This window comes from Streptomyces sp. NPDC016677, assembly GCF_055562815.1.
This window is the reverse complement of sequence record NZ_JBVHEO010000019.1, coordinates 56,577-157,576: the sequence shown is the minus strand read 5'-3', so window position 1 is coordinate 157,576 and position 101,000 is coordinate 56,577. Positions and strand designations below refer to the sequence as shown.

Here is a 101,000-nt window from a genome sequence, read left to right as displayed (position 1 = left end):
GCACGCGCGCGTGCCGGGACGACGCCATGGGCGTCGTCCCGGCGGTACGGCAGGGGCTTGTGGTGCGGGCAGGTCGTGCGGGCTGCCGTGCCTGTCTCCCGACTTGCGCGTAAGGGTCGCGTACCGCCCAGCCGGGGGTGACCCTGGACGGTATGGCCATGCCGCCCGCACGACCGCCACAGCCGCCGGGACCACCGGGTGGCCCACCCCCACCGGGAGGTGGCTTCGGTCCGCCCGCCGAGGGCTTCGGCCCCGGTCCGGGGCAAGAGGGCGGAGGCGGACACGACCCGAGACGGCGGCGGAACAGGCTGGTTCTGCCGCTCGCCCTCATCGTGGCGGCCGACGCCGTGGTCGCGATCGTGCTCATGGCGTCGGGAAGCGACGACTCGCCCCACGAGGAGCCGCCCGCCGAAAGCAGCGCCGCCGCCACCCCGTCGCGGTCCTTCGGCATCCCGACCGGACTGCCGACCGGACTGCCGACCGAGTTGCCGAGCCGACTGCCCAGCGAGCTGCCTTCCTTGCCGTCCGGATTCCCCAGCGAACTGCCCGGCGATCCGGAGTCCATGATCCCGTCCCTGGTCGCGCAGACGGCACCGTGACCGGTGAGCGCGTCGGGAAACGGAAGCTCGCCAGTGCCGGGGCCACCGATCCTGTGCCTGGAAGCGATCAGAGGTGGGCCTCGTCCTCGTCCTCCCCGGGCAGGCGTGGGGGCGGGAGGGCGAGGGAAGCCCCGGGTCAGGGCTCCTTGCCGGCCGCGAGCGTCGCCGAGGCCAGCGCTGTCGCAGGGTCCCTGGCCGCTTCGCCCGCGGGTACCCAACGGCCGTCCTCCTCGCGGTACGGCCACCACCGGCCGTCGGTGCCCAAGCGCAGCTGCAAGGGTTCCCCGGCGACCGTCCAGCGGTTGGACCGCGCCCGCAGCAACGGCCGTTCATCCTCGTCCCAGGCGGACTCCAGGGCGGCACGCGCGCGTGACAGCGTTTCGCCTTCCACCGTCCACTCCTCGTCCAGTACGGCAAGCGCGTCGACTCCGCCGAGCCGCCACGCGCGTACGGCCGCCGCGAAGCCCTTCGGATCGTGCCCCGACCCGTCAACGAGACGGGTCGCGATCGTTGGTGCTGGTGCTGGTGCTGGTGCTGGTGCTGGTGCTGGTGCTGGTGCTGGTGCTGGTGCTGGTGCTGGTGCCGATGTCGATGCCGGTCCGTCCGCCGCCAGGCGTACCGCGTCCCGCGCGGTGGACAACTCGCGTTCCAAGGGCCGCTTCCCGTGCCCGGTGGCCAGGGCTTCGACGAGCAGACGATGTGCCTCCACCGTGGTCCTCGACGCGAGGAAGGTCAGCGCTGCCGGGTCGACACCGGGCCCGGGGGCGGTGTCCGTGTCGAGAGACGGAGGCACACCCGGCTCGTCGGGGATGCCGGGAAGACCGGGCAGCGGCGGCAGCGTGCCGGCCGTCGCGTACGCCTCGGCGGCATCCACCCCCTCAGACCGGCAGGCGTCCTCGGCGGGCGGACTTCCCTGCGCCTGGAGGGCGTCCCGTACGGCCCGCTCACCGCGTCCTCGCACCAGCAGCAGGACGAACGGGTCCTGATCCAGCAGCCGTGCCACCTGGTAGCACAGCGCCGCGCTGTGCCCGCAGTGGTCCCAGGCGCCGCAGTCACACTCCGGCTCCAGATCGCCCGTGCCCGGCAGCAGTTCGACGCCGGAGGCCGCCGCGTCCTCCACGAGATGCGGAGGCATCTCGTGGTCCAGCAGGGCCGCGACATGACCGGCCCGCTCGACCGCCATGCCGACGAACCGGTCCCACTGCTCACCGGACCACTCCGGCAGGAGGACATCGGTCCGGTGCCCCGTGCCGTCCCGGTCCCGGACGACCGCCGTGATCCGCCCGGGCCGCACGGACACCGCGCCGACCGCCCCCGAGCGGGCGAGTCGACGGCCGGTCCGCACCTGCTCCCCGTCGAGCGCCGACTCCTCCAGCACCCGCACCCAGGCCCGGCCCCACCACGTGCGCGCGAAGCCCCGCCCGGGCGTGGGCGGCGGCGTGGCGAACGTCCGCTCCGCGTCATCGTCGTCGTACCCGGTCATCACACCCCACCCCGCAGTTCCACCAGATCGGCCAGCTCCGCGTCCGTCAGCTCCGTCAGAGCCCGCTCGCCGGAACCGAGCACGGCGTCGGCCAGTTCCCGCTTCCGGTTCAGCAAGGACGCGATGCGGTCCTCGACCGTCCCCTCGGCCACCAGCCGGTGCACCTGCACCGGTCGTGTCTGGCCGATGCGGTAGGCGCGGTCGGTGGCCTGCGCCTCGACGGCCGGGTTCCACCAGCGGTCGTAATGCACGACGTGCTCCGCGCGGGTGAGGTTCAGGCCGGTGCCCGCCGCCTTCAGCGACAGCAGGAACACGGGCGCCTCGCCGTCCTGGAAACGCCGTACCGACTCCTCGCGCGCGGTGACGGATGTTCCGCCGTGCAGGAAGAGCGAGGCCACGCCTCGCGCCGCCAGGTGCCGTTCGAGCAGGCGGCCCATCTGCACGTACTGAGTGAAGACCAGCACGCTCGCCCCCTCGGCGAGGATCGTGTCCAGCAACTCGTCGAGCAGCTCCAGCTTCCCCGAGCGCCCCGCGATGCGCGGGCTGTCCTCTTTGAGGAACTGCGCCGGATGGTTGCAGATCTGCTTGAGTCCGGTCAGCAGCTTCACGATCATTCCGCGCCGCTCCATGCCGTCGGCGTCGGCGATGTCGGCGAGTGTCTCCCGCACCACCGCTTCGTACAGGCCCGTCTGCTCCGCCGTCAGCGACACGGCATGGTCCGTCTCGGTCTTCGGCGGCAGTTCGGGCGCGATACCGGGGTCCGACTTGCGGCGGCGCAGCAGGAAGGGCCCGACCAGCCGGGACAGCCGCTGTGCCGCGGCCGGGTCCTGGCCGCCCTCGACGGCCCGCGCGTAACGGGCACGGAAGGCACCGAGCGGGCCCAGCAGCCCCGGAGTCGTCCAGTCCAGGATCGCCCACAGCTCCGACAGGTTGTTCTCCACCGGCGTGCCGGTGAGCGCCACGCGCGCGCGTGCCCCGATGGCGCGCAGGTGCCGCGCGGTCGCCGAGTAGGGGTTCTTCACGTGCTGGGCCTCGTCCGCCACCACCATGCTCCACGGCACTCCGGTCAGCCGGTCCGCGTCCAGGCGCATCGTGCCGTAGGTGGTGAGGACGAACTCGCCGCCGTCCAGGTTCTCCAGTTCGCGTCGGGCGCCGTGGAACCGGCGTACCGGGGTGCCGGGCGCGAACCGCTGGATCTCCCGCTGCCAGTTGGCCATCAGCGAGGTCGGGCAGACCACCAGGGTCGGGCCGGCGGACGCCGCGTCGGTCTGCCGGTGCAGATGCAGGGCGATCAGCGTGATGGTCTTGCCGAGCCCCATGTCGTCGGCCAGACAGCAGCCCAGCCCCAGCGACGTCATCCGCACCAGCCAGTCGAGGCCCCGCCGCTGGTAGTCCCGCAACGTCGCGGCCAGGGCGGCCGGCTGGTCCACGGGCTCCTGCCCCTCGGGGTCGGTGAGCCGCTCCCGCAGCTCCGCCAGCCACCCCGTGGGCCGCACCGGGATCCGGTGCCCGTCGACCTCGGCGGAGCCCGTCAGAGCCGCGGCGAGCGCGTCGACAGGTGTGACCTTGCGATCCTGCCGGTCGCGGGCCCGACGCGCCTCCTCGGGGTCGACGAGCACCCACTGATCACGCAGCCGTACCAACGGCCGGCCGGCCTCGGCGAGCCGGTCCAGGTCCTCGCGGGTGAGCTGCTCGCCCCCCAGGGTGAACGTCCAGCTGAAAGCGAGCAGCGCGTCGGCGGACAGGAACGACGGCCCGCCGGCGGTGACCAAGGCACCCGTTCCGTCGCCACCGTCCGCGGGACCGACCTGCGCGCGGCAGGCCAGGCCGTGGGGTGTCTCGCGGGGCCAGTGCACGTCGACTCCGGCGCCGGCCAGCGGCCGGACGCCACTGCCGAGGAGCTCGGCGACCTCGTCGTCGGCGAGTTCGACGGCATCCGGCACGGCGGCCGACAGCAGCGGCGTGAGCGCCGGCCAGGCACGGGCGGCCCGGCGCAGCGCAAGCAGGGCGGCCGTCCGCGCGGGTGGGCCAAAGGCGTCACCCGCGGCGCCGGCCCAGACATCGGCGGCGTCCGCGACCAGCGCGGGATCGCTCACGCTGTGCACCTGTGGCACGGCACGGAACCCCGGTGCCCCTTCCGCCCCCGTGTCCACAGCCGATCCGGACGGCCCCGTGCCGGCGGCCACTCCAGAAGGCTTCACGCCTGTGGCGGGCCCGGACCGCTCCGCGCCTGTGGTGGGCCCGGAGGGCTCCGTGGCCGCCGGCAGTCCGGAGACCTCGATCCGCAACGACAACCGCACCCCCGCGTCGTGCACGGCGGCGACACCGTCCGCCCACGCGCGCAGCTCGGGCCGGAGCTGCTGCCGCCGGGCGGCGTAGGCGTCCCCGCCCGTCACGAGCGGGGCGGCGGGGGAGCGGGGCAGCGTGTCGGCGACGGCGTCCAGGAAGGCCCGTACCAGCGGCTCCGGATCGGGCAGCCGTACGGGGCCGGTTCCCTCCACCGGCACCGCGTGCGCCTCGGGCGGCATCGCGGCGGCAAGACGGCGGACGAGTTCCGTATCCTCGCCACGCAGCGGCCCCACGCGCCAGGCGTCGTGGCCGGCCGGGGACAGCCCGGGCAGCAGCAGACCGCGCGCCACGAGGTACAGGGCGTGCACGGCCGCCGCACCCCAGAACCCCGCCGCCCGATGCCTGTCCGGAAGGGCACGCGCGCGCGTGAGCACCGGTACGGCCTCGCGCAACGGCAGCAGAACGGCCGGTACGCCCACCTTCTCGACACGGCCGCCGTCGGGAACGGCGACCGTCAGGCTCGTGGCGGTCCCCGCGGCGATGTGCGGTGGCGGGTCGCCGTCCGGCCGCCAGAAGGCGACACCACCGGTACGGGCAGGCTCACCCGGCAGGAAGACGGCGCAGCAGCGGGCCAGTTGAGGGATCTCTGGCGGAGGGGCCGAGGGAGTCGACTGATCGGAGATGACTCACTCCTCAATTTTGACTAGTGGTGGCGGGCCGCCGATAGTACAGGAATACGCTGCTGATCGGGTGTGCTCGAATGTGACGTGGGACACCATGTGCAGAGGTGGGCGAGGCGGGCAGAGGCCGGACGGGACCGACGGGCTCTCTTGGCTCACCCGTGTGGTGACGGACCTCAGGGAGGACTCAGGGTCCTGTCTCAGGGACGGCTCAGGGTCGCGATCGGAACCGCGGCGAGCGCGGGACCGTTTTCAGAGCAGAGAGCGGCACTGGCCGCGGAGGAGGCGACATCATGTCGAAGAACGCCAAGATCGCCGCAGGGGGTGTGGCGGTCGGGCTCATTCTGTGGATCTGGCTGCCCTGGTGGGCCGCCCTCCTGATAGTCCTGGGAGTCCCGGCCGCCGCGTACCTCACGCTGGACCCGTCCCAGCGGCGCCGACTGCGCCGTGTCAGCCGCAAGGAACTCGGCCGCTGACGCGCTGAGCACAGGGCCACAGGAGCCGAGCCGTCGGCTGCCCCGGGGGCCGGATGCCGGGAGACCCGGCCGGCTCGACGGCCCGGTCGCGGCTCAGCCGGGACGTACGGCCAGCTCGTCGAGGGCTTTCAGCAGGCCCGGCAATTCCGGACCCCGGCCCACCGGAAGGACCTCGCCGGGCTCGTCGTCCAGGAGTACGAAGGCGATGTCGTCGGTCCGTGCCACGAGCGACCAGCCCGGACCGTCGACACGCAAGGTACGGGCGTCGCCCGCCGCGAACGACGACCGGATCCGGCCGAGCGGCGGCGGTGTGTCGACGTAGGCACGGGCTTCCGCGAGCACCCGCCGGACACTGCTGAGCCCTTGCCCCGCTCCCGCGCCCGGCGTACTTCCCCGGGCGGGCTCCCCGGCGCTGCCCTCACCCCGGACCTCGCCCCCGGCCCCGTCCCCGACCACTGCTTCCGGCTCTCTCGCCTGACCCGCCTGACCCGCCTGACCCGCCAGGTCCGCCAGGTCCGCCAAGCCCGCCAGGTCCTGCGAACCCTCCAGCTCTTCCGAGTCATCGGCCGTGCCGGTGCCGTCCGCCGCGGTCGCGAACCCAGAGTCGTCCACCTGCTCCCGCCACCGCGCCCAGTGCAGAGCGATCTCGTCGGCTCCCAGGCGTCGCTGGGCAGGCCCCCAGGCGTTCGTGTCGGGAGGTGACAGCGGGGGCCGGTCGTCCGCCTCGGGAGCGGGGTCGTGCGGCGCGGGTACGCCCGGAGCCGCCACGGCGACCGCGAGGGGCCAGCCGGGCAGCGCCGTCACGACGGTGCGCTCGTCCGGCGACAGTTCGTGTTCCATACCGCAGTCCCAGGAGGCTATGGCCACCGCGACCAACGAGACATCGTCGATCACCACCGTCCACCGAGCCCCGGAACCGTCCTGCCCGAGCACCAGTCCGTAGCCGTCCGCCAGTGGAGGGAGACCGAGCGCCGCGCACGCCTCCGGATAGTCGTCGCCCAGCACGCTCGGAAACTTCGCCGGAGTCAGCAGCACCGCCGTGAGCACGTAGAGCGCGTCGTCCTCGGCGGCGACGGCGTCCTCGTCCGTCCGGACCATTCCAGCCTCCCCATCGGTTCGACCAACGGCGCGCACCCTAGTGCGGCCGGAAGCCGCTTGTCACGACTCCCCGACGTACCCGAGCTGCGGTTTTCCGGCTGGCCGGGCCAAAACGACCATCGGATGCGGGTGCCACGTCAGGACACCGGCAGCCCGAGCAGTGCCCGGGCCACTGCCCGCGGCGGCTCGTCGCGTTCACGCGCGAGCGCGACGACGGCCCGGCACGCCAGCTCGTTCACCCCGAAGGACAACGCCTCCGGCGACACCCGGCCCGCCGCCTCGTCCATCCGCTCCTGGTCGTCCTCCACCTGTGCCGACACATAAGCGGCGGCCGCCTCGAAGAGGTTGTGCCCGCCGCTGTCGCGTCCCGTCTTCCCGGCCGTACTCAGCACACTGAGCAATCTGTCCCAGGTCTTGCGCGCCCTGCCGAACAAGCTGACCACCGTCCCCCTGTGCCGCCGCCATGACCGACCGTGCGTATGTCCCGGTACTCAACGTAGAGATGCCGCTTCCCCGGCAGAAGGGGGAGGACGCGGGCGTTCTGCACGCCACCCGCTGGCGGTTCCGGAGCAAGCGGCGCAAGAGCCGGGCTGTGGTCAGCTCCGGCGGACGGCCAGGGCGAGGAAGCGGGCGTCCTCGTCGACGTACGACGTCATGTGCCAGCCCGAAGCTGCCAGCAGGGGCCGCAGGTTGGGCTCGGCGCGCAGGTCGTCCGGGGTGAGTCGACGGCCCTGCCGGGCGGCCAGCGCCGCCCGCCCGACCGGGTGGAACAGGGCCAGTACGCCGTCCGGTCGCACCACGCGTGCCAGCTCGCGGAGGTCCTCACCCGGATCGGGCAGATGGGCGATGAGCCCCGCGGCGAACACGGCGTCGAGCGACCGCGATCTCAGCGGCAGCCTGGCGACGTCGGCCAGCAGCAGCCGCCCCTCCCGGTTCCGGCCGGCCCGCCGGGCGGCGTCCAGCATGGCCGGGGTGAGATCGGCCCCGATCACCACCCCGGAGGCACCCACGGCCGCGCGCAGCGGGGCCAGGGCACGACCGGTGCCGCACCCCGCGTCGAGCACACGGTTTCCGCGGCGCAGACCCAGCTCGGCGACCGCCGCGGCATAGGCGGGACCGTCGTCGGGGAAGCGGCTGTCCCAGTCGGCGGCGCGGGCGGTGAAGAACTCCTGGACGTGTGTGTGGTCGTCGCTCATGCTCCGCATGATCCCGTATGGCCGAGGAGGGCGCCGCAGCGCACACATGCGGGCACGGCGTGGTCGTTCCGGTGCTCCTCCGGCACACATCCCGGCACCTTCCGGAACAGAGCCCGCGCGTATCCCCGCACCGGGCTAGCGTTCCGAGGCCGTGGGACACCCCGAACCGCCCGGAAACCCCTGGGCGAGTGGCACCGGTGCCCTCCGCGCCGGGGCGTCACCGGCACTCCCGAGAGAAGTGATCGATGGCCTCCGAGGACAGGGACGCCGCGGACGGCGTCGAGACGGCCGTTCTGGCGCTGAAGATACTGATCGCCGGGGGGTTCGGCGTGGGCAAGACGTCCCTGGTCGGCGCCGTCAGCGAGATCGGACCGCTGCGCACGGAGGAACCGCTCAGCGGGGCGGGCCGTCCGGTGGACGGCACCGAGAGCGTCGGCCGGAAGGCCACCACGACCGTCGCCATGGACTTCGGACGCGTCACCCTCCGGTCCGACCTCTCCCTCTACCTGTTCGGCACACCGGGCCAGGACCGCTACTGGTTCCTGTGGGACGACCTGGCAGAGGGAGCCCTCGGCGCCGTGGTCCTCGCGGACACCCGGCGACTGGCGGACTGCTTCCCGGCGGTCGACTTCTTCGAGCACCGCCGCATCCCGTTCGTGGTGGCCGTCAACTGCTTCCCGGGCGCCCGCCGGCACGGCACCCAGGACATCACGCACGCTCTCGACCTCGACCCGGGCACGCCCGTCGTGCTGTGCGACGCGCGTGAGCGCGCCTCGGGGAAAGAGGTGCTGATCCAACTCGTCGCGTACGCCGGACGGATGCACACCGCCCGGCTGCTCGACTCGGTCAGATGACCCGGCCACCACCCGGCCTCGGGCCCGGACGCAGCGTCAGTCCGCCACGGCCTTCTGCGCCGAGACCTTGTCCACGGTCACCCGCACGAGCAGCTCACCGGGCACACCGTTACGGGCACCGAACTCCTCGGCACGTTCCTCGCCCATGTAGCGGGCACCGATGCGGGCCGCCCAGTCCCGCAGTTCGTCCGGCTCCTCCGAGATCCGGGCGCGGCCCTGCAGCACGACGTAGTCGAACGGGGGCCGGTCGTCGTCCACGCACAGGGCGACCCGGCCGTCCCGGAGCAGATTGCGTCCCTTGACGGTCTCCTTTCCGGTGTTGAAGACGATCTCGTCCCCGTCGAGCAGGAACCAGACCGGCGCCACATGCGGACTGCCGTCCGCGCGGACGGTGCAGAGTTTCATGGTGCGGGTGCCGTCCGAGACGAACGCCCGCCACTCCTCGTCGGTCATCTTCTGTGCCATGGCCCCATCCTGCTTGCCCGGAGCCCCACCGTGGGGAAGGCTGGCGGAGCAGACCCCCACGGCCAGGGGGAGACGACACACGGGGAGCACAGGGGGCGACGGGATCATGGCGCAGAACCAGGGACTCGGCTGGATGCTGGACGATCTGACCGAGCGCGTCGAACACGTGCGGCACGCGATGCTGCTGTCCAACGACGGCCTGGTGACAGGCGCCAGTACCGGCCTGCGGCGCGAGGACGCGGAGCACCTCGCCGCCGTCTCCTCCGGACTGCACAGCCTCGCGAAGGGATCGGGCCGGCACTTCGGGGCCGGACGGGTGCGGCAGACGATGGTCGAGTTCGACGACGCGGTCCTGTTCGTCACCGCGGCCGGCTCCGGCAGCTGCCTGTGCGTACTGAGCGGCGCGGAGGCCGACATCGGCCAGATCGCCTACGAGATGACGTTACTGGTGAACCGGGTCGGCGAGCACCTCCATGTCGACGCCCGGCACCCCGAGCGTACCTCTGCCAGGGAGCCGTGACCTGCAGGTTCCGCATTCCTGTGGAGCCTTCGGCGGAGTTGTCCACAGCCCCCGACGGACAGCCGGACAAGCGGCTACGGTTTTTCTCGGACGGGCGCACAGGGCGCCGTCCGCACACACTCCACGGGGGAGACGAGCATGTCCGAAGAGATCCTCACGCCCCAGGCGACGCCTGCCGCCGGCCGTCCCGCCACGCGGGGCAACAGGCTCGCACCCAGGCGGGCGGCGCGTGAACTCGGTTTGAAACGCAGCGAGTTCGACATCGCGGTGGGCCTCGGACGGATCCGTGTCGTGCCCGATGAAGGGGGAGGGGGACCGTGCGTCACCTGGGCCGAGATCGAACGGGTCCGTGAGCGGGAGGGCTTCCCCGAATCCCTGCGGGAGAGGGTGCGGACCGTGGGGACGACGGAGGGCGCCGCGCTCATGAAGGTGCCCACGTCCCGGTTCGCCCGCCTCGCGCGGCTGGGACTGCTGGTGCCCGTGAAGGTCTACGTCAACCGCTACGGTGCCGTCGTCTGGCTGTACCTCGCCGACGAACTACGGCAGTTCGCCTCCGACGAGAGCAACGCCGGTCTGCTGACCGGCCGTGCTCCCGAGTGGCTGCGGGAGCAGCTGAAGGACGGCCAGGACCGGCGCCCGCGCAACTGGCGCCGCCGGCATCTGGGTTTCCTGCTCCGCCGGACCGACGATCCGTGGGGCCGGGCCGCGGCCGTGGCGTCCCTGCTCGGCCCGGTCGAGGTCGCGGTCGTCGTAGGTGACCCGCACGAGCGCTCGCACCTCCAGCGGCTCCGTCCGGCTCCGGTGATCGACGGCTTGCCCGGCTCGCCCACCGCCCGGCTCGCCGAGGAAATCATGACGGCGACCGACCCGGACGAGATCCACTGGCTCCGCGCGGAACTGGCCCATCTGGTCGGCACCGCGCGAGAACACCGCACGGCAGCACCCCGGCCCGCGGCCCACCCGGCTGCTCACGGGGTCCCGCGGACGGCCGGACGCCACTGCCGGCACTCCGTCACCACCGCGCCGTCCTCGGCGGCACAATCCTCTGACGCGGTGGGCATCGCTCCTCAGCACACCTCCACGCCGAGCACCACCGCCTTGGGCACCACCTGCCCGTCACGGGCGCGGCAGCACCCCGCGCCCGCGCCGGCACGTCCCCGCGGCCTGCTGGGCCGCCTGCGACGCAGAGGCTCCCGGCCCACCCGGCCGACCCGCTGAGTTCCGCCGCCGGGCCGGACTACAGCGCCCGGAACAGGCCTTCCTGGACGACCGACACCAGCAGACGGCCCTCGGTGTCGTAGATCCGGCCGCGGGCCAGCCCGCGTCCTCCCGTGGCGATCGGGGACTCCTGGTCGTACAGGAACCACTCGTCCGCGCGGAAGGGGCGGTGGAACCACATGGCGTGGTCCAAGGAGGCCATGTCGAAGCCCCGCGGGCCCCACAAGGGCTCCACCGGGATGCGTACGGCGTCCAGCAAGGTCATGTCGCTGGCGTAGGTCAGCGCGCAGGTGTGCACGAGCGGGTCGTCACCGAGCGGTCCGACCGCCCGCATCCACACGGCACTGCGCGGCTCGGCGTCCTGGATGTCCTCGGTCTTCCAGCGGAGCCGGTCGACGTAGCGGATGTCGAAGGGCTGCCGTCGCGCCATCCGCTCCAACTGCTCCGGCAGCGCGCCCAGATGCTCCCGGACCTCGTCGGCGACCGTCGGCAGCGACTCCGGGTCCGGCACCGAACGCGCCGGCGGTAGCTGATGTTCAAAACTTCCCTGCTCAGGCTTGTGAAAGGAGGCGGTGAGATTGAAGATCGTCCGCCCCTGCTGCACGGCTGTGACCCGGCGGGTCGTGAACGACCGCCCGTCCCGGACCCGTTCGACCTGGTACACGATCGGCACGCCCGGCCGGCCGGGCCGCAGGAAGTACGCGTGCAGCGAGTGCACCGGGCGGTCGCCCTCGGTGGTGCGGCCCGCGGCGACCAGGGCCTGGCCGGCCACCTGGCCGCCGAAGACCCGCTGCAGGGACTCCTGCGGGCTGCGACCGCGGAAGATGTTGACCTCGATCTGCTCCAGGTCGAGCAGGTCGACCAGGCTGTCGGCCGGGTTGGGCGTGGATGTCATGGGTGATGCTCTCCTGTGTTCACAACTGGCCGACGTCGGTGACGCGGACGACCGCCCGGCCCTCCGCGTCGGAGGCCACGAGGTCGACCTCCGCGCTGATCCCCCAGTCGTGGTCGCCGTTCGGATCGTCGAAGATCTGCCGGACACGCCACAGCCGGTCCTGCGGCTCCTCCTGGATCACCAGCAGCTTCGGGCCGCGGGCGTCGGGACCGGTGCCGAGGTCGTCGTACTCGTCCCAGTACTTGTCCATGGCCTCGCCCCAGGCGTCCGCGTCCCACCCGGCGTCGCCGTCCATCTCGCCCAGCTCGTCGACCTGGTCGAGCGCGGCCAGCTCCACCCGCCGGAACAGGGCGTTGCGGACGAGGACGCGGAAGGCGCGCGCGTTGGTGGTGACCGGCCGGACCTGGTCGGCCTTCTCCTGCGCCTCCTCGGCGGTCATCTCCGCCGGATTGGCGAGCTGCTCCCACTCGTCGAGCAGGCTGGAGTCGACCTGGCGCACCATCTCGCCGAGCCACTCGATCAGATCCTGGAGGTCGTCGGACTTGAGATCGTCGGGGACGGTGTGGTCCAGGGCCTTGTAGGCGCCGGCGAGGTAGCGCAGCACGATGCCCTCGGTCCGCGCCAGCTCGTAGTGGGAGGTCAGCTCGGTGAAGGACATCGCCCGCTCGTACATGTCCCGGATCACCGACTTCGGCGACAGCGGATGGTCCCCGACCCAGGGGTGGCTCCTGCGGTAGGTGTTGTACGCGTGGAAGAGCAGCTCCTCCAGCGGCTTCGGGTACGTGATCTCCTGGAGGCGCTCCATGCGCTCCTCGTACTCGACGCCGTCCGCCTTCATCGCGGCCACGGCCTCGCCGCGCGCCTTGTTCTGCTGGGCGGCGAGGATCTGCCGCGGGTCGTCCAGCGTGGACTCCACCACCGACACCATGTCCAGCGCGTACGACGGCGACTCGGGGTCGAGCAGTTCGAACGCGGCCAGGGCGAACGTGGACAGCGGCTGGTTGAGGGCGAAGTCCTGCTGGAGATCGACCGTGAGGCGGACGATGCGGCCCTCGGGGTCCGGGGTGTCCAGCTTCTCGACGATGCCGCCGTCCAGCAGCGAGCGGTAGATGGCGATGGCCCGCCGGATGTGCCGCAACTGCTGCTTGCGCGGCTCGTGGTTGCCCTCCAGCAGACGGCGCATCGCCTCGAAGGCGTTGCCGGGCCGGGCGATCACCGACAGCAGCATCGTGTGCGTCACCCGGAAACGGGACGTCAGCGGCTCCGGCTCGGAGGCGATGAGCTTGTCGAAGGTCTGCTCGCTCCAGCCGACGAAGCCCTCGGGAGCCTTCTTGCGGACCACCTTGCGGCGCTTCTTCGGGTCGTCGCCCGCCTTGGCCAGGGCCTTCTCGTTCTCGACGACGTGCTCGGGCGCCTGCGCGACCACGAACCCCGCCGTGTCGAAGCCCGCGCGCCCGGCCCGTCCCGCGATCTGGTGGAACTCCCGGGCGCGCAGCGTCCGCACCCGGCTGCCGTCGTACTTGGTCAAAGCGGTGAAGAGCACGGTGCGGATCGGCACGTTGACGCCGACGCCGAGCGTGTCCGTCCCGCAGATCACCTTCAGCAGCCCGGCCTGGGCGAGTTTCTCCACCAGGCGCCGGTACTTCGGCAGCATGCCGGCGTGGTGCACACCGATGCCGTGCCGCACGTACCGGGAGAGGTTGCGGCCGAACTTGGTGGTGAAGCGGAAGTTGCCGATCAGCTCGGCGATCTTGTCCTTCTCCTCGCGGGTGCACATGTTGATGCTCATCAGCGCCTGTGCCCGCTCCACCGCCTGCGCCTGCGTGAAGTGCACGATGTAGACGGGGGCCTGCTTGGCCGTCAGCAGGTCGGTGAGGGTCTCGGTGAGCGGGGTGTAGCGGAATTCGTAGGACAGGGGCACCGGGCGGGTCGCCGACCGGACGACCGACGTCGGACGGCCGGTGCGCCGGGTGAGGTCCTTCTCGAAGAAGGAGACGTCGCCGAGCGTGGCGGACATCAGGACGAACTGGGCCTGCGGCAGTTCCAGCAGCGGGATCTGCCAGGCCCAGCCGCGGTCCCCTTCCGCGTAGAAGTGGAACTCGTCCATCACGACCTGGCCGATGTCCGCGTGCTTGCCGTCGCGCAGCGCGATCGACGCCAGCACCTCGGCGGTGCAGCAGATCACAGGGGCGTCGGCGTTCACGGAGGCGTCGCCGGTGAGCATGCCGACGTTCTCGGTGCCGAAGAGCTTGCACAGCTCGAAGAACTTCTCCGAGACCAGCGCCTTGATCGGAGCGGTGTAGAAAGTGACCTCGTCGCGGGCGAGGGCGGCGAAGTGCGCGCCCGCCGCGATCATGCTCTTGCCGGACCCGGTGGGAGTCGAGACGATCACGTTCGCCCCGGAGACCGCCTCGATCAGCGCCTCCTCCTGGTGGGGGTAGAGCGTGAGACCGCGCTCCTGGGCCCACGACTCGAAGGCTTCGTAGAGGGCGTCGGGGTCGGCGGTCGGCGGCAGGCGATCGATGAGGGTCACGCAACCATCTTGCCTGGCCCCGGCCCCGATGCGGGAATCGGATGCGGGACCGAAGATCATGAAGGTTACCCTGGGTCGCCGACGGAATGTCGGCGGTCCTGGTCAACTGGACAGCGGTACACGAGGAATGGGGCGGGCAACGGCGATGATGGGACCAGCACACTCACTGTCGGGTGCCGCGGCCTGGCTCGGTGTAGGGGCGGCGACCGCCGCGGCCGGGCACCCGATGCCCTGGCCGGTCCTGCTGACAGGAGCCCTGATCTGCGCCGGCGCCGCGCTCGCTCCGGATCTCGACCACAAGGCCGCGACCATCTCGCGGGCCTTCGGACCGGTGTCCCGGGGCCTGTGCGAGATCGTCGACAAACTCTCGTACGCCGTCTACAAGGCCACCAAGAAGCAGGGCGACCCGCGCCGCTCCGGCGGCCACCGCACGCTCACCCACACCTGGCTGTGGGCGGTCCTGATCGGGGCGGGCTCCTCGGTCGTGGCGATCACCGGGGACCGCTGGGGTGTGCTCGCGATCCTCTTCGTCCACATGGTGCTGGCCATCGAGGGCCTGCTGTGGCGGGCGGCCCGCGGTTCCAGCAGCGACGTGCTGGTCTGGCTGCTGGCCGCGACCAGCGCCTGGATCATCGCGGGCGTCCTGGACGAACCGGGCAACGGGTCGGACTGGCTGTTCACAGCGCCGGGACAGGAGTACCTCTGGCTGGGGCTGCCCATCGTGCTGGGCGCGCTGGTGCACGACATCGGGGACGCGCTGACCGTGTCCGGCTGCCCGATACTGTGGCCCATACCGGTGGGCCGCAAGCGCTGGTACCCGATCGGCCCGCCCAAGGCACTGCGGTTCCGCGCGGGCAGCTGGGTCGAGCTCAAGGTGCTGATGCCGGCGTTCATGCTGCTCGGCGGGGTGGGCTGCGCGGCCGCGCTCAACGTCATCTGACCTGCCGTTTCGGCCCGCCGCATCCGTCGATGTCGGCACCGGCACCGGCATCCAAGGACAGCGACACGTCCTCGCCCGGCCGGCGGTCCGGGGAAGGACGTCGGACGAGACCGAGCACGGCCGACACGTACCCGGCGGCCGACAGCCCCGCCCCCGACGAGAAGTTCACGGCACGCTCAACGCGATCGAGCCGGGCCCGATGCCGTCGGGTGCCCGACGCCGCTGCCCCGGTGGCTCCCGGCCTCGACGCACCGGCCGCCGGAGCCCGAGACGGCCGTTCAGGCGGGCCGGCCGTCGGCCCCCGTCTCGCCGCCGCCGTAGCGCCGCTCGAACCTGGCGATGCGTCCCTCCGTGTCGACCGTCCGCGCCTGGCCCGTGTAGAACGGATGGCTCTCCGAGGAGATCTCCACGTCGACGACGGGGTAGCTCCGGCCGTCATCCCACTCGATCGTCCGGTCGCTGGTCGCGGTGGACCGGGTGAGGAAGGCGTAACCGGCGGCGCGGTCCCGGAAGACGACGGGATGGTAGTCGGGGTGCTTGTCCTGCTGCATGAGCGCTCCTTGTGCGGCGGCGGGGGCGGCGCGCAGTGCGTCGACGCCGGGGGGACAGCGGGTTCAGCGGGGCAGGGCGTCCTCGTCGACGACGTGCATCGCGGCCTCCTCGGCGGACGCCGCCGCGCCGTCGATGCCCACGTCCGTGGCGACCAGAGCGGCCTCCTCGTCCTCGCGCGCCCCCTCGTCGGGAGCCACGAGCCGGCCGGAGCGGGTGGCGCCGACCTCGTCGTCCAGCAGTTCGCCGTCGGTGTCCTCGGAGTCGCCGAGACCGTCCCCGTCCGGTACTGCGGTGTCCGGGATCTCCTCGGAAAGCCGCTGGTCCAGGCTCTCGCCGTGATGGCGTTCGGCCGCGGTCACACCGTCGTGTTCCACGGCCCAGGGCCGCTCCGGCGGGGACCAGCCCGCGTCGAGGGGGTCATCGACACCGCCGTACTCCAGGGTGTCCTCCGCGTCGAGCAGCCCGGTGTCCTCCCTCTGCTCGGAACCGTCGGGCTGGTAGACGTCGTCTCCCCATCCGTCGGCGCTGTTCACGGATACCTCCAGAGGGTGGGGCCCGGCCCGCTCTCACCGCGGGGTTCGGCGGGTTGCCGCCGCACGGGGACAGGGCGTCGCCGGTCGACGCGTCGCGGGGTCTTCGGGCCTTCCCCGCGCCGGTGCCTTCTCCCAGATTTCCACCTCCTCTCGGAACCACGCAACGGCACGGAGCCGGGCCGGGGACCCGCCGCTCTCCGCCGGCCCCCGGCCGCGCCCCCTGAGACGCCTGTCACCCGCCCCGCCGGTGGGGGCCCGACCGGGTCAGCCGTGCCACGAGCGCCACAGGGCCGCGTACGCCCCGTCCGCCGCGACCAGGTCGTCGTGATTGCCCAGCTCGCTGATCCGGCCGTTCTCGACCACGGCGATGACATCCGCGTCGTGGGCGGTGTGCAGCCGGTGGGCGATCGCGACGACGGTGCGACCGTCCAGTACCCGGGCCAGGGACCGCTCCAGATGCCGGGCCGCCCGGGGGTCGAGCAGCGACGTCGCCTCGTCCAGGACCAGGGTGTGCGGGTCGGCCAGCACCAGGCGGGCCAGCGCGATCTGCTGCGCCTGCGCCGGGGTGAGCGCGAAGCCGCCCGAACCCACCTCGGTGTCCAGTCCCTCGTCGAGCGCGCGGGCCCAGCCGTCCGCGTCGACCGCGCCCAGGGCGGCCCACAGCTCGGCGTCGGTGGCACCACCACGGGCCAGCCGGAGGTTGTCACGCAGGGAGCCCACGAAGACGTGGTGCTCCTGGTTGACGAGGGCGACGTGCGAGCGGACCCGTTCGGCGGACATGCGGGAAAGTTCGGCGCCGCCCAGGGTGATCCGGCCCTCCCGGGGAGCGTAGATACCGGCGAGCAGCCTGCCGAGGGTGGATTTGCCCGCGCCGGAGGGACCCACCAGCGCCAGCCGGGTACCGGGGGCGACCTCCAGGGAGACCTCGCGCAGCACGTCGACCCCCTCCAGGTAGCCGAAGTGCACGCGGTCGGCGTGCACGTCGCGTCCGTCCGGGGCCGCCGCGGTGTCATCGCTCTCGGGCTCGATCTCCCGCACACCGACCAGCCGCGCCAGCGACACCTGGGCCACCTGCAGCTCGTCGTACCAGCGCAGGATCAGGCCGACCGGATCGACGAGCATCTGCGCGATCAGAGCCGCCGTCGTCAGCTGGCCCACGCCGATCCAGCCCTGGAGCACGAACACGCCGCCGATCATGAGCACCGAGGCGAGGACCGTGACATGGGTGATGTTGATGACCGGGAAGAGCACGGACCGCAGCCAGAGGGTGTACCGCTCCCAGGCCGTCCACTCCCTGATCCGGCGGTCCGACAGCCCGACGCGCCGGGCGCCCAGACGGTGGGCCTCCACGGTGCGCCCGGCGTCCACGGTCTCGGCGAGCGCGGCGGCCACGGCGGCGTACCCGGCCGCCTCCGAACGGTACGCGGAGGGCGCCCGCCGGAAGTACCAGCGGCAGCCGACGACCAGCAGCGGGACCGCCAGCAGCACGGCCGGGGCGAGCGGCGGTGCCGTGACCACCAGACCGCCCAGCAGCAGCACCACCCACACCGCACCGATCGCCAGCTGGGGCACGGCCTCGCGCATGGCGTTGCCGAGCCGGTCGATGTCGGTCGTGATCCGGGACAGCAGGTCACCCGTGCCGGCCCGTTCGAGCACCCCCGGCGGCAGCCCGACCGAGCGCACGAGGAAGTCCTCGCGCAGGTCGGCCAGCATGCGCTCGCCGAGCACCGCGCCACGCAGCCGCACCTCGCGCACGAACGCGGCCTGGAGGACCAGTGCGACCACGAACAACGTGGCGGTGATGCCCAGGTGCAGCTCGCGCGCACCGTCGGACACCCGCTCCACGAGCCCGCCGAGCAGGTAGGGGCCGGCCATGGAGGAGACCACGGCGACGGTGTTGACGGTGACGAGCAGCACGAACGCGCGGCGGTGCCGGCGCAGCAGCTCCATCACGTAGCCGCGCACGGTCGCGGCGTTGCCGACGGGCAGGGTGCTCGCCGTGGTCGGGGCCGCGGGGTCGTACGACGGTGGCGCCACGCCGATCATGCCGTCTCCTCGATCTCTTCCAGGCGGTGCAGTACGTCGTCGTCCAGGCGGTCGTTGCCGAGGGCGTCGCCGCTCGGAGCACGCCGGGGGCCGTCGTCGGCGAGGCGGCTCAGGGCGGCCTGTTCCTCCCGGTGGCCGACGGCCTCTTCATCGGTCTCGCGGGTCACCACGGCCCGGTACCGGGGGTCGCCGCGCACGAGATCGCGGTGGGTGCCGACGGCCGCGGCCTCGCCCTCGTGCAGGAACACGACTCGCTCGGCGCGGTCCAGCAGCAGCGGTGAGGAGGTGAACACGACGGTGGTGCGGCCCTGCCGCAGGCCCCGTACGCCGTCCGCGATGCGCGCCTCGGTGTGCGAGTCCACTGCGGAGGTGGGCTCGTCCAGGACGAGGACCTCGGGGTCGGTCACGAGCGACCAGGCCAGGGCGAGCCGCTGGCGCTGGCCGCCGGAGAGCGAACGGCCCCGTTCGGTGATGCGGGCGTCCATCGGGTCCTCGGCGCCGACCGACCCCTGCACGAGAGCCGCCAGCACGTCCTCGCACTGGGCGGCGGCCAGCGCCTGGGCGGCGCCGACGGCACCGGAGGCGGGCACGTCGAGCAGGTCGCGCAGCGTCCCGGACAGCAGTACCGGGTCCTTGTCCTGGACCAGCACGGCCGTGCGCGCGGACTCCAGGGGGAGCTCGTCCAGCGGCACCCCGCCCAGTGAGACCGGCGTGCCCCGCTCCGAGGGGTGGCCGCCGAGCCGTTCCGCCAGCCGGCCGGCGGCGTCGGGGTCGCCGCACACCACGGCGGTCAGCAGGCCCGCCGGGGCCAGCAGACCGGTCTCCGGGTCGTACAGATCGCCGGACGGAAGAGCACCGGCCGTGCCGGGTTTGCTTGTCCTGGGCTCGCTCGTGCCGGGTTTGCTTGTCCTGGGCTCGCTCGTGCCGGGTTCGCTTGTCCTCGGCTCGCTCCTGCCGGATCCACCCGCGTCGGTGGCCCGTTCCAGCGACAGCACCCGGGCGGCCCGTCGGGCCGAGGGCCGGGAGAAGGAGTACGCCATGGCGATCTCCTCGAAGTGCCGCAGAGGGTAGGTGAGGATCATGACCGAGCTGTAGACGGTGACCAGCTCGCCCACGCCTATCCGGCCGTCCCGGGCCAGGTGCACCCCGTGCCAGACCACCGCGATCAGCAGCAGCCCCGGCAACAGCACCTGGATCGCGGAGATCAGGGACCACATGCGGGCGCTGCGCACGGCCGCGTGGCGCACCTCCTGGGACGCGCGGCGGTAGCGGTCGAGGAAGAGCTGCTCACCGCCGATGCCGCGCAGCACGCGCAGCCCGGCGACGGTGTCCGAGGCCAGTTCGGTGGCCCGGCCCGCCTTCTCCCGCTGGACGTCGGCGCGCCGTGTGGCACGGGGCAGCAGCGGCAGCACGGCCAGCGCCAGGACCGGCAGGCCGATGATGACGACGATGCCGAGGGACGGCTGGTAGAGGAGCAGGCCGACACAGACCAGCACGATGGTCAGCGCCGCCGCGGTGAACCGGGACACTGCCTCGACGAACCAGCCGATCTTCTCGACATCGCCGGTGGAGACGGCCACGACCTCGCCGGCCGCGACCCGCCGGGTCAGCGCCGAGCCCAGCAGGGCGGCCTTGCGGGCCAGCAGTTGCTGCACACGGGCGGCCGCGGTGATCCAGTTGGTGATGGCGGCGCGGTGCAGGAAGGTGTCGCCGAGCGCGTTGCCGGCGCAGCACACGGCCAGCAGAGCGCCGGCCAGGGCGAGCCGGCCGCCGGACCGGTCGACGACCGCCTGGACGGCGAGGCCGACGCAGAAGGGCAGTGCGGAGACGGAGGCGAAGTGCAGCAGTCCCCAGGCCAGCGATTTGAGCTGTCCGCCCAGCTGGTTACGGAAGAGCCACCACAGGAATCGGGGGCCCGAACGCGCGTCCGGCGCACCCGGGTCGGGGAACGGAAGGTCTTGGATCTGCATGAGGTTCCAGTGGCTGGTGTCAGGCGGGCCGCTCGGTGCGGCCCCGGAGGGCAGCAAACCGTGACAGGTTCGCTTCGCCGCGTAGTGGAAATCAAGCGGTTTTCCGCACCTGCGCAGGGATCCGGCTGTGGCCGTCCCGAGTCACCCGGGGAAACCTCGGCGGAGTACGGACCAGCGCCTCGGAGCTTGCGAAGTCGCTGGCCACGGCGGTGCCGTGGCGCCGGGGACCGGGCGGTGGGACGAGGCGGTCCGCCGCGGACGACGCGGTCAGCCGGCGTCGGTGCCGGGGCGCACCACGGCGGTTCCGTCGATCAGTGTGTCCAGCAGCCCGCCGAGCACGGCTCGCTGCTCGGAGGTCAACGGGGCCAGGATCTCCTCCGCCGCCGAGCGGCGCGCGCGGCGCAGTTCGCTCAGCGCCGTGCGCCCGTCGTCCGTCAGCTCGATGCGGATCACCCGCCGATTGGCCTGATCCGGCGCCCGGCGTACCATCCCGGCGGACTCCAGTCCGTCGACGAGCGTCGTCACGGCGCGGGGCACGACCTCCAGGCGTTCGGCCAGATCGGTCATCCGGGGCGGCGAACCGTAGTGCGCGAGGGTGCGCAGCAGGCGGGACTGGGCGGGGGTGATGCCGAGGTCGCCTCGCTCCAGATGCCGCTTCTGGATGCGGTGCACCCGGCGGGTGAGCCGCAGCAACTGCTCGGCAAGGACGCCGTCGGGGTCGGGGGCGGTCATGCGGGAACAATATCAGGACGCCGTTCATTGTGAGTGTAGGTAACAATGAGCTACGATCCGTGAGGCTCCGGCCGCGCACCGACTGCCTACCGAGTGCTGACCGGCCGCGCACCGGTCAGTACGCCGGACCGCGAACCGGCCCGTACACCGGCGGCCGCGCACCGGTCGCGGTACATGGTCGACGGAGGCCGGCGCGGACCGGGGCTGGTGACGGCCGCCGCCGGTCGTCGGCAGCCCTGTGCCGCCGTAGGTCCGAACAACTGCTGAAGATCGTCCACACCGTCGGCCGCGGCCCGCACGGCGGGCGCCGTGCCCGGGGTGCCGCCCGCACCCCCCCTCTGCCCGTGAGCACCGACCACCCGCCTCCACCCGGACAACCCCCATCCGGACAACCTCCACCCGGACAACCTCCACCCGGACGTCCTTCGAAAGGAGCCCATGAAACCCGACCACGACCTCCCCTGGACCCCGCCCGCCGGTGCGCAGGAACAGCCCCGGCAGGTGCGGCGCATCCTGAGGCTCTTCCGTCCCTATCGAGGCCGTCTCGCGGTCGTCGGCGCACTCGTCGGCGCCGCGTCGCTGGTCTCGGTCGCCACCCCGTTCCTGCTCAGGGAGATCCTGGACGTCGCCATCCCGCAGGGGCGCACCGGCCTGCTGAGCCTGCTCGCCCTGGGCATGGTCCTCGGCGCCGTCCTCACCAGCGTCTTCGGCGTGCTCCAGACGCTGATCTCCACGACCGTCGGCCAGCGCGTCATGCACGACCTGCGCACCGCGGTCTACGGTCGTCTCCAGCGCATGTCGCTCGCCTTCTTCACCCGCACCCGCACCGGCGAGGTCCAGTCCCGTATCGCGAACGACATCGGCGGCATGCAGGCCACCGTGACGTCCACCGCCACCTCCCTGGTGTCCAACGCCACCAGCGTCGTCGCCACCATCGTCGCGATGATCGCCCTCGACTGGCGCCTGACGGTCGTCTCCCTGCTGCTCCTCCCCGTCTTCGTGTGGATCAGCCGCCGGGTCGGCAACGAGCGCAAGAAGATCACCACCCAGCGCCAGAAGCAGATGGCCGCGATGGCCGCCACGGTCACCGAGTCGCTCTCGGTCAGCGGCATCCTGCTGGGCCGCACCATGGGCCGCTCCGACTCGCTGACCCGCTCCTTCGCCGACGAGTCCGAGCAGCTGGTCGACCTGGAGGTGCGGTCGAACATGGCGGGCCGCTGGCGCATGGCCGTCATCACCGTCGTCATGGCCGCGCTGCCCGCCGTCATCTACTGGGCCGCGGGCATGGCCCTGAAGCTCGGTGGTCCGGACGTCTCCATCGGCACGATCGTCGCCTTCGTCACGCTCCAGCAGGGCCTGTTCCGCCCGGCGGTCAGCCTGCTGTCGACCGGCGTGCAGATCCAGACCTCGCTCGCCCTGTTCCAGCGCATCTTCGAGTACCTCGACCTGCCCGTCGAGATCACCGAACGCGAGACCCCCGTCCACCTCGACCAGATCAAGGGCGAGGTCCGCTTCGAGAACGTCGAATTCCATTACGACGACAAGGGCGGACCGGTCCTCGACGGCATCGACATCACCGTCCCGGCGGGCGGCAGTCTCGCCGTGGTCGGCCCGACCGGCGCCGGCAAGTCCACCCTCGGCTACCTGGTGCCGCGGCTCTACGACGTCACGGGCGGCCGGGTCACCCTCGACGGGGTCGATGTGCGTGACCTCGACTTCGACACCCTCGCCCGGGCGGTCGGCGTCGTCTCGCAGGAGACGTACCTCTTCCACGCCTCGGTCGCCGACAACCTGCGCTTCGCCAAGCCGGACGCCACCGACGAGGAACTGGCCGAGGCGGCGAAGGCCGCGCAGATCCACGACCACATCGCCGCGCTGCCCGACGGCTACGACACCGTCGTGGGGGAGCGCGGCCACCGCTTCTCCGGCGGCGAGAAGCAGCGTCTGGCCATCGCCCGCACGATCCTGCGCGACCCGCCCGTGCTCATCCTCGACGAGGCGACCAGCGCCCTGGACACGCGCACCGAGGCCGCCGTGCAGCAGGCGGTGGACGCCCTGTCCGCCGACCGCACCACCATCACCATCGCGCACCGCCTGTCGACCGTCCGGGACGCCGACCAGATCGCCGTCCTCGACTCCGGGCGCCTGGCCGAGCGAGGCACCCACGAGGAGCTGCTGGAGCGGGACGGCCGGTACGCGGCTCTCGTCCGCCGGGACGCACGACAGGTACCGACAAGATGAAAATATGCCCGGACTGTCCGGTTTGTGATGTATGGGGGGTTACCGTGCCCGCATGCAGACGAACACTCCGTCACGGAGCACGAGGAGAACGATTCGACTGACGCGCCGGGGCCGGATCGCCCTGATCGCGACCGGAGCCGTCGTCGCCGGCACCGCTGTGGCGGCGCCGCTGCTGACGCTGGGCGAAGAGGAAGACGTCCGCCCCAAAGCGCTGGTGATCCCCGAGGGCCGACGCGCCGCGCAGGTCTACGAGGCCGTTGACAAGGCCCTCGCCCTGCCGGCCGGGACCACCGGGAAGTCCCTGGGCAAGGCCCGCCTGAAGCTGCCCGCCGACGCGGAGGGCAACCCTGAGGGGTACCTCTTCCCGGCGACGTATCCGCTCGACGACAAGACCACCCCCGAGAGACTGCTGAGGGCGATGGTGGACGCGGCGAACCGCGAGTTCAGCGGCGCACCGGTCGCGGCGGGCGCCGAGCGCAACGCCATGAACGTCTACCAGGCGGTGACCATCGCGAGCATCGTGCAGGCCGAGGCCGCCACCGAGGCCGACATGGGCAAGGTCGCCCGGGTGGTCTTCAACCGCCTGGAGCGTGGTATGCCGCTGCAGATGGACTCCACCCTGAACTACGCGCTGAACCGCTCCACCCTGAACACGACCGAGGACGACACGAAGATCGACAGCCCTTACAACTCGTACCAGCGCATGGGGCTGCCGCCGACGCCCATCGCCAACCCAGGGAGTGCCGCGATGCGTGCCGCGATCAATCCGACGCCGGGGGACTGGCTCTACTTCGTCACCGTCAAGCCCGGCGACACGCGCTTCACCGCCGATCACGAGGAGCACCAGCGCAACGTCGCCGAGTTCAACAAGAACCGGCGCGAAGCCTCCCCCAAGGGCGCTTCCCCCAAGGACTCCTCATCCGAGACGGGCCCCGCCAGGACGTGAGCCCGAGGCGACCCGGCGGGGCGTCAGGCGGCCAGGCGTTCCTCCTTGGCCAGCAGCCGCCTGATGTCCCGCACGGCCGCGCGCCCGGCCCGGTTGGCGCCGACGGTGCTGGCCGAGGGGCCGTAGCCGACGAGGTGGATCCGGGGGTCGGCGACCGCGCGGGTGCCCTCGACGCGGATGCCGCCGCCCGGCTCCCGCAGCCGCAGCGGCGCCAGATGGTCCACGGCCGCCCGGAAGCCGGTCGCCCACAGGATGACGTCGGCGGACACCTGTCGCCCGTCCGGCCACGCCACCCCGTCGGGCGTGATCCGGTCGAACATGGGCTGCCGGTCCAGCACGCCCGAGTCGAGACCGGCCCGGATCGCGTCGGTCAGCGGCAGCCCGGTCACGGAGACGACGCTCTTCGGCGGCAGCCCCTGCCGCACCCGCTCCTCCACGAGCGCCACGGCCGCCCGCCCCGCGTCCTCGTCGAAGGGCCCCTCCCGGAACACGGGCGGGCGCCTGGTCACCCAGGTGGTGGTGGCCGCGTACGGGGCGATCTCCAGCAGATGCTGGGTGCCCGAGGCGCCCCCGCCCACCACGACCACCCGCTGCCCGGCGAACTCCTGCGGACCGGCGTACCCCGCCGTGTGCACCTGCCGCCCCCGGAACGTCTCCTGCCCCGGGTAGCGCGGCCAGAAAGGCCGGTCCCAGGTGCCGGTCGCGTTGATCAGCGCGCGCGCCGACCAGTCCCCGTCCGACGTCCCGACGAGCAGCCGCCCACCCGACCCCTCACGCACCGCACGGACATCGACGGGCCGCCGCACCCGCAGGTCGAACTCACGCTCGTACGCCGCGAAGTACTCCGCGACGACCGCGGCGGACGGCCGCCCGGGATCGGCGCCGGTCAGCTCCATGCCCGGCAGCGAGTGCATCCCGTGCACCTTGCCGTACGTCAGCGTCGGCCAGCGGAACTGCCAGGCCCCGCCCGGGCCGGGGGAGTGGTCCAGCACCACGAAGTCGCGCTCCGGTTCGAACCCGGTGCGCCGCAGATGGTAGGCGGCGGACAGCCCGGCCTGCCCGGCGCCGATGACGACGACCTCGGTCTCGCGTACGCGGTTCACAGCACTGCCAACAGCGCGGCCGGACCGGATCTTCCCACCGACGGGCGCACCCTGCCGCCGGAACCGGCCGCGTACGTCAGGATGGGACCCATGCCAGAAGCGTTCACCACCCGGATCCTGCACCTCACCACCGGCTCCTCGGAGCGGGTCCTCGACATCACCGGCGACTGCGAGAGCTTCCTGCGCGAGGCCGCGGCCGGCCGCGACGGTCTGCTCAACGTCTTCGTCCCGCACGCCACGGCGGGCATCGCCGTCATCGAGACGGGCGCGGGCAGCGACGACGACCTCCTCGCCGCCCTGCACACCCTCCTCCCCGCCGACGACCGCTGGCAACACCGCCACGGCACCCCCGGCCACGGCCGCGACCACGTCCTCCCGGCCTTCGTGCCCCCACACGCGACTCTGCCGGTGATCGACGGGCGGCTGGAACTGGGGACTTGGCAGTCTGTGTGTCTGGTCGACACAAATGTCGATAATGCCAACCGTCAGGTGCGTCTGACCTTCCTCGGCTGACCGAGATCGTTCGGCTGGGCGGTGTCGCCGTTTCTCCGGAGTGGACCGGATCGTAGGAGATGACCGCCGATCGTGAAGCCGGAGAGCCGGCGCTGCGGAGGGGATTCCGACGAGGACAAGAGCGGACGAGACCCGCACACGCTTTGTTCGGGAGAGGTAGTCGCTCGTCCGTTTACCTCTCCCTGCTAGGACGCGCAGGGCTTCCCATGGAAATGACCCGATGGTGTGAACCCAGTCGATTCGTACAACCATGCCGATCGTATGGAAGTCGTATACCTCACATGTGTAGCAATGACCTGGGGACCCCGCCATAAGAGGGCTTCAACCCAGGGCCGCGGCACCCGGGGAGCAGATCTGCATGACATACCGCTTCAACCCTCCGCCAGGCTGGCCGACTCCCGCCCCGGGGTGGGTTCCGCCGCCCGGTTGGCAGCCTGACCCGTCCTGGCCTGTGCCGCCGGGGTGGCAGTTGTGGGTGCCGGAGCAGGTGACGGCGCCGCCCGCCGCCGTACCGGCACCCCACGGCGGAGCAACGGGCACCGTCACCCCAGGCCTGTTCGGGCGGCGGCGCAAGCAGGCCGAGGCGGAGGCCGGGCGGTTGGCGGAGGAACTGGCGCACAGCGAGGAGCTGGTGCGCGGGTTGCGGGCGCAGGTGGACCAGCTGACGGCACAGTTGAGCAGGGTGATCGGTGCCGACAGCGCGGCGATCGCCGTGGAGCAGGAGCGGTTGCGGCAGGCCCACCTCGAGAAGCTGGCGGAACTGCGGCGGATCGACGGGCTGCTGGACGTGAAGGTGGAGCACGCGGCGGAGCGGGCCGCGCAGTCGTTGGCCGACGTGCGCACTCAGGCCCAGGCGCTGGCCCAGCAGGCGGAGCAGGCCCAGCGGCAGGTGGCCGCGGCACAGGCGGACCTGGTGGTCATCGACGAGGTCCGGATGCTGCAGGAGGCCGGTGTCTATGAGTACCGTCACCCGTTGGCCGATGCGGTGGCGTACGCCGGTCAGCTGCGGCGGCTGCAAGCCCGGTACAAGCAGTTGGTCCGGGACAACGGTGCTGTGCTGGCCGCGCAGGACTGGACCGTGAACGGCTCCCTCGCACAGGGCCGCAAGATGGTGCGGGACTTCTCCAAGCTGATGCTGCGCGCCTACAACGCCGAGGCCGACAACGCGGTGCGCGGGATGAAGCCGCACCGGCTGTCCTCACTGATCGACCGGCTGGGCAAGACCCGCGAGACGATCGCGAGACTCGGCGCCACGATGCACATCCGCATCAGCGACGAGTACCACCGGCTGCGCGTCCAGGAGCTGGAACTCACCGCGGACCATCTGGCTCGCAAGGAGGCCGAGAAGGAGGAACAACGGGAGCTGCGGGCCCGGCAGCGTGAGGAGGAGCGGCTGCAACGGGAGATCGAACGTGAGCGGCAACGCCTGGAGAAGGAGCGCGGACACTACGAGAGCGCGTTGCGGCGACTGCGAGCAGGAACTGGCGACCCGGCCGGTATCGCCGAGTTGGAGGGCAGGCTGCAGCAACTCGACGACGACCTGCGGGCGGTGGACGCCCGGGAAGCCAACATCCGCGCCGGCTATGTGTACGTCATCTCCAACATCGGAGCCTTCGGTGAGCGCATGGTCAAGATCGGGCTGACCCGGAGGCTGGATCCCATGGACCGGGTCAACGAACTCGGCGACGCATCCGTGCCCTTCCGCTTCGACGTCCACGCGTTGGTCTTCAGCGAGGACGCCGTGGGCCTGGAGAAGCGCTTGCATCAAGTGTTCGAGGACCGCCGCGTCAATCGCGTCAACACACGACGCGAATTCTTCTACACCACACCTGTTGAGGTGCGCGCGGCGCTTCAACGCCTCGCCGGCCAGCACCTCCTGGAGTTCACCGACACCGCGGAGGCACCTGAATGGCGTGCCAGCAGGAGCATTTCACCCAACTGACGCGCAAGGCTTGGTTGGGAATCTCAGAAGTACCGCGTTGTGAATGTGGGGGAATCCATGCATGAAATGGTCAAGGGTGCCAACGTCGCGTTGGCTTCCCTGAGCGACAACATCGGTTCCGTGCTCGTGAGTCTCGAGTGGGCGAGCCAGTCCGGTGAGGGCGACGCGGACGTGTCCGTGCTGTTGCTGGGCGAGAGCGGACGTGTCCGCACAGATGCCGACTTCTACTTCTACAACAATCCGGTGGCCGCCGACGGGAGCGTCGAACTGCTCGGGAAGAAGCCGACGGGGGAGGGCAGCGAGGACCGTATCGTCTTCGACCTGACCGCCGTCCAGCCTGGCGTCGAACGCATCGTGGTCGCCGCGAGCCGGTACGGGGAAGCCCGCTTCGACGAACTCGACGGACTTCAGGTCAAACTGGCCGACGCGGCGGGAGAAGACCTGCTCCGCTTCCCCATCGACGACCCCGGTTCGGTGAGCGCCTTCATCTTCGGCGAGCTCTACAGGCGTCAGGAGGACTGGAAGTTCCGGGCGGTCGGCCAGGGATACGACACGGGACTGGCCGGTCTGGCCACGGACTTCGGGGTAGACATCGACGACGACGCTCCCGTACATGGAAGCGGCGAGAGCCTTGGTGACGGCGACGACGCTCTGCTCGCAGCCACCTTCGAACCACCGGCCGTCGACGTTTTCGCTGGGCGTGAGCCGGACCGGCCGGCCGAAGCGCCGGCTCCGGCTGACGAGACGCCCGGGCAAGCCGTGCTGGAAGCGATCCCCGCGCAGCGGGACTCCGGCCGACCGCCGGCACCGACGGCCCGGACGCGTCGCCCCCGTACCGCCAAGAAGAAAGTCACGCTGCCCAGGAAGGGTAAGAAGACCCTGGCGGAGAACGACTCCTGGAACGAGGCACGGCTCTTTCCCGTGTCCGCGGTCAAGAGTGACCGTGACCGGGAGACACGTGCCACGTCCGTTCTGCTGTCGGTGATGTCCCAGGTCCCCGAGTTCGGTCGCCGTCTCACCGCCGCCTTCGGTGCGCCGGCCGGTCGCATGGATACCTTCACCGAAGTCGCGCTCCCGCACGGCGACTCCCCTCGACGGCCCGACGGTGTCATCCGTATCGAGCGGGCCGGCAAGCTCTGGACAGCACTGGTCGAGACCAAAACCAACGGCAACCCTTTGAAAGCCGAGCAGGTTCAGGCGTACATGGACATCGCCGCCCGGCGTGGTTACGAGGCCGTCATCACTTTGTCCAACGACGTGATTCTCGAAGGAAGCCCCCTCGTCGACGTAAGAATCGACAAGCGACGCAAGCACAAAGTCGCCCTGTGGCATCTGTCCTGGGCCGAGGTCGCTCACCAGGCCCAGATGCTCATCCGGCACGAAGGCGTCGGCAACAGTGCCCACGCCTGGTTGCTGCAGGAGCTGTTGCACTACCTCCAACATGACAACTCCGGCTGTCATGGCTTCCAGAACATGGGCGCCGCCTGGGTCCCCGTCCGTAACGGCATCGACGACGAGACCCTGTGCCAGGGTGACGCCCGTGCTCTGGAAGTGGTCGAGAGCTGGGAACGGCTCGTCCGGCAGGTCTGTCTCGGCCTCGGCGGTGAACTGGGCCAGAAGGTCCTTCCCGTGCGACGTGCCGCGCGAGGATCCGATCCCGGCCGGCGCCGCGTGCTCATGGCCGATCAGCTCTGCCTGCAGGGTCGCCTCCAGGCAGAGCTGCGTATCGACGGCACCCCCGGTGTCCTGGCCCTCGGCGCTGATCTACGTACCGGCAAGCTGCGCACCTCCATCGAGTTCCCGGCACCGGCCGAGGGCTACCCCCTGACCTGGGCCAAGCGACTCATCCGGAAGCTTGCCGATGCCCCGGCCGACCTGCACATCGAGACGTTGACCGATACGGAGACAGGGGGCCCACGAGGGACGCTGGAGCGTTTGCGCCCCGAGCCCGGCGATCTGATCCCCAAGGGCGGCGCGCAGATCACCGGCTTCCGGCTCTCCCTGCTCAAAAGCATGGGCAGCAGCCGAGGCAACGCCGAGTCCGGCTTCATTCGCAGCGTCGACGACGCCGTCCACCGCTTTTATTCGACCGTGGTCATCCACCTTGACCGCCCCTTGGCTCGCAAGGGTGAGCCGGCCGCGGCCTGACCGGTCGACTCGGCACACGGCCGGCCCACGGCAAGGAGTGGGCCGGCTCGGGTGCAGCAGCACAAAGGCGAGCGGCAGTCGGATCGCGTGAGTCCGGGGGCATCGAGCCTGGTATGGAGCTTGGGACAGTACCTGGGCCACCCCGGTCATCCTGAGGTGTGCAGCGTTGGACAGCGCCCTCGCCGCCACCTCCGTTCATGCCCCTGTGTACCTGTCGTGTACCTGTCGTGTCTGAATGTCGTCTGCCGGACAGGCGAAAGGCGCTCCGCTGAGAAAGGGGGTGCTGCCATCCGATCCTTGTTCTCAGTCGGTGCTGGGCTGTACGAGCTTGGAGACGAGCCGTGCGGCCGCGCGCGGGGCCGCCAGCCGTAGGCGGGCCGGGCCGGGCCGGTGCGGGCGGAGCGGAGGCCGGAGCCGGGGGAGAGGCGGTGAGACGGGGGAAGAGTGCCTCGGCGTTCTTGTGGGTGACGGCGTCGCGCACGGCGGCGTCGAGGCCGGTGGCGAAGTACTGGCCGGCGGGAGTGGGAGTGGGAGTGGAGGGCCAGTCGCTGCCGAACAGGACGTGCCCGGGACGGGCGAAGGCGAGCAGGGTGACCCCGTCGGCCCGCAGGTCGTCCAGGGCCCGCACGGCCTCGGTGGCAGCGGCGGCCGGGTCCGGCATGGGCAGCGTGGCGAAGAAGGCCGAAGCGGCCGGGACGGCTCTCGGCCAGGGCGGCGGAGTGGTCGTTGAGGCGCCGTGTCAGGTCGGTGGCGCCGCCGGAGTCGGAGAGGAAGGCCGTACCCGGCGTGGGGACGGACAGGACGGCCGTACGGACGTCGAGAAGGTCCATCAGCTTCAGACACGCCGTGACGTCGGCACACAGGGCATCGCGGCACGCTGGAGGTGATTCGGCAGGTGCGAGACGGTTCCTGCGGCCGCGCCTAGGCGTCCGCCGGGGCGGCGGCAGCCCTTCGCGACGTCAGACCCTCGCTCTCGATGTCGACGTGCGGCAGCACCTGGTCGAGCCGGCGGGGCAGTCACCAGGCCGTGTCCCCGAGCAGGGAGAGGACGGCGGGCACGATCGCCATCCGGACCACGAAGGGGTCGAAGAGGACGGCGACGGCGAGGCCGAAACCGATCGTCTTGATCAGCGACTCGCCGGACGCCACGAGCGGCGAAGACGGCGATCATGATCACTGCCGCGGCCACGACCACGCGGGCACTGTGCCGGAAACCGGTGACGACCGCCTGCGCGGGGCGCTCGCCGTGCACGTACGCCTCACGCATACGGGTGACGACGAAGACCTCGTGGCCCACGGGCGCTGCCCCGGCCGTCTGCCACCGGCGACCGGACGATCGCGCGCTCGTCGAGAGTGGTGTCGGGCTGGTGCTTGTCAGGGCCGGCCTGCCGTTCCGGTCGCGACCGCGAGGCCGCGGACGCGTGGAAGAGGAGCACGGGAGTGCCGGTGGGTGGCACCGGGACGGCAGGCGGCGACAGGTCGGCGCGGTGGCTCTGTGGTGGCGGCCAGTCGCTGGCGTGGAAGAAGCCGTGCCCGCCACGTCTTGTGGCGCCTTGGCCTCACCCGGCCGTGGATCACCCGGGTCCGAGCCGTCCGCGGCTACGCCGGGGACCTCGTCGACCGGGCGCGCGGTCCCCTTCGGCTCGCCCTGCGCACCGGCTCCGCCCCATGGGCGCCGAGCAACGCGTCGTCCTGCCCCGCCGCTGGGAACCCGAGCGCGCGACGGGCCGCCTCGTCATCGTCGGTGCTCTGGGTGAGGGAAGCGCCTTTCTGGCCGCACTCCTCCTGGGCCTGCCACCCGCGCCACCGTGCCCCTGCTCCAGCAGCGCGGCACCGGCCCGGTGGAGGAGATGGCCGCCCGCGACGCCGCGGTCCTGCGCGCTGCCGCACGGAGAAACAGCCGACTTACCCGGCCGTCGCTGTCCGGGGGCCGGGCGTCCGCTACGGCCGGACCCCGGAGGTGTGCTACGACGATCCGTGGCACGCCGGAGGACGGGCGGAGGACGAGGCGGGAGGGGTCCGGTCACGTCAGCTCTCGGTCTCCAGTCGGGCCACGATGTCCTGGCGCAGCCGTGCCTTGTCCGTCTTGCCGACCGCGGTCAGGGGGAGTGCCGGAACCTCGACGACCCGTTCGGGCAGCTTGAACCGGGCCAGTCCGCTGTTCTCCAGATGTGTGCGCAGCTCCCGCAGGGACGGTGCTCCCCCGTCACCGCCCACGACGTACAGGCAGACGGCCTCGCCCAGTACACGGTGGGGCATCGCGACGGCCGCGGCGGCCCGCACAGCGGGGTGGCCCAGTACCAGTGCCTCCAGTTCGTCCGCCGGGATCTTCTCCCCTCCGCGGTTGATCACGTCTTTGACGCGCCCGGCGACCACGACGTTCCCGGACGCGTGGCGGCGGACGAGGTCGCCGGTGCGGTAGAAGCCGTCGGAGGTGAACGACGAGGCCGCCACGGCTCCGTGGTACTCCGTGACGACACCCGGCCCCCTGACCAGGAGTTCGCCGACCTCACCGTCGGCGACGGGCCGCCCCTCGCCGTCCACTACGAGGGTCTCGTCACCCGGCGAGGAGGGGCGTCCCTGCGTGGTGAACGCCACCTCGGGCGGATCATCGAGCCGAGTGAAGTGGAGCCGGCCCTCGCTCATGCCGTACACCTGCTGGATGCGGCAGTCGAAGGCACCGGCCAGCCGGGCAGCCAGGGATGCGTCCAGGCGGGCCCCGCCGACCTGCAGGACGCGCAGGCTCGACAGGTCATGACCGCTGGAGGCGGCGCGAGCGACGAGCCACTGCCGGGCGAGCGCGGGGGTGAGCGCGCAGTGGGTGACGCGTTCTCGCTCGACCAGCGCCAGAGCGGCGGTCGGGTCGTCCGGGGCGGCGAGTACCGCCTTTCCGCCGGCGGCGAGCGTGCCGAGTACGCCTGGAGCGGAGAAGGCGAAGGCGTGGGTCACCGGCAGGACGGCGAGGAACACGGACGCGGGTGTCAGCTCCGAGGCCGCCGCCGCGCAGCGGATCACGTGGCCCAGCGCCTCATGGGTCCGGGCGATGGGTTTGGGTGCGCCGGTGGTGCCGCTCGACAGCAGGAAAAGAGCGGTGTCCGAGGGGTGCCGGTCCGGGTGGGCGGGGACCGGGGCACCGGCCTCGATGAGACCGTCGAGGTCCACGTGGCCGTCGGCCCGGTCGCCGGCACCCGAGACGAGCAGTGTGCGCAACGACGGGTGCCGGGCGCGGAGCTTCTCGGCGAGCCGCAGGTGGTCGAAGCGCTGGTGCCGGGCCGGTACGGCCAGCGCGGTCGGCGCCAACGCGGTGATCACCGGCTCTAGTTCATGCTCGCGCAGGGCCGGCAGGGCGAGGGCCGGGCGCGCGCCCAGCCTGATCAGCGCGAGCACGAGAACGAGGGTGCGGGCCTGGTTCGGCAACTGCACGAGGACGGTGTCGCCGGGCCGGATGCCGGTGTGCGCCAGCCGGGCGGCACAGCCGGACACCGTCGCGTCGAGCTCGGCCCTGGTGAGGGCGCGCTCGGCGTCGACCAGTGCCGCGCGGTGTCCCGCGCGCACGCGCGTGCTCAGCACGGTGTCGTCAAGGAATTCCGGGCGCCACCAGCCGCGGTCCCGGTACTCGCCGCAAGCCCCCGCGCCGGGCCGACGGTCGCCGACGAGGCCGGCGAGCTGCCGTACGGTGATGTCGTGCTCCGCCCAGAGATCGACGCGGGTGCCGAAGCGCTCGGCCAGGTCCAGCTGGATCTGCGTGAGGTCGACGGAATCGAGTCCGAGATGCGCGCGCAACTGCGCGTCCTCCCGCAGCAGTGGTTCCTCGATCCCCAAGTCGCGGAGGATCTTTCGCACTTCGTCGATGCCCGTCAACCGGGCCTCCTTGCCTATGATCTGGGGCGAGAACCAGAGCCGATGCGGACGGTATGCCCGGTGCGTCTCGCCATGAGACCGGCGCACGAGGGCAGTGGGCAGCGCGTGCGACGACGAGGGGCTCACGAAGCCGGCCGTCCCACTCCCGTACGCCCTGCACGGCCTGTTCCAACCGTGCGACGCTGTGTCGTCACACCGGTTTCGCCCCTGGAGTGTGATGAACCCAGTGAACAGCGGGACGCTCGCGGTGCCGGGCGCGACGATCTATTTCGAAGTGCGGGGGGAGGGACCTTTCCTGCTGCTCATCGGGGGTGGGAACTCCGATGCGGCGGTGTACAAACGCTTGGCCGCCGTCCTGGCCGGGACCCACCGCGTCGTCACCTACGATCCACGGGGAAACTCACGCAGCGTGCTCGACGGCCCACCGGTGGACCAGAAGGTCGAGGAGCACGCCGACGACGCCTACCGTCTGATCGAACACCTCGCCGCCCCGGACGAGCCCGTGTACGTCTTCGGGAGTTGCTCGGGCGGGCTCATCGCCCTGGAGCTCACCATCCGTCATCCGGGCCGGGTCCGGCTGGTCGTCGCCCACGAGCCACCCGTTCTGAGCATCCTTCCGGACGCCGAGCGGCACTTGGCGCTGCTCGACGACGTCTGCGAGACGTACCTCCGGGAAGGAATGGCGCCGGCCCTCACCAAACTGCAGGCCCTCCATGGCGGCAGGCCCGCGCCGGCCCTCCCCGAAGTGCACAACAACACCGACTTCTTTCTGACCCACTTCGTCCGGCCGTTCACACGCTTCGTCCCCGACCTCGCCGCCCTGGAGGGCGTGGCCGGCACGGTGGTGTGGGCCGGTGGCCACGCCTCACGCGAGGACCTCGTGCACCGCCCGGCGCTCGTCCTCGCCGGCCGGTTCGGCCGCGACGTGGAACTGTTCCCCGGCGGACACGTCGGCTACGCGAGGTACCCCGCCGATTTCGCCGAGCGGCTCGTCGAGGTGCTCACCTCCGCGGCCGACGCGGTGCAGGCTCCGCGGGAGACCATCGGCGGAGGGCAGTGACGTGCGGATCGTGATGGGGGCGCAGAACTGCGGCTTCGGTCCGGTCTCCGAACTCGTCGCGGTCTCCCGGCCGCTCCACCGACACGAGCGGGTGTTCGTCGGAGACGGCGTCGCCGCCGTCTTCGCCAGGCGCAACCCCGACGCCTTCGACACCATCCACGACATCAGCGGGCTGCCGGAGAACGCCCGGTCGGGGATGATCGACAACCTGCTGCGGGGCAGTGATCACGTGGTCTCCGTCATGGACGCCGAGTTGGTGTTGCGGTCCGTCGTGGCGCGGCGGCCCGTGACCATGGTGGACAGCCTCTTCAGCTTCTGGCAGCTGACACAACCGCCCGCCGTGATCCGCGACTTGTGCTCGACCCTGCCACGGTCCCGCTTCGCCGCTGCCGACCGGCACCTGTCAGGTCTTTCACCGCACGAGCGGGTGGTCGCGGCTCACCTGCTCGCCACACACAGCGTCGTCCAGAACTTTCCCGGCGTCACCGAGCGCGCGGCCGGGCTCGCCGCCCTGGGTGAGGGGCCGGAGATACATCTCACCGGCTCGATCATCGACGTCGAGGGGCTGCGGAACGTCACGGGGACCACCGGGCCCGAGTACGACCTGTTGATCAACATCGGTGGATTCAAGAACTTCCTCCTGGACTTCGACGTCAACAACGACTACGTACGTCTGCTGCACCAGTGGCTTCCGGATCTGCTGCGCGACTGGCCCCGGTTCCGGCGCGTCCTCGTCTGCGGCGGACCGTTCGGGGAGAACCGGGAGCGGACCGTCCGGGCGGCGGGCGGCCGGGCCGACTGCCGCCTCCTGCGCCAGCGGGAACTGCTCCAGGCGGCGGCGAGCACCGCGGATTACCTGATGGCGCCCGGGCTCACGGCACTCCACGAATCGATCGCCCTGGGACGGCTGCCCCTGGCCATCCACGAGCAGCACTACGCCCACGTCTTCACCATGCGCGCACTGGACGGCACGCTGTTCGGCGACACCGGGGGACGGTTCACGGACGTGGTTCCGTGCCACCCGCTGCCGGAGGACGACTTCGCCGGGACCGCCGCCCTGGTCGAGCTGGCCGGCCGCGTCCGGGAGGACCGCGGACTCTATGCGAAGTACCGGCGGACGTTCAACGAACGCATCGAGCAGTACCTCTCCCTCACCCCGTCACAACGCCGACACGGCGTCGAGGAACTCGGGAAACTGCTGGACGGCGCCCCGATCCACTCGGTGATGACCGAGGTTCTGGGCACGCCGCGCCCCGCGTGAGGCGAGTGGCGCCGGGCGTCGGCCCCCCGGAGCCGGCCCGGCCGCTTCACCAGGTGACCGGCAGTTCGTGCAGGCCGTTCACCATCGACCCGGTCTTCCAGCGCAGTTCCTCTTCGGGGACGGCCAGCCGGAGGCCGGGCGTGTCCGCCAGGAGGACCTCCAGAGCCACCTGCAGTTCCACGCGCGCCAGGTGGGCGCCGATGCAGTAGTGCGGGCCGTGTCCGAAACTGAGGTGCGGGTTCACGGCCCGGTCGAGGACGAGCTCGTCGGGGTTGTCGAACACCTCCGGGTCCCGGTTGGCGGCGGCCGTGTCGACCAGGACGGGGTCGCCGGCGCGGATGAGGGACCCACCCAGCTCCACGTCCTCCGTGGCGTAACGGGGGAAGGCGAAGCCGTTGGGGAGGGGGACGAAGCGCAGCAGTTCCTCCACCGCGCGGGGGAGCGCCTCCGGCCGGCCCAGCAGGGAGGAGAAGCGGTCGGGGCGGACCAGCAGGACGTAGCAGGAGTTGGAGATCTGGTTGAAGGTCGTGACGAATCCCGCACTGATGAGCACCGGGGCGAGGGCCATCAGTTCCCCCATGCTGATACGCCCCTCCTGGTCATGAGCCCGCACCAGGGCGCTGAAGAGATCGTCACCGGGCTCCCTGCGACGCAGCTCCACCAGGTCGGCCGTATACGCGGCGAAGGTGGAGTTCCACTTGTGGAACTCCTCGGCCGTCACCGAGTGGGACATCATGACGTCCAGCCAGTCCCGGACGCGGACGTGGTTCTCCTGACTGATGCCGAGAAGCTCGCCGATGACGGTGATCGCCAGCGGAAAGGCGAACCGGTCGCCCAGATCCGCCGCGGGGCCCGACTTCCGCATGTCGCGCGAGAGTTCCCCGGCGATCTCGCGCACGCGGTCGCGCAGTCGCTCGACACGGCGTGCGGTGAACGCCTTCGCCACCGTGCCGCGCAACCGGTGGTGGTCCGGCCCGTCGGTGGACAGCAGCCCCCCGCCGCTCACCGCGACCGGCCTGACGCGCGGCCGGTCCCGGCCGGCCGCCACGGCCATGCTGAACCGGGGGTCGCCCAGCAGCGACTTGGCGTCGGCGTACCGGGTGACCAGCCAGGACTCCTCGCCGTACGGCATCCGCACCCGGGCCGGCGGCCGTTGCCGCAGTTCGGCGTAGACGGGGTGGAGCCCGAGTCCGTCGGGCTGTTCGAAGGGGTAGGCGAGCGGTTCGCGCAGTGCCGTCGTCGTCATCGTCGGCCTTTCCTGTTCACAGTGGAGCGGGTGGAGCGGGTGGAGCGGGTGGAGCGGGCGGTCACAGGCGTACCAGGAGCTTGCCGCGGTTGGCGCCCGGGTCCGTGTACAGGCTGCGGTACGCCTCGGGAATGGCGTCGAACCCGTGCCGGACGGTCTCGTGGTGGACGATCTCGCCGCGCCGGACCATGCCGCCGAGATCGTCGTGGAGCGCGTCGAGGGTCTGGTCGTCGTACCACTCCTCCGCGAAGATCCCGCGGACGGTCGTGCGCGGGAACATGATGTACGGGAGGAGGCGGGGGCCCGTGTGGTCGCCCGCGATCTGGGTCGCCCACTGCCAGCAGACGGCGACCTGGCTGTGGACGTTCAGCATGGAGAACACGGCGTCGGTGATGGCTCCGCCCAGGTTGTCGAAGTACTTGTCGACGCCTCGCGGTGCCGCCGCGCGCAGTGCCTCGCGTGCCTTGCCGGGGTCGTCGCCCTGGCGGTAGTGGATGACGTCGTCGAAGCCGAGGGACGTCAGATGCCGGGCCTTCTCCGGTGAGCTGGTGGTGCCGATCACGTGTGCGCCGGCTCGTTTGGCGAGCTGGCCGGCGAGCGACCCCACGGAGCCGGACGCGCCGCTGACCACGAACGTGTCACCCGGCTCGACGGTGAAGAACTTGGTCAGCGTGCCCCAGGCGGTCAGTCCCGGCGGACCCATGACGCCGAGCGCCGTCGACAGCGGCAGCGCCTCGTCGTAGCGCCGTGGGTCCAGCCGCCGGAAGGCGGGGAAGGGGACGGGGAAGGCGCCGTGCTCCCACCGCCACCCCGCACCGGTGCCGATCACATGGCTGCGCCAGCCGCCGTAGCCCTGCACCAGGTCGCCGACCGAGAAGGCGGCCCGCGGGCCGGCCGAGACGACGCGCAGGATGCTGTGCGCGACCATGTGCTCGCCGAGCGGCGTCTCCAGGGCCAGGCCCTGCAGATACGGGTCGAGCGACACGTACAGGGTCTCGAAGAGCATCTCGTCGTCCGCGAGGGAGACGTCCACCTCCTCGACCGTCTTCTCGTAGATCCGGTCGACGTCGGGAACGCCCGGAACGTGCTCGCGCACGATCCACTTCTCGATCCTCATTCGTGCTCCTTGGCCTGGGGAACGGTGCTGTCGGGCGCCGGGGGCCGGCCGACCGGGATGACGATCTGGGTGGGCGGCGGCTGGGTCCGGTCGATGCCGGCGGTGAACTCCACTCCGTCGTCGCGGCAGATGAACTGCGTGACGTGACGGCCCGCCGCCGCGGCGCGGATGAGGCCGCCGATCGTGGACCAGGTGCCGGAGAGGTAGAAGTTCCTCAGCCCGGGCGCGACCGGCCCGTTCCTGTTCACTTCCTTCTCCAGCGTCTCCGCGCCGTCCACGAACGGCAGCCAGCCGGCGATGGTTCCGTTGTGGTTGCCGGTGTAGCGGATCTGGGTGAGCGGGGTCCCGGTGTCGCGTGCCACGACCGACTCCGCCAGCCCGGGGAACCGGCGGTCCAGGAACTCCGTGACGGCGCGCTGCACCTGACGCTTGGCGGCGTAGTACGCGGGGCCGCGCCGCACCGCCAGCGTGTGCACTTCCTCCCCCTTGTGCACGCGGCTGTGCTGCTCCGGGCCCTCGGTCAGCTCCCGCCAGACGCCGGTGTCGGAGAAGTAGGTGACGAAGACGACGGTGGTGTCACGCGGCGAGAGTTCCGGGTAGTGGGCACTGCGGAACTGCACGTTCATGCTCGGGTGCCCCATGCCGACGAACGAGGCCGCCTCCTCCTCGTCGAGCAGGTACGTCGTACAGGGCTCACCCTGGGGAAAGGGACGGTCCAGGCCCAGGAAGACGCTCACGTAACCGGGGTAGAGCATCCCCGGCTCGTCGATGGTCCTCGTGTAGAGCCGCTCGTACGTCTTGTTGAGGTAGCGGCCCTTGAGCAGCTCCAGCATCGTGGTGCGGCCGTCGCAGGCGGAGACCACGATGTCGGCCCGGAACTCCCGCCCGTCGCTCAGCCGGACGCCCACGGCCCGGTCGTCCTCGACGAGCACCTCGTCGACCTTGGCGTTGTAGGTGATCTCGCCGCCGAGCCGCCGGTAGCGTTCCTCGACCGACCTCGCCAGCCCGAGCGAACCCCCTTCGGGCACGCCCGCCGTCCCGTTGGCGTGCGACGCCAGCTGGAAGTAGAAGGGGAGGACCGGGAACGCGGGGTGGTACTCGTAGAGGATGTGGTTGAAGGCGTCGCGCAGCAGCGGGTCGGTGAACCTCGCGGCGTAGTCCGTCATCAGGGTCGTGATCGACTTCCGGATGACGTTGAAGTACGGGACGAACGCCGCCAGCATGCGCCAGCGTTCCAGCCGGCCCATCAGGCCCGGCGGTTTGAGGAACGGGTAGGCCGCCATGCACGCCTTGAACTTCCGCAGGCCCGCGCAGAACTCCCTGATCGGCCTGGCGTCGGCGGGGGAGAGGCCGAGCAGGTGCGCTTCGAGACGGTCGGGATCGGAGTAGAAGTACACCGCCCGGCCGTCGGGGGCGCGTACGACGTTGAAGACGTCGAAGTTGCGCATCTGCTTGCCCTGCAACGCGCCCAGCTCCAGCCAGATCTGGTGCATCTCGTCGCCGGGGCCCGAGCCGAGCAGCCAGCTGACGCACCAGTCGAAGGTGAAGTCGCCCTTGTCCCAGGCGGTGCAGCAGCCGCCCGGCAGCTCGTGCATCTCGAAGACCCGGGTCCGGTAGCCGTTCATCTGCGCGTAGCAGCCCGTGGACAGGCCGCCGAGTCCGCCACCGATGATGATCATCGTGTGACGCCGGTCGGACGCCTTCTCACGCCCCACGTGTCTCACCTCCCGTCGCCGCGCCGGACGTGCCGACCCGGTCCTGGACCGGGGCGCGGGTCAGGGCGGCGCGGACCAGGCCGGCGTTGTGCTCCAGGTGCCCCGGGTCGAGCATGTCGGCGTGTTCGCCGGAGCCGGTCAGCACCTCGGTGGGACCGGTGGAGCCGCCGTGCCAGGAGCCGGGCTCCCCCGGCGCGTAGAGGGCGGTCTTGTGCGCGTCGGAGATCACGGTGACGGCGGCGCGTACCGTGCCGAGGTTGGGCGTGCGGGCGCAGAAGCCGATGTAGTCCCTGGCCTGGGCGAGGGTCTCCTCGGCCAGCTCCTCGGACCCGGTGTGCTTGCGCAGGTGCTCGCGCAGCTCGCGCTCGAAGGCCGCGAGGTGCTCGTCGCCGACGGTGTGGACAGCGGTGGCACGGTACGAGTCGAGGACGACGACGTCGCGTACCTCGCGCCCGCGGTGCTCCAGCTCCTTGGCGACCTCGAAGGCGAGGTTGCCGCCGAGCGAGTAACCGAGCAGCCGGCAGGGGCCCTGTGGTTGGAGGGAGTCGATCAGGTCCGCGTAACGAGCCGTCTTGTCGTCACCGGTGAGGTAGTTGAAGGCCACCAGCTCGTACTCCGGCAGCTGAGCGGCGAGGAGCCGGTAGACCAGCCCGTGGCCGCCCGCGGGCGGGAAGCAGAAGACGACGGGTCCGGCGGCGGGGGTGAACCGCAGCCAGGGCTGCGCCCCGGGCAGCCGGCCGGTGATGATGTGCTCCACCGTCCTGGCCATGCCGTGCAGCGTGGTCACCCGGAAGAGGTGACTGACCGGGATGGTCAGGTTGAACTCGTTCTGCAGGTGGTGGATCAGTTCGATCAGCTTGACGGAGCTGCCGCCGGACGCGAAGAAGTCGTGCTGGAGACCGACCTGTTCGACACCGAGGACGGCTTTCCAGTGGTCGGCCATCCGGGATTCGTAGAGCGTCACGGGCGGCTCGTACGGGGTGTCGTCGGGGGCGGGCCCGGGCGCGGGCAGGGCGGCCAGGTCGACCTTGCCGCTGGAGGTGAGCGACAGCTCGGGCAGTTCGGTGAAGGAGGCCGGGATCAGGTGGGTCGGCAGGTGTTCGGCGAGGTGCCGGCGGAGCCGGCGCCAGTCCAGTTCCGCACCGGGCGCTGCCACGCCGTACGCGCACAGGGTATTTTCGCCGTTTTCGTCCGGACGCAGGGTGACGACCGCCTGGGCGAGCGCCGGCCACTGGGCGAGACGGGACTCGACCTCGCCCAGCTCCACCCGGTGGCCCCGCACCTTCACCTGGGCGTCGGCGCGGCCGAGCAGGTGGACGCACCCGGTGCTGTCCCAGCGGGCGAGGTCGCCGGTGCGGTAGAGGCGCACGGGCCGGGCACCGGGGCCGCGGCCGAGGACGCGGGTGACGAAGCGGTGCGCGGTCTGCTCGGGGTCGCCGAGGTAACCGGTGGCGACGCCCGTACCGCCGATCCACAGTTCGCCCGTGACGCCGGGCGGCACCGGTTCGCCGTGTTCGTCGACGATGTACAGCTCGGTGCCGGGGAACGGCCGCCCGATGGGGACCGTCATGCTCGGTTCCCGGCCGTCGGTGGGTCCTTCGAAGTACGTGCTGTCGATGGTGGCCTCGGTGAGGCCGTAGGAGTTGACCAACCGGGTCTCCGGGGCGCACAGGGCGCGCAGCCGGTCGTACTCCTCGACCTTCCAGGTGTCGGAGCCCACGATCACCAGCCGCATGAAGTCCAGCCGGCTGCCGTCGTGCTCGCAGTGGGCCAGCAGTCCCCGGACCACCGAGGGCACGAACTCGCCGCAGTCGACGCCTTCCTGACGCATGACGCCGTACAGCCGCGCGGTGTTGAACAGCAGCTCGCGTCCGACGAGCACCAGGGTGCCGCCGGAGCACAGGGCGCGCACCAGGTCACCGGTGAAGACGTCGAAGGACGGGTTCGCCGTCTGGAGGTGGACGGTGACGTCGCGGTCGAGACCGTACTCCGTGCGCCAGGACTCGTACGCCGAGGCGAGGTTGCGGTGACTGACCTGGACCGCCTTGGGGCGGCCGGTGGAGCCGGAGGTGTGGATGACGTAGGCCGGGGAGTCCAGGCCGACGTCGGGTTCGGGGAGGTCCGGGTCGGGCGCGGGCTCCGCGGTCAGGTCGCCCGGAGTGAGCACCCGGCACGCGAGGCCCGCGAACCGTTCGCCCCCGGCGGTGTCGGTCATGGTCCAGGCGGCGCCCGTGTGTGTGATCAGGGACGTCAGCCGGTCGTCCGGGTCGCGGGGGTCCAGCGGCAGATAGGCGGCACCGGCCCTCAGCACCGCCAGCAGGGTGACGATCAGCTCGGGCGACTTCTCCAGGCAGACGGCCACCACCGCGCCGTCGCCCACACCCAGCCCGCGCAGCCGCCGGGCGAGGGCGCGGCTGCGGACGTCCAGCTCCCCGTAGGTCATCCGCCGGGCGGAGCCGTCCTCGCCGGGGGCGGAGACGGCGACGGTCCCGGGCCGCTCTGCGGCGATCCGGCCGATGAGCCGGTGCACGGGCACGTCGGGTACGGCGGTCCGCCGCCCCGCGCCGCTCCAGTCGTCGACGAGCCGCTCGCGCTCCGCCGCCCCGAGCAGCTCCAGCCCGCGGGCCGGCTCCCCGGGAGCCGCGCGGGTCAGCGCGTCGAGCAGATTGACGTAGTGGGAGGCCATCCGCCGCATCGTCTCGGCGAGGAACAGGTCGGTGTTGTACTTGAAGACGCAGTGGAAGCGATGGTCGGACTCGTCCTCGTACACCGACAGGGTGAGGTCGAACTGCCCTTCCTCCTCGGGCAGTTCGATGTACTCCAGGCGGTAGCCGTACTTCTCGGTGGCCACCTTGTGGGTGAGGAGGATGAACATCGCCTGGAAGACCGCGGACCGGCTCGGGTCGTGGGTCAGGCCCAGTTCCTCGACCAGCAGCACGAACGGGTACTCCTGGTGGTCCAGGCCCCCGAGTACGACGTCACGGACCCGGCCGAGAAGCTCGGCGACGGTCGGCCGGCCGGCCAGGTCGAGGTGGAGCGGCAGCGGGTTGACGAAGTAGCCGTAGACCTTGGCGAACTGCTCCTGGGTACGGCCCGTCACCGGACTGCCGACGATGATGTCGTCCTGCCCGGAGTACTGGTGGAGCAGCAGGTAGTAGGCGCTGATGAGCACCATGAACACGGTGACGTCGTGTTCCCGGGCCAGGGCGTGGACGCGGGCGCTCAGGTCGGCGTCGAGGACGAAGAACTCCGACGCGCCGTTGTGGGTCTGGACGGGCGGACGGGCCCGGTCCGTCGGCAGGGCGAGGGCCGGGATGTCGGCCGGCAGGTGCGTCTTCCAGTAGTCGAGCATCCGCCGGGCGTCGCGGCCGGCGAGGAACTGGTTCTGCCAGTTGAGGAAGTCGAGGTAACGGGCGGGGACGGGAGGCAGCTCCGGTGTACGGCCGAGGCGCAGCGCCTCATGGACGGCGAGGAGCTCCTCGATGAAGGTGAAGGTGGAGATCGCGTCGGAGATGATGTGGTGGACGGCCTTCATCAGCACCCACCGGTCCGGGCCGCGCCGGAACAGGCGCAGCCGGACCAGCGGGTCGTGGGCGAGGTCGTACGGCTTGCGGTACTCGCTGACGATCAGCGCGTGGATGTCGTCCCACGACCAGTCCTGGACGTCGAAGAGCGCGACGTCCGCCCGGGACGCGGCGTCCTCGGCGGGAGCGGTCCGCTGCACCGGCCGGCCTCGGTCGTGGGTGAAGTTGGCCCGGAGGGAGGGGTGGCGTTCGATCAGGACGCGGAACGCCGCGAACACCAGCTCGGGGTCGAGGTCGGTACGGATCTCGACGGCGCCGCCGATGTTGTAGGCGAAGGCGTCGGGGTTGAGCTGCCTGAGGAACCACAGGGCCTTCTGGTTCTGGGTCAGGGGGTGCAGTCGCTCGTCGTGGAACAGCTCGACCGCGGCGGTGGCCTCGGTGTCGTCCGTGCCCGCCGTGACCTGGTCCGTGAGTTCCTCGTGGACGCGGCCGATCAGGTCACCGACGAGGGTGTTGCCGAGCAGCGCGACGACCGGGAGGGTGACACCCAGGTCGGCCTGGATCCGCGAGCGCAGCTCCATTGCCAGCAGGGAGTCCAGGCCGAGCGCGCCCAGCCCGGTGCCGGTGTCGACCTGCTCGGGCCGCATCCGCAGCACACCGGCGACGACCTGGGTGAAGCGGTCGGTGAGGAGGGCCTCGCGGGCGGCCGGGTCCGTGGCGGCGAAGGCGGCACGGAAGGTTTCGAGGGCGCCGCCGTCCCCGGTCGCCGGCGTGTCGGTCTCCTCGGCCGCTGCGGCCAGGTCGGCGACGAGGGGCGGCGGCTTCGGGTACCAGGCGAGGAAGACCGGCCAGTCCACGACGGTGGCGACGAGCAGTTGGGACCGGTCCTGGCCGATGACGCGTTCGAGTACGGCCATGCCCGCCTCGGGGGAGAGCGAGCTCATGCCCCGGCGGGTGCGGTAGTGCTCGACCAGCCCCAGCTCCTCGATCATGCCCGTGGCCCAGGGGCCCCAGTCGATGCTGAGGGCGGGCAGGCCGCGGGCCCGGCGGTGGTGGGCGAGCGCGTCGAGGAAGGCGTTGCCCGCGGCGTAGTTGGTCTGGCCCGCGGTGGTCAGCAGGGAGGCGATCGACGAGAAGAGGACGAAGTGGTCGAGGGGCTCGTCGGCGAGATGACGGTGGAGGAGGTACGCGCCGAGCACCTTCGGGGTGCACACGGCGTCGAAAGCCGTCCGGTCCATCTCCGGCAGGAGGGTGTCGCGGACCTGGCCCGCGAGGTGGAACACACCGCGGATCGGTGGTGACTGGCGCCGCCGGTAGCCGGCGAGCCACGTGGTGAGGGCGGTCTCGTCGCCGATGTCGAGCGGGGCGAGCACCGGCTGGGCGCCGAGGGCCTCCAGTTCCTTGAGGAAGCGGATACGGTCGCCGGTGGCGGAGTCCGGGTCGACGGTGTGCCAGTGGTCCCGGTCGGGCAGCGCGGTACGGCCGACGAGGATCAGACGGCGGGCGCCGCGGGCGACGAGCCGACGGCACAGGATCCTGCCGAGCGCGCCGAACGCACCGGTCACCAGGTACGCGCCGTCGGCACGGAGCCGCAGCGGCAGCGGGCGGGGCAGGCCGGTGACCGGGGCGAGACGGCTCGTGAGCCGGCGGCCGTCGCGCAGCGCCACCTCTGGCTCGCCGTCGGCCGCGGTCACTTCCCGCAGCAGGGCCTCGGCGTCCGCGGCACGGGAGGAGCCGTCCTCGCCGGTGGCGGGGTCGAGGTCGATGAGCGTGCCGCGGTGGTCGGGCAGCTCCTGCTGTCCCAGGACGCGGCCGACGCCCCAGGCCGGCGCGGACAGCGGCTCGGCCGGATCGCCGGGGACGACGGCCTGGCCGCCGCGGGTGACGATGTGCAGCCTGCTGCGGGGCTGGTGGGCCGGCAGCGCGCGGGCGAGCGCGACCAGTGAGTAGCCGGCGAGGTCGGCGTGTTCACGGACGTCGGCCGCCGCGCCGGCCGTGTCCATCGGCGGGAGGTCCAGGCTCCACAGGTGCACGACATGGTCGTACGGCGCCGAACCGTCCGCGTGCAGTTCGGTGAGGAGCCGCTCCAGGTCGGCGCTGGAACCGGGTCTGATCACCGACTCCCGCCGGTCCGGGGACATGCGGTAGGCCGGGCCGGGCCGCACCAGGTGGCAGCGCCCACCGCGGGCGGTGACCCGGGCCGCCAGTTCACCGGCGACGCCCTGCCCGTCGGCGAGGATCAGCCAGTCCTGTACGGGGCCGGCGTGCGGGTCGGTGGCGTGCGGGGCCTCGGTCCAGGTGATGTCGGCCAGCCAGGAGTCGATGGTGCCCAGGCCCACGGTGGTGGAGGCCGTCTCGACGTCGGCGGCGCGGAACCCGGTGACACGGCCGAGCGGACGGCCGTCGTCGGCGTGCACCGCGATGTCGCCGACCAGCTCACCGTCCGCCTCGCCGGTGAGGACGGCATGGGCCCACAGCGGCTGGTCCCCGACGGGGTCGAGGTCCACCTCGCCGATCGAGAGCGGCAGCCGGACTCCGGTACCCGACGCCGCTCCGGAGCCCTCGCCCCCGAGGAGCTGGGGTGTCAGCAGCGTCTGGAAGCAGGAGTCGAGCAGGACCGGGTGCACATGGTGGCGGGCGGCGTCGTCGCCGATCGGCGCGGGCGGCCGGATGCGGGCGAGCGCCTCGCCGGGGCCGATCCACACCTCCTCGATGCCCTGGAACGCCGGTCCGTAGTGGTAGCCGAGGGCGGCCAGCGCCTCGTAGCAGGCGGCGCCGGTCAGGTGGCGGGTGCTGCCGCCACGGACCGAGTCGACGTCCAGCCGGGAAGGACGCCGGTGGTGTCCGCGCTGGGCGGAGCGCACGGCACCACGGGCGTGCACGGTCCGCTCACCGGTGCCGCCCCGGGAGGCGGTGGCGACGGTGAACTCCGCGTCCTCGCCGCGGAAGGAGAGCTGCACCGGTGCCGCGGGGCCGGTGGTGCTTCCGGTTCCGGTCGGCAGGAACAGCGCCTTGCGCAGCTCGATGTCGACGAGGGCGGCGCCGCCGCCGGTCGTCGCCCGGACGGCCTGCGTCGCCATCTCCACATAGCCGGCCGCCGGGAACACCGCGCTGCCCTGGATCAGGTGGTCCCTCAGATACGGCAGGGACTCGACGTCCAGCCTCGCCTCCCAGGTCGGTTCGGCCGTGTCGAGACGGCGGCCCAGCAGCGGGTGGTCAACGCGGCCGAGCCGGACCCGCTCGACCGGCTCGGGCTCGGTCCAGTACCGGTCGCGCTTCCACGGGTAGCGGGGCAGGGGAACCGGCCGGCCGGTCGGGTGGACGGCGGCCCAGTCGATGTCGAAGCCGACGTTGTGCAGGGCGGCGAGGGAGAGGGTGAACCGCTCCCGCTCGTCCTCCTGGCGGCGGATCGACGGCACACTGCGCGCCTCAAGGCCCCGGGCGGTGAGACATTCGCCGATCGAGTGACCGAGGACCGGGTGGGGCCCGATCTCCAGGAAGACGCCGTGGCCGTCGTCGGCCAGCCGGTCGACGGCGTCGGTGAAGCGCACGGTGTCGCGGACGTTGCGCCACCAGTAGGCGGCGTCCAGCTCCGGGCCCTCGGCGTACCGGCCCGCCCACTCCTCGCCCGCGGTCAGGCAGAGGGGGACGCGTGCCGGCCGGGGCCGGAGACCGGCGAGCGCGGAGAGCAGGTCGTCCTTGATCGCGTCCATGCGCGCGCAGTGGTACGGCACCCGGACGGCGAGGAACTTGGCGAAGACCCCCTCGTTCCGCAGACCGTCGGCGATCTCGGTGAGGTCCTGCTCGTCCCCGGCCAGGGTGAGTGCCGTCGGACTGTTGACGGCGGCCACCGACACCCGGCCGCCGTGGGGCCGTACCCGGCGCAGGGCTTTCGCCTCCGACAGGCCAACCGCCAGCATGGTGCCGGTGCCCACCAGCTTCTGCTGGAGCCGGCTGCGGTGGACCGCGACCGCGGCGGCGTCCCGCAGACTGTAGACACCGGCCTCGTAGAAGGCCGCGATCTCACCGGTGCTGTGCCCGACGACGGCGTCCGGACGCACGCCATGAGCGCGCCACAGGGCCGCCAGGCCCATCTGCACGGCGAAGTTGGCCGGCTGGGCCAGCCAGGTCTCGCTCATCCGGGAGTCGGCCTCGCCGGCGGTCAGCTCCTCCACCAGCGACCAGTCGGCGAACTCGCGGAACGCGCGGTCGCACGCCTCGACCGCCTCCCGGAAGACCGGCTCGGCCTCGAAGAGTTGCCGGCCCATGCCCCACCACTGCGGCCCCATGCCGGTGAAGACCCAGACCAGCCGCCGGTCCTTCGCGGGCCGTCGCTGGTCCAGCAGCACGCGGGGGTGGGCCTCACCGCGCAGGTGCGCGTCGAGGGCCTCCTTCAGCGAGGCGGGGGAGTCGTAGACCACCGACAGCCGCGCGTCGAGGTGCTGGCGGCGGCGGGCCAGGGTGTAGGCGACGTCGGACAGGGAGGGGGCCGGGCCGTGTGCGCCGGAGAGTTCCCGCCGGATGTTCTCGGCGACCTCGGTGAGGAGGGCGGGGTCGCGTGCGGACAGGGGCAGCACGGCAGGGCCGGAACGCGCGCGGCGCTGCCCCGGCACACCGGCCGTCCCGTCCGCCGGGGCGGCTTCGAGCAGGACGTGCGCGTTGGTACCCCCGAAACCGAAGGAGTTGACTCCCGCACGCGCCGGTCCCTCGTGGTCGGGCCAGGGAACCGCACGGGTCGGGATCTCGTACGGCAGCGACGCCAGGTCGATCGCCGGGTTGATCTCGTCGAGGTTGATGTGGGGCGGGATGGTGCGGTGCTTGAGACACAGCACCGTCTTGATGAGCCCGGCGATGCCCGCGGCCGACTCGCAGTGCCCGATGTTGGCCTTGACCGAGCCCACATGGCACCGGGCGCCGGGTGCGCGCCCGATCGACAGCGCGCGGCCCAGCGCCCCCGCCTCGATGGGGTCGCCGACCGGGGTGGAGGTGCCGTGGGCCTCGACGTACTGGAGGGTGCCGGGGGTGATGCCCGCCTCGGCGCAGACCCGCTCGATGAGCGCGACCTGGGCGTCGGCGTTGGGGACGGTGATGCCGTCGGTACGTCCGTCCTGGTTGACGCCGCTGCCGATGATCACCGCGTGCACGGGGTCGCCGTCGCGCAGCGCGTCGTCCAGGCGTTTGAGGGCGATCACGCCGACGCCTTCCGCGCGGACGTAGCCGTTGGCCGAGGCGTCGAAGGTGCGGGACCGGCCGTCGGGCGAGAGGAAGCCGCCCTTGGTCTCGGCGATGGTGTACTGCGGGGCACTGTGCAGGAGCGCTCCGCCGGCCAGCGCCAGCCTGCTCTCACCGCGGCTCAGGCTCTGGCACGCCAGGTGTACGGCTACCAGGGACGAACTGCACGCGGTGTCGAGGGAGAGGCTGGGCCCGCGGAAGTCGAAGCAGTACGAGATGCGGTTCGACACCATCGTCATCATCGTGCCGGTCGCGGTGTGGGCGGTGAGCGTCTCGAAACCGAGGTCGGCGAACTGGAGGATCTTGTAGTCGAGGGTGAAGGCGCCCACGAAGACACCGACGTCCTGACCCGCGAGTTCCGCGGGTTTCTGCCCGCCGTCCTCCAGCGCCTCCCAGGCCACTTCCAGAAGCTTGCGCTGCTGCGGGTCCATGTGGGCGGCCTCACGCGGGCTGATGCCGAAGAAGGCCGGGTCGAACTCGTCGAAGCCGTCGATGTATCCGCCGCGCCCGCCGACCAGCCTTCCGGGCTTTGTCTGGTCCTGGCTGGCGAGCGTCCTGACGTCGTACCGGTCGGACGGCGTCGGAACGATGCAGTCTTTTCCCTGGGAGAGGTTCTCCCAGAAGGTCCGGTAGTCGGATGCCCCGCCGGGCAGCCGGCAGCCCATTCCGATGATCGCGATCTTCTCTCGCGTGGCAGCGCGCTGTAACTCCGACATGGACCTTCCTTGAAGCGGCGTCGAGCGATGATGCGGCCGGACTCAGGCCGCGGTGGATGGCTTGGTGAGTATCAGTGCGAACGAGAAGGCGACGGCAGTGAGTGACGCTCTTCTCGGTGGATTACTGCGCGTCCCGGCACATGGTCGGCGTCATCGGGGAACGGCCCGCAGGAGAAGCCCATGAACGAAGGTTCATATATAGCGGTCGCCGCTGTTCGGTACAGGCGGCAACGGTATCGCGGAGCCGGTGATGACCGTGGCCCGGGAATGGGGGATGACCGGATCGCAGCCGATTCGGGCAGGGCGGACCGTTGTCATCATGACGGCCGTCGTCGACAGGGGCGCCGGAAAAGCGCAATGGCGCACGGCACGACGGACAAGTGCCTTGAACACGGTGACCCCTCCCCCCTGTGGGCGTGCCCACTCGTCAGGTGATTCCCACTGCGGCGACGGGTAACCACCCGCAAAATAATTATGAAAATCAAATGATCCGGGAATCTCGTGGCGGATTCCCGGAGTGCGGAAGGAAACGAGGCGGGCGGTCGGTGTCCGTGCCGGCCGCTGCCGCGGAAGGCCGGGACCGAGGAGCGGCGTCCCGATCGCGGCCCTCACGCGCGGTCCGGTCTCACGACCGCCTGACGACCACCGTGACCAGGCCGCCCATGAGCACGCCCGCCAGCAGCGCGGGTGCCGGGGACCAGGAGGTCAGCAAGACGCCACTCGCAGCGGTGGCGAACATGATCGAGTCGGTGGCCCGTTGCCGGTGCGGTCGCAGATGTACCGCCCACACCGCCATCACGAAGACGGCGGCCGGGACGGTGACCATGAGCGCGGCCGCGGCCACCGGAGCGCCGTGCCGGTGGGTGAGGTGATCGGCGTAGGCGGCCAGCCCGGCTCCCTCCGCTGTGGCAGAGGCGAAGATCAGGTAGTGGCCGTAGGCCCAGGTGAAGCGTCTGCGGTTCACCTGGTGCGTGGTGGCCAGCAGTTGGTGCGCGGGCTTGGTGAAGTACAGCCACCACATGGCGAAGGCCATCAGCAGGCCACCCGCGGCCAAGGCGCACAGCGCACCGGTGGCGTAGTGCCGGTCGAAGCTCTCCCTGATGGCCACGGTGGCGGCCGCGACGGACTCGCCGAGCACGATCAGGGTGAACAGTTCGTAGCGCTCGGCGATGTGGTGTGGATGCCACGGAGTCATGCCCGCGGACTGCGCCCACACCGGCACCAGGACCTCCGCCAGGATCATCACGGCGATTCCGGGCAGCCGGGCCTGCGCCGGAAGGAACAGCAGGGTGCCCCAACCGACCTGGCACACCGTCACTCCGGCGGCGAATCGGAAGGCTGTCCTCCGACGGTCGGGGGCGGCCAGTCCGGCACGGAGCCACAGAGCGGCCAGTGCGGTGCGCAGCACCACGTATCCGAGCGTGATGACCAGCAGGTCGCCTTGGTCGAAGGCGCGGCTGACACCGGAGGCGAGGATGAGGGAACCCGTGATCTGTACCAGCACCGTCAGCCGGTAGGGGGCGTCGTCGGGGTCGTAGGCGGAGGCGAACCAGGTGAAGTTCATCCAAGCCCACCAAATGGTGAAGAAGACCAGGGCGAAACGCAGGGTTCCGGAGACGTACTCCCCGTGAGCCAGCGCCCCGTGCAGGCTGTGCGACGCCTGCGCCACGGCGACGACGAAGCACAGGTCGAAGAAGAGTTCGAGCGGGGTGGCGGTCCGATGCGGCTGCGCCGGGTCCCGGCCGGTCATGGCAGGCCGACGCCGGCCGGCCGAAGTCCTCCAGGGGGCGATGACGGAGCGGCTCACCCGAGCGCTCCCAGTGCCGCGCCTACTGTCGGCGCCAGGACCGGCCACCACCACATCCGCCTGCTCGTTCATCCTCATCGCCGTTTCTCGTACGGCCTGTCTCCCAGGCGCTGCCGACCGACGCTAGATCCGCCGAAGCGTGCGGACAGGTCCCTCAGCGCACGGGTACTTGTACGAGAGTGCCGGCATGGCGATGGACGGCTGACATGCGCTGTCGGGCAGCAGGGCGTGCGCTGCGGAGCAAATGAGGCGCCGACGGTCCGCCTAGCGTCGAGCAGGTACTCGAATGCACCGCATCACAGGAGGCGGATCATGACCACCAGCTCCCATCACGCGAGCGGCAGCCAGCCCTGGCTGCACCAGAAGGGAGAGGTCATCCAGGACTTCGGAACCGTCAAGCAGTTCCCCCTCGGCCTGTCCTACGAGGCCCGGATGTACTCCTGCCAGCGCCTGAACAAGGTCCTGGCGGACACGCAGATCCTCTACGGCCTCTACAAGAAGCACCACTGGCTGATGCGTGGCGCCACCTTCTACCAATTGCACCTCGTGCTGGACAAGCACGCGGGCGAGCAACTGGAGATCGTGGACACCATCGCCGAGCGTGTGCAGTCCCTCGGAGGTGTCGCGGTGGGCGATCCCCGACACGTCGCGGAGATCACGTCGATCCCCCGTCCCCCGGACGGCGTGGAGGAGGTGCCGGCGATGCTGTCCCGGCTGCTCGAAGCCCACGAGACCATCCTCATCGAGGCCCACGACGCCGCCGCACGCACCGCCGAACTGGGCGACGACGGCACCAACGACCTGCTCGTCTCCCAGGTCATCAGGACCGGCGAGTTGCAGTCCTGGTTCCTGGCAGAGCACCTGGTCGACACGCCCCTCGTCCGGGCCTGACCCTTGCGCCTGGACGACGCCGGACAGCGAGGTCGACTTCGCCGGCGTCGTCCAGTGCGTGGCCGAGACGCCTTCCGAGGAACGGGTGCGCCTGCCCGGGATCGCGGCCGGCCAGTGCGAAGCCCGCCGGCAGGACCTGTGGTCCGGTGACCGCGTCCGGAGCGACGCACGCCAGCTTGCCCGCGTCGCAGAAGGCCATCACCCCGTCGGCGAAGTCCTGGTGACCAAGTGCCCGTCGAAGTGCCCGGTCACCTTGCGTGCCTCAGTAAGAACGGGTCACGGGTTCTGTCCTGGTCCTCGTGGTACCTCGGGGCCAGGATCGGCGGCGGACCCACTGGCGTGAAGCGCTGTTCCCGGCATTCGGGGCGGTGGACATCTCCGTCATCTCCGTTGCCGCGGACGAGTGCTCCGGGAGCATCCGTACCGCTCCGCTGGTTCGCTGAAGGCCGTGACCGTGGAAGGCGGCGGTCCGGCCATCCGGCGCACCCGTCCACTCCCCGGCGAGGGCGGTGAGGAGTGCGTCGTACTGGAACTCCCGTACGCGGGGCCGCCCGAGTGCCGGGCGACCTGCTCGTCCACGACACGGCGCGACCCGTGGACTCGATCTGCCTCAGGCCTTCCGCCTGAAGTCCGCGGCGGATTCCCAGGGATACGCTCGCTCCCCATGCTGTTCGAGGCCGAGCGCGTCTCTGTCAGCCGGCGCGTTCCGCGGCGTCGTCTTGACGCGTGCCGAGGCGATCTGGCCCGCCGTCGCACGGAGGGATCATGATCGCCGCGGAGGCGCCTCGGTGAGGTTTCGCCAGTGTCGCCCACTTCAGCCGGTCGTCCCGGCTGCCTACGGCAGGTCTCCGGGCAATCGACGCGACGCCCGGCGTTCAACGCCCTGCGTTCGACACCCAGCAGGTCCTCTCCGGCTGGTGCCGGGGTGAACAGCGCCCTGTGGAAGCGGGTGCGGAACGGGACGCCGCGCGGGTCCGCCGTCGTCTTCGGGCCGTCGGGGTGTCCCGACGACGCACCTCGGCCGTGAAGTGCGCGTGCCAGGAGGGACTCGGTACCACGGTCGGTACCACTGACGGACGCCGCGCCCGAGTCGTCGGTGAGCGTCATGCGGCGGGCCTGGTCCAGGCGGGGGCGGAGGCCGACAGGCGGTGGGCGGCCACCGAGGTGGCGGTGAGCAGGACCAGGACGAGGACCAGGATGTGGAGGAGTTCGGCGTGTTCCAGGAGCAGGGCCCCCACCAGGGCGCCGAGGAACATGGCGAGGACGGAGAGAACGCGTCGGCCGGGCCGCGGCGTCGGGCCGCCGGCCGGGGAGGAGTCCGCGGCCAGTCCCGTCAGGGTGAGGGTCAGGACGGTGGTCGTCAGGTCCGGGACCCCGAGGCGCCGCGCGACCGCGTTCTGCATGCCCATGGCGATGCCGAGCAGCACGATCAGGGTGTAGCGCGCCGGGCCGGTCACCTCGCCGTGGGAGAGGACCAGCGCGCCCACCGAACCGGCGACCAGTACGGCCTGGAGGGCGGTCGTCGTGGTCAGCAGCCGGCCTCGGTGTGCGGCGAACCGGGTTCCGAACCGTCCTCCCGCCAGCGCTCCGACGAGGAACGACGCCATCGAGACGAGGGACGCGGACACGGACAGGCCGGGCGCCCCCGCCAGGGCGAAGCCCAGGAAGACCACGTTGCCGGTCATGTTGGCGACGAAGACCCGCCCGAGCGCCAGATAGCTCACGGCGTCGATGAGGCCGGTCACCACCGTCAGCACCAGCAGCAAGGGCGGCAGGGGACCGTGCCGGTCACCCTTCGGCGGGACGAATGTGTGGGCGGCGTCAGTCAACAGCCTTCGCATGCCCGGTCCTTTCCTCGGTCGTCCCGGCGCTCAGGGCGGGATCGTTCAGCAACACGCGGGTGAGCAGTCCGCTGACCGGGCCGATGACGATCGCCGCGACGCCGACCCACAGCGGCCAGGGGGCCGCCCCGAGGAGACGGTCGAGAGACCAGTGGCCGGGGCCGGTGAGAGCCAGGGCCGCGGAGGCGGCCACGAGGACCAGCGGGTACTCGTAGCCGTCGTTCTGCACCCACAACCCCTTGCGCCACTTGACGGTGCCGGCCACCGTCATCACTCCCATGGCGGCCATCGCCGCCAGCGGGGTGAGGAGTCCGGCCGCCAGGAACAGGCCGGCACCGATCTGGCTGCCGCCCGCGGCGAGGGCGGTGAGCCGCCCGCCGCGGAAGCCGTCCCGGCGGAACTCCTCGGTTCCGCCGGCCAGGCCGTCGCCTCCGAGCCGGTGGCTGACCTTCTGCACCCCGTGTCCGGCGATGAGGAGTCCCACCACCAGCCGGAGCACCAACAGTCCGCTGTCCATCACGTTCACTGCCTGTTCCTGACGTCCGTCGTCAACCGTGGAGAGCGCGTCAGCCGGCGGCGTGCTCGCCGATGACCGCCTGCGCGTACACGACGCCGAGGCCGTAGGTGCCGCCGTGCTCCTTCACGACCTCCATGACCTGCGGGTACGTCTCCGTGCGCGCCCAGTCACGCTGGAGTTCGAGCAGCACCTGCACCCAGGTCACCGGCACCACGCCGGCCTGGACCATCCGCTGGACGGCGTGCTCGTGGGCCTGCGGGCTGACGCCGCCGGAGGCGTCCGTGACGACGTAGACCTCGTAGCCCTGGGCGAGCGCCGACAGGGCGGGCAGGACGACGCAGACCTCGGTCCACAGACCGGCGATGACCAGCTTCTTGCGGCCGGTCACCTTGACGGCCTCGACGAAGGCGGCGTCCTCCCAGGCGTTCATCGTCGTACGGTCGACGATCTCCTGGCCGGGGAAGACGTCCGCGAGCTGCGGCATGAGCGGGCCGGAGAAGGACTCGGCGGCCACGGTGCTCAGGACCGTGGGAACGCCGAAGACCTTGGCCGACTTCGCCAGACCCACCGTCGCGTTGATGATCGCGGTGCGGTCGCCGCTGCCGGTGCCGAAGAACATCTGCGGCTGGTGGTCCACGAACAGCACCGCGCAGTTGTCGGGCGTCAGCAGGTCAGGGCTGGGAGCAGCGGTGACCTCGGTGATGTTGACCATGAGAATGCCTTTCCATCAAGGGTTGCCGGTCGCGGACGGTCGTCCGCGACCGGGGAGAGAAGGTCTTGGGACCAGGTGGTGGCGTATGCCTGGCTCAGAGGGAGAAACACGGGTCGAACGGCGGGACGTCGGTCTCGGGGACGAGGCCGCGGCGGGCGCGCCACTGGCGGTGCTGTTCCGATTCGGCGACGGCCTCGCCGAGCAGTTCGGCCTGCCGCGCCCCTGACCGGCCCGGTGCGGGCGCCGCCTGGTAGCCGCCGAAGTGGGCCACCGGGCTCCATTCGGGGGTCACCGAGGGCAGGGGCTCGTCGATGCCCTCGTACTCGCCGGCGGCATAGACGACGCGTCCGCCGACGACGGTGAGCAGGGCTTCGATGTGCGGCAGGGCGGCGTCGGGGACCGTGAAGTAGTCCTCGGTCAGCACCGTGAGGTCACCGAGGCAGCCGGGGCGCAGGACGCCCTTGCGGTCCTGTTCGCCGGTGAGCGCGGCACCGGCCGTGGTGAACATCTCCAGCGCCGTCTCCCGGTCGACCCGGTTGTGCGGCGGGTGGAGCGTCAGGTCGCCGACGGTACGGCCGGTGACCAGCCAGTGCAGGGCGATCCACGGGTTGTACGAGGAGACGCGGGTGGCGTCGGTGCCGGCCGCCACGGTCAGGCCCCGGCCCAGCATGGCCCGGATCGGCGGTGCGTCCGCGGCGGCCCCGATGCCGTACCGGCGGACGAACGCCTCGCCCTGGAACGACAGCCGGTTCTGCACCGACATGGCGCCGCCGAGGGCGACGACGCGGTCGAGGCTGTCGGCCGAGACGGTCTCGGCGTGGTCGAACAGCCACCGGTTCCCGCCCGGGAAGAGCCCCTCGGCGGCGAGTTTCTCGAACACGGCCAGGTCGCGCCGGATGGTCTCGTCGTAGGTGGCGTGGAGGCGGAAGCCCCAGCCGTTCTCCATGAGCAGGCGTACCGCCTTCTCGAACTCCACCTCGTAGTCCGGGGCGTGTTCGGGGCGCGGCTGGGCGAAGTTCTCGAAGTCGGCCGCCGCCCAGGTGAGGTTCTCGCCGGCGCCGTTGAGGCGGAGCCATTCGTCTCCGTCCTCGGGCCGGACCATGCCGATCCAGCGGGTGAGGTCGTCGATCTCCTGGCCGGCGGTCTGCGGGAACAGGTGGTAGGCGATCCGCAGGGACAGCTCGCCCTCCCTCGCCAGTTCCGTGACGGTCGCGTAGTTGTCGGGGAAGTTCTGGAACCCGCCCGCCGCGTCGATCGCCGAGGTGAGGCCGAACCGGTTCAGCTCCCGCAGGAAGTGACGGGTGGATGTCTTGCGGTGCTCCTCGTCCAGCACCGGCGCCTTGGCCAGGGTCGAGTAGAGGATCAGGGCGCTCGGGGCGGCCAGGAGCATGCCCGTGGGTTCGCCGCCCCGTCCCCGCATGATCTGGCCGCCGCGGGGGTCGTGGGTGTTCCGGTCGTAGCCCACGGCCCGCAGGGCCGCCCGGTTGAGGATCGCGGACTGGTACAGGTGCAGCACGAAGACCGGGGTGTCCGGTGCGGCGGCGTTCAGTTCGGCGACAGTGGGCAGCCGGCGTTCGGCGAACTGCTCGGCCGACCAGCCGCCGACCACCCGCACCCACTGCCCCTTGGGTGTGCGGGCAGCCTGCTCGCGCAGCATGGCCAGGCCCTGCTTGAGGGTGCGCACGCCGTCCCAGCGCAGTTCGAGTACGTAGTTGAGGCCGCCGCGGATGACGTGCAGGTGGGCGTCGTTGAGGCCGGGGATCATCCGGCGGCCGAGCGCGTCGACCACTCGGGTGGCGGGGCCGATCCGGCCGGCCACGTCCTTGTCACCGCCGACGACGGTGATGACGCCGTCGCGTATGGCGATCGCCTCGGCCTGCGGGAGGCGGGGATCACCGGTGTGGATCTTGGCGTTACGGACGACGAGGTCCGCCGCATCGTCGGTGGCGCGGGGAATCAGCCCGCCTACCGGCATCGTGGACACCTTTCGACAACCTCCTGCGTGGCGTGCAGAGTGGGATCTGCGTCGGGGCCGCGCGCTCTCGCCGGACGGAACGCCGGATGAGGTGCACGAACGTCCGTGCTGCGGCTGCTTCGTCCGTCACGCTATGCCGGTCGGTCCTGGCCCGGTTTCTGGTGAGTGCACCGCGATGTGACTGACAGCGCACTGGCCACCACCGAGTGACCGCCCTGACGGCACCGGCGTCCGGCCCGGACGTGGGTGCCCTTCTCCACCCCGGGACAGATACCGGCTTCCTCCCGCAGGCCGACGAACGGGCCGTCGTCGGGCGGAATGCTGAGGTCATGTCCGCAATGGGGGCACGGGCCGGCTCCGCTCTCCCGTGACCTGCCGGTCCGCGCTGGACGAGGCTGCCCTGGCTGCCCACGGTCCCGGCCCGCGCTCGCCCCGGTCCCTCCGCGTCCCGTTCCCCGAACAGCCCGACAGGGCAGGAAGTGGTCCCGATGTCTGCCCACCTCACCGTCGTGATGGCCGTGGTCGTCGTGCTCGCCCTCGGCGCCGCCGCGTTCGCCCGGGGCCGCTGGTCCGGACCCTGGTGGCTGCTGCTGGTCGGCGCCGCGGTGGTCCACCCCCTCCGCATCCCGTCGGACCGCGCGGAGGGCGTCCCTGACGGCTGGCTCCGCTGGGCCTTCCAGACGGGGTGCGGCCTGCTCGTGGCCATCGTGCCGGCCCCGGTCCACCACCGGCTGCGCACGCCGGGCGCCGGGGGCGGACAGGGGAGCGGCGACCGGGCCGGCACCCGTCCGGCCGACGCGCCGAACTCCCCGACCTGACCGGCCCGGAGTGGCGAACAGCAGGGAGAACCGACACCGTCCGTACGCCACGCACCGGGAACAGCCGCCGGTGCCGGACCCGCCGGGCACGTCCCTCACGCTCGCACCCGACATGGAACCCCCGCGCACCTGGCTCCTCCCTGCCGTCCTCTCGCTTCCCAACGCGGCGATCCTGGCCATGCTGTTGCTGCCGGGCGGCGCGCCGCCCGGCGTACCGCTCCCCGTAGGCATGGCGGTCGCCCTCGTACCGCAACTCGTCGCCCTGGGACGGCGCCGCCGCGCCCCGCTGCAGGCGCTGGCCGGGGCGCTGGCCGGCATGGTGCTCGGCGCGACGGCCGCCCCCGAACACTTCGGCGACCTCTGCGCGTTCGCCGCGCTGTACTCCGTGGCGGTGCGCCGCGGCGGCCGGGTCACCGCGCTCGCCACCGTCGCCGCCGTCGTGTGCGGGTGGCTGCCGGGCACCCTGCGCGGCGGTTCCGTGCCGGCGTTGCTGACCGATCTGGCGGTCACCGCCTCCCTGTTCGTGGCGTGCGCCGGTCTGGGCGAGGCGCGGCGGCAGTGGCTGGGCGGCCGGTGGGCGGCGGCCGGGCGGCTGGCCCGGGCCGAGGAGGAACGGCGGCAGGCCGCCGACACCGAACGCCACCGGCTCGCCAGGGAACTGCACGACGTCAGCGCCCACCACCTCACCTCGGTGGTGGTCACGGCCGACGCGGCCCGCCGGCTCGGCGCCGAGCGGCCCGGACTCGTCGCCGAGGCGCTGGCGTTCGCCGCGCGCACCGGCCGGGAGACGCTCACCGCCCTGCACCGCCTGGCCACCGTCATGCGCGACACCCAGCCGCCCGGCCCACGGCCGGTGAGCGGACGGCTGAGGGAACTGGTCGCCGCGTTCGGCCGTCTCGGCCGGCCCGTCGACGCCGACCTGCCCGACGACCTCGCCGGCCCGGCGGCCGAAGCCGCCCTCGCCATCGTCCGCGAAGCCCTCACCAACGCGCTGCGGCACGCCCCCGGCGCACCCGTGCGGGTCCGGCTCCGGCGTACCGGCGACACCCTCGCCCTGACGGTGGACAACGGCCCGCCGCGCGCCGCGCGGGACCGCCTGCGGGCCACCACCGGGCTCGGCTCGGGCAACGGCGTCACCGGCATGCGGGAGCGGGCGGCGGCCGTCGGCGGCGACCTCACGGCGGCGCCGGTGGCGGACGGCGGCTGGCGGGTGACCGCCATCCTGCCGGACGGCACCGGACCGGTGCGGCCCGACCGGTCCGACCGGTCCGACCGGTCCGACCGGTCCGACCGGTCCGGCCGGTGGCGCGCGCTGCGGCGCGAACAACGCCTGACGGACGCCTGCCTGATGTTCACCGCCGTGGTGGTCCCGCTGTTCGTGCTGCTCTCCGCCATCGCGGACGGGGCGCCGCCCGGCGACCCGGCCGGCCTGCTCGTGCTGGCCGCGGTGCTGGTGGTGCACGCGCTGCCCCTGCTGTGGCGGCGCCACGCGCCCTGGTCCGCGCTGTGCGGGGTGGCCGCGACCGTCTGGCTGGTGCCCGCCGCCCGCGCCGCCGGCCTGGTCCCGGCGGGCTGGGCGGGTCTGCTGCCGGGCGCCGTGGTGGCCGAGGGGGTGGCGGTGTACACGGTCGCCGCCCACGGCCGCCGGGCCGTGCGCGCCCTCGGCGCGGTCCTGGCCGCCACCGCGAACCTGGCGGCCGCGATGACGGTGACGGCCGCGTCCGACGGGGCGCTGATGCGGTCGCGTGCGGAGCCGGAGGCGATCGGCTGGACGGCGTCCCTGCTGCTGTGCGCCGCGGGCCCCCTGCTGCTCGCCCTGTGGGGGACCGGGCTGGGCGTGCGCGGGCGCCGGCTGCGGATGGTGACGCGCGAGAGCGGCGCGCTCGCCGACGCTGTCCGGCAGGCCGCCCTCGAAGCCGTCGCCGAACGCCGCGGGATCGCCGCCGAGTTGCACGCGACCGTACTGGAGCACACCACGCGGATGGTGGCGCGGGCGGACGAAGGAGAGCTCGACGAGGTCGCCACCGAGACCAGGGCGGCGCTCGCCGCGATGCGGGAACTGCTGCGCGGCCTGCGCGGCGGCACCGAGGGGGAGGCGCGGCACGCCCCGCAGCCGGTCGCCGCCGACCTCGTGGACCTGTGCCGCACGTGGCGCACCGCCGGGCGGAAGGTGACGCAGCACGGACTGCCCCGGGCCGCCGAGGGCCTGCCGGTGCCGGTGTCCCTGACGGTGTACCGGGTGGTGGAGGCGGCGCTCGGCGCGGGCGACCGGGGTCCGGCACGGGTGACACCGCGCCGGCGCCGGGGGCAGGCGCACGTCACGGTCACCGGGGTGCCGCTGGCCGCCGCGGGACCGGTGGCCGAGCGGCTGCGCGTCCAGGTGGCGGCGGGGGAGGGGAGGATGACCGTCGACCGGGCGGGTACGCCGCGCGTGTCCCTGCCCGCCGGAGACGTACCGGACCGGGCCGTCGCCCAGGAGGTTGCGTCATCGCCGTACGCGTGATGGTCGTCGACGACCAGGCAGTGGTGCGCGCCGGGTTCGCCGCCGTCGTCGACGCCGAACCCGACCTGACCGTGGTCGGCGAGGCCGGTGACGGAGCGGCGGCGGTGTCACTCGCCCGACGGACCGCCCCCGACGTGGTCCTGATGGACATCCGGATGCCCGGCAGGGACGGCCTCACCGCGACCCGCCTGATCACCGCGCTGGAGACCCGCCCGAAGGTCCTCGTCCTCACCACCTTCGACCTCGACGTGTACGTCTACGAAGCACTGCGCGCCGGTTCGTCGGGGTTCATGCCGAAGGACGCCCTGCCCGAGGACGTTCTCGCCGCGATCCGGGTGGTCGCCGCCGGCGAGGGCATCCTCGCCCCGGCCGTCACCCGCCGTCTCATCGGGCAGTTCGCGCGCGGGGCGCCCGTGCCGCCCGAGATCTCGGGGCGGCTGGCCGGCCTGACGCCCCGGGAGCGCGAGGTGCTGCCGCTGATCGCCTCCGGACTGACCGACGCGGAGATCGGCGACCGGCTCGGTGTGACCACCGGAACGGTCAAGTCCCACGTCAACGCCCTGCTCACCGAACTCCGGTTGCGCGACCGGGTGCAGGCGACGATCCTCGCCTACGAAACGGGCCTGATCCGTCCGCGCGGTACGACCGACGCCCCGGCCACCGTGGCGTGACGGCCGTCGGGCGGCCGGACGCGCCCGGCGACCAGTGGCACCCGTGACCGCGGACACCTCGGCCCGGACCGGAGGCCGCCCCGGCCCGGGACGGCTCCAACCAGAGATGGAGACGTCTTTCCTGCCAGTGGCGGACGTGCCCTGCGGACGGTGACGGCAAGCTGCTGTACATGACAGAACCCGCTTCCCCGCCCTCCCTTCCGTACCACCGGCTGGCCCGCCTCACCGGACGTCACCGATGGTGGCGACCGCTGCTGGGACTGCTGCTGATGGCCGGCGGCTGGCTGCTGCTGATCGTTGCCGTCGACACCGTGGCCTACGGCGTCGGCGAGACGTCCGGCCGGCCCGAACGGCCGGACGGCTCGATGGACTTCGGCCCGCTGCCCAACACCGCGCTGGACCTCTCGTTCATCGCCCTCATGCTGCCCCTGGCCCTGCTGGCCGCGCGCTGGACGGACCGCAGACCGGCCGGCAGCCTCTCGTCGGTGGCCGGACGGCTGCGCTGGGGCTGGCTGGCGCGCTGCCTGGCGCTCGCGCTCCCCGCCACCACGGTGCTGCTCGCGGCCTCGTTCCTCCTCCCCGCCGGTGAAGAGGAGTCCTCCGCGGCGAACGAGTGGGTGGGGCTGCCGACGTTCCTGGTTTCGCTGGCGGTGCTGGCGGTGTTCGTGCCGTTGCAGGCGGCGGCCGAGGAGTACGTGTTCCGGGGCTGGCTGATGCAGGCGGTCGGCGGCTTCCTGCGCTCGCCGTGGTGCGCGGTGCTGCCGCAGGCGGCGCTGTTCGCCGCCGCACACGGCTGGGGCACCCCGTGGGGCTTCGCCGACCTGCTGGTGTTCGGCCTGGTCGCGGGCTGGCTGACCGTGCGCACCGGGGGCCTGGAGGCCGCTGTCGCCCTGCACGTCCTCAACAACCTGATGGGCTTCGGCCTCGCCGCCGCCGTCGTCGACGGCCTGACCTCCGAAGAGACCGCCGCCGACCTGCCCTGGCAGATGGCCGCCGTCGACACCGCGACGATCCTGCTGTACGCCGCCGCGGTGGTGTGGCTCGCACGCCGCAACCCGCCGCAGCGCCTCGCGACCCCCCTGCCCGTGGCCCCCGCGCACCCGGTGCCGGCCTACGGCGTGCCGCAGTACCCGGCGCCCGTCGGGTATGGCGCCGGGTCGTACCCGGCGCCGACGGCCGGAGCACCGTACGGCGGTGCCGCGCACCTCCCGCCACCGCCCTACGGGCCCGACGCACCGGCCGCGCACCCGCCCGCCCACCGTTCCGCCGACGGGCGTCCACCACAGTGACCGCTCGTCAGGACTGTCGTTGACGTGGCATGAGCGCGGGCCGCGCTGACGCCGGTTCGCGGGTGAGAGCGCCGAACGCTGTGCATGAGCGACAAGGCGACCCGTCTGCGCCGCGAGGCTTGTCCTGGAGGATGCGTGTCCGAGGCGAGTGAGAACCTACCGCTGTTCCTGGAGCGATCGGAGTTCGGCCCCGGACCCGGCCTGCTGAGGGCGAGGGACGAGGAAGGGGTCCGCACGGTCGCGATGCCGATGGGGTTCGAGGCATGGCTGGTGACGCGGCTGCGCGACGTGCGACAGGTGCTCGACGACCCGGCGCGGTTCAGCAACGCCCACGACGGCCTGCTGCGCCCGGCCGGGGCATCGCCCCGGAACGAGGAGGCGGCCGCGGCGCGCGCGGGCAACCTGCTGGCCTGCGACCCTCCTGAACACACGCGCTTGCGGCGGATGCTCGCCCCGGCCTTCTCGGCGGGCCGGATGCGGGCGATGCTGCCGGCCGTCCGGCAGATCGTGGGGGAGCGGCTGGACGCGCTGGAGCGGTCGGGGCCGCCCGCCGACCTGATGGCGGAGCTGGCCCTGCCGCTGCCGTCGCTGGTGCTCCACGAGCTGCTGGGCGTGCCCCACGCGGACCGCGAGGAGCTGGCACAGCGCGCCGACCTGATGCTGGGGGAGCCGGCCGCCGGCGACCAGTGGGTCCAGACGCAGGCACGGTGGCGGCAGTACCTGGCGGCTCTGGTGGCCCGGACGCGGACCGACCCGGGGACGGGCCTGCTGAGCACGCTGGTACGGCAGCACGGTCAGGAGGCGACCACCGAGGAACTGGTGGGCATGATCGACCTGGTGGTCCTGGCCGGCCACGAAACCACCGCCCACATGCTGGGGATGGCCGCCTGCGCCCTGCTGCACCACCCCGACCAGCTGGAGCTGCTGCGCGCGCGGCCCCACCTGATCGACACCGCCGTCGAGGAGCTGCTCCGCTGGCTGAGCATCGTGAACTCCGGCAGTGCCAAGGTCACCACGGCGGAGGTGGAGATCGGCGGCCGTCGCATCGGCCCGGGCCGGCTGGTGATCTGCTCGCTGCCCGCCGCCAACCGGGATCCGCAGCTGGTGGCGGACCCGGACCGGCTCGACATCACCCGCGGCGCCCCCGGCCACCTGGCCTTCGGGCACGGCGTCCACTACTGCCTGGGCGCCCCGCTGGCCAGGATGGAGCTGCGCGTGGTGATCCCCGCTCTGCTGGAGCGCTTCCCCCGCTTGCGCGCCACAGCGAAGCCGGACTTCGGCACTCGGCACGCCGTGTACGGCTTGCGCTCCCTGCCGGTGACGTGGTGATCCGTCACCGCCCGGCGCTCGGCTGTCGGGGCGGATCTCACCAGCCGCGGACGCGTCCCCGCACCGGTCCCTGACACCGCGCCCCAGCGGTGCGGCGTCGCCTCTCACCCGCAGGCCAGACTCCGCAGGGAGGCGCGCCAACGAAGGTGGAGCCGATCGAGCCCGGGTACCGCCGCGTCCGTCACGAAGCACGCCCCCGCGGAGTCACGGCAGACCATCAGGGCGACGGACAGCGGGGTGCCGTCCAGCGCGCACGCCACCGGCAGGACCCGGGTGACGGGCGCGCCGTGGAAGGCCAGACCGCCACGCAGGGCCACGTGGCTGGCGCTCACGCCGGACCGGGTCGGGTCCTGGGCGACCCGGTGCAGCGCCGTGACCAGCCAGGCGGGCAGCATCGCGTCGTTGCGGCGCAGTGCCTCGCGAAGAACCGGTGACTTCAGCGGCGCGGTGACCCGGGCGGTGTGCCGCAGGCACTGGACGGGGCTCAGGCCGGCGGTGGCGATCCTGAGGGGCAGGACCGTGGTGCGGTTGCCGGGCATGCCCACTTCGCCGGGACGCCGGATGCTGACGGGGACGTCCATGCGGATGCCGGAGGCCGTCTCGGTGCCCTGATCGGCGGCCCACCGCGCCACGGCGTGGGCCAGGGCGGCCAGATAGACGTCGTTGCGTGTGACGCCGTTCGATCGGGCCGTCTCCGTCAGCCAGGCGGACGGCACCTCGGCCCAGCGGAAGACCCGCTCGCCCGAGAAACGGTCCTGGTCACGGCCCCAGAACCGCTCCTTGCGCATCATCGCGGCCGTAGCGACCGCCATACGACCGCGGTCGCCCAGCGTGGCGCGCACGGGTTCCTCGAAGCCCGCGAAGCAGGTGCGGGACCTGACCTCCGGGTCCTCGGCGAACAGGGTGTCCAGCGTGTGCAGCATGCCGCTCCCGTCCTGCAGAGCGTGATGCACCCGGTACAGGACGGTGTACCGCCCGGCGGCGTGACCGTGGAGCAGCCACAGTCGCCACGGCGGGGCGGACGCCGGCAGCGGGGCCCGGACCAGGCGTTGCAGGGCCCCATCCAGAGCGGCGGTTCCCGGGGGCAGCTCGATCTCGGTCAGGTGCTCCGACACGTCGACGCGGGCGGTCCTCCACACCGCGCCGCCCGGCGGCAGGTGACAGGCCAGAGCGGGCAGCAGCGGCAGCCGCGCGGTGAGGTGCGCGGCCAGGTCCCCGGCGGCGGGCGGCTCGCCTTCGAAGTGGAGCACGGTGCCGATACGGGGCCGTGTATCGGGACCGGATGACAGACGGTGGAACAGCCGATCGAGCGGTACCGCCCGCTGGCGGTGGCAGTTGCCCTGACCCATGTCTCCTCCAGTGCGCGATGGTCGTGCGGACGGCTGCTCGCCGGTGGTGGCTGGGCATCCAGGCGAGGTACGCCCCCTGAGGCCGCGGTTCCATGTCATCCGTTCGGCCACCGGTTCCGCGGGCCGTGCCTCTTCGCGGTGCGGCGGGCCCTCCCCTCACAGGTGCCCCTGCGTGGCGGGACCGTCACCATGAGCGTTCAATCACAGGTGTGTGGTCTGCCTCCGCGAAGACCCACGCCCCTGCGAGTTCTCCGCCGGCGGACGGCGCGCCGCCCGTCCATGACGAGCTTCGAGGAAGTGCCATGTCACCGCAGCATCACCAAGCTGAATCGGCTCTCTCCCCCACGGGGACGAGGCCGGCTCCGGGCGAGCCCTCGGCCGCCGGCCTCGTCGGCGCGGAGCCGGGCGAGCGGGACACCGCCCGGTCGGCGGCGCGCGCGGTGACACTCGCCGCCGACCGCCTGCTGTCCTCGCAGAGCCCCGAAGGATGGTGGAAGGGCGACTTCGAGACCAACGTCACGATGGACGCCGAGGACCTGCTGCTCCGTGAGTTCCTCGGCATCCGCACCCCGGAGCAGACCCGGGCGACCGCCGCGTGGATCCGTGCCAAGCAGCGACCGGACGGCACCTGGGCCACCCACCCCGACGGGCCTGCCGATCTGTCCACCACGATCGAGGGCTACATCGCCCTGCGGCTGGCCGGCGACGACCCGGGGGCACCGCACATGGCCGCCGCCTCCGCCTGGGTGCGCGAGCACGGAGGCGTGGCCCGCTCCCGGGTGTTCACCCGCATCTGGCTGGCACTGTTCGGATGGTGGCGCTGGGAAGACCTGCCCGACCTCCCCCCGGAAGTGATCTTCCTGCCCGCCTGGGCACCGCTGAGCCTGTACTCCTTCAGCTGCTGGGCCCGCCAGGCCATCGTCCCGCTGACGATCGTCTGCGCCCACCGGCCCACCGCCCAGGCCCCGTTCGCCATCGACGAACTGCACACCGACCCCGCGCACCCCAACCCTTCCCGCCCCCGGGCACCCCTGACCACCTGGGAAGGTGCCTTCCAGCGCCTGGACGGCGCACTGCACCGCTGGCACGCCGTGGCCCCGCCCGCACTGCGCCGCGCGGCGATCCGCGCCGCCATCACCTGGATCGTCCGGCGTCAGGAGGCCGACGGCTGCTTCAACGGCATCCAGCCGCCGCTGGTCTACTCGATCATCGCGCTGCGGCTGTGCGGCTTCAGCCTGAACCACCCCGTTCTGCGGTCGGCCCTGGAAGCGTCGGAGGCGTTCACCGTGCGCACCCCCGACGGGAAACGGTGGGTGGAGTCCTGCCAGTCGCCGGTGTGGGACACCTGCCTGGCCGTCACCGCCCTGGCCGACGCCGGCCTGGCACCCGACAACCCGGCCCTGGTCAAAGCCGCCGACTGGCTGCTGGCCAAGGAGGTCACGGCGCGGGGCGACTGGTCGGTACGCCGCCCGCGTCTGGCCCCCGGCGGATGGGCGTTCGGCTTCCACAACCGCAACTACCCCGACACCGACGACACCGCCGAAGTGGTCCTCGCCCTGCGCCGCGTCCGGCACCCCCGGCCGGACCGGGTGGCGGCGGCAGTCGGCCGGGCGGTGTCATGGAACCTCGGTATGCAGTCGAAGTGCGGCGGCTGGGGCGCCTACGACGCCGACAACACCAGCCGCTGGCCCGCACGGCTGCCGTTCTGCGACTTCGGCGAGGTCACCGACCCGCCGTCGGCGGATGTGACCGCGCACGTGGTGGAGATGCTCGCCGACGTCGGACGGGCCGGGGAGGCGGCCACCCGCCGGGGCGTCGACTGGCTGCTGCGCCACCAGGAGCGCGACGGCTCCTGGTACGGGCGCTGGGGAGTCAACCATGTGTACGGCACCGGTGCTGTCCTGCCCGCCCTCGTCGCCGCCGGTGTGCCGCCCCGTCACCCGGCGGTCCGCCGGGGTGTGCGGTGGCTCGTGGACCACCAGAACCCCGACGGCGGGTGGGGGGAGAAGTGGGAGTCCTACACCGACCCCGCCTGGCGCGGGCGCGGTCCCTCCACGGCCTCCCAGACCGCCTGGGCGCTGCTGGGCCTGCTCGCCGCCGGACAGCACGACCGCGCGGAGGTGGCCGCGGGCGTGCGCTGGCTGGCCCGCACCCAGCGCGAGGACGGCTGCTGGGACGAACCCGAGTACACGGGGACCGGCTTTCCCGGAGACCTGCCGCTCAACTACCACCTGTACCGGCTGGTGTTCCCGCTCAGCGCGCTGGGCCGCTACCTGACGGCCGTAGGACACGGAGCCGGCGCCCAGGCGCACGTGCGGACCATCACCGTGCCGACGGGTACGTGAAGCAGCACCCTCTCCCTCCCTCCCTCCCTCCGCCGTCGACGTGGAGTACTGTCGTGGACCCGACCGAGCAGCGCGCAGCAACCCCGCCCGACGAGCGCTCCGCAGAGGGCCGCGCCGTCGCCCCACTGGTCTCAGGATCCCTTCCCGTGCTGGGGCACATGCCCGCGTTCATGCGGGACGCCACCGCCCTTCTGGAGCGCGGGTACGTCGAACACGGAAGGTCGTTCCGGCTGAACCTCGCCGGTGTACCCGGGATCGTCCTGCTGGACCCCGAACACCGCGGCGACATCATGACCCTGCCGGAGGAGACACTGTCCATCGCCGCCTCCTACCCGTTCCTGCGGACCATGTTCGGGTCCGACTTCTACTTCATGGCCCCCACCCCGGAGTACCGGCGCCAGCGCGAGTTGTACGTACCCGTCTTCCGGGCCGGCGCCCTCCACGGCTACCTGCCCATGATGGAAGGACACACCCAGGACCTGATCCGGCAACTGGGTGACAGAGGCGAAGTGGAACTAGTCCGCCTGTGCGCCGAACTGAACCTGCGCATCATCGCCGACACCTTCTTCGGGGAGGACCTCGGCCACCGCCTCGTCGGCGCGCTGGACGACTTCGAGGACTTCTCCGCCAACGTCAGCTTCCTGCTGCCCCCTTGGCTGCGCCCCCTGCGGTCACGGCGCAGCCGCAAGGCCCGCCGGCGCCTGCACGTCATCGTCCGGGACTGTCTCGCCCAGCGGCGCGCCCGTCCGACGGCGGAACCGGACTTCCTCCAGTCCCTGTGCCGCAGCCGCTACGCCGACGGTACGGCCGTACCGGACAGCTCCACCGTTCACCAGGCCCTCGGTCTGGTGTGGGCCGCCCGGGAGACCACCGCCGGGCAGCTGGCGTGGAGCCTCGCCGATCTGCTGACCCACCCCCAGTACCAGGCCGCCCTCCTGGCTGAACAACGCGAGCACGTGCCGGCCGGGCAGCCGCTCACCATGGAGGCGATGCACGCCCTCACCCGCCTCGACCACCTGATGTACGAATCCGAGCGGCTGCACCCGCTGGCCATCCTGATCGCCCGTAAGGCGATGCGTCACCTGCGCATCGGCCCGTGCCGCATCGCCCGCGGGACCATGGTCCTCACCTCGCCGTACCTCACTCACCGACTGCCCGAGGAATGGCCCGACCCGCAAGCGTTCCGCCCCGAGCGCTTCGAACGAGACCCCAGAGCCGCCCGGAACCTGCTGGGATTCGGCTCAGGCATCCACCGCTGCCTGGGCCAGGGCTATGCCCGCCTGGAGACCAAGGTCTTCCTCACTCTCCTGCTGCGCCGCTACCACATGGAACTGCTCGACACCCCGACACCCGTGCGCGGCCTGTCCCCCCGGGGCCTGGCCGCGCCGTGCCGCATCCGCTACAGACTCCGCGACCCCGGGTGAGGCGGGCGGGACGGGTACGTGCTGTTGCGGGCTCCCCAGTCGCCGACGGGTCCGGGTCACCCGAACGGATTGCCGGGAAAACCGCTTTTCACAGGGCAGTGTCCTCCGACCGGCCTACCCCGTTGTCACCGCGTACCAGCTGTGACGTACCGGTGAAAGCGATGAAGATGGCGCACATGACGAACGGGTGCAGGCGCGTTGTGCTGACGCTCTGCTGCGGCCTGATGGCGTCGGGAGCCGGCGGGACGGCTCACGCGGACAGCAACGACAACCTGGCCGACCCGCCGATGACCTGCGGTGCGGGGCCGCTCTCGGTGAGCACCGAGGGGCAGTCGTGCGTCACGGACCAGCAGGTCGACCAGCAGATGGTCAAGCACCACAGCAAGAGCGCCGACCTCGTCGACTTCGCCGACGTGATCACGCCGGTCGACGGCCTGGTGCCTTGAGGCTCAGTACGTCCTCCGCCCCGGCCGAAGAAGCCGGGGCGGGCGTTCCCGTTCAGTTCAGGAGTTCATCGATGCGTACCCGTCAGTTCGTCGGAGCCACGGTCCTGGCCGCGGGGGTGCTGGTGCTGTCCGCCGCGGGAGGGGCCGCGGCGGACACCAACATCAACACCCACAGCCCGTCGATGCTGTGTGACACCGGACCGGCGGCCGCCACCACCGCTCCCAGCTCGTGCGAGGCACGGCAGCGGGTGAAGCAGGGCGTGCTGAAGACCCACACCGAGGACGTCGACCTGGTCAACCGGCTCGACGTCGCCGTCCCGGCCGCCCTGGGAGCCTGAGATGGCGGCAGGACGCCCCAGGGGAGTGATGCGCACGGCCGGCCTGTCGCTGACGGCGCTGGCCGCCGTGCTGGCGAACGGGACGGAGGCCGCGGCCGACTCCAACCAGACCGAGCAGAGACCGGTGATGCTCTGCAACATCGTGCTGCTCTCGCCCGGGGCCCAGGTCGGCGACGGGTGCAAGGCCCTGCAGGCCGGCGGGCAGAGCATCGTGAAGGAGGACAGCGTCAGCCACACGCTGGTCGACTTCGTCGGTGTCCGGCCGACCGCGTTGTGACGGAGCCGTCCGGACCGTCAGGAGACGGACGCGGCGCAGGCCCGGACGGTGTCCCAGGCCCGGCGGACGGTCGTCTCGTCGGCGTAGGGGGAACCCAGGGCGGCGCGCAGGACCGGCCGGCCGTCCACGGTGGCGGGTGTGCACAGGACCTCCGGTTTCCCGGTGAGGCGCCGGGTGATGTCCCGGGTCACCTCGTCGCTCTCCGCGCGCAGCACGACGAGCCCCAGCCGATGGGCCACGAGACGGAAGCCGGGCTCCCGCTCGACCAGGGAGGCGAGCAGGGCGGCGAGCCGGACGTCGCGCCGGATCACCTCCCGCAGTCCCTCCAGCCCGTGGGCGCGCAGCACGTACCAGAGCTTCAGGGCCCGCATCGGGCGGCCGAGCGGGACCTGCCAGTCCTTGAAGTCGACGACCTGCCCCGAGTCGGTGGCGTCGTTGCGCAGGTAGGAGGAGGTCGCGCCGAGGGCGTCGGTCAGGTCCTTGCGGTCGGCGACCCACAGGACGTCGCACGGAATACCGGTGCGCATCCACTTGTGGGCGTTGACGGCGTAGGAGTCCGCGAGGTCCGACTCCGCGTCCTCGGACCGCAGTTCGGGACAGAGCGCCGCGCTGCCGGCGTAGGCGGCGTCGACGTGCAGCCAGACGCCGCGTTCCCGGCAGACGGCGCCGATCCGGGGCACCGGGTCGATGGCGCAGGTGGCGGTGGTGCCCACGGTCGCGACGACGGCGGCGGGCACCAGACCAGCGGCCCGGTCGGCGTCGAGGCGGTCGGCCAGGGCGGCCGGGTCCATGCTGTGCGTGCCGGGGAGGGCCGGAACGAGGACGGGTTCGCCGGCGCCCGCGACGCGGACCACCTTGGGCACACTGTGGTTGGCCTGGTCCGTGCAGTAGACGCGCAGCCGGCCCTCCGTCCCGTGCTCGCGCCACCGGCCCCCCGAGGCGCGGTGCAGGGCGGCGGCCACGGCGACCAGCGCGGCCGACGACGCCGAGTCCTGGATCACGCCGCCGCCCTGCCCGGACGCGTGCGTGAACCGGGACGGCAGGCCCAGGGCACGGGCGAGCCAGTCGCACACCCGCTGTTCCAGCTCCGTGGCGGCGGGCGACGTCGACCACATCATGCCCTGTACGCCCAGCCCCGCCGTGACCAGCTCGGCCAGTACGGAGGCGGGCGAGTTGTTGGCCGGGAAGTAGCCCAGGAAGTTCGGGTGCTGCCAGTGCACCAGCTGCGGCACGATCGTGCGCCAGGTGTCCTCGAGGATGCCGGCCAGGTCCTCGCCCTGCTCGGGCGCCGTCTCCGGGAGCGCCTTGAGCGTGGTGCCCGGTGGGCCGGGCGGCACCACGGGGAGTTCGCAGGAGGCCAGGGCCCGCCAGTGGTCGGCCAGGCGACCGGCCGCGTCGGCAGCGGCGGTCTGAAAAGCGCGCTCGTTCATGTGCGGAAGTTAGACGCGCGTCCTCCCAGGTCCACCCTCATGGAGTCATGATCACCCGTACGAGCCCCGTGTGGCTGCCCCCGCCCGAACTGCTGCCCGACGCTCGTTCGGCGCTCCGCGCCGCGGCGGAGGGGATTCCCGCTCCGTGGGTCGGCCCCGGCCCCGGCGCCGCCCCCCGTCCCGGGGACGCCGAGCCCCTCGCCGACCCCGGGGAGGCCGTGTACGACGCGCACTTCGGTGTGGCCCGTACCCCCCGCGACCCGGCGCGCACCCTGCTGCGGGCACTGCTGCGGACCACCGCCGAGGCGAGTGCCTGGGTCCGCGCTGACGACCGGGCCGCCCTGCACACCGCGCTGTCGGTCTGCGGGGCGGGCGCGCCCGCCCCCGTCGGCGCACCGGCCGGGAGGCCGACGGCCCGCTGGAGGGCGGGGCACCGGCTGTTCTTCGCACTCACCGCGGTCACTGTCGTCGCCCTGCGGGACGCCACCGCCCGGCCCGCGGGACGTCACCCCGGGCCGGCCGCGACCCGGGACGCCGCCGCCCTGCTCCGGGCGAGTGCGGCCGCCATGGAAGCGACCGCGTCCTTCGCCCCGCACGCCTACGAGACAGAGGTACGGCCGTCGATGGCACCGCCCGAGGAACGGGACGGCTTCTCGGGGCTGTGGTCCGCCGACCACCGGGCCCTCGTACGGCAGTTGGGGATCTGGGGCGGGGCCCACGCCGACGCCTGCCCCGCGGGGTGTGCCGCGGGACGTGCGCTCCACGCCGCCCTGGCGGACGTGCACGCCGCTCACCACGGCATCTGCGCCCGCTTCGTCGGCCACGGCCCCTCCCTGCTGGGGACCGGCGCCGACGCCCTGCGCACCCTGGACCGCCTGGCCGCCTCCCGCGGCAGGCTGCTGCGGCCGGACGCGGCCCCGCCGCCCTTGCCCCACCACCGCGAAGCCGCCGCCCCCCGGAGGAGCTGATCGTGCGCCCGAACGCCCCGTCACCCGCCCGGCCCGGACCCGCGTCCGCCGCCCTTCCTCCCGTACGGGAACCGGACGGACCCCGCCCGGTCACGCTGGAGGGCGTCGCGGCCGACGAGGGGACGGCTCACCTGGAACGGCTGGCCGACGAGATCGTCTTCCTCGACCGCTCCGCGTTCCTGCCGGCCTCCTGCCGCCTTGCCACCGGACTGGTACGGCACGAGCCCGTCTCCCCACTGCTGACGGCTCCGCCCCCGCCACGGCCCGCACACCGCACCGGCGGGCGGACGGTCGCCGTCGCCTTCGCCCCCGAACACGGCGACCACGCGCGAGCCTGGGCCCGGCAGCACGGTTGCCCGCTGCTCGCCCCGCCCGCCGGTATCACCGCCCGCGCCTCCGACAAGATCGACTCATTGGACCTGCTGGCCGAGGCGGGCGTCGCCGTCCCCGAGCACCTGGTCGTCCCGGCGCGGCGGTCACCGTCGGCCGCCGTCCACTGGCCGCACGGCTGGGACGCCGCGGTGCTCCAGCGCCGGGAGAACAACCTGGCGGGCCGCGGCACCGTCCCCGTCGACACACCGGACGCGCTGCCCGCGGCCCTGGACGCGTGGACCGGCCACACCCTGCGGCTCAGCAGGCGCGTGCCCGGACTGCCGCTGACCGTCAGCGCCTGCGCCGGAGCGGACCGGACGGTCGTCTCCGCCGTCTCCCACCAGCTCGTCGGCCTGCCGGAACTGACCTTGGGGTGGGGCACCCACTGCGGCAACCAGCTCCTGGACGGCTCCGACCTGCCCGCCCCGCTCCTCACCCGCGTCCGGGACACCGCCCGTGCCGTCGGTGACGTGCTGCGACGGCACGGCTTCCGGGGTGTCTTCGGCCTCGACCTCGTCGTCGACGGCGGGACGCCCGTGGTCATCGAGATCAACCCGCGCTTCCAGACGGTGGCGTCCCTGGCCCAGGCGGCCGAGGCCGCCGCCGGGCTGCTGCCGCTGCTGGGGCTGCACGTACTGGCCTGTCTGCTGCCCGAGCTGCCGCCCGTGCGCGCCCTGACGTGCCCGGTGCCGAGGCTCGCCCAGCTCGTCGTGCACGCCCGGCGGTCCGGCGACGTCACGGGGCTGCCTCGCCCCGGCCACTACCGGCTGACGGCAGAGGGCCCCCTCGAACTGCTCGGACCGGCCGAGGGGACCGGCACGCTCGACGGGACGGCTCTCCCGGTTCCCCTCCCACGGCAGGGGGCCGGGACGGCCCTGCTCTGGCCGCACGCCTCACCGGGTCCTGTGCTGCCCGGCGACGAACTCGTGCTGGTGCAGACCGGCCACCACCTCTGCGACGTGTCCCCGCGCCCCGCCCTCGGACCCTGGGGCCGGACCTGGACCGAACGGCTCCTCGCTCAGGAGATCCGGACCACGACAGGTGATCCCGTATGACCCACGACGCCCCGTCCAGCGACCCGGGCTCCGCGGCCGGTGTCTGCCCGGCGGGGGGCACCCCGGGCGGTGGCTCCGGGGGCGGCGAAGCTCCGGCGGAGGTTTCCCCGGCCGGTGCCTCCCGGGCCGGTGTCTCCTCGGCCGGTGTTCCACCGGCGGAGGTTCCCCTGGCCGGTGTCTCCCGGGCCGGTGTCTCTCCGGTCGGTGTGCCACCGGCCGGCCTTCCCCCGGTCGGTGTGCCACCGGCCGGCCTTCCCCCGGTCGGTGTCTCCCCGCCCACCGGCCCGGTGCCGCCGGCTCGCTCCGCGCGCGCCGGCGAGACCCCGCGCCCCTACCGCCCCGGTGAACTCGCCCTGCCCGTAGAGGAGATGCGGGCCGCCGGTCACCACGCGGTGGACCTCGTCGTGCAGCGGCTGTGCACGGTGGCGGACGGCCCGCCGCACGCCGTCGCCGGACCCGCCGCACTCGCGGCACTGCTCGACGAGCCGCTGCCCGAGGAGGGCGGCGACCTGACGGGACTGCTTGATCACCTCGCCCAGGACGTCCTGCCGCTCGGCATCCGGTTCGACCACCCCCGCTGCTTCGCCTTCGTGCCCACCACCGGGAACTATCCCGCGGTCCTCGCCGACCTGCTCTCCACCGCCCACCTGAGCGTCCCCGGCGCGTGGCTGGTCGGTTCCGGCCCCACCCGTGTCGAACTGACCGCCCTGAACTGGCTGAAAGAGCTGCTGGGGCTGCCCGGACACTGGGGCGGCCTGTTCGTCAGCGGCGGCTCCGCCGCCAACCTCACGGCGCTCGCCGCCGCCCGCGACCATCACCTCGCCGGTGATCCGACCGGCGCCCGCCTCTACTGCTCCACCCAGGCCCACCCCTCCGTAGCCCGCGCCGTCCACCTGCTGGGTCTCGGCCGCGACCAGCTCACCGCCCTCGAACCCGACGCCGGCCAACGCCTCGACCCGCGGGCCCTGGCCGCCCGGATCGACGCCGACCTCACCGCCGGCCTGCGTCCCTTCGCCGTCGTCGCCACCGTCGGCACCACCGGCACCGGCGCCGTCGACCCCGTCCCGGACCTCGCGCGGCTCTGCCGCCGGCACGGGCTGTGGCTGCACGTCGACGGCGCCCACGGGGCGGCGTACGCCCTCTCCGAGCGCGGCCACCAGCTGCGCGACGCGCTGGGGCACGCCGACTCCCTCACCTTCGACCCGCACAAATGGCTGTTCCAGCCCTACGAGACGGGCTGCGTCCTCGTCCGCGATCCGGAGCTTCTCAGGGCCACCTTCCGGATGGCCCGCCACCACCTCGACACCGGCTACCTCCACCCCGCCGAGGCCCGGCACGACGAGGTCAACCTCGACGACCTCGGCCCCCAGCAGTCCCGCGGCCTGCGCGCCCTGAAGGTGTGGCTCTCCCTCAAGACCTTCGGCGCCGCGGCCTTCCGCCGCGCCGTCGACCACGGCCTCCACCTGGCCGACCACGCCGCCGCCCGTATCACCGCCCACCCCGACCTCGACCTCACCAGCGCCCCCGGCCTCGGCATCCTCACCTTCCGCTGCCGGCCCCCGGGCTGCCCCGCCGACCCGTCCGCCGTCGACCGCCTCCAGCAGTCCGTCAGCGACGCCGTCCGCGCCACGGGCCAGGCACTGCTGCTGACCACCCGCGTCCACGGACGGACGGTCCTGAGGATGTGCACCATCAACCCGGCCACCACCACGGCCGACATCGACGCCGCTCTCGAACTGGTGGTCCGGGCGGGGCGGGCGACGCACAACGGTGCCGGGTGAGGCGTGGCGCGGAAGCCGGCCACCCGGCCGGTCCCGCGGGCCCTGCCGGGGAGGAGGTGACGAGGGCCCCTCACCCCGGCGCAGCTCAGCGGGGCCGGGTGCGACAATGGGGGCGGGGGTCGGAACCGGCAGCAGTGGACCGCAGGTGAGACATGGAGACCAGGCTCGTGCCCGTCGATGGCCCGGTGGCGCCGAGGGCGAGGCGTCGTGGATGAGGTCGCGCTCACAGCCGCTGGCCTCTACGTCATCGTGCTGCTGCGGGCCGGAGGGACGTACGCCGTCGGACGGCTCGCCGGCGCCGGAGCGCGGCGCAGCAGGCTCGCCGCCCGGTACTCCTCGGACAGGTTCCGGCGCGTCGAGCGGGCCATTCAGCGCTGGGGCGCGCCCGTGGTCGCCCTCTCCTTCCTGACCGTCGGTTTCCAGACCGCGGCCAACTTCCTCGCCGGGAGCATGCGCATGCCCCTGCCGCGCTATCTGCCCGCGCTCTTCGTGGGCGGAGCGGGCTGGGCGCTGATCTACGCGACCGCCGGGCTCGGAGCGCTCGAACTGCTGGGGCGGCTGTTCGCCGAGCGGACGGAATTCGGGGTGGCCGCGATCGTGGCGGTGCTCCTCGCGGTGTGCGGCGGGGTGCTGTACCGCCGCCGCCGGAAGTCCGCCGCCCCGGCGCTGCGCGAGCCCGCGGTCGAAGAACAGCACTGACAGCGGCTCGCCTCACGCCCGAGGCGGGGGCGGGTCACGCCGCCCCCCGCCTCCGCCTCCGTACCCGCTCCGCCGCCCGCCGCAGCAGTGGCCAGGCCAGCAGCAGCACGATCACCGCGTACACCGTCACCGAGAACGGGGTGTCGACCAGGCCGGTGACGCTGCCGTCGCTGATCTGCAGCGCGCGCCGCAGCTGCTGCTCGGCGGCGGGGCCGAGGATGACGCCGATGACGGCGGGGAGCACCGGCAGCCCGTAGCGCCGCATGCCGAAGCCGACCAGGCCGATGACCAGTAGCGTCACCAGGTCGACGACCTCGCCGCCGACGGCGTAGGCGCCGACCGCCGCGAAGAACATGATCCCCGCGTAGAGGTAGGGGCGCGGGATGCGCAGCAGCCTGGCCCAGACCGGGGCCAGCGGCAGGTTCAGCGCGAGCAGCAGCACCATGCCGACGAAGAGCGAGGCGATCAGGCCCCACACCAGCTCGGGTTCGCGTTCGAAGAGCAGCGGGCCGGGCTGGATGCCGTACTGCTGGAACGCGGCCAGCATCACCGCCGCCACCGCCGTCGTCGGCAGCCCCAGCGTCAGCATCGACACCAGCGTCCCCGCCGCCGACGCGGACGCCGCCGACTCCGGTCCCGCGACGCCCTCGATGGCGCCCTTGCCCCACTCGTCCTGGTGCTTCGAGAGCCGTTTCTCGGTGACGTACGACAGGAAGGTCGGGATCTCCGCGCCGCCCGCCGGGATCGCGCCGAACGGGAAGCCGATGAACGGACCCCGCAGCCAGGACTTCCAGGTCCGGCCCAGATCCGCCCGGCCCAGCCAGGGCCGGCCCACCGGGATCGGAGCGGCCGCCCCGCGCCGCAGATGGGCCGCCACCCACAGCGCCTCCCCGATCGCGAACAGACCGACCGCGACGATCACCACGTCGATGCCGTCGGCCAGTTGCAGCGAACCGAACGTCAGCCGCTGCTGTCCGGTCATCTGGTCCAGGCCCACCAGCCCGATCGTCAGACCGATGAGCAGCGAGGCCATCCCGCGCACGCGCGAGGAGCCCAGCACCGACGTCACCGCGATGAACGCCAGCACCATGAGGGCGAAGTAGTCCGGGGCGCCGATGTCCACCGCCAGATCCGCGACCGTCGGCGCCAGCGCCACCAGCAGGATCGTGCCGATCATGCCGCCCGCGAAGTGGCCCACGGCGGCCGCCGCCAGCGCCTGCGCGCCGCGCCCCGCCTTGGCCATCGGGTTGCCCTCCATGGCCGCGACCACGGCCGCGCTCTCCCCGGGCGTGTTGAGCAGGATCGAGGTCGTCGAGCCGCCGAACATGGCGCCGTAGTAGATGCCCGCGAACATGATGAACGCGGCGACCGGGTCCAGACCGTACGTCACCGGCAGCAGCAGGGCGACCGCCATCGCCGGGCCGATGCCGGGCAGCACGCCGATCGCCGTGCCGAGCAGCACACCGAGCGCGGCCCACAGGAGGTTGAGCGGGGTCAGGGCCGTACCGAAGCCGTCCCACAGGGAGTTGAGGGCGTTCATGTCACAGCACTCCCATCAGCGGTCCGCCGGGGAGCGGGACACCGAGCAACTGGTCGAAGACGGCGTACGTGACGACGGACAGCACCGCGGCGATCAGCGGATCGCGGTCGAGGCGGCGGCTGCCCAGCGCGAACGCGGCGCCCCAGAACAGCAGCGCCCCCGCGATCGGGAAGCCGACGGGCTCGATGAGGACGGCCGCGCCCAGGAAGACCCCGGTGAGCATCAGCACCGTGCGCCAGTCGGCGGGTTCGGACAGGTCGACGTCCTCGCCGCCCTCCGCCTCGCCCCGGCCGCCGCGCAGCACGTCCACCGCGAGCAGCGCGGCGATCAGCAGCAGCCCGGCGCCCACCGCGACCGGCACGGTCCGCGGACCGACCGGGCCGCGCTGGGTGATGTCGACGTCCATGGTCAGCGCGTCGGTCAGCACCAGCGCACCGAGCGCCAGCAGCAGGACGCAGACGCCGAGTTCGGAGTGGTCGCGCAGCCATGAACGCCGATCGGTGGCGGCGGGGGCGGTATCCGTACGGGTACTCACAGGCCCAGCTCCTTCAGTACCGACACCACGCGCTGGTCCTGCGCGTCCAGGAAGTCACCGAACTCCTCGCCGGTGAGGAAGGCGTCGTCCCAGCCGTTGGTCTCCATCGACTTCCGCCACTCGGGGGAGTCGTGCAACTCCTGGACCAGCCGCACCAGTTTGTCCCGTTCGGCGTCCGACAGACCGGGCGGGGCGACGATGCCGCGCCAGTTGGTGAAGTCCACGTCGTAGCCCGCCTCCCTCAGCGTGGGCGCGTCCAGACCCTCAACCCGCTCCGGGCCGGTCACCGCGAGCAGCCGCAGCTCGCCCGCCCTGATCTGGTCGAGGTACTCGCCGACGCCCGAGACACCGAAGGCCACCTTGCCGCCGAGGATCGAGGCGAGCAGCTCGCCGCCGCCGTCGAACGGGACGTAGTTCACCGCCTTCGGGGCGATCCCCGCCGCCCGCGCCATCAGCATCGGCGCGAGGTGGTCCGGCCCGCCCGGTGACGAACCGCCGCCCACCGGCAGCTTGCCCGGGTCCTTCCGCCACGCCCCGATCAGCTCGTCGATCGTCCGGTACGGGGAGTCCTTGGCGACCACCACGACATCCTGCTCCTCGGTGAGGCGGGCGATCGGCGTGGTGTCGGCGAGGGTGCGGGGCGCGTCGTTGGAGCGGACGGCACCCACCACGCCCAGGCCCATGGACATCGCGAGCCTGCCGTTGCCGTGCTCGCCCACCAGGCGGCTCAGCCCCACCGTGCCGCCGGCGCCGGGCAGGTTGAACACCTCGATGCCATGGGTCAGCCCGGCGTCCTCGGCGTCCTTCGCTGCCGTACGGGCCGTGATGTCGTAGCCGCCGCCGGGGCTGTTGGGGACCATGAGGCGCAGGCCCGGGATCTGCGTACCGGTCCCGTCGCCGCCGCCGGTGTCCAGCAGCGGCGGCCCCACGAGCACCAGCACGGCGGCCCCGAACAGGGCGAGGGGGGTGCGCAGGCGCACGATGCCACCACCTGTCGTCGCGTCGATGTGGGCCACATGGTGCCCGCTCCCCGGCACCCCGTCGTCTTTGCGTCACCAACGGAGGTTGTGGTCTTTGCGGTCATTGTCACCGCTCACCCCTGGCGCCCGCCCGGCCGTTCTGCGAACGTCACGGCGGTGAGATCTCGGTGACCAGCGCCTCGACGGGCGCCGCGCACCGCCCGCACGACCGTCAGCCACCCCGTCGACGCGGTGGCGGAAGGAGCGACATGACGACCGGAACCAGCCGGACGGAGCCGATCGACACCCTCGTGGTCGACGACGACTTCATGGTGGCCCGGATCCACCGCGCCTTCGTCGATCGCGTCACCCCGTTCCGTGTCGTCGGCGCCGCCGCCACCGGCGAGCAGGCCCTCGCCGCCGTCGACCGGCTCCGCCCCGGCCTGGTCCTGCTCGACCTGTACCTGCCGGACGGGTTCGGCCTCGACCTCCTGCCGCGGCTGCGCGCCGCCGGCCACGACTGCGACGTCATGGTCGTCAGCGCGGCCCGTGAGACCGACACGGTGCGCGCCGCCGTACGGCAGGGCGTCGTCGACTACCTCCTCAAGCCCTTCGAGTTCGAGGACCTGCGGCTGCGCCTGGAACGGTACGCCGTTCAGCGCGGCCGTCTGCTGGAGACGGTGGTCCGTGGCCAGGCCGACGTGGACCGGGTCCTGGCGGGCGTGCCCGGCCCCGCGCCGGGCCCGGCGCTGCCCAAGGGCATGAGCGTGGAGACCGCCGAGCTGATCGAACGCGCCCTCCGTGACGCCGACGGCACCCTGTCCGCCAGCGAGTGCGCCGCCCGCACCGGCGTCTCCCGGGTCAGCGCCCGGCGCTACCTGGAGTACTTCCACACCGTCGGCAGCGCCGAGGTCTCCCTGCGTTACGGCGTCGCCGGCCGCCCCGAACGCCGCTACCGCCACCGCGACCGCACGGCCGGCCACGGGGGGCTGCCGTCGGCCGGCCTGCCGTCGAGCGGTCTGCCGACGACCGGTCTGCCGTCCAGCGGTCTGCCGTCCACAGGCGGGGTCCGGGCGTGAGCCGCTCCCGGGCCCTGGGGGTGTCCCCGGGGCCGAGGCGTCCCCGGGGGCGAGGCGGTACGGGCGAGGTGGCCGGCTCCGAGCCGGTCAGTAACGCGCCCGGGGCGGGATCTCCAGGGCCCTGCCCAGTCCCTCGGCGTCGGTGCCCAGTTTGCGGTAGACCGAGGAGAGCACCTGCCGCACCCCCTGCTCGGTCAGCCGCAGTTCCTTGGCGACCACGTCCGGCGGATCGTCGCGGGCGGTCATCTCGGCCGCCCGGCGTTCCCGCGCGGTGAGCGTGTCGGTCTGCGCGTACCGCAGCGGCAGTGACCGCAGCCCGGCCGCGGAGAGCTCGGCCCTGGCCCGGCAGGCCAGCCCTTCCGCGCCGCAGTGCACCGCGCGTTCCAGCCCCTGGTAGAGCCGGTCGGCGGCCTCCTGCACCCGGCCGTTGCGGGACAGCAGCGCGCCGTGGCCGACGAGCGCGCGGGCCAGCTCGTAGGCCGCCGGTGACGCCTCCAGCCGCCGCACGGCCTCGTCGTACAGCTCCAGCGCCGCAGCACCGCCGGTCACCTCCGCCTCCGTGCGCAGGGCCTGGCCGATCGCCGACGCGGCCCCGAAGTCCCGGGCCCGCTCGACCGCCTCCCGGGCCAGCCGCACCGCCCGGCCGGGGTCGGCGCGGGCCACGGCCCGGGCCAGGTGCAGCTGCCAGGGACACCAGGAGGGGTTGCGCCAGGCGCGTTCGTCCAGCCGCTCGCCGACCGCGGCCAGGACGCGCGCCGCCGCCCGGTCCCGGCCCTCGGCCAGCAGCAGCTCGGCGTGGACCGTGCGGGGATCGGGATAGATGACGGCGTTCGGCACGGCCTCGCCGTAGCGGTACCGGTCGGCGAGCCGGCGTGCCTGGGCGGTCCGGCCCCGGGCCAGCAGCGTCTGGACGAGGATGCCGACGGCGAACGACTGCGCGGGCACCGCCCCGTCCACCCGGTCGGCGATCGCGAGGCCCGCCCGTGCCAGGTCCTCCGCCTCGGCCAGTGAGCCGCGCCGGTAGCGGATGTACCCCAGGAGGGCCTGACCCAGCGCCAGATGGGAACCGCGCCAGCCCTTGCCCTGGCACTCGGCGATGCCCTGGGTGAACAGTTCCTCCGCCCGGCCCGGCTGGTCGCCGTACATGAACACCATGGCGACGGAGACGGGCACCTCGAAGCCCTGGTGCTCGCTGGTCCAGCTCAGACCGCCGCGCAGCGCCTCCTCGGCGAAGGCCAGGGGGATGTGCCGGGGCTCACCGCGCAGTACGGCGTCCCAGGCGCGCATCCCGAGGATGTAGCGCTCCTCCAGACCGCGGCCGGGCATCCGCTCGGCCAGCCGGGCCAGCACGCGGGAGCGCGCGGGGGAGTCCGGCTCGTCGGTGCGGGAGGCGCTCCACACGAAGTGGTCGGCCAGCATACGCAGCCGGATACGGGCGTTGGCGGCCCGCCGGGCCTCCTCCCCGGCGACCGCGGCCGCCTCCGCGACCCGGTCGGTGTGGGCCAGCGCCTGGGCCAGCCGGAAGACGATCGAGGCACGCAGACCGGGGTCGACGTCCGGTTCCGCCAGCGCCGCGCGGAGGTGACTGACCGTGGCCGCGGGGTCGATCAGGAAGGTGGCGCGGGCCAGTTCGTGCAGCAGGGCGGCCCGCTCCTCGGACGGCGGCGGCTCGTGGAGTGCCCGGGTCAGGACCCGCTGGGCGGCCTCCGGCGCGCCGGCCCGCAGATACTCGCGGGCCGCCGCCCGCAGACAGGCGACGGCCGCCGGCTTGCCCTCGCAGGGCACCTCCAGGAGGTGCCGGGCGGCGGCGGTGGGGCCGAGCCCGGCGGCGAGGACGGCCTCGGCGGCGGTGTTGTGCATCCCGACGCGCAGACCGGCCGGGACGTTCCGGTACACCGCCCTGGCGATCAGGGGGTGGACGAACTCCAGGCCGCCGCCGGCCCCGGTGCCCGGGGCGAGGATACGGGCGGCGCGCAGCCGCTCGGTCGCCGCGGCGCCCTCCTCGGTGCCGACCACCGCGAGGGTCGCGGCCAGCTCCGGCGGGGCCGGTGAACCCAGTACGGCCACGGCCCAGGCGAAACGGACGGTGGCACCGCCGAGCCGGTGCAGCCGGTCGGCCAGTCCCGGCCCCTTGACGGCCGAGGCGAGGTTCCGCATCGCCGCGAGATCGGACGCGGTGCCGGTCAGTCCGGCCTCGTCGAGCCGTACGGCCAGTTCGACGGTCTCGAAGGGGCTGCCGCCGGTGACCGCCCAGCACTCGGCGCAGAACGCGTCCTCGGCGCCCTCGCCCACCCTGTCCCGCACGATCCGGGCCACGGCGGTCTCGGTGAGCGGGGACAGGCTGTGCGGGCGCTGCCCGTGGCGTTCCGTCAGCGCGCGGAACGCGTCCGCCTCGGGCGGCAGTTCGTCGGGCCGGTAGGCGGTGACGATCAGCAGCGGGAGGTCCTCCGCGCGGGGCGCGAAGGAGGCGAGCCAGCCGAGGGACTCGGCGTCCGCCCAGTGCGCGTCGTCCAGCAGTACGACGACCGGCGCCTTGCGCACGGTGAGCTGGGTCATGACCCAGTCCAGGCCGTCGCGGACGCTCAGGGGGTCGGGGGCCCGGGCGGCACCGGCCGCCTCCAGACCGAGGGCGGCGGCGACGATGTCGTACCAACTGCCCAGGAAGGCACGGCGCTCGTGGCCGTCCAGTGCCGCCAGCGAAGGCTGGAGCAACTGGCGCAGCACCCGGAACGCCAGCTCCTGCTCGTTCTCCCCGCCGCGGCCGGACAGCACCGTGCAGCCACGGGCCACCGCCCGGGTCCGGGCCTGGGACAGGAGCGTCGTCTTGCCCATCCCGGCCGGTCCCGTGAACGCGACCACGCCGCCCCGCCGCCCGCGTGGCGTGTCGCCGTCGGTGTCGCACAGCCGGGCCAGGGCATCGTCCAGTGCGCGCAGTTCGTGCGCGCGTTCCAATAATGAACGGTTACCGGTGCCTGGTTGACGCAGTCCAGTCGCCATCTGCCGTACTGCTTCCTGTCGACGGCCGTCGGAGGACAGGGCCGAGCGTACGCCCTGGCGGAGCCGGACTGCCCGGATTCTGAGACAGGTTCGACGAGGATGGGTGAATCCGGCTTCGCTGGTGTATAGGGCGGGCTCCGGGTGGGTAGCGGGGCTCGAATCGCCCCCCCCGCTCGGCGGCCGTCGGTGTCGGGCGGCGTCAGGCGGCACCGGCCGGTGTCACTACCCCACGGGCGCCACCGGCCCCACCGACCCCACCGGTACCCCCGCTGTCTCCGCGTACCGCGGCACCACGCGCGACCAGTGGTAACAGCCCCGGATCCACCCGGCCATGCCCTCGACGTACCCGGCGCCGGCGGGGCTCAGTTCCGGGGCGATCACGCGGCGCAGCCGTTGGAACTCCTCGATCGTGGCGTTGATCCGCCGTACCGCGAGCACGACCGCCTGGGGCAGGGAGCAGTCCTGCGTCCGACGGTAGGCGAGCGCGAGGTTGATCAGGCCGCCCGTCCGGTGTTCCTTCACCGCGGAGAACAGGTCGGGTATCCACACCGCCGCGTCGGCCGAGAGCCTGGCGAGGCGCCGCATCACCGGGTGGTGCAGTTCCCGCGCGGTCAGTTCCTCGGGCTGCGCGGCCTCGCACAGCGGATAGAACGGCTCCACCCCGGCGATCAGCGCCCGGATGGAGGTGACCAGCGAGATCCTCGGCGGGAGCGAGTGGTTCTGCGCCACCGCCTCGTACAGCAGTCCGTGCACGTACTCGCGGCTGTTCCAGGCCCAGCGGGCCGCCTGCGCGGGCGTGCACCGCTCCCGTACGCGCCGGTGGAGGTCGGTCAGGGCCGCCCCGAGCGGGGTGACCGGCGGCTCGCCGTCCCGCAGGATCGCCACGCTCTCGCAGACCATCGGCAGCAGCGCGCCCGGCCCCGAGCGGCCCAGTTCCTCCGCCCGGTCGTCGAAGACGAACTGGTACGCGATCTGATCGGCCACCAGCTGGAGCAGACCGGTGTCCATCGTCGGGCTGTTGTACGAGGCGAGCTGGGCCGGACGGGTCCGGACGATCATGTCCGCGACCGCCGGGTCGTCGGTCAGCCCCCAGCGGCGCAGCCAGGTGTCGACGCCGGCCGCCGCGCGCCGCTCATGGGGGTTGGCCAGAAGCGGGAAGGGCATGTGGAGCGTGGCCTCGATCAGTTCCTTGAGGCTGCTTCCCGGCGTCCCTGCCGGGACCTCCTCGCGCGCCTGCTCCGTCGCCTTCGTCATCTGCACCATGCCCGTCATATCGGTCACCCGCGTCGTCATACGTCGTCACCTGCCTGTCGGAAGTCCGGTCTGCGGGGCGTCGTCCAGGGGTGCGGGCGCTCTGCCCGGCAGGTGTGCCCGCGGTGCGCAGACCAGGACCAGCGACCGGGGGCCCAGCGTGGCCGCCGGGCGCGGCCGGCCGACCGGACCCGACGGTGAGCGCAGCCGCCAGCGGCGGGCGATGACGGCCACGGCGGTGACGGCCTCGGTCATGGCGAACGTGTCGCCGATGCACTTGCGGCTGCCCGCCGCGAAGGGCAGCAGCGCTCCGCCGGCCCCGCCCGCCCCGTCGGCCGCCCGTCCCGGCAGCCACCGCTGCGGACGGAACCGCTCGGGCTCGGGGAACGCATCGTCCCGGTGGTGCAGGAGATAGGGGCTGTAGAGGACGGTGGCGCCGCGCGGCAGGCGGTGCCCGCCCAGTTCGGTCTCCCGGGTGGTGAGCCGGGTGAACAGCCAGCCCGGCGGGCGCAGCCGGAGGGTCTCGGTGACCACGGCGCGGGTGTGGACGAGCCGGGTCAGCTCCTCGGGGCCGGGCAGGGACCGGCCGTCGAGGACCGTGTCCAGTTCCTCGTGCAGCGGGCGCTCCGCCTCCGGATGGTCCGCCAGCAGGCCGAACACGGAGGCCAGACACATGGCGGTGCTCTCGACGCCGGTGAGCAGGAGCGTGACCAACTGGTCGCGGACCTCCCGCTCGGTGAGCGGTTCGGCGGGTCCGGGTGGCGCCGCCGGTCCGGCACCTCGCTCGCCGTCCGCGCGCGTGGCCGCCAGCAGGGTGCCCAGGAGGTCGTCACGGGGCGCGCCGCTGCGGCGCTCGGCGATGATGGCGTCGACCAGCGTGTGCAGCCGTGACACCGCGCTCCGGTAGCGCCGGTTGGCGGGAGTGGGCAGCCGGAACAGGGCGTCCACGGGCAGGACCGTCCGGACGAACAGCCCCCGGACGATCACCGCGAGACAGTCGCGCACCGTCGCGGCCCTTCCGGCGTCCAGGGAGTCGGAGAAGAGCAGCCGGCTGGTGACCCCTGTGGTCAGGGCGACCATCGCCGCCGTCACGTCGACCCGCTGTCCCGGCCGCCACGAGCCGGCCACCGACGCGGCCTCCGCGCCCATGACCCCGGTGCACCGGGCCACCCGCGCGGGACTGAACGCGGGCTGCAGCAGCCTGCGCTGCCGTCGGTACTCGTGATGAGGACAGGTCACCAGGCCGTCGCCCATGAGCCCGCGCAGCCGGTCGTACAGCGGGCCGCCCTTGTCGAAGGTGCGCGGGTCCTTGAGCATCCGGTGGACCAGGTCCGGGTCGCAGACCATCCAGGCCCGGCGCGGTCCCAGACGCAGCTCGACCAAGTCGCCCCGCGCGGGGAGAGTTTCGAGGAAGTCCAGCGGGCGCCGGAACAGTGCGATAGCGTTTCCTAAGAACGGTAATATGCCCGGCGCAACACCGGTCGTCCAGACGCGCTCCGTCGCGGACACGGCCTCGCTCATGGGACACCACCTGCCTCAGCCGACGTACGGACGAGCCCGGTGACCGCTCACCGGGCCGCTGCTCGAATCATTGTTCTGCCCGGCTCAACGGCGCGTGGCCGCCCCATGTCCCCCCACACGGGGGCGCACAGATGCACGAAGGGGCGTCTGTGCGCTCGCAAGGGGCAGGGGGCCACTGAAGGGGACAGGGAGGGCATTCACCTCCCGGGCGCGCCCGTCCGCAGCCCGTCCATGACGAAGTCCAGCAGCCGGGTGGCACGCGTCTGCCAGTCGTTGTGCGGCTCGATCTGCCACAGGCCCGCGATGGCGAGAAAGAAGTCGTCCGCGGTGACGCCGGGGCGGATGGTGCCGATCTCCTCGTTGGCGCGCAGCAGGAGTTCGGCCGCGGCCAGCACCGGGGAGGGCTCCGGCTTGGCCGGGCCGTCCGGGGCGCAGGTGGCCTGCCGGATGGCCTCGGCCAGACCCGCCTTGGTCAGGGCGAAGCGGGCGAGATGATCCAGCCACGCGCGCAGGGCCTGTTCGGGGTCCCGCTCCGCGAGCAGTGCGGCCGCGCTGTCGGCGACCTGCCCCATCTCGTGGCGGTAGATCTCCAGGACCAGCGCCTCCCGGTTGGGGAAGTTGCGGTAGAACGTGCCCTGGCCGACCCCCGCCTTCTTGGCGATGGCGCTCAACGGAGCGTTCGCGCACCGCGTCAGCTCGGTCACCGCCACTGCGAGGATCCGCTCACGGTTGCGCTGCGCGTCCGAACGCAACGGCGCCTTGTGCCCCGGCTGTTCCACCAGTCCTCCTCGCGGGTTCCTGTCCGAATCCCGTCCTTGCTAACCGGACAGCTGTCCGTTACGTTTTTCCCAGCGGACAGCTGTCCGGTTGACGTCAGCATATCCATGTGCGCGACACGCGCCACAGGCCCCGGCCCACCGGCCGCGGGCGGCCCTCGCCGTGTCGTGCCTCCCCCCCCAGATGTTTCCCGAGCCCAACTCTCTCGTACAGCGCCACCCCCTCGTTCCCTGACGTATGAAGAAGGCTGCCCCATGGCTTCAGCGCCCTCGCCGACGTACAGCGCCATCACCTTGAACATCAACGGCGAGAAGCACCCCCTGACCGTCGACCACCGCACCACCCTGCTCGACGCGCTGCGCGAGCGGCTCGACCTGACCGGTACCAAGAAGGGCTGCGACCAGGGACAGTGCGGGGCCTGCACGGTTCTGATCGACGGGCGCCGGTCGGTGGCCTGTCTGCAGCTCGCGGTCGCGGCCGACGGACGCGAGATCACCACCGTCGAGGGCCTGGCCGACGGCGACCGGCTGCACCCGGTGCAGCAGGCGTTCCTCGACCTCGACGGCTACCAGTGCGGCTACTGCACGCCCGGCCAGATCTGTTCGGCCGTCGGCGTCATAGAGGAGCACGCGGCGGGCTGGCCGAGCGCCGCCACCGACGACGTACGGCCCGAGGCCGGGCCGCCCGAGCTGACACCCGAGGAGATCCGGGAGCGGATGAGCGGAAACCTGTGCCGCTGCGCCGCCTACGTCTCCATCGTCGACGCGGTGGCCCGCGCCGCCGAGGAGCGCACGCACGGCACCGAGGAGGCGGCGGCATGAGGGAGTTCGGCTATCAGCGCGCCGACGACGTCCCCGGCGCGGTGGCCCTGCTCGCCGCCGACCCGGACGCCCGTTACCTCGGCGGCGGCACCAACCTCGTCGACCTGATGAAGACCGGCGTCGAACGCCCCGGCCTCCTCGTCGACGTCCGCGAACTGCCCCTGGACGGCATCGAGGCCACCCCCGACGGCGGCCTGCGGATCGGCGCGACCGTCACCAACAGCGACCTCGCCGCCCACCCCGAGGTCCGCCGCCGCTACCCCGCGCTGTCCCAGGCGGTCCTCGCCGGCGCCTCCGGGCAGCTGCGCAACATGGCCACCGTCGGCGGCAACCTGCTCCAGCGCACCCGCTGCGGCTACTTCACCGACACCGCCCGGCCGTGCAACAAGCGCGTCCCCGGCAGCGGTTGCTCCGCCCTCGGCGGCGAGCACCACAACCACGCCGTCCTGGGCGCCTCCGACCACTGCGTGGCCACCCACCCCTCGGACATGGGCGTGGCGCTCACCGCGTTCGACGCCGTCGTCTCCTACGAGACGGCGGAAGGACCGGGAGAGCTGCCCCTCGCCGACTTCTATCTGCCCGTCGGCGACACCCCGCATCGGGAGACCGCCCTGCCGCCGGGCGCGCTGATCACCGGGGTGACCCTGCCGCCCGCCCCGGTCGCCGCCCGCTCCCGCTACCGCAAGGTGCGCGAACGCGCTTCCTACGCCTTCGCGATCGGCTCGGTCGCCGCCGCGCTCGACGTCCACGACGGCGTCGTGCGGGAGGCGCGGCTGGCCTTCGGCGCGGTCGCCTCCCGGCCCTGGCGGGCCCACGCGGCCGAGCACGCGCTGACCGGCGCCCCCGCCGACGCGGAGACCTTCGCCGCCGCCGCGGACGCCGAACTGGCGGCGGCCCGGCCCCTGCCCCACAACGGATACAAGGTGACCCTCATGCGCAACCTCGTGGTGGCCGTCCTGACGCAGCTCACCGAGGAGGCCGCCCGATGACCACCGCCACCACCGGCCGTACGGCGGCGAAGGGCGCCGTCGGCACCGCCCACACCCGCGTCGAGGGCCGCGACAAGGTCACCGGGGCCGCCCGGTACGCCGGCGAGATCCCCTTCGCCGGCCTCGCCCACGGCTGGCTGGTCCTCTCCACCGTCGCCCGCGGCCGCGTCCGCGCGGTCGAGAGCGGCCCCGTCCTGGAGATGCCGGGCGTGCTCGCCGTGCTGCACCACGGCAACGCGCCGCGCGTGGAGTCCGACTACGTCGGCACGATGGGCGTCCCCGACCCGACCGCCGCCGTCTTCCAGCACGACCGGGTGCCGCACATGGGCTGGCCGGTCGCCCTGGTCGTCGCCGAGACGCCCGAACAGGCCCGCGAGGCCGCCGAGTCCCTCGTCGTCCACTACGACGAGGAGCCGCACGACACCGCGCTCTCGGCGGACCGCGCGGACGCCTATCCCGCCGGCGGGTTCATGCCCGCCGTGACGGAGAAGGGCGACCTGGAGGCCGAACTGGCCGCGTCCGCCCACGTCGTGGACGCCGAGTACACCACCCCCGAAGAGCACCACAGCATGATGGAGCCGCACGCGGCCACGGCCCACTGGGACGGCGGCCGGCTGGAGGTGGTCGACTCCAACCAGGGCGTCACCTGGGTCCAGGGCGAACTGGCCAAGATCTTCTCGCTGGACGAGTCCGCGGTCCACGTCCGCTCCGAGCACATCGGCGGAGGCTTCGGCAGCAAGGGCGTCCGCGCCCACCAGGTGTCCGCCGTGATGGCCGCCACCGTCCTCCACCGGCCGGTCCGTGTCGTCATGACCCGCCGCCAGATGTTCTCCCTCGCCGGCTACCGCAGCCCCACCGCCCAGCGGGTCCGGCTCGGCGCCGGCGCCGACGGCCGGCTGCGCGCCCTGGAACACCGCTCGCTGAACCAGACGTCCACCGTCTACGAGTTCATCGAGCCCAGCACCGCCGTGGCCCGGGTGATGTACGACGCCGACGCGCACCGCACGGTCAACGACGTCGTCCGGCTCGACGTGCCGTCCCCGACCTACATGCGCGCGCCGGGCGAGGCACCCGGGTCGTTCGCCCTGGAGGCGGCCCTCGACGAACTGGCCGAGCGGTGCGGCCTCGACCCCATCGAACTGCGCCTGCGCAACGAGCCGGAGACGGGACCGGTCTCCGGCATGCCGTTCAGCAGCCGCAACCTGGCGGCCTGCTTCCGCGAGGGCGCCCGCCGCTTCGGCTGGGCGGACCGCGACCCGCGTCCCCGCGTGCGCCGCGAGGGACGCTGGCTGCTCGGCACCGGCACGGCCGCCGGCTCCTTCCACTCGGGCGCCCTGCCCTCCACCGCCCTGGTGACCGCCGAGCCCGACGGCACCTTCACCGTGCGGATCGCCGCCGCCGACATCGGCACCGGCGCCCGTACCGCCATCACCCTGGTCGCCGCCGACGCGCTGGAGACGACGCCGGACCGGGTCCGGGTGCACATCGGCGACAGCGACTTCGGGCCGGCCGGGATCGCCGGCGGCTCCATGGGCACCCGCTCCTGGGCCTGGGCGGTCGACGCGGCCGCCACCGAACTGCGGGAGCGGCTCGCCCTGGGCACCGGCATCCCGCCCGAGGGCATCACCGTGCGGTCCGACACCACCAAGGCGCTCGAGGCCCTCGCGCACAAGGAACGGCACTCGTTCGGGGCCCAGTTCGCCGAGGTCGCCGTCGACACCGCCACCGGCGAGGTACGGGTGCGCCGGATGCTCGGCATCTTCGCGGCCGGCCGGATCGTCAACCCGCTCACCGCGCGCAACCAGCTCCTCGGCGGCATGGCCTGGGGCATCTCCATGGCCCTGCACGAGGAAGCGGTCCGCGACCACGCTTTCGGCGGTCTCTACGGACCCGACCTCGCCGGCTACCACGTCGCCACCCACGCCGACGTACCCCGCCTGGAGGCCGACTGGGTGGACGACCCCGACCCGGAGGACCCGGTGGGCATCAAGGGCGTCGGCGAGGTCGGCATCGTCGGAGTCGCGGCGGCCATCGCCAACGCCGTCTGGCACGCCACGGGCGTCCGCCACCGGCACCTGCCGATCCGCCCTGACCGCGTCATCGAGGCGGGCGGCCATGTTTGACATCGCCGGCGAGTTGCACCGCTGGGCCGCCGAGGGCCGCGACTTCGCCGTCGCCACCGTCGTGTCCGTCGGCGGCAGCGCCCCGCGCGGTCCGGGCGCCGCCCTCGCCGTCGACGGGGAGGGCACGGCGATCGGCTCCGTCTCCGGCGGCTGTGTGGAGGGCGCGGTGTACGACCTGTGCGTCCAGGCCCTCCAGGACGGCCGGACGGTGCGCGAGCGGTTCGGCTTCAGCGACGAGGACGCCTTCGCGGTGGGGCTGACCTGCGGCGGCATCATCGACGTCCTGGTCACACCGGTCCGCGCGGACGCGCCGTCCCGCACGGTCTTCGAGGCGGCCCTGACGGCCGCCGCCGGCCAGGGCCCCGCGGCCTTCGCCCGGATCGTCGAAGGCCCGGCGGAGCTGCTGGGGAACGCCCTGCTGGTGCGGCCCGACGGGTCGTACGAGGGCGGCCTCGGCGGCCACCCCGACCTGGACCCCACGGCGGCGGCCGAGGCCCGCGCCCTGCTGGACGCCGGCCGCACCGGCCTCGTCGGTCTGTCGGAGGACGGTTCGCACTGCCCCGGCGGGCTCTCGCTGCTCGTCGAGTCGAGTGTGGAACCGCCCCGGATGATCGTGTTCGGCGCGGTCGACTTCGCGGCGGCCCTGGTCCGGGCGGGCAAGTTCCTCGGCTACCGCGTGACGGTGTGCGACGCACGGCCCGTCTTCGCCACGGCGGCCCGCTTCCCCGAGGCCGACGAGATCGTCGTCGACTGGCCGCACCGCTATCTGCGGGGCACCGCCACGGACGCGAGGACAGTGCTGTGCGTGCTCACGCACGACGCCAAGTTCGACGTGCCGCTGCTGACCGAGGCGCTGCGGATGCCGGTCGCGTTCGTCGGCGCGATGGGCTCGCGCCGCACCCACGCCGACCGCACCCGGCGGCTGCGCGAGGCCGGCCTGACCGACCGCGAGCTGTCCCGGCTGCGCTCCCCGATCGGCCTCGACCTGGGCGCCCGTACTCCCGAGGAGACGGCGCTGTCCATCGCGGCGGAGATCGTCGCCGCCCGGCGGGGCGGCACGGGCGTACCGCTCACCGGTTCGGCCGCGCCGATCCACCGGGACCTGACGGGGGCGGCGGCCTGAGACGCGGGGCGGGGGTACGAGCGGCTCACACCGTGCCGTGCCCCGCCAGCGGCCCCACGGCCAGGCCCGCCGCGCGGCAGTCGGCGACGACGGCGGGCAGGGCGGCCAGCGTGGCGCGCCAACTGCCCGGGGCGCAGGCGTGGTCGCTGTCGTGCAGCAGCAGCGTCCCGCCGCCCCGCAGGTCCGCCGCGGCCGTGCGGCGCACCGAGGCGGGCGTGGCGTCCCGCCGCCAGTCCTTGCCCCACGCCGTCCACAGCACCGGCCGCAGCCCCGCGCGCCGGGCGGCAGCCCAGCGTCCGGAGGTGAGGATGCCGTAGGGCGGGCGGTACCAGTACGGCCACCGGCCGGTGACGTCGCGCACCGACCGCGCCGCGCGGACCAGCTCACGGGCGTCCCGGACGGGCGACGGCAGCCAGGGGCGGTCGTGGGCCCAGCCGTGGACGGCGAGTTCGTGTCCCCGGCGGACCGTCTCCTCGGCCACTCCCGGATGGCGGGCGACGCTCTCGCCGAGGACGAAGAACGTCGCCCGCACGCCGAGATCGTCCAGCGCGTCGAGGAAGCGCGGAGTGGAGACCGGGTCGGGGCCGTCGTCGAAGGTGAGGGCGACATGGCCGGGGCGGCCCGCGCCGGCCAGACCGGGCAGCCAGCGGCGGCGCGGCCCCGGCAGCCAGGTGGCGGCCGGACCGACATGGGCCAGCGCCACGGCCAACGGCGCCACGGCGCAGGCCGCGCGCAGGGCACGGGACCGGTCGCTCATCCGGCGGGCTCCTTCGCTGAGGCTGAGGCAGGGAGACAGGGAGGGACAGGGACGAGAGGGACAGGGACGAGGGGGACAGGGACAGAGGGCTGGGGCTGTGCCGGGGCCGGCGTGATGCCCCCGCGGCCTGCCGGCCTCGGCGGACGGCGGCCCATGCCTCGCATCATCTCCGTACCGAGCCGTTTCCGCCGCCCGGACCGTCGCGCGCCGCCGCCGCGGTGTCCCACGCGCCGTGCACCGACGGCGCGCGGGCCAGCCCCAGGCTGCCGAGGCCGATGAGCGCCACCCCGATCAGCTCCGGCAGGAGCCGCACACCGAGGGCGATCTCCTCCCCGAACAGAGCCCAGCCCAGCGCCACGCTGGTCAGCGCGTCCCCGAGGGTCAGCGCGGGCTGCGAGGCGGCGAGCGTCCCGGCGCGCAACGCGCTCTGGAGCAGCAGGAAGCTGATCACGCCCACGAACCCGGTGGCGTACAGCGGCCACTGCGTCAGTACGGCGCCCGCGCCCTGGGGGAACCGGCCGGTGACCTCCTTCAGCAGCGCGGCCGTCCCCCCGAAGGCCACCGCGGAGGCCGAACCGAACAGCGCGGCACGCGGGGCGCCACGGGTCAGCCGCCCCGTCGCGGCCAGCGCGGTCACCGCACAGAGCACCGCCGGCCCGGCCGCCGCCCACCGGCCCGGCGTGGCGGTGTCCTGACCCTCGGCGGGCGAGGCGGCCCCCAGGAACAGGGCCAGCCCGACGGCCAGCGCCCCGAACGCCAGCCAGGTCGTCGAGTCGGGACGGTGGTGGAACACCACGCTGCCGACCACCAGGGTGAACAGCAGCTCACTGGCCATGAGCGGCTGCACGACGGCCAGACTGCCGACCGCGAGCGCCGCCGCCTGGAGCACGGTCGTCACCGCGAGCAGCGCCGCACCGCCGACCCAGTACGGGTCCCGGACCAGCCGCAGCAGCCAGCGGACCGGATGGCCCGGCGCCGCGTCCTGCGCGTCCTGCGCGGCGGCCCGCCGCTGGAGTACCGACGCGGCGGCGTTGGACAGCGCGGCGAACAGCGCGAGGACGACGGTGAGCGCACTCACCGTCGCGCACCCCCGGCCACCCGGGCCGGCCGCCCGCTCATCCGAACCGGGCGGCCAGCCGCCGGTAGAGGCCCGGTGCCGCGCCGTGGATCCGGCCCGGCAGGCGCAGCCAGCCCGGCACGTACACCTCGTCCCGGCCCCGGAGCGCCGCGTCACGGATCGCGTCGGCCACGCGCTCCGGTGGGACAGGGCGGGGCCGGGACCGCCGGTAGGGCGCGCCGCGGCGTTCGAAGAAGGGCGTGTCGACGACGCCCGGGATCACATGGGTGACGCCCACCCCGCTCCCGCGCAACTCCTGTCGCAGGGCGTCCGCGAAGGCGCCGAGCGCCGCCTTGGCGGCGGAGTACACGGCCTCGCCCCGCACCCCCACGCAGCCCGCCAGCGACCCGACGAGCACCACCCGCCCCGTCCCCGCCGCCACCATGTCCGGCAGCAGCAGCCGCACCAGCCGTACCGTGGCCACCAGGTCGGTGTCGATCACCTCGTCGATGGTGTCCGTCGGCATCTCGCGGAACTCCCCGGCCCAGCCGATCCCGGCACCGGCCACCAGCAGGTCCACCGGACCCAGTGTCGCCAGGGTGAAGTCGGCGAGCCGGCGGTCGGCCCCGGGAGCCGTGAGGTCGACGGCGAGGGCGGTCGCCGACGACGCGTCGGCGACGGCGCGCAGCCGCTGCGGATCGCGGCCGGTCAGCACCAGGTCCCAGGTGCCCTCGGCCCCCAGCCGCCGGGCCAGGGCCGCGCCGATGCCGGAGGAGGCCCCCGTCACCAGCGCCGTACGCGTCCGCGGGTCCGCCCGGCCCGTGCGCCGCGGGATCCGTGCCACGGCCGCTTCGGACGCGGCGGGCGAGGCGGCCGACGGCGCGGCCGCGGACCGGGGGCGGGAGAACGCGGAGACCATGGTCGACCACCTCGGCAGCGGGCCGGATCACCGTGCGGGCGTTCGGCGCCGTGGCGTCCGGCGGGACGGGGCGGTGTCGGAGTATCCAACCAGGGTCGTCCGAAACGCCCGGCCGATGGCGGTTTGGCCCGCGACGGGCGGGCTACTCCCTCAGCCGTGCGCCCCAGCAGCCCGTCCACGCCCCGCCGGCCGGCCCCGGCGTCCTCCCGGCCCGCCGGGCGGCTGCTGGTGGTCAGCGCCGCGATGGGCGCCGGACACGACACGGTCGCCGCCGAGCTGGTACGCCGGGCCCGTGAGCGGGGCGGCGACGCGGTGGTCGTCGACGTGCTCACCCTGCTGCCGTACGGCCTCGGCGGCGGGCTGCGGCACTTCTACCGCGGATCGGTACGGCACTTTCCCTGGGCCTACGCCGCCCTGTACCGGCTGTTCCTGCGCCCCGGCCCCGGACGCCGTCCCAGCGGCACCCCCCTGGCCCGCCTGGCCGGCGACCGGCTGAGCCGGCTGGCCGAGCGGACGCGGGCCGACGTCGTGGTCCCCGTCTTCCACCTCGGTGCCCAGCTGACCGGCCACCTCCGCGCCCGGGGCCGGCTGTCCGTGCCCAGCGTCGTGTTCGTGATCGACTTCGTGGCGCACCGGCAGTGGCTGCACCCCGGCAACGACCACTACCTGTGCCTCAGCGACGAGTCCGCCCGCGCGGCCCGCCGGAGCACCGGGGCGCCGGCCCTGGCGTGCGGTCCCGTCGTGGACCCGGCGTTCCGTGCCGAGGCCCCCGGGGCCGCCGAGTGGCGGCGCCGGTTCGCCCGGCACGGCCCCGGACGGCCCCCCGTGGTGCTGACCTCCGGCGCCTGGGGCGTCGCCTCGCACCTCGACGCCACCGTCCGGCTGCTGGCCGGCCACGGCTGGCTGCCGGTGGTGCTGTGCGGTGCCGACGAGCGGCTGCGCCGCGCCCTGTCCCGCGTCCCGGGCGTGCTCGCCCTGGGCTGGGTGACCGACATGCCCGGACTGCTGCACGCGGCCCGCGCCCTGGTCGACAACGCGGCCGGCCAGACCGCCGTACAGGCGCTGGCCGCCGGACTGCCGGTGGTCGGCCACCGTCCGATCCCCGGCCACGGGGCCGACGGCGTCCGCGCCATGGCCGCGCTGGGCGTCTCGGAGACCGCCGCGGACGCCACGGAACTGCTGGCGGCGCTGGGCCGGCTCGCCCCCGACGGTCCCGCCCGCCGGGAGCGGGTCGCAGCCGGACGGGCCCTCTTCCGGGACGATCCCGTTGACCTGGCGCTCGGCCTCGCGCAGCGCGCTCGCCGACGGCCGTCGCGCGGGCCCGGATGAGAGCGGTGCCGCCGGTTACTCCGTCCGGGGAGCGGGCACCCGGGCGGAAGATCGAGCGAGGAGGCAGGCCGTGAGGGTGGACGAGTTCCTGGCCCAAGTCCGTGACCGCGGGGAGTACCACAGCCAGGAGGAGGCCGAGCAGGTCACCGAAGCGGTCCTGTGGGTCCTCGCCTCCCGGATCGTGCCGGAAGAGGCCGGTGACCTGGCAGCGCAGCTGCCCGCACCGCTGGACGACGCGCTGCGCCTGGAACGGGGGCGCCCCGAGTCGTTCGACCGCGAGGAGTTCCTCCGGCGGGTGGCGCGGCAGACCGGCGCGCGCCCCCGTACCGCCGAATGGGATTCGAGCGCCGTCCTGTCCACGGTGGCCGACACGGTCTCCGAGGGACAGGTCGGCCACCTGCTGGAGCAGCTCCCGCCGGACTGGGCCGACCTGTTCGGCAGGACCGGCGAGACGGCCACGGGGAGGCACGCATGACGGACAACGAACGGGTCTACGGCGACGAGGAGGGCACGCCCCTCGGCGGCTACGCGACGCTCGCGAGCACCTTCGCGACCGGCCTGGGGCTGTTCGCGTGGACGGCGCGCCGGCGCGGGGTGCGCCTGCCCGACGGGGTCCCGCCCTGGGACCTGGCCCTGCTGGGGACGGCCACCTTCAAGGCGTCCCGTCTGCTGACCAAGGACAAGGTCACCAGCTTCCTGCGGGCGCCCTTCACCCAGCGAGAGTCCGACAGCCACGGCACCGAGGTCAACGACGCGCCGCGCGGCAACGGCCTGCGCCGGGCCGTCGGTGACCTGGTCTCCTGCCCGTTCTGCACCTCCGCCTGGGTGGCGGGCGGGCTCGTCGCCACCTACGCCTGCGCTCCCCGGGCCGCCCGGCTGGTCTGCGCGGGGCTCAGCGCCGTCGCCGTGTCCGACTGGCTGCAGTACGCGTGGAGCCGTACGGAGCAGAAGGCGGAGGGCTGAACCCGGCGGCCGGGCCGGTTGTTCAGTCCCGCTCGGCGCGCAGCTTCTTCACCCGGGCCGTCTCCTTGCGGACCTCGGCCTGCGTGGCACGCTCCCGCCGGAGCCACTCGGGGTCCTCCTGCTTCAGCGCCTCGATCTGCTCGGTGGTGAGGGCGTCGTCGACGCCGCCGCGGCGCAGTCCGGCGATGGAGACGCCCAGCTTGGCGGCGACCACCGGCCGGGGGTGCGGGCCGTCGCGCCGCAGGTCGCGCAGCCACTGGGGCGGGTCGGTCTGGAGTGCGTTCAGCTCGGCGCGGGAGACGGTGCCCTCCTGGAACTCGGTGGGCGTGGCGTCGAGGTACACACCCAGCTTCTTCGCCGCGGTGGCGGGCTTCATCGTCTGGGTGCTCTGGTGCTCGGTCATGGCGACCAGGGTATCGAGCGGGTGACCGAGCGCCGACCACGTCCGGCGACCGGGCCGATCACTAGGGCCGATCACCAGGGCCGATCAGCCGGGCCGGGCGGCCGGGCCGATCAGCCGGGCCGGGGATCGGGCCGGGCGGCCCGGTAACCTGGCCGGGTGACAGCCTCGGAAGACTCCCTCTCGTTCCGCCTCGCCTACGTCCCCGGGGTGATGCCCGGCAAGTGGGTGCGCGTCTGGGGCGAGCGGCAGCCGGACGTGCCGCTGTCCCTGGACCAGGTGAGCGCCGCCGAGGCGCCCGGCGCGCTGCTGGACGGCGCCGCCGACGCGGGCCTGGTGCGGCTGCCCGTCGACCGCGACGTGCTCAGTGCCATCCCCCTCTACACCGAGACGACCGTCGTGGTGGTCCCCAAGGACCACGTCGTCACGGCGGCCGACGAGGTGACCCTGGCGGACCTGTCCGACGAGATCGTGTTCCACCCCCTGGACGATGTCCTGGGCTGGGAGACGCCGCCGGGGCGGCCCGCCCTGGAGCGCCCCGCCACCACGGCCGACGCCGTTGAACTGGTGGCGGCCGGGGTCGGCGTGCTCGTCGTGCCGCTGTCACTGGCCCGTCTGCACCACCGCAAGGACCTCACCCACCGCCCGGTCACCGACGCCCCCCAGTCCGGCGTGGCGCTGTCCTGGCCCCAGGACGCGCACACGGACCTGGTCGAGGACTTCATCGGCATCGTCCGCGGCCGGACCGTGAACAGCACCCGCGGCCGCCAGCAGACCGAGCCGCAGCCGCCCAAGTCCGCGCCGAAGAAGAGCGGGCGCGCCGACGGGCGCCGCAAGCCCGGCGCCGGCGCAGGCAAGCAGGCCACCCCGGCCAAGCGGGGCGGCGGCGCCCGGCGCGGCAAGCCCCGCCGCCGTTCGTGACCTTCCTGCGGCTCACCGCACCGCGGGACTCGGCGTCGGCGACACCGTGTTCACCTCCAGCCCCGGCGGCTCGGTGAGGGACACCACCGGTTCCCCCGGCTGCGGCGCCGGCGGCGTCACCTGGGCCGCGGGCAGCCGCGGCGGGGCGGTCTGCTGGAGGTTGGCCTGGTCGAAGTTGACCAGGCCGGTCTTCTCCAGGACCGTGATGTGGTCCAGGACGGTGTCGTTGGCCTGGTCGGCCAGCTGACGGACCAGGCTGTTCTCGGTGTTGGCGCGGATCTTGGCGATCGCCGGGAAGATCTGCCCGTGGGTCACCCGCATGATGTTGACCGCGGTGGTGTCGAACTGCTTGCCCGCCGTCCCCTCCACGGTCGCCACGAACTGCTGCTGCTGGGGCGAGGCCCGGTTGGGCAGCGCGACGCCCAGCTCCGGCGCGATCTTGCGGCAGGTGGCGTCGAGCCGGGCGTGCCCCACGACCAGGTGCTCACCGGCCTCCCTGATCTCCGGTGTCGTCCCCCGCTCCATGGCCAGCAGCCCCAGCGGGTGTTCCCACAGCCCCGCGGCCCGGACCTTGACCACGAAGTCCCGGTCGGCCTCGGTCAGCGGACCGTACCGGGTGTCGGCGATGACACGGACCGGGCCACCGGTGGTGTTCCGCACCCCGAGCATGGTCGGGTAGGCGAGCGCGGTGAGGGTGAGCAGCAGGGCACCGCACACGAAGGCGGTGCCCGCGGTGGCGCGCGTGAGGCGCATCGTGCCTCCTGGGTCGAGGCGGGCTGGGACACCAGGAGATACGGACGCGCCCCGCGAACCGATCAGCGTTCCGGGCAAAACCTCATACGGTCGCCAGTCCCGCCAGTCCCGCCAGCCTCCTCAGTCCCGTCAGCCACGTGAGTTCCCTCAGGCCGCGTACGACGCCCCCCCCGCGCCGTCGCCACCACCCGCTCACCGTCGGCCCGCCCGAGCAGTCCGTCGGCGACCCACCCGGCCACGACGGACCGCACCCGCCGCACCAGGGCGTCCTTGCTCCGGAACGGCGCCCCGGCCCACACTTCGTCCAGCAGCGTGGTGCCGTTCGCCCGCGCGGGGTTGGCGTCGCCCGCGTCGGTGCCGCCGAACACGATCCGCGGCTCGGCCCGCCGGACGTAGACGTGTGCCGGGTCCTCGGTCCCCTCGGCGAACGGCGCCCACTGGACGCCGTCGAGCCCGTCCAGCGTGAAGTGCAGCGGCTCGCCGGGCACGGGGGTGAGCGCGGGCAGCAGGTCGCCGGAGAGTCCCGCGCCGCCGTACAGGCCGACCTCCAGGAACCCGGTCGAGGACGAGCGCGCGACCAGGTTGACCGGGCCGAGGGTGAGGGCCTGCGTCGACGGGTCGTCCAGCGCCCGCTCCACCCGCGGCCGGAACGGCGTCGCGACGCGTCAGGAAGTGCCCGGTGTAGTGCCGGCGCAGATTGCCGTTGGCCTCGCCGTCCAGCCCCTCCCAGCCGCCGGGCGCGACCGCGCCGAGCGTGGACAGGCCGGCGTTGGCACGGAAGACCTGGCGACAGTCCGGGCGTTCCGGCGGTGATCGCCGCGGCCAGCGGGAGGGACCGCCGGGAGAGGGGCGCTGCCGTGTGCTCCTCGTTCCTTCGCACTCACGGTGCGTTCGGCGTGGTCGGCGCGTTCGGCATGTCGGACGATGTTCGGAGGGTCGCCCAGGAGGCAGGCAAGGGACGGGAGGGCGTCAACGGTACTGACGGGTACGGCCGATCGACTCCACCAGAGGCAGCAGCCGGTGCGGGACCCGCTCGCGCAGCGCCACCTCCGAGCGGGTGCGGACCACGCCGGGGAGGCTGATCAGCTTCTGGACCACATCCTCCAGATGGGCGTTGTCCCGCGCCACCACCCGGGTCAGCAGGTCCCCGCCGCCCGTGATCGAGAACGCCTCGACGATCTCGGGGACCTCGGCGAGCGCGTCCCCCACGTCGTCCAGGTGCCCCTGCGTCACCTCGATGTGCACGAAGGCGAGCACCGGGTGCCCGAGGGCGGCGGGGGAGAGGACCGGGCCCGTGCCGGTGATCACGCCGTCCCGCTCCAGCCGGTCCAGCCGCGCCTGCACGGTGCCGCGGGCGACGCCGAGGATGCGGGCGTACTCGCGGACGCTGGTGCGCGGCTGCTCCAGCAGCAGCCGCAGGATGCGGGTGTCCAGCTCGTCCACGGCCATGAGGTCCTCCGTCGCGCGTGCGGTACCTGGGCCGTTGGTCGGCCCCTGGACATCGTAAGACCTCATTCGCTGTGCCATTGGCCCAATGGAAACGGAAACTGTTGATCCAGCTGTGGGCGGGATGCTGTGATGGACGGGTCGATGGCGCTGCGGAGGAGTCCGTGGCGCTTTTTTGCTGCCGGTTCCAGCCGCCGGT

General features: G+C 72.9%; 77 protein-coding genes and 2 pseudogenes. 37 read left to right on the top strand and 42 right to left on the bottom strand.

Going from position 1 to position 101,000, the window contains the following annotated elements:
* Nucleotides 1-332: 332 nt before the first annotated feature.
* On the top strand, nucleotides 333-599 hold the full coding sequence (locus ACZ3IG_RS32840; RefSeq protein ID WP_467436665.1) for a hypothetical protein: 267 nt from the start codon (nucleotides 333-335) through the stop codon (nucleotides 597-599).
* Between the two features lie 136 nt (nucleotides 600-735).
* Here ACZ3IG_RS32840 and ACZ3IG_RS32835 read toward each other — a convergent pair whose 3' ends face one another.
* Nucleotides 736-2,082 carry an SWIM zinc finger family protein gene (locus ACZ3IG_RS32835; protein ID WP_467436663.1) on the bottom strand — a complete coding sequence of 449 codons (1,347 nt, stop codon included), beginning with the start codon at nucleotides 2,080-2,082 and terminating at the stop codon, nucleotides 736-738.
* Complete coding sequence (locus ACZ3IG_RS32830; protein ID WP_467436680.1) at nucleotides 2,082-5,006, bottom strand: DEAD/DEAH box helicase; 2,925 nt, start codon at nucleotides 5,004-5,006, stop codon at nucleotides 2,082-2,084. Before ACZ3IG_RS32830 ends, ACZ3IG_RS32835 begins: the two co-directional genes overlap by 1 nt.
* A gap of 338 nt (nucleotides 5,007-5,344) precedes the next feature.
* Here ACZ3IG_RS32830 and ACZ3IG_RS32825 point away from each other — a divergent pair, with 338 nt between their 5' ends.
* On the top strand, nucleotides 5,345-5,527 hold the full coding sequence (locus ACZ3IG_RS32825; RefSeq protein WP_215164397.1) for a hypothetical protein: 183 nt from the start codon (nucleotides 5,345-5,347) through the stop codon (nucleotides 5,525-5,527).
* 93 nt (nucleotides 5,528-5,620) lie between these two features.
* Here ACZ3IG_RS32825 and ACZ3IG_RS32820 read toward each other — a convergent pair whose 3' ends face one another.
* The 3 genes from ACZ3IG_RS32820 to ACZ3IG_RS32810 form a co-directional block, all read right to left on the bottom strand.
* The gene (locus ACZ3IG_RS32820; RefSeq protein ID WP_467436662.1) at nucleotides 5,621-6,625 is read right to left on the bottom strand and encodes a hypothetical protein; all 1,005 of its coding nucleotides are present in this window, start codon (nucleotides 6,623-6,625) and stop codon (nucleotides 5,621-5,623) included.
* A 137-nt stretch (nucleotides 6,626-6,762) separates the two neighbouring features.
* Nucleotides 6,763-7,059 (bottom strand): hypothetical protein, encoded by a 297-nt coding sequence (locus ACZ3IG_RS32815; RefSeq protein WP_467436660.1) that lies wholly within the window; start codon nucleotides 7,057-7,059, stop codon nucleotides 6,763-6,765.
* A 162-nt stretch (nucleotides 7,060-7,221) separates the two neighbouring features.
* The gene (locus ACZ3IG_RS32810; RefSeq protein ID WP_467436659.1) at nucleotides 7,222-7,821 is read right to left on the bottom strand and encodes a class I SAM-dependent methyltransferase; all 600 of its coding nucleotides are present in this window, start codon (nucleotides 7,819-7,821) and stop codon (nucleotides 7,222-7,224) included.
* A gap of 245 nt (nucleotides 7,822-8,066) precedes the next feature.
* Between ACZ3IG_RS32810 and ACZ3IG_RS32805 the strand changes: the two genes are divergently transcribed.
* A complete protein-coding gene (locus tag ACZ3IG_RS32805) occupies nucleotides 8,067-8,675 on the top strand; it encodes a GTP-binding protein (RefSeq protein WP_467436658.1) in 609 nt (202 codons plus the stop codon).
* Between the two features lie 36 nt (nucleotides 8,676-8,711).
* Here ACZ3IG_RS32805 and ACZ3IG_RS32800 read toward each other — a convergent pair whose 3' ends face one another.
* Nucleotides 8,712-9,140, bottom strand: a complete 429-nt coding sequence (locus tag ACZ3IG_RS32800) for a PPOX class F420-dependent oxidoreductase (RefSeq protein WP_467436656.1) — start codon at nucleotides 9,138-9,140, stop codon at nucleotides 8,712-8,714.
* Between the two features lie 106 nt (nucleotides 9,141-9,246).
* On the opposite strand from ACZ3IG_RS32800, the gene ACZ3IG_RS32795 reads away from it, so the two are divergent.
* Together ACZ3IG_RS32795 and ACZ3IG_RS32790 are read left to right on the top strand one after the other, a co-directional pair.
* Nucleotides 9,247-9,660, top strand: a complete 414-nt coding sequence (locus tag ACZ3IG_RS32795; protein ID WP_467436655.1) for a roadblock/LC7 domain-containing protein — start codon at nucleotides 9,247-9,249, stop codon at nucleotides 9,658-9,660.
* A gap of 138 nt (nucleotides 9,661-9,798) precedes the next feature.
* Complete coding sequence (locus ACZ3IG_RS32790; RefSeq protein ID WP_467436653.1) at nucleotides 9,799-10,878, top strand: DUF6397 family protein; 1,080 nt, start codon at nucleotides 9,799-9,801, stop codon at nucleotides 10,876-10,878.
* Between the two features lie 19 nt (nucleotides 10,879-10,897).
* Here the strand turns inward: ACZ3IG_RS32790 and ACZ3IG_RS32785 are convergent, their stop codons facing one another.
* Nucleotides 10,898-11,773 carry an acyl-CoA thioesterase gene (locus ACZ3IG_RS32785; protein ID WP_467436652.1) on the bottom strand — a complete coding sequence of 292 codons (876 nt, stop codon included), beginning with the start codon at nucleotides 11,771-11,773 and terminating at the stop codon, nucleotides 10,898-10,900.
* A gap of 19 nt (nucleotides 11,774-11,792) precedes the next feature.
* Nucleotides 11,793-14,306: a DEAD/DEAH box helicase gene (locus ACZ3IG_RS32780; protein WP_467436651.1), complete on the bottom strand. Its 2,514-nt coding sequence runs from the start codon at nucleotides 14,304-14,306 to the stop codon at nucleotides 11,793-11,795.
* 145 nt (nucleotides 14,307-14,451) lie between these two features.
* Between ACZ3IG_RS32780 and ACZ3IG_RS32775 the strand changes: the two genes are divergently transcribed.
* Nucleotides 14,452-15,246, top strand: coding sequence for a metal-dependent hydrolase (locus tag ACZ3IG_RS32775; protein ID WP_467436649.1), 795 nt, complete (start codon nucleotides 14,452-14,454; stop codon nucleotides 15,244-15,246).
* A 278-nt stretch (nucleotides 15,247-15,524) separates the two neighbouring features.
* Here the strand turns inward: ACZ3IG_RS32775 and ACZ3IG_RS32770 are convergent, their stop codons facing one another.
* The 5 genes from ACZ3IG_RS32770 to ACZ3IG_RS32750 all read right to left on the bottom strand — a co-directional run bounded on the left by ACZ3IG_RS32770 (nucleotide 15,525) and on the right by ACZ3IG_RS32750 (nucleotide 21,079).
* Complete coding sequence (locus tag ACZ3IG_RS32770; protein WP_467436648.1) at nucleotides 15,525-15,797, bottom strand: type B 50S ribosomal protein L31; 273 nt, start codon at nucleotides 15,795-15,797, stop codon at nucleotides 15,525-15,527.
* Between the two features lie 63 nt (nucleotides 15,798-15,860).
* Nucleotides 15,861-16,331 (bottom strand): DUF5709 domain-containing protein, encoded by a 471-nt coding sequence (locus ACZ3IG_RS32765; protein ID WP_467436646.1) that lies wholly within the window; start codon nucleotides 16,329-16,331, stop codon nucleotides 15,861-15,863.
* Nucleotides 16,332-16,595: 264 nt separating this feature from the next.
* Nucleotides 16,596-18,377, bottom strand: a complete 1,782-nt coding sequence (locus tag ACZ3IG_RS32760; RefSeq protein ID WP_467436645.1) for an ABC transporter ATP-binding protein — start codon at nucleotides 18,375-18,377, stop codon at nucleotides 16,596-16,598.
* Nucleotides 18,374-20,347 carry an ABC transporter transmembrane domain-containing protein gene (locus ACZ3IG_RS32755; protein WP_467436644.1) on the bottom strand — a complete coding sequence of 658 codons (1,974 nt, stop codon included), beginning with the start codon at nucleotides 20,345-20,347 and terminating at the stop codon, nucleotides 18,374-18,376. Before ACZ3IG_RS32755 ends, ACZ3IG_RS32760 begins: the two co-directional genes overlap by 4 nt.
* Nucleotides 20,348-20,614: 267 nt before the next feature.
* Nucleotides 20,615-21,079, bottom strand: coding sequence for a MarR family winged helix-turn-helix transcriptional regulator (locus tag ACZ3IG_RS32750; protein ID WP_467436642.1), 465 nt, complete (start codon nucleotides 21,077-21,079; stop codon nucleotides 20,615-20,617).
* A 438-nt stretch (nucleotides 21,080-21,517) separates the two neighbouring features.
* Between ACZ3IG_RS32750 and ACZ3IG_RS32745 the strand changes: the two genes are divergently transcribed.
* On the top strand, nucleotides 21,518-23,320 hold the full coding sequence (locus tag ACZ3IG_RS32745; RefSeq protein WP_467436641.1) for an ABC transporter ATP-binding protein: 1,803 nt from the start codon (nucleotides 21,518-21,520) through the stop codon (nucleotides 23,318-23,320).
* 52 nt (nucleotides 23,321-23,372) lie between these two features.
* Complete coding sequence (gene mltG, locus ACZ3IG_RS32740) at nucleotides 23,373-24,266, top strand: endolytic transglycosylase MltG (protein WP_467436640.1); 894 nt, start codon at nucleotides 23,373-23,375, stop codon at nucleotides 24,264-24,266.
* Nucleotides 24,267-24,289: 23 nt separating this feature from the next.
* Here the strand turns inward: mltG and ACZ3IG_RS32735 are convergent, their stop codons facing one another.
* Nucleotides 24,290-25,369, bottom strand: coding sequence for an NAD(P)-binding domain-containing protein (locus tag ACZ3IG_RS32735; protein ID WP_467436639.1), 1,080 nt, complete (start codon nucleotides 25,367-25,369; stop codon nucleotides 24,290-24,292).
* A gap of 90 nt (nucleotides 25,370-25,459) precedes the next feature.
* Here ACZ3IG_RS32735 and ACZ3IG_RS32730 point away from each other — a divergent pair, with 90 nt between their 5' ends.
* The 3 genes from ACZ3IG_RS32730 to ACZ3IG_RS32720 all read left to right on the top strand — a co-directional run bounded on the left by ACZ3IG_RS32730 (nucleotide 25,460) and on the right by ACZ3IG_RS32720 (nucleotide 29,972).
* On the top strand, nucleotides 25,460-25,882 hold the full coding sequence (locus ACZ3IG_RS32730; RefSeq protein WP_467436638.1) for a secondary thiamine-phosphate synthase enzyme YjbQ: 423 nt from the start codon (nucleotides 25,460-25,462) through the stop codon (nucleotides 25,880-25,882).
* Between the two features lie 475 nt (nucleotides 25,883-26,357).
* A complete protein-coding gene (locus ACZ3IG_RS32725; protein ID WP_467436636.1) occupies nucleotides 26,358-27,824 on the top strand; it encodes an SNIPE associated domain-containing protein in 1,467 nt (488 codons plus the stop codon).
* Nucleotides 27,825-27,881: 57 nt separating this feature from the next.
* A complete protein-coding gene (locus tag ACZ3IG_RS32720; protein ID WP_467436635.1) occupies nucleotides 27,882-29,972 on the top strand; it encodes a TerD family protein in 2,091 nt (696 codons plus the stop codon).
* Here the strand turns inward: ACZ3IG_RS32720 and ACZ3IG_RS32715 are convergent.
* The 3 genes and pseudogenes from ACZ3IG_RS32715 to ACZ3IG_RS32705 all read right to left on the bottom strand — a co-directional run bounded on the left by ACZ3IG_RS32715 (nucleotide 29,920) and on the right by ACZ3IG_RS32705 (nucleotide 33,833).
* Nucleotides 29,920-30,633 (bottom strand): amidohydrolase family protein, encoded by a 714-nt coding sequence (locus ACZ3IG_RS32715; RefSeq protein WP_467436634.1) that lies wholly within the window; start codon nucleotides 30,631-30,633, stop codon nucleotides 29,920-29,922. The two genes, ACZ3IG_RS32720 and ACZ3IG_RS32715, sit on opposite strands and share 53 nt — an antisense overlap.
* 260 nt (nucleotides 30,634-30,893) lie before the next feature.
* Nucleotides 30,894-31,263: pseudogene (locus tag ACZ3IG_RS32710) on the bottom strand (MMPL family transporter); the annotation flags it as partial.
* 737 nt (nucleotides 31,264-32,000) lie between these two features.
* Nucleotides 32,001-33,833: an AMP-binding protein gene (locus tag ACZ3IG_RS32705; protein ID WP_467436633.1), complete on the bottom strand. Its 1,833-nt coding sequence runs from the start codon at nucleotides 33,831-33,833 to the stop codon at nucleotides 32,001-32,003.
* Nucleotides 33,834-34,164: 331 nt separating this feature from the next.
* On the opposite strand from ACZ3IG_RS32705, the gene ACZ3IG_RS32700 reads away from it, so the two are divergent.
* Nucleotides 34,165-34,893 (top strand): alpha/beta fold hydrolase, encoded by a 729-nt coding sequence (locus ACZ3IG_RS32700; RefSeq protein WP_467436631.1) that lies wholly within the window; start codon nucleotides 34,165-34,167, stop codon nucleotides 34,891-34,893.
* 1 nt (nucleotide 34,894) lies between these two features.
* Nucleotides 34,895-36,154, top strand: coding sequence for a hypothetical protein (locus ACZ3IG_RS32695; protein WP_467436630.1), 1,260 nt, complete (start codon nucleotides 34,895-34,897; stop codon nucleotides 36,152-36,154).
* 46 nt (nucleotides 36,155-36,200) lie between these two features.
* Here the strand turns inward: ACZ3IG_RS32695 and ACZ3IG_RS32690 are convergent, their stop codons facing one another.
* From ACZ3IG_RS32690 to ACZ3IG_RS32670, 5 genes are all read right to left on the bottom strand, one after another.
* Nucleotides 36,201-37,400: a cytochrome P450 gene (locus ACZ3IG_RS32690; RefSeq protein WP_467436629.1), complete on the bottom strand. Its 1,200-nt coding sequence runs from the start codon at nucleotides 37,398-37,400 to the stop codon at nucleotides 36,201-36,203.
* A gap of 61 nt (nucleotides 37,401-37,461) precedes the next feature.
* A complete protein-coding gene (locus ACZ3IG_RS32685; RefSeq protein WP_467436628.1) occupies nucleotides 37,462-38,517 on the bottom strand; it encodes a zinc-binding dehydrogenase in 1,056 nt (351 codons plus the stop codon).
* Entirely contained in the window at nucleotides 38,514-40,196 is a 1,683-nt protein-coding gene (locus ACZ3IG_RS32680) for a phytoene desaturase family protein (protein WP_467436679.1), read from the bottom strand. Before ACZ3IG_RS32680 ends, ACZ3IG_RS32685 begins: the two co-directional genes overlap by 4 nt.
* A gap of 25 nt (nucleotides 40,197-40,221) precedes the next feature.
* Complete coding sequence (locus ACZ3IG_RS32675; RefSeq protein WP_467436627.1) at nucleotides 40,222-49,704, bottom strand: amino acid adenylation domain-containing protein; 9,483 nt, start codon at nucleotides 49,702-49,704, stop codon at nucleotides 40,222-40,224.
* 625 nt (nucleotides 49,705-50,329) lie between these two features.
* Nucleotides 50,330-51,454: a low temperature requirement protein A gene (locus tag ACZ3IG_RS32670; RefSeq protein ID WP_467436625.1), complete on the bottom strand. Its 1,125-nt coding sequence runs from the start codon at nucleotides 51,452-51,454 to the stop codon at nucleotides 50,330-50,332.
* Nucleotides 51,455-51,823: 369 nt separating this feature from the next.
* Here ACZ3IG_RS32670 and ACZ3IG_RS32665 point away from each other — a divergent pair, with 369 nt between their 5' ends.
* Complete coding sequence (locus tag ACZ3IG_RS32665) at nucleotides 51,824-52,402, top strand: Dps family protein (RefSeq protein WP_467436624.1); 579 nt, start codon at nucleotides 51,824-51,826, stop codon at nucleotides 52,400-52,402.
* 1,103 nt (nucleotides 52,403-53,505) lie between these two features.
* Here ACZ3IG_RS32665 and ACZ3IG_RS32660 read toward each other — a convergent pair.
* The 4 genes from ACZ3IG_RS32660 to ACZ3IG_RS32645 all read right to left on the bottom strand — a co-directional run bounded on the left by ACZ3IG_RS32660 (nucleotide 53,506) and on the right by ACZ3IG_RS32645 (nucleotide 57,447).
* A complete protein-coding gene (locus tag ACZ3IG_RS32660; RefSeq protein WP_467436622.1) occupies nucleotides 53,506-54,243 on the bottom strand; it encodes a YoaK family protein in 738 nt (245 codons plus the stop codon).
* The gene (locus ACZ3IG_RS32655) at nucleotides 54,224-54,760 is read right to left on the bottom strand and encodes a DoxX family protein (RefSeq protein WP_467436677.1); all 537 of its coding nucleotides are present in this window, start codon (nucleotides 54,758-54,760) and stop codon (nucleotides 54,224-54,226) included. Before ACZ3IG_RS32655 ends, ACZ3IG_RS32660 begins: the two co-directional genes overlap by 20 nt.
* 49 nt (nucleotides 54,761-54,809) lie before the next feature.
* On the bottom strand, nucleotides 54,810-55,472 hold the full coding sequence (locus ACZ3IG_RS32650; RefSeq protein WP_467436621.1) for a hydrolase: 663 nt from the start codon (nucleotides 55,470-55,472) through the stop codon (nucleotides 54,810-54,812).
* Nucleotides 55,473-55,566: 94 nt separating this feature from the next.
* Nucleotides 55,567-57,447 (bottom strand): amidohydrolase, encoded by a 1,881-nt coding sequence (locus tag ACZ3IG_RS32645; protein ID WP_467436620.1) that lies wholly within the window; start codon nucleotides 57,445-57,447, stop codon nucleotides 55,567-55,569.
* A gap of 488 nt (nucleotides 57,448-57,935) precedes the next feature.
* On the opposite strand from ACZ3IG_RS32645, the gene ACZ3IG_RS32640 reads away from it, so the two are divergent.
* From ACZ3IG_RS32640 to ACZ3IG_RS32620, 5 genes are all read left to right on the top strand, one after another.
* Complete coding sequence (locus ACZ3IG_RS32640; protein WP_467436619.1) at nucleotides 57,936-58,265, top strand: hypothetical protein; 330 nt, start codon at nucleotides 57,936-57,938, stop codon at nucleotides 58,263-58,265.
* Nucleotides 58,266-58,377: 112 nt separating this feature from the next.
* Nucleotides 58,378-60,768, top strand: a complete 2,391-nt coding sequence (locus tag ACZ3IG_RS32635) for a histidine kinase (protein WP_467436618.1) — start codon at nucleotides 58,378-58,380, stop codon at nucleotides 60,766-60,768.
* Nucleotides 60,768-61,439 (top strand): response regulator, encoded by a 672-nt coding sequence (locus ACZ3IG_RS32630; protein WP_467436676.1) that lies wholly within the window; start codon nucleotides 60,768-60,770, stop codon nucleotides 61,437-61,439. The genes ACZ3IG_RS32635 and ACZ3IG_RS32630 overlap by 1 nt, the downstream gene beginning before the upstream one ends.
* 170 nt (nucleotides 61,440-61,609) lie before the next feature.
* Complete coding sequence (locus ACZ3IG_RS32625; protein ID WP_467436616.1) at nucleotides 61,610-62,728, top strand: lysostaphin resistance A-like protein; 1,119 nt, start codon at nucleotides 61,610-61,612, stop codon at nucleotides 62,726-62,728.
* A gap of 135 nt (nucleotides 62,729-62,863) precedes the next feature.
* On the top strand, nucleotides 62,864-64,057 hold the full coding sequence (locus ACZ3IG_RS32620) for a cytochrome P450 (RefSeq protein ID WP_467436615.1): 1,194 nt from the start codon (nucleotides 62,864-62,866) through the stop codon (nucleotides 64,055-64,057).
* 104 nt (nucleotides 64,058-64,161) lie between these two features.
* Here the strand turns inward: ACZ3IG_RS32620 and ACZ3IG_RS32615 are convergent, their stop codons facing one another.
* The gene (locus tag ACZ3IG_RS32615; protein WP_467436613.1) at nucleotides 64,162-65,307 is read right to left on the bottom strand and encodes a wax ester/triacylglycerol synthase domain-containing protein; all 1,146 of its coding nucleotides are present in this window, start codon (nucleotides 65,305-65,307) and stop codon (nucleotides 64,162-64,164) included.
* Nucleotides 65,308-65,708: 401 nt separating this feature from the next.
* Here ACZ3IG_RS32615 and shc point away from each other — a divergent pair, with 401 nt between their 5' ends.
* From shc to ACZ3IG_RS32590, 5 genes are all read left to right on the top strand, one after another.
* Nucleotides 65,709-67,751: a squalene--hopene cyclase gene (gene shc, locus ACZ3IG_RS32610; RefSeq protein ID WP_467436612.1), complete on the top strand. Its 2,043-nt coding sequence runs from the start codon at nucleotides 65,709-65,711 to the stop codon at nucleotides 67,749-67,751.
* Between the two features lie 53 nt (nucleotides 67,752-67,804).
* Entirely contained in the window at nucleotides 67,805-69,175 is a 1,371-nt protein-coding gene (locus tag ACZ3IG_RS32605; RefSeq protein WP_467436611.1) for a cytochrome P450, read from the top strand.
* Between the two features lie 224 nt (nucleotides 69,176-69,399).
* Nucleotides 69,400-69,621 (top strand): hypothetical protein, encoded by a 222-nt coding sequence (locus ACZ3IG_RS32600; protein ID WP_467436609.1) that lies wholly within the window; start codon nucleotides 69,400-69,402, stop codon nucleotides 69,619-69,621.
* Nucleotides 69,622-69,692: 71 nt separating this feature from the next.
* Nucleotides 69,693-69,959, top strand: a complete 267-nt coding sequence (locus ACZ3IG_RS32595; protein ID WP_467436608.1) for a hypothetical protein — start codon at nucleotides 69,693-69,695, stop codon at nucleotides 69,957-69,959.
* Between the two features lies 1 nt (nucleotide 69,960).
* Nucleotides 69,961-70,236 carry a hypothetical protein gene (locus tag ACZ3IG_RS32590; RefSeq protein WP_467436607.1) on the top strand — a complete coding sequence of 92 codons (276 nt, stop codon included), beginning with the start codon at nucleotides 69,961-69,963 and terminating at the stop codon, nucleotides 70,234-70,236.
* Between the two features lie 17 nt (nucleotides 70,237-70,253).
* Here the strand turns inward: ACZ3IG_RS32590 and ACZ3IG_RS32585 are convergent, their stop codons facing one another.
* Nucleotides 70,254-71,666, bottom strand: a complete 1,413-nt coding sequence (locus ACZ3IG_RS32585; RefSeq protein WP_467436605.1) for a pyridoxal phosphate-dependent decarboxylase family protein — start codon at nucleotides 71,664-71,666, stop codon at nucleotides 70,254-70,256.
* 47 nt (nucleotides 71,667-71,713) lie between these two features.
* On the opposite strand from ACZ3IG_RS32585, the gene ACZ3IG_RS32580 reads away from it, so the two are divergent.
* From ACZ3IG_RS32580 to ACZ3IG_RS32565, 4 genes are all read left to right on the top strand, one after another.
* Nucleotides 71,714-72,634 (top strand): hypothetical protein, encoded by a 921-nt coding sequence (locus ACZ3IG_RS32580; RefSeq protein WP_467436604.1) that lies wholly within the window; start codon nucleotides 71,714-71,716, stop codon nucleotides 72,632-72,634.
* Between the two features lie 2 nt (nucleotides 72,635-72,636).
* Nucleotides 72,637-74,061: an ATP-grasp domain-containing protein gene (locus ACZ3IG_RS32575; RefSeq protein WP_467436603.1), complete on the top strand. Its 1,425-nt coding sequence runs from the start codon at nucleotides 72,637-72,639 to the stop codon at nucleotides 74,059-74,061.
* A complete protein-coding gene (locus tag ACZ3IG_RS32570) occupies nucleotides 74,058-75,842 on the top strand; it encodes a pyridoxal phosphate-dependent decarboxylase family protein (RefSeq protein ID WP_467436601.1) in 1,785 nt (594 codons plus the stop codon). Before ACZ3IG_RS32575 ends, ACZ3IG_RS32570 begins: the two co-directional genes overlap by 4 nt.
* A 207-nt stretch (nucleotides 75,843-76,049) precedes the next feature.
* Nucleotides 76,050-76,541, top strand: a complete 492-nt coding sequence (locus tag ACZ3IG_RS32565) for a DedA family protein (RefSeq protein ID WP_467436600.1) — start codon at nucleotides 76,050-76,052, stop codon at nucleotides 76,539-76,541.
* A 34-nt stretch (nucleotides 76,542-76,575) separates the two neighbouring features.
* On the opposite strand, the gene ACZ3IG_RS32560 is transcribed toward ACZ3IG_RS32565, so the two are convergent.
* From ACZ3IG_RS32560 to ACZ3IG_RS32550, 3 genes are read right to left on the bottom strand one after another with little or no spacing between them, the layout of a single operon-like run.
* Nucleotides 76,576-78,081 carry a tripartite tricarboxylate transporter permease gene (locus ACZ3IG_RS32560; protein WP_467436599.1) on the bottom strand — a complete coding sequence of 502 codons (1,506 nt, stop codon included), beginning with the start codon at nucleotides 78,079-78,081 and terminating at the stop codon, nucleotides 76,576-76,578.
* A gap of 1 nt (nucleotide 78,082) precedes the next feature.
* Entirely contained in the window at nucleotides 78,083-78,616 is a 534-nt protein-coding gene (locus ACZ3IG_RS32555) for a tripartite tricarboxylate transporter TctB family protein (RefSeq protein ID WP_467436597.1), read from the bottom strand.
* Nucleotides 78,613-79,596 (bottom strand): Bug family tripartite tricarboxylate transporter substrate binding protein, encoded by a 984-nt coding sequence (locus ACZ3IG_RS32550; protein WP_467436675.1) that lies wholly within the window; start codon nucleotides 79,594-79,596, stop codon nucleotides 78,613-78,615. Before ACZ3IG_RS32550 ends, ACZ3IG_RS32555 begins: the two co-directional genes overlap by 4 nt.
* A gap of 248 nt (nucleotides 79,597-79,844) precedes the next feature.
* Between ACZ3IG_RS32550 and ACZ3IG_RS32545 the strand changes: the two genes are divergently transcribed.
* Complete coding sequence (locus ACZ3IG_RS32545) at nucleotides 79,845-80,654, top strand: response regulator (RefSeq protein ID WP_467436596.1); 810 nt, start codon at nucleotides 79,845-79,847, stop codon at nucleotides 80,652-80,654.
* An 87-nt stretch (nucleotides 80,655-80,741) separates the two neighbouring features.
* Here the strand turns inward: ACZ3IG_RS32545 and ACZ3IG_RS32540 are convergent, their stop codons facing one another.
* From ACZ3IG_RS32540 to ACZ3IG_RS32525, 4 genes are all read right to left on the bottom strand, one after another.
* Nucleotides 80,742-83,651: an ATP-binding protein gene (locus tag ACZ3IG_RS32540; RefSeq protein WP_467436594.1), complete on the bottom strand. Its 2,910-nt coding sequence runs from the start codon at nucleotides 83,649-83,651 to the stop codon at nucleotides 80,742-80,744.
* Between the two features lie 222 nt (nucleotides 83,652-83,873).
* Nucleotides 83,874-84,923: a (-)-alpha-amorphene synthase gene (locus ACZ3IG_RS32535; RefSeq protein ID WP_467436673.1), complete on the bottom strand. Its 1,050-nt coding sequence runs from the start codon at nucleotides 84,921-84,923 to the stop codon at nucleotides 83,874-83,876.
* Nucleotides 84,924-84,950: 27 nt separating this feature from the next.
* Nucleotides 84,951-86,423 (bottom strand): cytochrome P450, encoded by a 1,473-nt coding sequence (locus tag ACZ3IG_RS32530; protein WP_467436593.1) that lies wholly within the window; start codon nucleotides 86,421-86,423, stop codon nucleotides 84,951-84,953.
* Nucleotides 86,424-86,620: 197 nt separating this feature from the next.
* Nucleotides 86,621-87,202, bottom strand: a complete 582-nt coding sequence (locus ACZ3IG_RS32525; RefSeq protein ID WP_467436592.1) for a TetR/AcrR family transcriptional regulator — start codon at nucleotides 87,200-87,202, stop codon at nucleotides 86,621-86,623.
* A gap of 252 nt (nucleotides 87,203-87,454) precedes the next feature.
* Between ACZ3IG_RS32525 and ACZ3IG_RS32520 the strand changes: the two genes are divergently transcribed.
* Genes ACZ3IG_RS32520 through ACZ3IG_RS32505 form a run of 4 tightly spaced genes read left to right on the top strand, consistent with a single transcriptional unit; the run spans nucleotide 87,455 to nucleotide 92,256 of the window.
* Nucleotides 87,455-88,021 (top strand): (2Fe-2S)-binding protein, encoded by a 567-nt coding sequence (locus ACZ3IG_RS32520; RefSeq protein WP_467436591.1) that lies wholly within the window; start codon nucleotides 87,455-87,457, stop codon nucleotides 88,019-88,021.
* Nucleotides 88,018-89,010: an FAD binding domain-containing protein gene (locus tag ACZ3IG_RS32515; RefSeq protein WP_467436590.1), complete on the top strand. Its 993-nt coding sequence runs from the start codon at nucleotides 88,018-88,020 to the stop codon at nucleotides 89,008-89,010. The genes ACZ3IG_RS32520 and ACZ3IG_RS32515 overlap by 4 nt, the downstream gene beginning before the upstream one ends.
* Complete coding sequence (locus ACZ3IG_RS32510) at nucleotides 89,007-91,133, top strand: xanthine dehydrogenase family protein molybdopterin-binding subunit (RefSeq protein WP_467436588.1); 2,127 nt, start codon at nucleotides 89,007-89,009, stop codon at nucleotides 91,131-91,133. The genes ACZ3IG_RS32515 and ACZ3IG_RS32510 overlap by 4 nt, the downstream gene beginning before the upstream one ends.
* Nucleotides 91,126-92,256 carry an XdhC family protein gene (locus ACZ3IG_RS32505; RefSeq protein WP_467436587.1) on the top strand — a complete coding sequence of 377 codons (1,131 nt, stop codon included), beginning with the start codon at nucleotides 91,126-91,128 and terminating at the stop codon, nucleotides 92,254-92,256. The genes ACZ3IG_RS32510 and ACZ3IG_RS32505 overlap by 8 nt, the downstream gene beginning before the upstream one ends.
* Before the next feature lie 25 nt (nucleotides 92,257-92,281).
* On the opposite strand, the gene ACZ3IG_RS32500 is transcribed toward ACZ3IG_RS32505, so the two are convergent.
* The 3 genes from ACZ3IG_RS32500 to ACZ3IG_RS32490 all read right to left on the bottom strand — a co-directional run bounded on the left by ACZ3IG_RS32500 (nucleotide 92,282) and on the right by ACZ3IG_RS32490 (nucleotide 94,989).
* A complete protein-coding gene (locus ACZ3IG_RS32500; protein WP_467436586.1) occupies nucleotides 92,282-93,013 on the bottom strand; it encodes a polysaccharide deacetylase family protein in 732 nt (243 codons plus the stop codon).
* A 163-nt stretch (nucleotides 93,014-93,176) separates the two neighbouring features.
* The gene (locus ACZ3IG_RS32495; protein ID WP_467436585.1) at nucleotides 93,177-94,091 is read right to left on the bottom strand and encodes a DMT family transporter; all 915 of its coding nucleotides are present in this window, start codon (nucleotides 94,089-94,091) and stop codon (nucleotides 93,177-93,179) included.
* 37 nt (nucleotides 94,092-94,128) lie between these two features.
* Nucleotides 94,129-94,989 (bottom strand): SDR family NAD(P)-dependent oxidoreductase, encoded by an 861-nt coding sequence (locus tag ACZ3IG_RS32490; protein ID WP_467436584.1) that lies wholly within the window; start codon nucleotides 94,987-94,989, stop codon nucleotides 94,129-94,131.
* Between the two features lie 156 nt (nucleotides 94,990-95,145).
* On the opposite strand from ACZ3IG_RS32490, the gene ACZ3IG_RS32485 reads away from it, so the two are divergent.
* The 3 genes from ACZ3IG_RS32485 (at nucleotide 95,146) to ACZ3IG_RS32475 (ending at nucleotide 97,281) form a co-directional block, all read left to right on the top strand.
* Nucleotides 95,146-96,318 carry an MGDG synthase family glycosyltransferase gene (locus ACZ3IG_RS32485; protein WP_467436583.1) on the top strand — a complete coding sequence of 391 codons (1,173 nt, stop codon included), beginning with the start codon at nucleotides 95,146-95,148 and terminating at the stop codon, nucleotides 96,316-96,318.
* Between the two features lie 70 nt (nucleotides 96,319-96,388).
* Nucleotides 96,389-96,793, top strand: a complete 405-nt coding sequence (locus tag ACZ3IG_RS32480; RefSeq protein ID WP_215169506.1) for a DUF2267 domain-containing protein — start codon at nucleotides 96,389-96,391, stop codon at nucleotides 96,791-96,793.
* Entirely contained in the window at nucleotides 96,790-97,281 is a 492-nt protein-coding gene (locus ACZ3IG_RS32475; RefSeq protein ID WP_467436582.1) for a DUF1360 domain-containing protein, read from the top strand. Before ACZ3IG_RS32480 ends, ACZ3IG_RS32475 begins: the two co-directional genes overlap by 4 nt.
* Nucleotides 97,282-97,303: 22 nt before the next feature.
* On the opposite strand, the gene ACZ3IG_RS32470 is transcribed toward ACZ3IG_RS32475, so the two are convergent.
* Nucleotides 97,304-97,684, bottom strand: a complete 381-nt coding sequence (locus ACZ3IG_RS32470) for a DUF5997 family protein (protein ID WP_467436580.1) — start codon at nucleotides 97,682-97,684, stop codon at nucleotides 97,304-97,306.
* 156 nt (nucleotides 97,685-97,840) lie between these two features.
* Here ACZ3IG_RS32470 and ACZ3IG_RS32465 point away from each other — a divergent pair, with 156 nt between their 5' ends.
* Nucleotides 97,841-98,602, top strand: a complete 762-nt coding sequence (locus tag ACZ3IG_RS32465) for a LysR substrate-binding domain-containing protein (RefSeq protein WP_467436579.1) — start codon at nucleotides 97,841-97,843, stop codon at nucleotides 98,600-98,602.
* A 12-nt stretch (nucleotides 98,603-98,614) separates the two neighbouring features.
* Here the strand turns inward: ACZ3IG_RS32465 and ACZ3IG_RS32460 are convergent, their stop codons facing one another.
* The 3 genes and pseudogenes from ACZ3IG_RS32460 to ACZ3IG_RS32450 all read right to left on the bottom strand — a co-directional run bounded on the left by ACZ3IG_RS32460 (nucleotide 98,615) and on the right by ACZ3IG_RS32450 (nucleotide 100,804).
* Nucleotides 98,615-99,355, bottom strand: coding sequence for a DUF4142 domain-containing protein (locus ACZ3IG_RS32460; RefSeq protein ID WP_467436578.1), 741 nt, complete (start codon nucleotides 99,353-99,355; stop codon nucleotides 98,615-98,617).
* Between the two features lie 170 nt (nucleotides 99,356-99,525).
* A pseudogene (locus ACZ3IG_RS32455) lies at nucleotides 99,526-100,020 on the bottom strand (beta-L-arabinofuranosidase domain-containing protein); the annotation flags it as partial.
* Between the two features lie 304 nt (nucleotides 100,021-100,324).
* Entirely contained in the window at nucleotides 100,325-100,804 is a 480-nt protein-coding gene (locus ACZ3IG_RS32450; RefSeq protein ID WP_467436576.1) for an Lrp/AsnC family transcriptional regulator, read from the bottom strand.
* Nucleotides 100,805-101,000 lie beyond the last annotated feature (196 nt).

Coding starts and splice junctions, on each gene's coding strand:
- ACZ3IG_RS32835 (WP_467436663.1), bottom strand. CDS start 2,082: ATGACCGGGTACGACGACGATGACGCGGAGCGGACGTTCGCCACGCCG.
- ACZ3IG_RS32825 (WP_215164397.1), top strand. CDS start 5,345: ATGTCGAAGAACGCCAAGATCGCCGCAGGGGGTGTGGCGGTCGGGCTC.
- ACZ3IG_RS32820 (WP_467436662.1), bottom strand. CDS start 6,625: ATGGTCCGGACGGACGAGGACGCCGTCGCCGCCGAGGACGACGCGCTC.
- ACZ3IG_RS32810 (WP_467436659.1), bottom strand. CDS start 7,821: ATGAGCGACGACCACACACACGTCCAGGAGTTCTTCACCGCCCGCGCC.
- ACZ3IG_RS32805 (WP_467436658.1), top strand. CDS start 8,067: ATGGCCTCCGAGGACAGGGACGCCGCGGACGGCGTCGAGACGGCCGTT.
- ACZ3IG_RS32800 (WP_467436656.1), bottom strand. CDS start 9,140: ATGGCACAGAAGATGACCGACGAGGAGTGGCGGGCGTTCGTCTCGGAC.
- ACZ3IG_RS32795 (WP_467436655.1), top strand. CDS start 9,247: ATGGCGCAGAACCAGGGACTCGGCTGGATGCTGGACGATCTGACCGAG.
- ACZ3IG_RS32790 (WP_467436653.1), top strand. CDS start 9,799: ATGTCCGAAGAGATCCTCACGCCCCAGGCGACGCCTGCCGCCGGCCGT.
- ACZ3IG_RS32785 (WP_467436652.1), bottom strand. CDS start 11,773: ATGACATCCACGCCCAACCCGGCCGACAGCCTGGTCGACCTGCTCGAC.
- ACZ3IG_RS32775 (WP_467436649.1), top strand. CDS start 14,452: ATGATGGGACCAGCACACTCACTGTCGGGTGCCGCGGCCTGGCTCGGT.
- ACZ3IG_RS32770 (WP_467436648.1), bottom strand. CDS start 15,797: ATGCAGCAGGACAAGCACCCCGACTACCATCCCGTCGTCTTCCGGGAC.
- ACZ3IG_RS32760 (WP_467436645.1), bottom strand. CDS start 18,377: ATGATCGGCGTGGCGCCACCGTCGTACGACCCCGCGGCCCCGACCACG.
- ACZ3IG_RS32755 (WP_467436644.1), bottom strand. CDS start 20,347: ATGCAGATCCAAGACCTTCCGTTCCCCGACCCGGGTGCGCCGGACGCG.
- ACZ3IG_RS32750 (WP_467436642.1), bottom strand. CDS start 21,079: ATGACCGCCCCCGACCCCGACGGCGTCCTTGCCGAGCAGTTGCTGCGG.
- ACZ3IG_RS32745 (WP_467436641.1), top strand. CDS start 21,518: ATGAAACCCGACCACGACCTCCCCTGGACCCCGCCCGCCGGTGCGCAG.
- mltG (WP_467436640.1), top strand. CDS start 23,373: ATGCAGACGAACACTCCGTCACGGAGCACGAGGAGAACGATTCGACTG.
- ACZ3IG_RS32730 (WP_467436638.1), top strand. CDS start 25,460: ATGCCAGAAGCGTTCACCACCCGGATCCTGCACCTCACCACCGGCTCC.
- ACZ3IG_RS32720 (WP_467436635.1), top strand. CDS start 27,882: ATGCATGAAATGGTCAAGGGTGCCAACGTCGCGTTGGCTTCCCTGAGC.
- ACZ3IG_RS32715 (WP_467436634.1), bottom strand. CDS start 30,633: ATGCCGGACCCGGCCGCCGCTGCCACCGAGGCCGTGCGGGCCCTGGAC.
- ACZ3IG_RS32690 (WP_467436629.1), bottom strand. CDS start 37,400: ATGACGACGACGGCACTGCGCGAACCGCTCGCCTACCCCTTCGAACAG.
- ACZ3IG_RS32685 (WP_467436628.1), bottom strand. CDS start 38,517: ATGAGGATCGAGAAGTGGATCGTGCGCGAGCACGTTCCGGGCGTTCCC.
- ACZ3IG_RS32680 (WP_467436679.1), bottom strand. CDS start 40,196: ATGATCATCATCGGTGGCGGACTCGGCGGCCTGTCCACGGGCTGCTAC.
- ACZ3IG_RS32675 (WP_467436627.1), bottom strand. CDS start 49,704: ATGTCGGAGTTACAGCGCGCTGCCACGCGAGAGAAGATCGCGATCATC.
- ACZ3IG_RS32670 (WP_467436625.1), bottom strand. CDS start 51,454: ATGACCGGCCGGGACCCGGCGCAGCCGCATCGGACCGCCACCCCGCTC.
- ACZ3IG_RS32665 (WP_467436624.1), top strand. CDS start 51,824: ATGACCACCAGCTCCCATCACGCGAGCGGCAGCCAGCCCTGGCTGCAC.
- ACZ3IG_RS32660 (WP_467436622.1), bottom strand. CDS start 54,243: ATGCGAAGGCTGTTGACTGACGCCGCCCACACATTCGTCCCGCCGAAG.
- ACZ3IG_RS32655 (WP_467436677.1), bottom strand. CDS start 54,760: ATGGACAGCGGACTGTTGGTGCTCCGGCTGGTGGTGGGACTCCTCATC.
- ACZ3IG_RS32650 (WP_467436621.1), bottom strand. CDS start 55,472: ATGGTCAACATCACCGAGGTCACCGCTGCTCCCAGCCCTGACCTGCTG.
- ACZ3IG_RS32645 (WP_467436620.1), bottom strand. CDS start 57,447: ATGCCGGTAGGCGGGCTGATTCCCCGCGCCACCGACGATGCGGCGGAC.
- ACZ3IG_RS32640 (WP_467436619.1), top strand. CDS start 57,936: ATGTCTGCCCACCTCACCGTCGTGATGGCCGTGGTCGTCGTGCTCGCC.
- ACZ3IG_RS32635 (WP_467436618.1), top strand. CDS start 58,378: ATGGAACCCCCGCGCACCTGGCTCCTCCCTGCCGTCCTCTCGCTTCCC.
- ACZ3IG_RS32630 (WP_467436676.1), top strand. CDS start 60,768: ATGGTCGTCGACGACCAGGCAGTGGTGCGCGCCGGGTTCGCCGCCGTC.
- ACZ3IG_RS32625 (WP_467436616.1), top strand. CDS start 61,610: ATGACAGAACCCGCTTCCCCGCCCTCCCTTCCGTACCACCGGCTGGCC.
- shc (WP_467436612.1), top strand. CDS start 65,709: ATGTCACCGCAGCATCACCAAGCTGAATCGGCTCTCTCCCCCACGGGG.
- ACZ3IG_RS32600 (WP_467436609.1), top strand. CDS start 69,400: ATGGCGTCGGGAGCCGGCGGGACGGCTCACGCGGACAGCAACGACAAC.
- ACZ3IG_RS32595 (WP_467436608.1), top strand. CDS start 69,693: ATGCGTACCCGTCAGTTCGTCGGAGCCACGGTCCTGGCCGCGGGGGTG.
- ACZ3IG_RS32590 (WP_467436607.1), top strand. CDS start 69,961: ATGGCGGCAGGACGCCCCAGGGGAGTGATGCGCACGGCCGGCCTGTCG.
- ACZ3IG_RS32585 (WP_467436605.1), bottom strand. CDS start 71,666: ATGAACGAGCGCGCTTTTCAGACCGCCGCTGCCGACGCGGCCGGTCGC.
- ACZ3IG_RS32580 (WP_467436604.1), top strand. CDS start 71,714: ATGATCACCCGTACGAGCCCCGTGTGGCTGCCCCCGCCCGAACTGCTG.
- ACZ3IG_RS32570 (WP_467436601.1), top strand. CDS start 74,058: ATGACCCACGACGCCCCGTCCAGCGACCCGGGCTCCGCGGCCGGTGTC.
- ACZ3IG_RS32560 (WP_467436599.1), bottom strand. CDS start 78,081: ATGAACGCCCTCAACTCCCTGTGGGACGGCTTCGGTACGGCCCTGACC.
- ACZ3IG_RS32545 (WP_467436596.1), top strand. CDS start 79,845: ATGACGACCGGAACCAGCCGGACGGAGCCGATCGACACCCTCGTGGTC.
- ACZ3IG_RS32540 (WP_467436594.1), bottom strand. CDS start 83,651: ATGGCGACTGGACTGCGTCAACCAGGCACCGGTAACCGTTCATTATTG.
- ACZ3IG_RS32535 (WP_467436673.1), bottom strand. CDS start 84,923: ATGACGGGCATGGTGCAGATGACGAAGGCGACGGAGCAGGCGCGCGAG.
- ACZ3IG_RS32530 (WP_467436593.1), bottom strand. CDS start 86,423: ATGAGCGAGGCCGTGTCCGCGACGGAGCGCGTCTGGACGACCGGTGTT.
- ACZ3IG_RS32520 (WP_467436591.1), top strand. CDS start 87,455: ATGGCTTCAGCGCCCTCGCCGACGTACAGCGCCATCACCTTGAACATC.
- ACZ3IG_RS32515 (WP_467436590.1), top strand. CDS start 88,018: ATGAGGGAGTTCGGCTATCAGCGCGCCGACGACGTCCCCGGCGCGGTG.
- ACZ3IG_RS32510 (WP_467436588.1), top strand. CDS start 89,007: ATGACCACCGCCACCACCGGCCGTACGGCGGCGAAGGGCGCCGTCGGC.
- ACZ3IG_RS32505 (WP_467436587.1), top strand. CDS start 91,126: ATGTTTGACATCGCCGGCGAGTTGCACCGCTGGGCCGCCGAGGGCCGC.
- ACZ3IG_RS32500 (WP_467436586.1), bottom strand. CDS start 93,013: ATGAGCGACCGGTCCCGTGCCCTGCGCGCGGCCTGCGCCGTGGCGCCG.
- ACZ3IG_RS32490 (WP_467436584.1), bottom strand. CDS start 94,989: ATGGTCTCCGCGTTCTCCCGCCCCCGGTCCGCGGCCGCGCCGTCGGCC.
- ACZ3IG_RS32475 (WP_467436582.1), top strand. CDS start 96,790: ATGACGGACAACGAACGGGTCTACGGCGACGAGGAGGGCACGCCCCTC.
- ACZ3IG_RS32470 (WP_467436580.1), bottom strand. CDS start 97,684: ATGACCGAGCACCAGAGCACCCAGACGATGAAGCCCGCCACCGCGGCG.
- ACZ3IG_RS32460 (WP_467436578.1), bottom strand. CDS start 99,355: ATGCGCCTCACGCGCGCCACCGCGGGCACCGCCTTCGTGTGCGGTGCC.
- ACZ3IG_RS32450 (WP_467436576.1), bottom strand. CDS start 100,804: ATGGCCGTGGACGAGCTGGACACCCGCATCCTGCGGCTGCTGCTGGAG.